Annotated in this window: 83 protein-coding genes, 1 tRNA gene and 1 pseudogene (2 of these 85 only partly in view); 64 read left to right on the forward strand and 21 right to left on the reverse strand. The window is 31.5% G+C overall.

Features of this window, described 5'->3' with window-relative positions; genetic code table 11:
• The 15 genes from H0I29_RS07175 to H0I29_RS07245 form a co-directional block, all read left to right on the forward strand.
• Positions 1-1,497, forward strand: the 3' portion of a protein-coding gene (locus H0I29_RS07175; RefSeq protein ID WP_218754911.1) for a TonB-dependent receptor. Its footprint begins 1,581 nt before the window's first position; the window shows 1,497 of its 3,078 coding nt (coding positions 1,582-3,078); the start codon falls outside the window, past its left edge; its stop codon occupies positions 1,495-1,497.
• 12 nt (positions 1,498-1,509) lie between these two features.
• Entirely contained in the window at positions 1,510-3,420 is a 1,911-nt protein-coding gene (locus H0I29_RS07180; RefSeq protein ID WP_218754912.1) for a RagB/SusD family nutrient uptake outer membrane protein, read from the forward strand.
• 56 nt (positions 3,421-3,476) lie between these two features.
• Positions 3,477-6,272: a SusC/RagA family TonB-linked outer membrane protein gene (locus H0I29_RS07185; RefSeq protein ID WP_218732136.1), complete on the forward strand. Its 2,796-nt coding sequence runs from the start codon at positions 3,477-3,479 to the stop codon at positions 6,270-6,272.
• Positions 6,273-6,297: 25 nt separating this feature from the next.
• Complete coding sequence (locus H0I29_RS07190) at positions 6,298-8,034, forward strand: RagB/SusD family nutrient uptake outer membrane protein (RefSeq protein WP_218754913.1); 1,737 nt, start codon at positions 6,298-6,300, stop codon at positions 8,032-8,034.
• Positions 8,035-8,053: 19 nt separating this feature from the next.
• Positions 8,054-8,977 carry a DUF1735 domain-containing protein gene (locus H0I29_RS07195; RefSeq protein WP_218754914.1) on the forward strand — a complete coding sequence of 308 codons (924 nt, stop codon included), beginning with the start codon at positions 8,054-8,056 and terminating at the stop codon, positions 8,975-8,977.
• A gap of 763 nt (positions 8,978-9,740) precedes the next feature.
• The gene (locus H0I29_RS07200; RefSeq protein WP_218754915.1) at positions 9,741-11,912 is read left to right on the forward strand and encodes an alpha/beta hydrolase fold domain-containing protein; all 2,172 of its coding nucleotides are present in this window, start codon (positions 9,741-9,743) and stop codon (positions 11,910-11,912) included.
• Between the two features lie 29 nt (positions 11,913-11,941).
• Positions 11,942-14,098: an alpha/beta hydrolase fold domain-containing protein gene (locus tag H0I29_RS07205; protein WP_218754916.1), complete on the forward strand. Its 2,157-nt coding sequence runs from the start codon at positions 11,942-11,944 to the stop codon at positions 14,096-14,098.
• Positions 14,099-14,118: 20 nt separating this feature from the next.
• Positions 14,119-16,284, forward strand: a complete 2,166-nt coding sequence (locus H0I29_RS07210) for a glycosyl hydrolase (RefSeq protein ID WP_218754917.1) — start codon at positions 14,119-14,121, stop codon at positions 16,282-16,284.
• A 53-nt stretch (positions 16,285-16,337) separates the two neighbouring features.
• Complete coding sequence (locus tag H0I29_RS07215; RefSeq protein WP_218754918.1) at positions 16,338-18,476, forward strand: glycosyl hydrolase; 2,139 nt, start codon at positions 16,338-16,340, stop codon at positions 18,474-18,476.
• Positions 18,477-18,920: 444 nt separating this feature from the next.
• Positions 18,921-20,540 (forward strand): T9SS type A sorting domain-containing protein, encoded by a 1,620-nt coding sequence (locus H0I29_RS07220; RefSeq protein WP_218754919.1) that lies wholly within the window; start codon positions 18,921-18,923, stop codon positions 20,538-20,540.
• 65 nt (positions 20,541-20,605) lie between these two features.
• Positions 20,606-22,207, forward strand: coding sequence for a discoidin domain-containing protein (locus tag H0I29_RS07225; protein ID WP_218754920.1), 1,602 nt, complete (start codon positions 20,606-20,608; stop codon positions 22,205-22,207).
• A gap of 438 nt (positions 22,208-22,645) precedes the next feature.
• Complete coding sequence (locus tag H0I29_RS07230; RefSeq protein ID WP_218754921.1) at positions 22,646-24,085, forward strand: arylsulfatase; 1,440 nt, start codon at positions 22,646-22,648, stop codon at positions 24,083-24,085.
• A gap of 21 nt (positions 24,086-24,106) precedes the next feature.
• Positions 24,107-25,684 (forward strand): arylsulfatase, encoded by a 1,578-nt coding sequence (locus tag H0I29_RS07235; RefSeq protein WP_218754922.1) that lies wholly within the window; start codon positions 24,107-24,109, stop codon positions 25,682-25,684.
• Between the two features lie 224 nt (positions 25,685-25,908).
• Positions 25,909-27,483 carry an arylsulfatase gene (locus H0I29_RS07240; RefSeq protein ID WP_218754923.1) on the forward strand — a complete coding sequence of 525 codons (1,575 nt, stop codon included), beginning with the start codon at positions 25,909-25,911 and terminating at the stop codon, positions 27,481-27,483.
• A gap of 13 nt (positions 27,484-27,496) precedes the next feature.
• Positions 27,497-29,443, forward strand: coding sequence for a glycoside hydrolase family 97 protein (locus H0I29_RS07245; RefSeq protein WP_218754924.1), 1,947 nt, complete (start codon positions 27,497-27,499; stop codon positions 29,441-29,443).
• Between the two features lie 46 nt (positions 29,444-29,489).
• On the opposite strand, the gene H0I29_RS07250 is transcribed toward H0I29_RS07245, so the two are convergent.
• On the reverse strand, positions 29,490-30,797 hold the full coding sequence (locus tag H0I29_RS07250) for an NAD(P)/FAD-dependent oxidoreductase (RefSeq protein ID WP_218754925.1): 1,308 nt from the start codon (positions 30,795-30,797) through the stop codon (positions 29,490-29,492).
• A gap of 505 nt (positions 30,798-31,302) precedes the next feature.
• Between H0I29_RS07250 and H0I29_RS07255 the strand changes: the two genes are divergently transcribed.
• The 19 genes from H0I29_RS07255 to H0I29_RS07345 all read left to right on the forward strand — a co-directional run bounded on the left by H0I29_RS07255 (position 31,303) and on the right by H0I29_RS07345 (position 60,091).
• The gene (locus tag H0I29_RS07255) at positions 31,303-32,379 is read left to right on the forward strand and encodes a glycoside hydrolase family protein (RefSeq protein WP_218754926.1); all 1,077 of its coding nucleotides are present in this window, start codon (positions 31,303-31,305) and stop codon (positions 32,377-32,379) included.
• A gap of 36 nt (positions 32,380-32,415) precedes the next feature.
• Positions 32,416-33,822, forward strand: coding sequence for a sialate O-acetylesterase (locus H0I29_RS07260; RefSeq protein WP_218754927.1), 1,407 nt, complete (start codon positions 32,416-32,418; stop codon positions 33,820-33,822).
• 84 nt (positions 33,823-33,906) lie between these two features.
• A complete protein-coding gene (locus H0I29_RS07265) occupies positions 33,907-35,553 on the forward strand; it encodes a sulfatase (RefSeq protein ID WP_218754928.1) in 1,647 nt (548 codons plus the stop codon).
• A 23-nt stretch (positions 35,554-35,576) separates the two neighbouring features.
• On the forward strand, positions 35,577-37,946 hold the full coding sequence (locus H0I29_RS07270) for a PDZ domain-containing protein (RefSeq protein WP_218754929.1): 2,370 nt from the start codon (positions 35,577-35,579) through the stop codon (positions 37,944-37,946).
• Between the two features lie 112 nt (positions 37,947-38,058).
• Positions 38,059-40,029, forward strand: coding sequence for a sulfatase (locus tag H0I29_RS07275; protein ID WP_218754930.1), 1,971 nt, complete (start codon positions 38,059-38,061; stop codon positions 40,027-40,029).
• Between the two features lie 92 nt (positions 40,030-40,121).
• Positions 40,122-41,171 (forward strand): glycoside hydrolase family protein, encoded by a 1,050-nt coding sequence (locus H0I29_RS07280; protein ID WP_218754931.1) that lies wholly within the window; start codon positions 40,122-40,124, stop codon positions 41,169-41,171.
• Positions 41,172-41,177: 6 nt separating this feature from the next.
• Positions 41,178-42,749 carry a sialate O-acetylesterase gene (locus tag H0I29_RS07285; RefSeq protein WP_218754932.1) on the forward strand — a complete coding sequence of 524 codons (1,572 nt, stop codon included), beginning with the start codon at positions 41,178-41,180 and terminating at the stop codon, positions 42,747-42,749.
• A gap of 183 nt (positions 42,750-42,932) precedes the next feature.
• The gene (locus H0I29_RS07290; protein ID WP_218754933.1) at positions 42,933-44,399 is read left to right on the forward strand and encodes a GDSL-type esterase/lipase family protein; all 1,467 of its coding nucleotides are present in this window, start codon (positions 42,933-42,935) and stop codon (positions 44,397-44,399) included.
• A 65-nt stretch (positions 44,400-44,464) separates the two neighbouring features.
• Positions 44,465-45,475 carry a family 43 glycosylhydrolase gene (locus tag H0I29_RS07295; protein WP_218754934.1) on the forward strand — a complete coding sequence of 337 codons (1,011 nt, stop codon included), beginning with the start codon at positions 44,465-44,467 and terminating at the stop codon, positions 45,473-45,475.
• Positions 45,476-45,478: 3 nt separating this feature from the next.
• Positions 45,479-46,306 carry a prolyl oligopeptidase family serine peptidase gene (locus H0I29_RS07300; protein WP_218754935.1) on the forward strand — a complete coding sequence of 276 codons (828 nt, stop codon included), beginning with the start codon at positions 45,479-45,481 and terminating at the stop codon, positions 46,304-46,306.
• 20 nt (positions 46,307-46,326) lie between these two features.
• On the forward strand, positions 46,327-47,397 hold the full coding sequence (locus H0I29_RS07305) for a glycoside hydrolase family protein (protein ID WP_218754936.1): 1,071 nt from the start codon (positions 46,327-46,329) through the stop codon (positions 47,395-47,397).
• 83 nt (positions 47,398-47,480) lie between these two features.
• The gene (locus H0I29_RS07310) at positions 47,481-49,148 is read left to right on the forward strand and encodes a glycoside hydrolase 43 family protein (protein ID WP_218754937.1); all 1,668 of its coding nucleotides are present in this window, start codon (positions 47,481-47,483) and stop codon (positions 49,146-49,148) included.
• Positions 49,149-49,936: 788 nt separating this feature from the next.
• Positions 49,937-50,296: a sulfatase-like hydrolase/transferase gene (locus H0I29_RS07315; protein WP_218754938.1), complete on the forward strand. Its 360-nt coding sequence runs from the start codon at positions 49,937-49,939 to the stop codon at positions 50,294-50,296.
• 123 nt (positions 50,297-50,419) lie between these two features.
• On the forward strand, positions 50,420-52,759 hold the full coding sequence (locus H0I29_RS07320; protein WP_218754939.1) for a glycoside hydrolase N-terminal domain-containing protein: 2,340 nt from the start codon (positions 50,420-50,422) through the stop codon (positions 52,757-52,759).
• 193 nt (positions 52,760-52,952) lie between these two features.
• Positions 52,953-54,587 carry a hypothetical protein gene (locus H0I29_RS07325; protein WP_218754940.1) on the forward strand — a complete coding sequence of 545 codons (1,635 nt, stop codon included), beginning with the start codon at positions 52,953-52,955 and terminating at the stop codon, positions 54,585-54,587.
• 38 nt (positions 54,588-54,625) lie between these two features.
• A complete protein-coding gene (locus tag H0I29_RS07330) occupies positions 54,626-56,281 on the forward strand; it encodes a hypothetical protein (protein ID WP_218754941.1) in 1,656 nt (551 codons plus the stop codon).
• Positions 56,282-56,336: 55 nt separating this feature from the next.
• Positions 56,337-57,452, forward strand: a complete 1,116-nt coding sequence (locus H0I29_RS07335; protein WP_218754942.1) for a glycoside hydrolase family protein — start codon at positions 56,337-56,339, stop codon at positions 57,450-57,452.
• A 73-nt stretch (positions 57,453-57,525) separates the two neighbouring features.
• Positions 57,526-59,652: a Sip1-related alpha-galactosidase gene (locus tag H0I29_RS07340; RefSeq protein ID WP_218754943.1), complete on the forward strand. Its 2,127-nt coding sequence runs from the start codon at positions 57,526-57,528 to the stop codon at positions 59,650-59,652.
• Between the two features lie 139 nt (positions 59,653-59,791).
• Positions 59,792-60,091 carry a T9SS type A sorting domain-containing protein gene (locus H0I29_RS07345; RefSeq protein ID WP_218732171.1) on the forward strand — a complete coding sequence of 100 codons (300 nt, stop codon included), beginning with the start codon at positions 59,792-59,794 and terminating at the stop codon, positions 60,089-60,091.
• Positions 60,092-60,436: 345 nt separating this feature from the next.
• Here H0I29_RS07345 and H0I29_RS07350 read toward each other — a convergent pair whose 3' ends face one another.
• Positions 60,437-61,618, reverse strand: a complete 1,182-nt coding sequence (locus H0I29_RS07350) for a leucine-rich repeat protein (protein WP_218754944.1) — start codon at positions 61,616-61,618, stop codon at positions 60,437-60,439.
• Positions 61,619-62,020: 402 nt separating this feature from the next.
• Here H0I29_RS07350 and H0I29_RS07355 point away from each other — a divergent pair, with 402 nt between their 5' ends.
• The 5 genes from H0I29_RS07355 to H0I29_RS07375 all read left to right on the forward strand — a co-directional run bounded on the left by H0I29_RS07355 (position 62,021) and on the right by H0I29_RS07375 (position 68,845).
• Positions 62,021-62,188 carry a hypothetical protein gene (locus H0I29_RS07355; protein WP_218754945.1) on the forward strand — a complete coding sequence of 56 codons (168 nt, stop codon included), beginning with the start codon at positions 62,021-62,023 and terminating at the stop codon, positions 62,186-62,188.
• Between the two features lie 545 nt (positions 62,189-62,733).
• Entirely contained in the window at positions 62,734-64,149 is a 1,416-nt protein-coding gene (locus H0I29_RS07360; RefSeq protein ID WP_218754946.1) for a sulfatase-like hydrolase/transferase, read from the forward strand.
• A 1-nt stretch (position 64,150) separates the two neighbouring features.
• On the forward strand, positions 64,151-65,581 hold the full coding sequence (locus H0I29_RS07365; protein ID WP_218754947.1) for a sulfatase: 1,431 nt from the start codon (positions 64,151-64,153) through the stop codon (positions 65,579-65,581).
• Positions 65,578-67,095, forward strand: coding sequence for a glycoside hydrolase (locus tag H0I29_RS07370; RefSeq protein ID WP_218754948.1), 1,518 nt, complete (start codon positions 65,578-65,580; stop codon positions 67,093-67,095). Before H0I29_RS07365 ends, H0I29_RS07370 begins: the two co-directional genes overlap by 4 nt.
• Before the next feature lie 265 nt (positions 67,096-67,360).
• Positions 67,361-68,845, forward strand: a complete 1,485-nt coding sequence (locus H0I29_RS07375) for an arylsulfatase (protein WP_254712716.1) — start codon at positions 67,361-67,363, stop codon at positions 68,843-68,845.
• A gap of 377 nt (positions 68,846-69,222) precedes the next feature.
• On the opposite strand, the gene H0I29_RS07380 is transcribed toward H0I29_RS07375, so the two are convergent.
• The 3 genes from H0I29_RS07380 to rhaD form a co-directional block, all read right to left on the reverse strand.
• Complete coding sequence (locus tag H0I29_RS07380; protein WP_218754950.1) at positions 69,223-70,533, reverse strand: FGGY family carbohydrate kinase; 1,311 nt, start codon at positions 70,531-70,533, stop codon at positions 69,223-69,225.
• 152 nt (positions 70,534-70,685) lie between these two features.
• A complete protein-coding gene (locus tag H0I29_RS07385) occupies positions 70,686-72,473 on the reverse strand; it encodes an L-fucose isomerase (protein WP_218732179.1) in 1,788 nt (595 codons plus the stop codon).
• A 21-nt stretch (positions 72,474-72,494) separates the two neighbouring features.
• Entirely contained in the window at positions 72,495-73,289 is a 795-nt protein-coding gene (rhaD, locus tag H0I29_RS07390; RefSeq protein WP_218732180.1) for a rhamnulose-1-phosphate aldolase, read from the reverse strand.
• 99 nt (positions 73,290-73,388) lie between these two features.
• Between rhaD and H0I29_RS07395 the strand changes: the two genes are divergently transcribed.
• The 3 genes from H0I29_RS07395 to H0I29_RS07405 all read left to right on the forward strand — a co-directional run bounded on the left by H0I29_RS07395 (position 73,389) and on the right by H0I29_RS07405 (position 76,443).
• Positions 73,389-74,288 carry an AraC family transcriptional regulator gene (locus tag H0I29_RS07395; protein ID WP_218732181.1) on the forward strand — a complete coding sequence of 300 codons (900 nt, stop codon included), beginning with the start codon at positions 73,389-73,391 and terminating at the stop codon, positions 74,286-74,288.
• Positions 74,289-74,551: 263 nt separating this feature from the next.
• Entirely contained in the window at positions 74,552-75,991 is a 1,440-nt protein-coding gene (gene aldA, locus H0I29_RS07400) for an aldehyde dehydrogenase (RefSeq protein WP_218732182.1), read from the forward strand.
• A 122-nt stretch (positions 75,992-76,113) separates the two neighbouring features.
• The gene (locus tag H0I29_RS07405) at positions 76,114-76,443 is read left to right on the forward strand and encodes an L-rhamnose mutarotase (protein ID WP_218732183.1); all 330 of its coding nucleotides are present in this window, start codon (positions 76,114-76,116) and stop codon (positions 76,441-76,443) included.
• Between the two features lie 140 nt (positions 76,444-76,583).
• Here H0I29_RS07405 and nagB read toward each other — a convergent pair whose 3' ends face one another.
• Genes nagB through H0I29_RS07425 form a run of 4 tightly spaced genes read right to left on the reverse strand, consistent with a single transcriptional unit; the run spans position 76,584 to position 81,891 of the window.
• Positions 76,584-78,512: a glucosamine-6-phosphate deaminase gene (gene nagB / locus H0I29_RS07410; RefSeq protein WP_218732184.1), complete on the reverse strand. Its 1,929-nt coding sequence runs from the start codon at positions 78,510-78,512 to the stop codon at positions 76,584-76,586.
• A gap of 32 nt (positions 78,513-78,544) precedes the next feature.
• Entirely contained in the window at positions 78,545-79,864 is a 1,320-nt protein-coding gene (locus H0I29_RS07415) for a sugar MFS transporter (protein WP_218754951.1), read from the reverse strand.
• Positions 79,865-79,916: 52 nt separating this feature from the next.
• Positions 79,917-80,975, reverse strand: a complete 1,059-nt coding sequence (locus H0I29_RS07420) for a phosphotransferase (protein WP_218754952.1) — start codon at positions 80,973-80,975, stop codon at positions 79,917-79,919.
• A 1-nt stretch (position 80,976) separates the two neighbouring features.
• Positions 80,977-81,891, reverse strand: a complete 915-nt coding sequence (locus H0I29_RS07425; RefSeq protein ID WP_218754953.1) for a sugar phosphate nucleotidyltransferase — start codon at positions 81,889-81,891, stop codon at positions 80,977-80,979.
• A gap of 156 nt (positions 81,892-82,047) precedes the next feature.
• Between H0I29_RS07425 and H0I29_RS07430 the strand changes: the two genes are divergently transcribed.
• Positions 82,048-83,085, forward strand: coding sequence for a LacI family DNA-binding transcriptional regulator (locus tag H0I29_RS07430; protein ID WP_218732188.1), 1,038 nt, complete (start codon positions 82,048-82,050; stop codon positions 83,083-83,085).
• Between the two features lie 108 nt (positions 83,086-83,193).
• On the opposite strand, the gene kbl is transcribed toward H0I29_RS07430, so the two are convergent.
• Positions 83,194-84,390, reverse strand: a complete 1,197-nt coding sequence (gene kbl / locus H0I29_RS07435) for a glycine C-acetyltransferase (protein ID WP_218754954.1) — start codon at positions 84,388-84,390, stop codon at positions 83,194-83,196.
• A 460-nt stretch (positions 84,391-84,850) separates the two neighbouring features.
• On the opposite strand from kbl, the gene H0I29_RS07440 reads away from it, so the two are divergent.
• The 3 genes from H0I29_RS07440 (at position 84,851) to H0I29_RS07450 (ending at position 86,344) form a co-directional block, all read left to right on the forward strand.
• Positions 84,851-85,042: a hypothetical protein gene (locus H0I29_RS07440; protein WP_218732190.1), complete on the forward strand. Its 192-nt coding sequence runs from the start codon at positions 84,851-84,853 to the stop codon at positions 85,040-85,042.
• A gap of 246 nt (positions 85,043-85,288) precedes the next feature.
• The gene (locus H0I29_RS07445) at positions 85,289-85,624 is read left to right on the forward strand and encodes a hypothetical protein (protein WP_218732191.1); all 336 of its coding nucleotides are present in this window, start codon (positions 85,289-85,291) and stop codon (positions 85,622-85,624) included.
• A 51-nt stretch (positions 85,625-85,675) separates the two neighbouring features.
• The gene (locus H0I29_RS07450) at positions 85,676-86,344 is read left to right on the forward strand and encodes a hypothetical protein (RefSeq protein WP_254712717.1); all 669 of its coding nucleotides are present in this window, start codon (positions 85,676-85,678) and stop codon (positions 86,342-86,344) included.
• A 141-nt stretch (positions 86,345-86,485) separates the two neighbouring features.
• Here the strand turns inward: H0I29_RS07450 and H0I29_RS07455 are convergent, their stop codons facing one another.
• Positions 86,486-86,734, reverse strand: coding sequence for an RNA polymerase sigma factor (locus H0I29_RS07455; RefSeq protein WP_218732192.1), 249 nt, complete (start codon positions 86,732-86,734; stop codon positions 86,486-86,488).
• Between the two features lie 121 nt (positions 86,735-86,855).
• Between H0I29_RS07455 and H0I29_RS07460 the strand changes: the two genes are divergently transcribed.
• From H0I29_RS07460 to H0I29_RS07490, 7 genes are all read left to right on the forward strand, one after another.
• The gene (locus H0I29_RS07460) at positions 86,856-87,986 is read left to right on the forward strand and encodes a FecR family protein (RefSeq protein WP_218732193.1); all 1,131 of its coding nucleotides are present in this window, start codon (positions 86,856-86,858) and stop codon (positions 87,984-87,986) included.
• Between the two features lie 153 nt (positions 87,987-88,139).
• Entirely contained in the window at positions 88,140-91,622 is a 3,483-nt protein-coding gene (locus H0I29_RS07465; RefSeq protein WP_218732198.1) for a SusC/RagA family TonB-linked outer membrane protein, read from the forward strand.
• Positions 91,623-91,624: 2 nt separating this feature from the next.
• On the forward strand, positions 91,625-93,082 hold the full coding sequence (locus tag H0I29_RS07470; protein ID WP_218732199.1) for a RagB/SusD family nutrient uptake outer membrane protein: 1,458 nt from the start codon (positions 91,625-91,627) through the stop codon (positions 93,080-93,082).
• Positions 93,083-93,094: 12 nt separating this feature from the next.
• The gene (locus H0I29_RS07475; RefSeq protein WP_218754955.1) at positions 93,095-94,216 is read left to right on the forward strand and encodes a TlpA disulfide reductase family protein; all 1,122 of its coding nucleotides are present in this window, start codon (positions 93,095-93,097) and stop codon (positions 94,214-94,216) included.
• 216 nt (positions 94,217-94,432) lie between these two features.
• Complete coding sequence (locus H0I29_RS07480) at positions 94,433-95,809, forward strand: TlpA disulfide reductase family protein (protein ID WP_218754956.1); 1,377 nt, start codon at positions 94,433-94,435, stop codon at positions 95,807-95,809.
• Between the two features lie 105 nt (positions 95,810-95,914).
• Complete coding sequence (locus H0I29_RS07485; RefSeq protein WP_218732202.1) at positions 95,915-97,567, forward strand: trypsin-like peptidase domain-containing protein; 1,653 nt, start codon at positions 95,915-95,917, stop codon at positions 97,565-97,567.
• A 129-nt stretch (positions 97,568-97,696) separates the two neighbouring features.
• A complete protein-coding gene (locus H0I29_RS07490; RefSeq protein WP_218732203.1) occupies positions 97,697-99,667 on the forward strand; it encodes a protein-disulfide reductase DsbD in 1,971 nt (656 codons plus the stop codon).
• A 72-nt stretch (positions 99,668-99,739) separates the two neighbouring features.
• Here the strand turns inward: H0I29_RS07490 and H0I29_RS07495 are convergent.
• Positions 99,740-99,821 (reverse strand) — tRNA-Leu (locus H0I29_RS07495).
• A gap of 125 nt (positions 99,822-99,946) precedes the next feature.
• Between H0I29_RS07495 and H0I29_RS07500 the strand changes: the two genes are divergently transcribed.
• The 4 genes from H0I29_RS07500 (at position 99,947) to H0I29_RS07515 (ending at position 102,688) form a co-directional block, all read left to right on the forward strand.
• Positions 99,947-100,888 carry a ribose-phosphate pyrophosphokinase gene (locus H0I29_RS07500; RefSeq protein ID WP_218732215.1) on the forward strand — a complete coding sequence of 314 codons (942 nt, stop codon included), beginning with the start codon at positions 99,947-99,949 and terminating at the stop codon, positions 100,886-100,888.
• Positions 100,889-100,907: 19 nt separating this feature from the next.
• Positions 100,908-101,510 carry a 50S ribosomal protein L25/general stress protein Ctc gene (locus tag H0I29_RS07505; RefSeq protein WP_218754957.1) on the forward strand — a complete coding sequence of 201 codons (603 nt, stop codon included), beginning with the start codon at positions 100,908-100,910 and terminating at the stop codon, positions 101,508-101,510.
• A 114-nt stretch (positions 101,511-101,624) separates the two neighbouring features.
• Complete coding sequence (gene pth / locus H0I29_RS07510; RefSeq protein WP_254712718.1) at positions 101,625-102,254, forward strand: aminoacyl-tRNA hydrolase; 630 nt, start codon at positions 101,625-101,627, stop codon at positions 102,252-102,254.
• 158 nt (positions 102,255-102,412) lie between these two features.
• The gene (locus H0I29_RS07515; RefSeq protein WP_218754958.1) at positions 102,413-102,688 is read left to right on the forward strand and encodes a hypothetical protein; all 276 of its coding nucleotides are present in this window, start codon (positions 102,413-102,415) and stop codon (positions 102,686-102,688) included.
• A gap of 245 nt (positions 102,689-102,933) precedes the next feature.
• Here H0I29_RS07515 and H0I29_RS07520 read toward each other — a convergent pair whose 3' ends face one another.
• The 8 genes and pseudogenes from H0I29_RS07520 to H0I29_RS07555 form a co-directional block, all read right to left on the reverse strand.
• A complete protein-coding gene (locus H0I29_RS07520) occupies positions 102,934-103,383 on the reverse strand; it encodes a 6-carboxytetrahydropterin synthase (RefSeq protein WP_218732218.1) in 450 nt (149 codons plus the stop codon).
• Positions 103,384-103,587: 204 nt separating this feature from the next.
• Entirely contained in the window at positions 103,588-105,087 is a 1,500-nt protein-coding gene (locus H0I29_RS07525) for a GH3 auxin-responsive promoter family protein (protein WP_218754959.1), read from the reverse strand.
• The gene (locus H0I29_RS07530) at positions 105,087-105,953 is read right to left on the reverse strand and encodes a M23 family metallopeptidase (RefSeq protein ID WP_218732220.1); all 867 of its coding nucleotides are present in this window, start codon (positions 105,951-105,953) and stop codon (positions 105,087-105,089) included. The genes H0I29_RS07525 and H0I29_RS07530 overlap by 1 nt, the downstream gene beginning before the upstream one ends.
• A gap of 84 nt (positions 105,954-106,037) precedes the next feature.
• Positions 106,038-106,622, reverse strand: coding sequence for a nicotinate (nicotinamide) nucleotide adenylyltransferase (nadD, locus tag H0I29_RS07535; protein ID WP_218754960.1), 585 nt, complete (start codon positions 106,620-106,622; stop codon positions 106,038-106,040).
• Positions 106,623-106,752: 130 nt separating this feature from the next.
• Positions 106,753-107,334, reverse strand: coding sequence for a guanylate kinase (gene gmk / locus H0I29_RS07540; RefSeq protein WP_218732222.1), 582 nt, complete (start codon positions 107,332-107,334; stop codon positions 106,753-106,755).
• Positions 107,335-107,427: 93 nt separating this feature from the next.
• Positions 107,428-108,282 (reverse strand): YicC family protein, encoded by an 855-nt coding sequence (locus H0I29_RS07545; protein ID WP_218755206.1) that lies wholly within the window; start codon positions 108,280-108,282, stop codon positions 107,428-107,430.
• A gap of 195 nt (positions 108,283-108,477) precedes the next feature.
• Positions 108,478-109,365, reverse strand: a complete 888-nt coding sequence (locus H0I29_RS07550) for a DMT family transporter (RefSeq protein WP_218755207.1) — start codon at positions 109,363-109,365, stop codon at positions 108,478-108,480.
• A gap of 123 nt (positions 109,366-109,488) precedes the next feature.
• Positions 109,489-109,623, reverse strand: a pseudogene (locus H0I29_RS07555) (peptidoglycan-binding protein LysM); the annotation flags it as partial.
• 65 nt (positions 109,624-109,688) lie between these two features.
• On the opposite strand from H0I29_RS07555, the gene upp reads away from it, so the two are divergent.
• Positions 109,689-110,342: a uracil phosphoribosyltransferase gene (upp, locus tag H0I29_RS07560; protein ID WP_218732223.1), complete on the forward strand. Its 654-nt coding sequence runs from the start codon at positions 109,689-109,691 to the stop codon at positions 110,340-110,342.
• On the opposite strand, the gene H0I29_RS18345 is transcribed toward upp, so the two are convergent.
• Positions 110,337-111,266: a DUF6427 family protein gene (locus tag H0I29_RS18345; RefSeq protein WP_254712719.1), complete on the reverse strand. Its 930-nt coding sequence runs from the start codon at positions 111,264-111,266 to the stop codon at positions 110,337-110,339. The genes upp and H0I29_RS18345 overlap by 6 nt on opposite strands.
• Positions 111,267-111,307: 41 nt before the next feature.
• Here H0I29_RS18345 and H0I29_RS07570 point away from each other — a divergent pair, with 41 nt between their 5' ends.
• From H0I29_RS07570 to H0I29_RS07595, 6 genes are all read left to right on the forward strand, one after another.
• Complete coding sequence (locus H0I29_RS07570; protein WP_218732225.1) at positions 111,308-111,529, forward strand: hypothetical protein; 222 nt, start codon at positions 111,308-111,310, stop codon at positions 111,527-111,529.
• Positions 111,530-111,538: 9 nt separating this feature from the next.
• Positions 111,539-112,210, forward strand: a complete 672-nt coding sequence (gene trmB / locus H0I29_RS07575; RefSeq protein WP_218754962.1) for a tRNA (guanosine(46)-N7)-methyltransferase TrmB — start codon at positions 111,539-111,541, stop codon at positions 112,208-112,210.
• Between the two features lie 234 nt (positions 112,211-112,444).
• Positions 112,445-112,777: an MGMT family protein gene (locus H0I29_RS07580; protein ID WP_218754963.1), complete on the forward strand. Its 333-nt coding sequence runs from the start codon at positions 112,445-112,447 to the stop codon at positions 112,775-112,777.
• 150 nt (positions 112,778-112,927) lie between these two features.
• Positions 112,928-114,067: an Mrp/NBP35 family ATP-binding protein gene (locus H0I29_RS07585; RefSeq protein WP_218754964.1), complete on the forward strand. Its 1,140-nt coding sequence runs from the start codon at positions 112,928-112,930 to the stop codon at positions 114,065-114,067.
• Positions 114,068-114,071: 4 nt separating this feature from the next.
• Positions 114,072-114,308, forward strand: coding sequence for a NifU family protein (locus H0I29_RS07590; RefSeq protein ID WP_165734354.1), 237 nt, complete (start codon positions 114,072-114,074; stop codon positions 114,306-114,308).
• A gap of 236 nt (positions 114,309-114,544) precedes the next feature.
• Positions 114,545-115,343 carry the 5' portion of an NAD(P)/FAD-dependent oxidoreductase gene (locus H0I29_RS07595; protein ID WP_218732230.1) on the forward strand. 257 nt of this gene lie beyond the right edge of the window, so only the first 799 of its 1,056 coding nucleotides appear in the window; the start codon lies at positions 114,545-114,547; its stop codon lies beyond the right edge, outside the window.

Below are 115,343 nucleotides of genomic sequence, written 5' to 3' on the forward strand. Positions count from 1 at the left end.
AATCAGGAAATTAGTTATATAAAAACTCATTTAAGCTATGATCGTTCTTTTGGGAAACATAATGTAACAGGTTTAGCACTTTTTAGTAGAAATGAAAAAACAACTAATGTAGATTTTCCTTTTTTTAATGAAGATTATGTAGGGCGTTTTACCTATAATTATGACACACGTTATTTTATAGAAGCAAGTGGTTCATATAATGGAGATGAAACATTTGCAAAGGGATATAGGTTTAAGTTTTTTCCATCTTTTGCTGGTGGTATAAATTTGGCAAAAGAAAAATTTGTTATGAATACTTTTCCAACTCTAAACAACTTTAAGATAAGATATTCATATGGACAAACAGGTTCTAAAGCAGGTCTAGGTAATAATAGATGGGTATATGATACTTTTTATGATTATGCATCTTCAACTGCAGAAAAAAGACCAGGTTCTAGGTATTTCTTTGGGGAATTGGTAGATAACTCACTTTCAGTACTTAAAATCACTCAATTAGGTAGCCCTGAATTAACTTGGGCTACTGATACCAAACAAAATATTGGGGTAGACTTTGGTCTTTTTAATAACAAAATATCAGGATTTGTCGAGTTTTTTAAACAAAATAGAGATGGATTAATCCAAAGACTTGATAAAGATATTTCTGCTTTGCATGGTCTTGATACAAGTAAACCTTATGCAAATGTAGGAGCTTCTGAAAGCCATGGATATGAAGTGTCTTTAACTTATAAAAACAAAACCGAAAGCGGACTAAGCTACTCATTAACTGGTTTTTACGGATTTAATGAAAATCGTGTTTTATCAAGTCCAGCGGATGGTAGTGGAACCCCAGAATACGCAACTGTAGCAGGTAAACCAAGTGGAACAACTGGATTATTACAAGCAGATGGGTATTTCCAAAATATTGATGAAGTAGTCAATTACCCAAGCTCTGCAGGTGACCCCGCGTTGGGAGATTATAGATATATAGATTACAATGCAGACGGATCTATAGTGGCAACAGATGTAGGAGATCAAATAAGATTTGATATACCTAAATCAGCTAAACATAGTTATAGTTTTAAATTAGCAGCTTCGTATAAAAAATGGTCTGCGAATGCTATGATTAACGGAGTTTCAGGGCATCTAGGTATTATTGACTCTGATATTGCCTACGCTTTACCAGAGGGGGCTGCTTCAGGACGTGTTGAACAATTAGATTATTGGACACCTACTAATACCAATGCTCAGTATCCTGCGCTACATTCAGAAACAGACCCTAATACAGCAAATAGTACAGCAAGAATTATATCTTTAGATTATATTAAATTGAGAAGTATGAATATAGGGTATAATTTTGACATGAGTAATAGTAAAAGAATAAGTGATTTAAAGATATATATCAACGGAAATAATCTTTTTACCATTTCTGACATTGATTATGGAGATCCAGAAGGAAATGATCCTGGTGCTTATCCAATATTAAGAAGATTTACTCTAGGGCTAAACTTAAATTTTTAAAAAATAAAAATTATGAGAAAAATAAAATATACATTCGCTTTAATCATGACAGTTTTTATTATTAGCTGTGAAGATTATTTAGATCAATCAGAGGAGGCTGAAGGATTGACCGAAAATGCCATTTTTAATGATATTGTTTTAACAAGAGACTTTTTTGATGGTGCTTTTACGTATTACCTTTCAGAAGTAAGTGTCGTAAATCAAAGCCCAGATATTCTTCCTGGTATGACAATGTCTGGAGAAGGATACCCAGGTAGAACAGCATCACCTGTACCTGAAACATATCAATTTTACGCTCAAGGAGATTATTTAAGCTTGATGAATAGAACTAGTGGATCAGATACTACCCCAAACTTTGTTTCTAGATACTATTTTTGTTTTAAAGGAATTAGAATTGTGAATACTTTTCTTGAGAACGCAGATAACATTCCTAATTCTACTGAAGAGGAAATTAATTATTTAAAAGGACAAGCGTATTTTTTAAGAGCTTCTTTTTATCACTTGTTAACGAAGCGTCATGGAGGACTTATTTATTTAAAAGAAACCTTAAGTGTAAGTCAACCCTTAACGTCTAAAAGAGAAAGTTATGAGAGTAACTTGTCAGATATGTTAGATGATATAGAATTAGCTATAGAATTATTACCTGTTTCGTGGTCAACAGAGAGTGTAGGTAGACCAACAAGAGGTGTTGCTATGGCTTTAAAATCTAGACTTACATTATTTGCCGCGAGTCCATTAGCAAATGAAACTAACGATGATCAAAAATGGATAGACGCTGCAACAGCAGCTTCAGATTTAATTAACTTTGCAAATGCAAATGGTTTATATACACTTGCAAATGCAAGTGCAGCAAGTACCTTAGATGTTGATAGAGATGGAGCAGACCTTTTAGTTGCAGAACCAACTGCTTTGCAACCTTATAGAAATATTTTTGTAGGATCTGGTATACAAAAAACAATTCCTAGCGAAGTAATATTTATGGAAGCAAATCAAAAATTCTTTACTTTTGGAGGTATTCTTAATCCTACACCAAGACTTAGTTTAACTGTAGGTTTTGATATTATAAAATTCAACAATAACCCAATGAATATTGGAGCACTTGCTAATTTTATTGAGAAATTTGAAACTAAAAATGGTTTGGCAATTGAAGATGATCCATCTTATAATTCACAAGACCCATTTATTAATAGAGATCCAAGGTTTTATAATAATATATTGTTTGATGGTGTACCATGGACAACAACAACTGCAGGTCCTAAAAATGATACACCTTTTGTAGATTTAGCAGTAATAAATGAAGAGGGAAATTATGGTAAAGATTTAGACGATCCTTCTAGAACGACTTCTCCACTAATTGTTTACAATTTAACAGGATTGCGTATTAGAAAATGGATACCTAATGGAGCGTATTGGAGAACAGGTAATGCAGGAAATTTCAGTTATCATGTTAATAACATTATATACAGAATGCCAGAAGTGTATTTAAACTATGCAGAGGCAGTTAACGAAGTATATGGGCCAAATGGAGTTGCTCCTGGAGGAACATTAACAGCTGTAGGTGCAATTAACCTTCTTAGAAATAGAGTTGGTATGCCAAATGTAGCTGCAAAATATACAGGTTCTAAAGAAGATTTTAGAGAAAGAATTAGAAATGAGCGTGCTATTGAGTTGTGTTTTGAAGGTTTTAGATATGATGATTTAAGAAGATGGAAAACTGCACATTTAGAAGAAAATAAAAAAGTGGAGTTTTTAAAGATGCGTTGGCAAGGTGGTAAGTCTGCAACATATCCTTCTGGTTTTAGTTATGAAAATGAAGAACAGACTCAATTAAGGAAAACGTTTAATGATAACAACTATTGGTGGCCAATTCCACCTTCAGAAATTGAAGCAGTGCCTTCTTTTGAACAAACGGAAGGATGGTAATTAGTGTTAAAACACTAAATAAGGTATCATGAACTTAAAATTATAAAAATTAACAAATGAAATTAAATATAACAGAATTGAAATTTTTTGCTTTCTGCTTACTTAATGCTCTAACTATCAATATTGGTATTGCTCAGAATACACCAATAGATAATTTAGCAATTCAAGACTCAATTCCAGCAAATAAAAATGAATTTTTAAAAACACCTTTTGGGGTTTTTAATTTAAGTCAAACAACAGGAGCCGTTTTTAGAATTTCAGGTGATGAACTTCGTCAAACCGCAGGAGATAATCTTTCTGAGGCATTAAGAGGTAGAGTTCCTGGGCTAAGAATTATTAGAGGAACAAATACACCTGGTACAAATGGAAGTTATTCTTACGTATTAAACGGAGGAACTCCATATGTACTAATAGATGGTCAACCAAGAGGGCTTCAAACAGATTTAAGAGAAGTAGATGAAGTTATAGTACTTAGTGATGGTACTTTTAACTCTTTACTAGGAAATTTAGGAGATAATGGACTTATATACGTAGTTACAAAAGGAGGAAAAGTAAGTAAACCTACAGTAGAAGTTAATTATCAAAGTGGTTTTAATATGGCAACTCGTTTACCAGAATTATTATCAGCTCCAGAATATGCAGAGATAATAAATCAAGCATCTAATAATGATGGTTTGGGAGATATTTATAGTGCTGAAGATATCGCAAAATATAAAGATGGATCTGACCCTATAAACTTTCCAAATGTAAATTCTAGAGAAGAGTTCTTAAAGTCAAGTTCACCTTCTAACTTTGCTTCGTTAAATGTATATGGTGGAAAAGAAGATTTAAAATACAGTGCCTTTTTAGGGTATTCAGATTGGGAAGGTTTAGAAAAAGTAGGAAATCCAATAAACGGTAGAAATATTACCTTTAGGACTAAAATAGATACACGTATTAACAATTTACTTAGAACACATGCTAGTGTTTATGGAAAATTTGGAAAGAACAATAGACCTATTCTTGATGCAGATGCTATGTTTTTATGGATTTCTGCTACACCTGCAAATTCATTTCCTTTAAAAGTAGCAGATTCTGCATATGTGGTAAGTAACGAATTTCAGACCAATTTACTTTCAGAGTTAGAAAATGGAGGTTTAAGAACAGATTATACAGCCAATATGATTTTTGATATAGGATTAGATTTTGATTTTGAAGATTATATTCCTGGTTTAAAGTATGATACTTATCTAATGATGAGAACGTACAATGCTCATACTTTATCAACAAATAACAACCCTGGTTTATACACTTTAGAAACAACACAAGACGATGTTACTGGAGAAGATATTACTAATCTAATTTTGTATAGACAAGATTATCAAAACACAGGTATTGCAAGGTCAAACACTGCAATACAAAGAAATTTTGCTTATAATGGTAATCTTAGTTATATAAAGGAAATGAAGGAAAGTGTTTTGAATTTAAACTTAAATCATCTTTTATATTATGAGCCTAGCACAAATTCAGGAAACCCAGATAGACGTAATTTAACGGTTAACTTAAACGGTTCGTATGCATTAAAAAATAAATATATTGCATTTGCAAACTTAAATTCAAGTAGTAGTTCTAAATTTATAGGAGATAATAGAACTAAATACTATCCAACAGCTGGAATCGCTTGGGTAGCATCCAATGAAAAATTCTTAAAGGACAATAAAAATATTGATTATCTTAAATTTAGAGCTTCTTATGGACAAGTAGGTACAGAATATACATCTACTTCACTATTTTATTTAAGCACATGGGGTGGAGGTAAAACAAACAGTACAATGTATACAGGTATAGCAACTCAAACTCAAAATCAATATGGATATAGACAAAGTAGTACAGCTAATGAAGAAATAGATTGGATAGTGTACAACCAAATGTTTCTTGGTGTAGAAATGAGTTTGTTTAAGAAATTGAGACTTGATTTTAATTATTTTAACATTGATAATAAAAATTTAATAACTAATGCAAGTGCTCTTTTTGCAACTGCATTAGGTGATAACATTTATTTACCACAATTAAATTTTTCTGAAAGAAGAAATAAAGGTTTCAATACTAATGTTACATTTAACGATACTCGTGGAGATTTTAGATACCACCTAAGTGTTAATGCTGGTTATAATAAAATTACAGGAGAAAAAATTGCTGAAGTACCTTATCCAGATCAGTATAGATTACAACAAGGTGAATCAATAGATAATTTTAATGCTTATGTAAGTGATGGCCTTTTTACTGCAGAAAATATTGATGATGCTTTACCTCAGTTCGGAGATGTACAAATTGGTGATATTAAATATGTAGATCAAAATGGTGATAATGTTATTGATTCTAGAGATCAAACAACCGTAGGAAATACTACACCAAGATTTAATTACGGTGTTAATGTAGGAGTTGAATATAAAGGAATCAACTTAGATATTGTAGGAATGGGTGTTGGAGGTTATGATATAAATCTTAACTCAATATCTTACTATCAACATTATGGTTTAAGAAACTATTACGGTAGCTCTAAAAACGATCTTCCTAATGGAAATGTATTCCCTAGATTAAGTACTATACAAAGTGACAATAATCAACAAAATTCAGATTATTGGCTAGTAGATGGAAGTTATTTTAGAATTTCTAATGCTGAGTTAGGATTTACGCTACCAGAATCATTGATGTCAAAAACAGCAATTACAAGTGTAAAATTATTTTTAAGAGGAAGTAATTTAGCATTGTTTAGTAAAATGAAAGATTTAGATCCAGAAGATACTAGATCAGGATTTTTTGAATATCCAATGATGAGAACATTTGTTTTTGGAGCTACGGTAAATTTTTAATAAATAAATGTTAAAAAACAGAAAAATGAAATTAACAAATAAGATTTTAACAATTATTACCTTGACAATAGGTATTACAAGCTGTAGTGAATTTTTAGAAGATGAAATTCAATATACTAGAGAGGAAGTAGTTACAACTTCAGGCTTGAAATCAAGAGGTATTATAGACGATATTTATACAGATTATTCATTCCGATATACTACAGATTTTTCAAATGAATATTTAACAGATAATGGTGTTGCAAACGATACGGAAACAATATTAGCAACTGGCTATTGGGGCCCAACTAATAATCCATATAATTATGTTTGGCAACAGTCTTACGATAATATTAGACAAATATATCAATACATAGATCTTGTTCATAATCAAGATTTACAAGTTTATCTATCTGAAGGAAATCAAATATTAAATGAAAGATTAATAGATAGATATTATGGTGAGGCACTTTTTTTAAAAGCATGGGCAGAATGGGAGTTACTTAAAGTATTTGGTGGCCCTTCTGAAAGCGGAGAAATGTTAGGATTTCCTATTGTAAATGGGATATTAGAAAATGAAGAATATGCAAGTTTGAGTAGAAATACTTATGATGAATGTGTAACTCAGATTATGGAAGATTTAGATATTGCCATTGCAAAGTTGCCTCTTGTATATGAAGGAGATGAAAATGCGAACCCTGCTTTTAGTGCAACAGAAACAGGTAGAGCAAGTGGTTTAGCTGCATATGCATTAAAAGCAAAAGTAGCATTATATGCTGCAAGTCCAGCTTTTAATCCATCTAACGACCTTTCTAAATGGGAGCTAGCTGCAAGTTATGCGCAGGAGTTAATCGTTCAAAATGGGGGTTTAAGAAGCTTACAGTCTTTTGATTTTGATAATGAGACAAATTCAGATCATATTTGGAGAATGCGTAATGATAGAAATAATAACGCATTAGAAAAAAGTTTATATCCACCGTCTTTATTTGGATCAGGTTCGGTAAATCCATCTCAAAACTTAATTGATGCTTTTCCAGATGCTAACGGATATCCTATTGATAACGGTTTAAGTACGTATAACAATACAGTTCCTTATGCTTCAAGAGACGAAAGATTTTATAAGTTTGTATTCTATAATGATGATCAATGTTTTGAATCTGCTGATTGTTCAGATTTTAATGCACTAGAAATTTATGAAGGTGGTATGGATTATTATGGAGGGTTTAATAATTCTTTAGGAACAAGAACAGGATATTATTTAAAAAAATATTTAAATAATTTAAACTTTGATCCATCAGTAACTACTGCTGTTACAACAACTTTACCTAAAGTATATGTTCAGTTAGAACTAAATGACATTTATTTAGGATATGCTGAAGCATTAAATGAAGCTTTTGGAGAACCAAGTATATTGCCTGCTGGGTTTAACTATACAGCAAAAGAAGTTTTAGCTAAAATAAGACAAAGAGCAGGGTTGACTACAGATCCATATTTAGATATTTCGGCTGCAAATCAGTCAGATTTTAGAAATTTATTAAAAAATGAGAGACGTATAGAATTGTGTTTTGCTGGTGAAAGGTTTCACGATTTAAGAAGATGGAAAGATATTAACAACATAGAAGACATTAAAGGAGTTAAGGTTAGTAAAAATTCTGATGATACTTTTTCATTCGAAAACATCGATGTAGAAAGAAGAAATTATGAAGCCAAAAACTATTATCTTCCATTACCATACAGTGAATTATTGATAAATACTAATTTGAAACAAAACCAAGGTTGGTAATAAATTAAAAACAAAGATTATGAAGAAAAATATATTAAAATATATAGCTAAACTATTCGTGCTTATTGTAGGATTAAGTATCACGTCATGTTATGATGATTTTGTTGAAAACGAATTTGATTTCACTTCAGTTTATTTACCACACGAACAAATTGACCGTAGTTTTATTATGGGAGAAGGAATGAGAATAGGTGTAGGTGCTGTATTAGGAGGAAGATTAGATAATACAGAAGATGTAGAAATAACTTTTTCATTAGATGATGATTTAGTAACAAATGCAGGTAAATCTGTATTACCTAGCAACTATTATGAATTGGTTGATAGTGAAGGAAATCCATCAAATAATAAAATTATTATTCCTGCTGGAGAAGTTCAAGGTTTTGTGTATGTAAAAGCAGATTCTATTAATTTCTTAGGAGATGCATTATCATTAGGGAATAATTATGCTTTAGGATTTACGTTAGAGAATGTTGTAAATGCAGATTCTATTTTAGTTGATACAGAGTCAACTAAATATAAGTCATCATTAATTACATTTACTTATATCAACCAATTATATGGTCATTATTTTCAAAAAGGTCAAGTTGTGAAAACGGAAGGTGCTTCAGAAGAGACAATTACTTACGTTGGTGACATTAATAATAATGAAAATGTAGAGTTAACTATGGTATCTCCTAATACTGTACAATGTAATGGTCTTGCTCTTTTAAGAGAGTCTGATAAAAAAATGAATCTTGTAATTGCAGATGATAACTCAATTACAATCGAGAGTATTGCTGGAGCAGTTGTTGTAACAGATGATGATGGTTCTTTTTATGATCCTGCTACACGCACAATAACACTTAATTATTCTTTTGAATCTAACGGAGCTACTTATGTAGCAAATGATGTTTTAGAGTTCAGAAATAGAGAAGTTGATGGTGTAAATCAAATAGGTATATAGTTTTATATCTAAAAAATCATTAATAAACTTAAAAAAAAGACCAATATCTATATTGGTCTTTTTTTGTACAATAAATTTGAGATTTACTTAAGGTAAAAGTGTTGTGTACTGCTAAATATTTGATTGAATTTTATGCATGGTCATAATCTTATTATAAAGTTTTAGACACTCGTCTAAATAACTTGATATAGGTAACTTATTGTTAAAAAGCCCTTAATTGTAACATTTTTACCCATAATGTTAGAAAATTAATGCTTAAAGAATAATTATGTTTGTTAAAAAAGTAACATTATTTTATTTACATTTTTTAGTTTATAAATAATGTTACTATAATTTTTCAACTAATTATGAAAATTTCATTTTTTAGTAGAGACAAACCTTCACATGAAGGTGCCTTTTGCGAAATGGCTAATTTTATGACAGAGCAATTCTAAAAAGCAGCAATTTTAAGTGTTGTAAATATCAAAATTGAAGGTGAAATAAAGACGTATCCAAACCCTGTAAAAAAGGAAATACTCTTAATATTTCAATTAGATTCAAATTTTAATTCAGAAAAAATTGAACCCCAAATAATAAACTATTTAGGGCAAGTAGTTGTAAAGAATACATTTTATCCAAATAGAGATTCTAACATAGTTTCTATAGAAACTCAAAATTTATAAACAGGGATTTATTTGCTAAAGATACGTGATCATAAAAGTTTAAAAAGGCTAAAATTTGTTGTTCAATAATTTAAATAAATAATTTATCAAAACAAAAAATCATGAAACAAACATTACAATTTATCTTTATATTCATTATTTCAAGTGCTAGTTTGTTAGGTCAAACCAAAGTAGTATCATTAGAAAACAATACTGGAATTATAGCAGATGACTTAGGATCTGTAACCCTTTGGGAGAATCAAATTGAAGGATACGGAGATGCTACACAAAGTAATACAGCTTTAGGTGGTGATAAATTATTCGAAACTTATCCAGGAAAAGTAAATGTAGGTTTTAGCAAAGATGGTTCTTTTCTTGAATTAGAAGGTTCAAATATTTCTATTTCAGACAATACATATAGTGTTTTTTATGCAGGTAAAGCTAATCCAGAAGGGAAACCGGCATCCTTAATAGGGAATTATGATGTTCCTGGGAATTTTAACAATTGTTCTGGAATTCGGTTTTTAAGATTAGCCGATGGTAGTATTGTTTTTGATTATGCAAAGCCAAATTATGTTCGTGTCGTTTTAAACAATATACCTGGTGATGATTATTTCTTTTTTGGATTTACTATGGATGCTTCTGGAAATTATAAATATTTTGATAGTAGCGATCCATCAATAAAAACAGGAAAGATTAACGATACAATGGTTCCAAGTCAAGATGAAGACCTTAAATTGAATCTTTTTGAAGAAAGAGATGGAGGACATACCTATAATCATACAGAAGTTGTAGAATTATCCATGTACGATGATGTGCTTAGTACTACTGATTTTCAAAATGAATTCAATAGATTGGCTACTGATTATGCCGAACTTGTGATTACCGAATTTGAAGTTACAAATGTATTGCCTAATGATGAAAGTTTTCGAGAAGGTATTTCAAGAGATGCTCCAATTGTAGTAACGTTTGATCAAGCTATTGATGAAACTTCAGAATATCCAAAAATTTATATAAACAAAAGTGAAACTGAAACGACTGGTAATTGGGTTTTATCACCTTCTAATGTTCTTACGTTTACACCTACCGAAAGATGGCCAGCTAGATCATTAGTTACCCTAAAAATACAAGAAGGGCTTAGATCTACAGATAATGCTATTATTGGTTTAGCAAAACGAGATTCCTATGGTTTTATAGTAGATGCAGAGGAAACTTTTCCTATTGAAAGTTATGAGTTAGGAGAACCAATAGCTATCATAGATTATATAGCTAGAACAGGAGAATCTATAGTGGGTCATAAATTAACAATGAAAATAACGACTCCTACTATAACTGAAAATACAACTGAAAAATTCCCTGTTCATATTTTTGTGCACGGTGGTGGTTGGGCTGGAGGAACAGCAGAAAGTTCTGGTGCTGATTATTCATTACATAAAGATTATTTAGCAAAAAGCTTAGGATTTGTAACTCTATCTATATCATATAGAACCGTAGGTGCTGGAGGTACTTTTTCTTATGGTTTAGAAGATGTATATACTGCTTACCAATGGGCTATAGACAATGCAGAAACTTATAATTTAGATATGACGAAGGTGTTTTTTAGTGGAGGTTCTGCAGGTACTCCTTTAGCAGCATTAGCCTCTCAGACATTACCTAACATTCTAGGGTATATTGGATTTAATGGAATTTATGATTTTATGAATGATGCAGGAGATTTTGGTGCAGGAAATTGGTACAAGCAAGATGTACCTAGTGAAACTGAAAACTCTGCTATTTTTAATTTAAGTGACAATCCTCCTCCAACGATATTGATGCACGGTGATGCAGATAATACGATCTCACATAATCAAAGTATAAATTTTGCTGATGCTATAAATGCCAAAGGAGGTAATGCGAAAGCCATCATATATCCAGGAGAAGTTCATGCATTTTTTAGTAGAGATAAAAAATACCATGAAGAGTGTTTTTATGAGATGGTTAATTTTATGACAGAACAACTTGAAAAAGCAGGATCTTTAAGTGTTGGTACTATAAAGAAAGAGGGTAATGGAATAATATATCCTAATCCTGTTAAAAAAGGAGATAATCTTCAATTAAAAGCAGGTTTTAATTCTGAAATAATTACAGCTAAAATTATAAATTATTTAGGTCAAACTGTATTGGAGACGTCGTTGTACCCAATAAATGGGACAAAGATATTTAGCATAGATACTAGTAATTTAAAACAAGGGATTTATTTTTTGAATACAATTGATAATCAAAACTTAAAAACTTTAAAATTCGTAATTCAGTAATTTAAGTTTAAAATAATTAAATAAAAACGATGAAAAATATTTTACATTTCATCCTTATATTCATTCTTTCAACATCGAGTTTGTTTAGTCAAACAAAAGTATTGTCTTTAGAGAATGCTAAAGGAATTGTAGCAGACAATTTAGGATCTGTAACCCTTTGGGAAAATCAAATTGAAGGTTATGGGAGTGCTACACAAAGTGACACTAACCTTGGTGCCGAAGAGTCACAGGAAACTTACCCTGGAAAAACAACAGTTCTTTTTAACAAAGACGGTTCTTTTCTAGAGCTTGAAGGGTCCAGTACTTATGTTTCAGACAATAGTTATAGTGTTTTTTATGTTGGTAAAGCTGAGAATATAAACACAGGCAAACCAGCATCTTTATTAGGAAACTATGATATGAGTGGAGGATTTGCTAATTGTTACGGAATTAGATTTGTAAGATTACAAGATGGTAAGATTGGGTTTGATTATGCTAGACCAAATTACACTCGTGTAAATATAGGAGCAAATGAAATACCTGCAGATGCTTATTTCTTTTTTGGATTTTCAATAGATACTTCAGGAAATTATCAGTATTTCGATAGCACTTCTCCTATCGTAACTTCAGGTACTATTACTAACACGATGCGTACCAATGCTAATGAAGATCTTAAATTTAATATTTTTGAAGAAGTTGCAGGTACTCAAACCTATAACCATACAGAAGTCGTAGAATTAACAATGTATAATGAAGGTCTTAGTTCAACAGAGTTTCAGGATGAATACAATAGACTAGCTACAGAATATGCAGAGCTTGTGACAGCAGAATTCTCAATAACTGAGGTTTTACCTGAGAATCGTACCAATTTGCCACAAAATGGAGCTATACAAATATCGTTTAGTCAAGATGTAGAAGTAATAACTTCAAATTATCCTAAAGTTTATGTAAACAAAAGTACTATTGAAACTAGCGGTACTTGGACATTATCTCCGTCTAATATTCTTACTTTTTTACCAGATGTAAATTGGCCAGCTGGTGGATTTGTATCTGTTCAAATACAAGAAACTCTTAAATCTGTAGATGATATTGCAATTGGTTTAGAGCAAGGAGATTCATTTAGTTTTATTGTGGAAGCTGATCAAGTTTTTGAATTTGATAATACGATAGAACTGGAAGCAATAGCTACAGTAGATTTTCCTATAGTTGGTCATAAACTACCATTAAAGTTAACAACACCTATAATTGACGAAAATACAACTGAAAAATTCCCTGTACATATATGGGTACATGGAGGTGGTTGGTCTGGTGGTACACCAGAAACTTCTTTGGCTGCTAACTCTCCTCATAAAGATTATTTGGCAGAAAATTTAGGGATTGCAACATTGTCTATTTCTTATAGATGTTCTGGTTCTAGTGGTACTTTTTCTTTAGCCAGAGAGGATGTACAAACGGCCTATGATTGGACTTTAGCAAATGCCGATACGTACAATTTTGATATGACAAAAGTATTTTTTAGTGGTGGATCTGCCGGTGCTCCATTAGCAGCAATAGCAGCAGAAGAAAATAATGCACTTGGATTTATTGGTTTTAACGGAATCTATGATTTTGTAAATGATGCAGGAGATTTTGGAACAAATAACAATTACAAACAAAACATTCCAAGTGAAGCGTTAAATTCACCTATCAATCTATTGACTAACACGCCAACTCCTACAATTTTAATGCATGGAGATGCTGATACAACTATAGATATTCGCCAAAGCACTCTGTTTACAGATGCTATAAACGCTAAAGGAGGAAATGGAGAGACTGTTGTTTACCCAGGAGAAGTTCATGCTTTTTTTAACCCTGGAAAACCAGCTTTTGAAGATGTTTTAATAGAAATGGTTGGTTTTATAAACGCACAACTTGAAGAAGTAAATCAATTAAGTACTAATGAGATTAACACCGAAAAAAATCAAGTGACAGTTTACCCTAATCCTGTTAAACAAGGAAAAAACATCACTATCCAATCTAATCTTTTTGACCACCAAAAAATAAACGTACAAATTGTAAATTATTTAGGTCAAACAGTCTTAAACACCTATTTATATACGAATTCAAATACAATTATTTTAGACCCAATAATGCTATCAGAAGGTAATTATATTTTAAAGTTGCTAAGTAATTGTATTTTTCAAATACACAAAATAATTATTAATTAATCTATCTTAAATCAAGACTTATGAAAATAAAATTATTTTATTTAATGGTAATATTTTTTACTATTAACAGCTTTGCACAAACCAATACTTGTGGGATAACTGTAGACAATACGTTTGATGATGGGACAACTTTATCTAATGATTGGACTGAGTACAATACTTCTGGGCGAATTACAGTTGAGTCGGGTAAATTAAAATTTAATCATAATACAGATATGCCTTCTGTTTATAAGACATTTACTCCAACCTCTGAAAATGCTACTTTCTCTTTTGATGTTTCTGCTACACGTTCGTCTGTAAATTGTCAAGTGCATTTAATCTCTTCTACAGGAAAACATTTATCAAGTATTGCTTTAGGTATTGGAGTCGCTAATATTAAATATGCAACATCAATAGAAAATGGAGTTCCTAGTAGTTTTGTAGCTGGAGACCCTGCTATAGGTTTTCCGTCTAATAAGAATTTTATAATATCCTCTAAAATTGACTTTACCTCAAAAGAAATTGATATTTATGTTAATGGAGAATTGATGACAGCAGAAATCCCTTTTTTAGAAGATGCGGAAGATATTGCTAAGATAGACATTCAATTACTTTTTATGTATGCTAATAATGGGCAATTTTATTTTGATAATATTTCTTTATTAGGAGGAGATGAAAATCGTATTTTATTAACAAGTAATGTAAATGCTGCAGAAGATTTATTGGCATCTGCACCTATAGGTACAATTTATAATCAGTACCCACAATCTGCTGTTGATGCATTTCAACAAGCAATTGATGATGCTAATGCAATCATTTCTAATTGTGAAGCTACTTCGAATGATATTAACAATTCACTTTCAGCTATTCAAACGGCAGAAGAGGTTTTTGTGAATGCAAAAGTAAATGATCCTGTTCTTAAAATGTACAGCGAGTATGATTTTACAGGTGATGTAAACGAAGTTTATTGTGGTTATTACAATGGAGGTTTAGGTGCTTACGAAGATTGGGGAGTATCCTTTACCTTAGAAAAAGGATACATGGCTACTTTTGCACAAGATGTGAATGGCTTAGGTGTTAGTAAAATATATATTGCTCAGGATAATAATCTAGAAATCAATTTGCCTGCTGATTTACAGAATACGATTTCATTCATACGAGTGAGTCCTTGGTTTCCTGTAGGTAAAAAAGGGAGTTTAGGAAATGTAAAATGGACAACTGCTGATACTTATAATTCTTCGTGGTATTATAACTGGGGTTTAACGGCTCTACATTCAGAAGGAATCGAATTTGTACCAATGTCTTGGAGTGGAGGTGATTCTAGAACATCACTTGAGAAAATGGAAGAAGCTGGACAAAATATGTCATTCAATCATCTTCTAGCTTTTAATGAACCTGATAACGAAGGTCAATCCAATATGACAGTAGCAGAAGCTTTAGATGCGTATCCTAAATTATTGGCTTCTGGACTTAGATTAGGAGCTCCTGGTGTTGAGAATGTACAATATAGTGCAAATAGTGATTCTTTTAATGAAGGTTCTTGGATTCAAGAATTTATGGATGGTTGTGTTGAACGTGGTTACCGTGTTGATTTTATTCCAGCACACGATTATGTACGTCGTTCAAAGTCTACTTTTATAGAGCGTTTCAAAGCCTTACATGATCGCTATAATCTTCCAGTATGGGTTACAGAATATAATTACGGAAACCCAAATATGGGATCTGCAAATCTTACAGTTGAACAAGGATATAATAATATAAAAGGCTTAACAGAAATTTTAGAAGAGTCAGATTTTATTGAGCGTTACAATTGGTATTATTTCTTTGGAGCAAATACGGGTATTGGTGGTATGACCGATGGAGAATTGAATATTACTGGACAATTCTATAGAGATTTAGAATCGCAAAATCCTTCTTATGTTCAACAAGTGTATGAGCAAGGAGTACAATTATCGGTTACAGATAATTCAACTTTATCAAATGTTTTAATGTTTCCAACCGTAATAACAGATGGTTTTTTTAAGCTAAGATATTCAGAAGAAATTAAAGATAGTACCATACATATTTATTCTACTGTTGGTCAATTGGTAAAAACAATAGTTGGCTTAAAATCAGAAATTGATGTAAAAACACTTTCTAGCGGACTGTATATTGTTAAAATAGAATCTCATTTAGGAAACTTTACTAAAAAGATTATCATCCAATAGATGTTCTTTTTTTATCAAAACAAAAAATAATAGTAAACTTAAAATTCAAAGAAATGAAACTAAAATTCTTATATACAATTGCTTTTCTTTTTGCGATAAATGCTTTTTCACAAACCACCACTTGTGGTAGTGCTGTCAATGATACTTTTGATACAGCTGGAACCTTACCAACTAGTTGGACAGAATACAGCACTTCTGGAAAAGTTAGCGTTGTTGATGGTCAGTTAAAGTTTATTCTAAAAGATGACACCCCCTCAGCATATCGAACTTTTACGGCAGTTTCAAATAATAGTTCTTGTTCTTTTGATGTTCAAGGAAGTCGTACTACTATGAATTTTCAGATGGATTTAGTATCTTCTGATGGAAAGTATATTGCTAGTATTGCCTTAGGTAAGGCAACAACAGATATAAAATATGCAACAGAAATGGTAAGTGCAATACCAGGTACTTATATTGCAGGGGTTATTGGTACTGCTAAGTTTGCTAAGAATAAGAATTATTCTCTATCAATGTATGTTGATTTTGAGAACCAGACAGTAGATTTTTATAATGATGGCGAGTTAACATTAGAGAATATTCCATTTTTAGAAACGACTACTAATTTTGCTAAAGTTGATACAAAACTACTTTATATGTACAGTAATTCAGGAACTGTTTTGCTTGATAATTTAACTGTTGTAGAAGCTAATGAAGCTAGAATAGCATTGTCTAATGCTATTGAAGCATCTCAAAAGGCAATTAACTCTGCGACTGTAGGTGATAAATACAATCAGTACCCACAATCTGCAGTTGATGATTTTCAGTTAGCAATCACAAACGCAAATACAGTACTTGTTAATTGTGATGCAGCTTCAAATGCAATAGATGCATCACTTTTAGAGCTTCAGGCAGCGCAAGACCTTTTTGAAACTACAAGAATAAATGATCCTGTTCTTAAAATTTACAATGCCTATAATTTTGTTGGTGAAGCGCACGAAATGTATTGTGGGTATTACAACGGAACTTTAGGAGATTATGATGATTGGGCTGTTTCATTTACCTTAGATAAAGGTTATATGGTAACGTTTGCAGAAAATGTAAACGGTACAGGAGCTAGTAAAGTTTATGTAGCTGCAGAGAATGATTTAAAAATTAACCTAACGGACGATTTAAAAAGTAAAGCCTCATTTATACGTGTTTCTCCTTGGTTTGATATCCATAAGAAAGGAATGGCTGGTAAAGGTGCAGATGTTATTCAAGAGTTTGAGAACTCATGGCATTATAACTGGAGTACTTCTGGTGCTGATGTAGGGGATGCTAAATTTGTACCAAACCAATGGGCTGGAGGTTCTGTTGCAAATGCAATTAGTTTAGGTAACAGAATGGATATTGCACATTATATGGCTTTTAACGAACCTGATGGTGCTGACCAAGCAAATATGACGGTAGACAAAGCCATTGAAAAATATGAAGATATGTTGGCATCTGGTTTGCGTTTAGGGTCTCCTGCAAATAAAGACAATGCAAAAGGTGGTGTTTGGCGAGATGAATTTATGACCAAGGCTGAAGCAGCAGGATTACGTGTAGATTATATGGTTGTACACTATTATAAGAAAACATCTCCAACAAGTTTTTACAATTGGTTAAAAGCAATTCATGATAAATGGCAACGCCCTATTTGGATTAAAGAGTTTAATTATGGGGCAACTTGGACTGCTCAACCAACTTCTAACGAAGCAGCAGGAGATGGATTAAAGTCGTACATTAATATGTTAGATGATGCGAGCTTTGTAGAACGTTATTCTGTATTTACTTGGCAGCCAGATAAACCTATTTACTCTTTAATGAGCGTGCGTAACCCTGTAACTTTAAGTAGTTCTGGAATTATGTATAGAGATCATCAATCACCAATTGCGTATACACAAGAAGAGTATGAGCAAGGTGTGGCGTTATCTGTTGATGATGATTCGGTATCGTCTCAATTTTCAGTATTTCCAACCGTAATAACCAATGGTGTTTTTAACTGGTGGGTTTCAGAAGAGGTTGATAAAAGTAACATCAACCTAACCATTTACAATACAGCAGGACAATTGGTTAAAGAATTACAAAATCCAAGTTCAGAAGTAAATGTGAGTAAACTTTCTGGTGGTTTGTATTTTGTAAAAATCAATTCTGATTTAGGGAGTGTTACTAAAAAGATTATTATTGAATAATTTTTTTCTCTATTCTTACAGCTAATTAATTAGTGATAAAAGACATTTTATTTTAAAAATTTAGATCTTATTATTTTACGTCTTTAAAACAAAAATATTAGCAAAAAAATAAATCAGAAATAAGAGTACTTAACTTAGAAAGTATGAAGTTAAATTAATACGGAATTTAAAGTGTTAAAACAATGATTCATCAAAAAATAATAAGGTTATAAAGGATTGATTTTAGGTAAATCTAATGTTTTTTTTGATGTAAGTTTTTGTAATTTATTTAAATTAAGGATTGTACGCTTGTTTAAGCAACAAATTGAACCCTTAAATGAGAATTTTAGATGAATAGAAAATAGTTTTTTTGTTATAACCTCAATATAATATGCTCATTCTTTTTTCAGTTTAATAAATAGAGACTATTTTGGAAAGGAGAGAGCTTAATCAAAAATAGAAAAAATGAATACAAAAAACTACAAAACAATAATTACAAAAACAGTTCTTTTCATTGCCATCTGTTTCTTTAGTTTTAGCGCGTTTAGCCAAAGATATGTAAATGATATGGATTATGTTTTGGGAGATACAAAACAGGCTTTTATTACCAATAAAATTACCACAGAAGCACAAGCAGACAACCTTTTATTAGGGTTTAAAAATATGGGAGCCAATGGTATTCGTATTCCTCTTTTTGGAAGAGGTGTTGATGGTGTAGATTTGAATCCAAATAAACCAATGTTTGATTATTTTTATGCAAAAGCAGTAGAACAAGGGATTCCAATTTTTGCAAATCCTGCACAAGGTGGTGGAGGTAAAAGAGTCGCAAATAATATGCTGAATGGTAATGGTGCTAATGAAGGAGAAGACGTTGCTGTAAATGGTGTTCAAGCAGCAACCGATGAATTAGTTAATAGAGTTATCGAGTTTTCAAACGAATATCCAGACTGTAAATGGATTAATCCATTTAATGAAGATGGAAGAGCAACTAGTAGTACTTGGAGTATAAGTCAAATCAATGAAATTTATAAAAGACTTTATGAGCATGGTTTAAATGGAGCTGAATTAATAGGTCCTTGTACTTGGGGGCTTGTTGCAGGAATAGATATGTTTAACAAAACCAATATAGCAGAATATGTAACGGTTGCTGCTTCACATAATCTAGGTTTTAATCATAATCTTTGGGATGATTTTATAGCCTTGGCTGATGCAGAAAAATTACCTGTTTGGGATTCTGAGGTGAACCATAATGATGCAAAAGGTACAGGAACTCGTTTAGAAAAAGCAATTGAAAATAAAGTAGATGGCTTGGTTTTATACAATTCTTGGAACACAGTGAGTTTAACCACAGGTGCTATAAATGCTACTGGAGAAAAAGCAATGGCATTGTATTTAATACCAGAAGTTAATTTAGCACTTACTGGTACTGCAACACAATCATCTACAAACCCTTCATTTAACAAAGAAGCTTCTCTAGCTATAGATGGTGATCTTAATGGAAATTACGGAGGAGGATCTGTAACAGTAACAAATAATGAGGATAATCCTTGGTGGCAAGTAGATTTAGGTGCCGATAAAGTTATTGGAGATATTAAAGTATTTAATAGAACAGATGGATGTTGTAAAGCCAACATGTCAAACTTTACTGTGTCTGTTATAAACGATGCAGGTACAGAAGTTTTTTTAAAGACATTTACAAGCTTCCCAGATCCTTCGGTTACTATGAATGCCGGAAACGTAAAAGGAAGAATCGTTAAAGTGCAATTAAATGCTACAGCTGCGTTAACATTGGCAGAGGTACAAGTTTTTCTTGGAGAAGAGAATTTGTCTGTAAATGATCATAAAAATATTGATGTACGTATTTATCCAAATCCGGTTACTGATGTTTTTGTAATTGCTGCACCTGCTTCTAAATTTAATCAATATGAAGTTTATAATATAAACGGACAGCAAATTTTAAGTGATAGCATCTCTAATAATACAGGAGAAGTTGAGGTTAGCTTAAGTAAGTTTTCTAAAGGTATTTATATGATAAAATTAAACGGTGTTCAGTTTTCTAAAACATATAAGATTATTAAGAATTAAGAGTGCATTTATGTAGCTCCAAGTAATATTTGGTTTCTTAAAAAAATGAATATAAAATAAAATAGATGTTTAAAAACAAACTTAAAATAATTTTTAATACAGTATTTGCTTTCATCATTTTTGGATTGAATAGTAACGCATTTTGCCAAACTATTTATACCAATGATATGGATTATGTTTTAGGTGATGTAAAGCAGCGCTTTATTACAGGGGCAGTTACCACCCAAGAACAAGCAGATAATTTATTAAAAGGTTTTAAGACGATGAAAGTTAATGGAATACGTATTCCTATTTTTCCTAGAGATGCTAATACCGGAGTGAGTGTGAATCCTCAACCTGCTATTATGAAGTATTTTTACGAACAAGCTTTATCTGCAGGCTTTCATATTTTTGCCAATCCTGCACAAGGTGGTGGTGGTATTAGAATTGCAAATCATTCACTTTCAAATACAAGTTCTGTAAATGGTAAGCAAGAAGCAACAGATGAATTAGTTAATAGAATAATAGAATTTTCAAATGAATACCCAAACTGTAAATGGATGAATCCGTTTAATGAAGATGGGAGAGCAACAAATAGTACATGGAGTATCAATCAAATTAATGAAATCTATCAAAGGCTGTCTACTCATGGTTTAAATGGAGCAGCATTAGTTGGGCCTTGTACTTGGGGACTTCCTGCCGCTATAGATATGTTTAAAAACACCAATATAGCCGATTATATTACGGTGGCAACCTCTCATAATTTAGGTCATAATGATGGCTTATGGGATGATTTTAGAGCGCTTGCCGATGCAGAAAACTTACCTATGTGGGATTCTGAAGCAAATAATGATTCTGGAAGTGGAACCGTAAATAAAGTAGAGGCAGCAATAGCAAATAAAGTAGATGGCTTAGTTGTATACAATTCTGGGAATAATATCTATTTAAATACTGGAGCGTTAACCAATACCAATTATTATTACATGTCTCAGTATTTAAAGCCTATAATTAATTTAGCAAGTACGGGTACCGCAACACAATCATCTACAAACCCTTCTTATAATAAAGAGGCTTCTCTTGCCATAGATGGAGATACAAATGGTAATTACGGAGGTGGTTCTGTTTCCGTTACTAATGGTGAAGAAAACCCTTGGTGGCAAGTAGATTTAGGTACTGATAAAGTAATTGGAGATATTAATGTGTTTAATAGAACAGATGGATGTTGTAAAGCCAACATGTCAAACTTTACCGTGTCTGTTACAAATGATGCTGGTACAGAAGTTTTTTCAAAGACATTTACAAGCTTTCCAGATCCTTCGGTTACTATGAATGCCGGAAACGTAAAAGGAAGAATCGTTAAAGTGCAATTAAATGCTACAGCTGCGTTAACATTGGCAGAGGTGCAAGTTTTTCTTGGAGAAGAGAATTTGTCTGTAAATGATCATAAAAATATTAAAGTAAATCTGTTTCCAAATCCGGTTGCTGATGTTTTTACCATTTCTGCAGCTGTTTCTACATTTAATCAATATGAAGTTTATAATATAAACGGACAGCGAATTTTAAGTGATAGCGTTCCTAGTAATACTAGAGAAATTGAAGTTAATTTAACTAATTTTTCAAGAGGTATTTATATGATAAAATTAAACGGTGCTCAATTTTCTAAAACATATAAGATCGTTAAAGAGTAATTAAAACATATATTTATATTAGTTAAACAGCATCTTTTAAAGGTGCTGTTTTTTTATGTGTAAAAAGATAATATTAGATTTTAATGGTATTTTTTTTCTACTATAGTAATTCTTTAACTTACAAAAAGACCTTTAAATTGCTATCCTCTAAAATAGTGGGGCTTAGGTTTTATTAAATTAACGATGTTTTGAGTGGCATGCAACATTTATATACCTCAAATGAGAAGCATGTTATTTATAAAGTAATTAGTTTTGCTTTAGTGTTGTTTTCTGGGGGAAATAGTAAAAAGAGGTTCATTATGTTTTTAAAAGGAGCTCTAATGTTGCAATAAAAATAAAATGTGCTATAAGAATATTTTATTTTTTTTGAATAAAAAAACTATTCTTTAGCAAGTAGCCAATTAAAAACCATTTCTTATTTTAAATTATATATTTCTAATGAAGACGATAAGATTTATTTTTATTTTACTATTACTTACTTCTTGTAAGTTTACTAAAAATGTAAATACAAAAAATAGTATAACTAAAAATACTAGGCCTAATATCATTTATATTCTGGCAGATGATTTAGGGTATGCAGATATAGGTCCTTATGGGCAGAATAAAATTAAAACCCCCAATTTAGATAAAATGGCTAAGGAAGGAATGATTTTTACCAATCATTATTCTGGATCTACAGTATGTATGCCATCTCGAGCAAGTTTGCTAACCGGTTATGATCAAGGACATGCAACAGTAAGAGGAAACCCAGTTTGGACCAATAGTGGAAATCCTGTCAATTTAAAAAGACATGAAAAAACCGTTGCTAATGAACTTAAAAAAGTTGGTTATAAAACTGCTGTTATTGGTAAATGGGGATTGTCTGAAGGTAACAACGATGGTAATTTTCCATCAGAACATGGTTTCGATTATTTTTTAGGATATAAAAAACATGGTCAGGCACACCATTATTATGCAGATACCCTGTATTTAAATAATGATCCTTATATTCTTAAAGGAAACAAACCTTTGTTAAAACAAGGTAAATACACACATGATGTTTTTGTAAACGAAGCACTTAGTTATGTAGAGAGAGAAAAAGATAATCCATTTTTTCTTTATATGGCATTAACATTACCACATTTAGAGATAACGGTTCCAGAAGATTCTAAGAAACAATATTTGGATTTAGGATGGCCAAAACGTAAAATGAATACCAAAGGGCATTATAAAAATGATCCAGAGGGAAACACAACGTATGCAGGTATGGTTTCTCGTATGGATAGAGATATTGGTAAATTATTAGAGAAGTTAAAAGAATTAGGGATTGATGATAATACCATTGTTTTCTTTTCTAGTGATAATGGTCCTGAGTTTGAAAAAAGAGACAAATTTTTTAATAGCAATGGAGATTTAAGAGGCGGTAAACGTGAGTTATATGAAGGAGGAATTAGAGTTCCTTTAATTGCTAGATACCCAGGAAAAATTGCAGCTGCCACTAAAAGTGAACATATTTCTGCTTTTTGGGATTTTTTACCAACAGTTTGTGATTTAGCAGGTGTTACTCCAGAAAATAAAGACATCAACGGAATTTCTTTTGCTCCTGAGTTATTAGGGAGAACAAAAGATCAAACAAAACATGAATATTTATATTGGGAGTTTAATGAGCGCCAAGGTCCTATACAAGCCATTAGGCAAGGCGATTGGAAAATGGTTTGGCTATTAGAAAAAGAACCAGAATTATATAATCTGTCATCAGATATTGGAGAACAAAATAATCTTGCAAAACAATATCCAGAAAAGTTGAATGAAATGCTTTCAATTTTAAAAAATGTGAGAACAGAAAGCGCAGAATTTCCTTTAGAAACAAGAGCATTAGCATTAAAAAAAAGAAAATAATTTTTTAAAATTAAATATAAAATGAATAAGTATAGCTGTCATTTAATAGTATTATCTCTATTAATTTTTTCTGCTTGTAGTAGTTCTAATGTAAAAACAAAAGACGAAAAAGTAGTTTCTAAAAAACCAAATATAATTTACATTCTTGCTGATGATTTAGGGTATGGAGATGTGAGTAGTTTTAATCCAGAGAGTAAAATACCAACTGTAAATTTAGATAAAATGGCGTCTAATGGCGTAATGTTTACAGATGCACATACCTCTTCTGCTGTTTGTACACCAACAAGATATGGTATTTTAACAGGTCGTTATAATTGGAGAAGTAGCTTAAAAAGTGGAGTTTTAGGTGGGTATTCAAAATCATTAATTACACCAGACAGAACAACAGTTGCAGATGTGCTAAAAAACCAAGGCTATAAGACTGCTTATATTGGTAAATGGCACATGGGGTGGGATTGGACTTTTAATGGAGAACAAAAAGAAACCATCAATAATTTGCATACAATACAAGATGTAGATTATACAAAACCTATTAAGAATGGTCCATCTACGCATGGTTTCGATTATTCGTTTGGTTTCTGTGGTTCTCTAGATATGCCGCCTTATGTATATGTAGAAAATGACATGCCAACCATGGTACCTACAAAAACCACCCAAAATAAAGATTCTAAGGGAGTGTGGAGAAAAGGACCAACTTCAGATGATTTTGTACATCAAACAGTATTACAAGATTTAACAGATAGAGCTATTAATTATATAGGAGATAATGCAAGTGGAGATAAACCTTTCTTTTTGTATTTGCCTTTACCAGCACCTCATACACCAATTTTACCTTCGGATGAATTTTTAGGTAAAAGTAAAACGAATGAGTATGGCGATTTTGTATTGCAGGTAGATGATGTGGTTGGTCAAATTAGAGAAAAACTAAAAGCAATGGGTATTTCAGAAAATACCTTGTTGGTTTTTACAAGTGATAATGGATGCTCGCCAAAAGCAGATTTTAAAGAATTAGAAAAGTTTAATCACGATCCTAGTTATGTGTTTAGAGGTATGAAAGCAGATATTTATGAAGGAGGGCATCATGTACCTTTTATTATAGAATGGCCTAACCAAGCATTAAAGAATGTAAGTACAGATAGAACAATTGGTACAACAGACTTTTTTGCAACTTGTGCAGATATTGCTGGTTATAAAATTAAAGATACAGAAGGTGAAGATAGTTACAGTATGTTACCATTATTAACCAATAAAGAGACAAAAGAAATAAGAGAATATATTGTGTATCATTCTATAGATGGTTCATTTGCCATAAAACATGGAGATTTTAAACTGTGTTTAACGCAAGGTTCTGCTGGGTGGAGTTACCCAAAACCACAAGAGATAAAAAAGAAAAAATTAGATTTACCTGAAATGCAATTGTTTAATATCAAAGAAGATGTTTCAGAAACTAAAAACCTAATTGCAAGTTATCCTAAAAAAGCAGCAGAATTAAAAGCAGCTTTAAAGAAAATTATTTTAGAAGGAAGAAGTACTGAAGGGGTTGTTCAAACAAATGAAGGTATGGACCACTGGAAACAGATAGAAGCAATTATTAATTAATAATTGTAAGTGGATTATTGTTTTTTTGATAAACAATTTTAATTTCGAAATTATGGTATATAATTAGATTTAAAAAACGTAATAGTTAACTATGTGTAAAATACTATTGAGTATTACAGGAAACGTCTAAACTAGGCGGAATTTGTAAAATTCAATATAAAGACCAAATTATTGAAATTGAAGCAGAAGCGAATCAAATGTATCAACCTAAATTTTAAACAAAGATGAAAAATAGCTATGCTTCTTTTAAAATAATAATGTTATTGGTTGTTATTTTCTTTTCTTGTGATAAAAAAGAACAGCAACAAAGCAAGCCGAATATCATCCTTATTTATGCCGATGATTTAGGAATTGGTATGTTAGGTCATGAAGGGCAAAAAATTATAACAACACCTAATATTGATCAATTAGCAAATGAAGGAATGAGGTTTAAAAACTCTTATTCGAGCATGCTTTGTGCACCGTCAAGAGCGTCATTAATTACAGGTAAAACAGATACACACGCAACTTCTTTTGAAATATCTAAAGCAGGAATTTATAAAAAAGCCGGACATGAAGGTTTTTCTCCAGAAGAAATAGAGGCAAAGATTAATAAGATTCTAACTCCTATTCCAAAAGAAGATTTGTTTTTAGGAGAAGTAGCTCAAAAAGCAGGATATGTTACAGCACAATACGGAAAATTAGAATGGGGTTTTGCAGCTACACATCAACAAATGAACAGACATGGATGGGACCATTATTTTGGTTATTTAGATCATGCTAGAGCACATGGTTTTTATCCTCCTTATTTATTTGGTAATGATGGATTGGTGAAAATTGAAGGCAATACTTTAATAAATTGTGCAAAATCTATAGAGCCAGAAACGCCAGAAGCGTATAAAGAACGTTGGGATATGACGGGTAAAAAAACATACTCTCAAGATATTTTTATGGATAGTGTTACTACGTTTATCCGAAAAAATAAAGACAAACCATTTTTCTTATATTTTCCTACACAATTACCACACGGCCCTGTTTCTATACCTAAAGTTCACGATGATTTTATAAATGACAGTAGGTTAACACAAATAGAAAAAGAGTATGCTTCTATGGTAAAATTATTAGATGATAATGTAGGAGAAATCATGAACGAGCTTAAAAGTAGTGGAATTGATGATAATACCATTGTAATATTTAGTGCAGACAACGGACATGAAATTTATTATGCTAAAGAAGGTAGAATTGATAAAAAGTACACAAACAGATATACTAAACAACGTTTTAATGACTATGATAGAAAGTATTATAGCGAATTAGCTGGTGATGTTTTTGATGGAAATGGTGGAAGAGCAGGTTTAAAGAGAAGTAATTTACAAGGAGGTATTAATGTTCCGTTAATTGTAAGGTGGCCTCAAAAGATAGCTCCTAAAACGGTAAGTAAACGTCTGGTTGCTGGGTATGATATACTACCAACTGTAGCAGAAATTGCTGGTTTTTCTGAAGAACTAAAAGTTGATGGAATTTCTTTTTATGATGAATTATTAGGTAGTAAAAAGAAGGTAGAACATGATTATGTCGTGTTTTCTTCGTTTATAGGTCCCACATTAATTACAAATGATGGTTGGAAAATTAGATATTACAATCATAAAAAAGCATTTAATTTATATTATTTACCAACAGATTTTAAAGAAGAAAATGATTTATCTAGAGAGCATCCAGAAAAATACAACACACTTAAAAAATTGCTTTTAAAAGCGTGTGATGGTGACTATAATAATGGTTTTTTTAAATGGAGTAAAATTATGAATATTAAAAAGTAATAAATTATAAAAAATGAAATTACAATTAAATAAAAAAAGTATTAGTACTAGGCAAGAAAGGTTATTTTCTATGTTTATGTTACTAATCTTCCTTTTTAGTGTGTTTACTTCTTGTAAATCAAGTAATAATATGAGTGTAGGTTCTCCAGATGCATCTGTTCAAATTAAATTAGAGGAAGTAGCAGGTAATGTGGTGTATAAGCTATATAGACAAGAAAAATTAATTGTAGATACTTCTGTTATCTCAATATTGCCGAATATTCCTGCCAAAATAATCAACACAGAAATTAATAATTCTAATAGCAGTTGGAAACCAGTATGGGGTCAATTTAGTGAAATTAAAAACGAGTATAATGAGCTTGTTTTAGATGTTTTATTAGAAAATGTAAAAGCCAAATTATACGTACGTGTTTTTAATAAAGGAGTTGGTTTTAGATACGAAATAGAAGGGTTTAAAGAAGGAAATGAAGCTACTTTTTATTGTGAGTATAATTTAAGTAATACAAACGAACTGTATACACCAAACGGAGAAAATCCTCCTTTAGGACCAATTTCTATTGAAAGCTTAACGAAAGTTAAAAAACAACCAAGATTAATGACGCCTTTGGTTGTTACCAATTCTGATAATTCTTATGTATCATTATTAGAATCAGATTTATATGTAGCTCCAGAATTTGGTACCATCAAATTTAAGTTCAATACAGATAAAAATATCCTTGTAGCTACCAACAAAACAACATTAAAAGGTACAAAAGTAACCACGCCATGGCGGGTGATTTTAGTTGAAGAAAAAATAGGCGATTTAGTAACGAATACTGTTCCTCTTAATTTAGCAACGCCAAATCAAATAGAAGATACTTCTTGGATTGAACCAGGTAAAACGCTTTGGGATTGGAGAGTGCATGATTATAAAACAGAAGATGGTTTTGTATACGGAGTAGATACAGAAAGTTACATCAGATTTATTGATTTTGCTGTAGAAAAAAATATTAAGTATTTTTTAATTGATGCCAATTGGTTTACAAAAGTTACTAAAGGTCACTTTGAGGTTACAGAAAAATTAGATTTAGAAAAGGTCTCTAAATACGCAAAGACAAAAGGTGTTAAGTTAATCTTGTATTACGATAGACATAAAGGAGATTATGGAGATGATGAATTGTTTTCTCATTATGCTTCTTTAGGTATGAGCGGTATTAAATATGGTTTTATGGGGAATAACGTTTCATTTACAAGTGATGCAATTCAACAAAGTGCAAAAAACCATTTATTAGTAGACTTTCATGATTCACCAGTTCCTTTTACAGGAATGGAAAGAACTTTTCCAAATGCTATTACTAGAGAATATTGTCATGCACAACAAGATTCTAGAAAAGCATTTACGCCAGAAACTTTTATTAAAATGGCATTAATTAATGCAATTCAAGGTCCTTTAGATATGAATAATGGAAACTTTGATCTGATAGGAATTAATAAAGGAGATCGATTAAAAGGCCCAAAAAAGATAAATACGTATTTCTCAACAGTAGTTTCAGAAGCTGCAAGAACATTGGTTATTTTTAGTGGGTTGGTTTGTCTTCCAGATTCACCAGAAGCATATGCTAAAAAAGCAGATCTTTTTGAATTTATTGAAAAAATGCCTGTAGGTAAATGGGATGAGAGTCGTGTTTTAAGTAGCAAAATAGACGATCATATTTCTACAGCAAGAAGGTTTAATGAAGAATGGTTTATTGGTTCTGTAGCAAGTAAAAAAGGAGCTGCTTTAGATATTAATTTAGACTTTTTAGCAGAAGGAAAAAGTTATACGGTTACGTATTATGAAGATACAAAAGAGACACATGGTATGAATAACCCAGAAGCGTATCAAATAAGAAAAGGTATCGTTAAAAAAGGAGATGTTATAAAAGCAGTAATGGCGCCAGGTGGTGGACATTGTATGTGGATTAGACCAAAATTAAATTAAAGAATAAATTAAAGCCTCTAAAACATATGTTTTAGAGGCTTTAATTTTATAACTCAGAATTTGTTCTTACACGTCTAGAACTAACACTAAACCTTCTTATAATTAGCCTCGAAGCTTTATTATAACTAGTATAATTATATACCCAATTTAAAAAGACTACCAATCTATTTCTAAAACCTACTAAAGACATTAAATGAATAAACATCCAAATTAACCAGGCTAAAAAATTACTAAATTGAAGATTCCATATATCTGCAACTGCTTTGTTTCTACCTATGGTTGCCATAGAGCCTTTGTCATTATATTTAAAAGGCTTAAGATTTGTTTTTCCTTTCAATATTTTACTAAAATTAGCTGAAAGTAATTTAGCTTGCTGTATTGCTGGTTGCGCCACTTGTGGATGACCATTAGGGTAAGATTCACTTTGCATTAAAGCAATATCACCCAAAGCAAAAACATCTTCATACCCTTTTACTTTGTTAAATTCGTCTACATAGTAACGATTACTTCTAGGATTATAACTTGTTTCAGGAAATCCGTTTAATAAATTACCAGTTACACCTGCAGACCAAATTAAAGTTCTAGTTTTAAACTCTTTTCCATCTTTGGTTTTAACTAATTTACCATCAAAATCTGTTACTATTGTATTGGTATGTATTTTTACGCCTAATTTTTTTAATGCTTCTGTGGCTTTTTTAGAAGATTTTAAACTCATTGGAGGTAAAACTCTATCGGCGCCTTCTAAAATATGAATTTGCATTAGTTCTGGGTCTAAATCTGGAAAATCAGTAGGCAAAACACCTTGTCTAAATTCAGCAATTGCACCTGCTAATTCTACACCAGTTGGTCCAGCACCTACAATAACAAAGTTTAATAAGAATTTTTTGTCTTCGTTGGAAGCAACAATAGTACTCTTTTCAAAATTTTGTAAGATTAAACTACGTAAATTTAATGCTTGTGGAATTGTTTTCATTGGCATAGCATATTTTTTTATTTGCTTATTGCCAAAGAAATTTGTCTTTGTACCTGTATTTATAATTAAATAATCATAAGAGAGGTCTCCAATATCTGCTGTTAATATTTTATTTACTGGATCAACACTTTTAACATCTGCTAATCTGAAATAAAAATTTTTCTGTCGTTTAATAAACATCCTAAGTGGATACACAATTGAATCTGGCTCTATTCCACAAGTAGATACTTGATATAGTAATGGTTGAAAAGCATGGTAATTATGCTTATTTAGCATCACTAATTGTATTGGCAACTTCCTTAATTTTTTTACAAGATTTAAACCTGCAAAACCACCACCAACTATTACCACTCTAGGTAAATCTACTTTTGGAATATTCATCTTTTTAGAAAACTTATTTTTTGCATAGTAAAACTACAACAGTTATATCTAAAAACTATAGAATTTAAAGTTTAAATGTGAATATTATTTTTAAAACTTGTTATTGATGCACAAACCACGCAGTGGTATTACAATTTCTACTAGATGTTATTTGTGCCCAATATGCACTAAATTCTTTTGGAAATTTAGGAGTGATTTTTTCACTAGCTTTTAAGTAAAATGTTTTAAATGTTTCTTATCAATAGTAAACATATAAAAATAAGTTGGTTTATAGTTTGTGTGTCATGTTTGGAGTAATAATCATGATTTTTATTTTTAATTAATACTGTTGGGCGTTTTTTTAGGTGATAACGAGACATAATTACCCTGTTCTGTAATCAAAATAACCCCATTGTATAAAATAAGAATAAGTATTTTTATACTTTGTCTCTATTTTACTAGTAAGTAACTTTAGAATATATAATATAAATAAATTAATAAAATAAAACACTAAAAATAGAAGAATATGAAGATCCAAATGTTTGCAATAATTGTATTGTTAATTAATTTAAACTTTGGTTGTAAGAGTAAAAATTCATTACCTCAGAGTCATTTTTCAGAGAACATGAAATTAGAATATATTGGAGTTGCAGCAGAAAATGAAGGTATGCATGTTTGGGGTTCGTCTCCTGTAATAGACAAAGATGGAAAAGTGCATTTATTTGCAGCGCAATGGTCTACTGCTACCCAAAAGAATTTTAATGGTTGGTACAAAGATTGTGAAATTGGACATTATATAAGTGATCGTCCAGAAGGTCCCTTTAAATATGTAGGAGTTGCAGTAGAGGATAAAGACGGGTTATTTAACTCACCACATAACCCAACAGTTAATTATATAGATGGTAAATATGTGCTTTGTTTTATTGTAAATGAAAATGATAAACTAAAAACACAGCGAATTGTAATGTATGTAGCAGATGACCTTAACGATACCTGGAGACCTGCTAAAGGAGCAGAAGCTGATGGAACAATTTTAAGAAAACCAACAGATTCTACAAAATGGAATTATAAAGCAATTTTAGGGGTTTCTAACCCGTCGTTAATAAAATACAAAGGGAAATACCTTATGTATCACAAATCTGTTATCCCAAGAGAAAAAAGAGGAGGTGCATATACATATGGTGTTGCAGTAGCAGATAAATTAGAAGGTCCTTATGAGATTCATGCAGAAAAGGTTACCCCACCAAACATGGCATTAGAAGATGCATTTGCATATACTGCAAATGACTCTGTATTTATGTTTAGTCGTGATTTTGGAAGTACATTCGGAAATAGTGGAGGTGGTATTTTATGGCGTTCTGCAGATGGGTTTACTTTTCCAAAAGAAAATGCAAAGAGAGGTTACGAAGATTTAGCACATTATCTTGGAAAAGAAACTTTAGAAAAAGGAACAGCACACAGAGGTAAAAAAGATGGGCATTTAGAAAGGGCACAAGTACTATTAATAGATGGTGCGCCAGCTTATCTTTACTTAGCAACAGGTGTTCAGGTAAAAGAAGGTTACGGTAGCAGCTCTCACGTGTTTAAAATTAGTTTTAAATAATATTTACAGCAATTGATGTCATTAAAAACAATTAAAATGAAACAGTTTTCATTCAATATTTTATTTTGTTTTTCGCTCCTTATAGGTGCAGAAGCAATGGTAGCGCAAACCAAGTTACCCTCTATTTTATCGGATAATATGCTTTTGCAACAAGCTACAGATGTAAAGATTTGGGGTTGGGATACGCCAGGGCAGAGTGTTACTGTAAATCCTTCTTGGACTAAATCGGTAAAAACAACAACTAGCAAAGATGGTAAATGGCAGGTATTTGTAGCTACACCAAAAGCCGGAAAAAATGGAAAATTAAAAATAAGTGGTTCTACTAAACAAACCATAAATAATATTTTATTCGGAGAAGTTTGGTTGTGTTCTGGGCAATCTAATATGGAAAGAGAATTGGGTTTTAAAAATAATCAAAAACCAATTGTAAATTTTTATGAAGAATCACTAAAAGCAAATCATCCTAACATTCGTATGTTTTTAGTTAAAAAGAAAAAATCGACTACGCCGTTAGAAGATTGTGAGGGTGAATGGATAGTATGTACACCAGAAACTGTTTTAAAGTTTTCTGCAGTTGGTTATTTTTATGGAAAACAGTTATCAGAAAAATTAAAAATGCCGGTTGGTTTAATTCAGTCTGCATGGGGAGGAACCAGAGTAGAACCTTGGACTCCAAAAGAAGGCGTTGAAAAAGTAGCTTTAGAAAACGGAGGACAAAAGAAATTTTCGAATCTATATAATGGTATGATTTCTCCTTTAATCAATTTTAAGATAAAAGGGGCAATTTGGTATCAAGGAGAGTCAAATGTTGGAAACTGGAAAGAATATAAAACACTTTTTCCGAATATGATTTCTAGTTGGAGAGATAAATGGAATATTGGTAATTTTCCTTTTTACTTTGTACAGATAGCACCTTACAATTATCCAGATAAATTTGCAGTACCACAAATAGTAGAGGCACAATTAGAAGCCTTAAAATTGCCAAATACAGGTGTTGCAGGGACGCAAGATATTGGAGCTCTTTATGATATTCATCCGCCTCAAAAAAAAGAAGTTGGTCGTAGATTAAGTTTAATTGCTTTACATAATACGTATGGTAAAACTGATGTTGTATATGCAGGACCTTCTTTAGAATCTTTTAAAACAGAAGGACAAAATTTGGTAATTAATTTTGAAACACCAGGTTCTAAATTGCATTCAGCGGGCGGCAATATGGGTAAAATTCCAGCATTTTATATTGCTGGCGAAAACAAAACGTTTCACAAAGCACAAGTAAAACAAGACGGGAATATAATTATTTTGAGTTCGTCTAAAGTAAAGAGCCCGGTTGCAGCAAGATATGTTTGGGCTAATAATGCCAACGGTACGCTTTACAATAAACAAGGATTGCCTGCATTGCCTTTTAGAACTGATAATTGGGATACTGTGTTGTATGCCGAATAAATGAATAAAGATTTAAACATGTCTGTAAATAGATATGAAACTATAATATAACCTTTGAATAAAAACAATTTAAACTTTAAATAAATGAAATACATTAACACTAATTTTATATTTCAAAAAGCAATTCTATTATCAACGATAGGTTTGTTAATGGCATGTAACTCTAACTCTAAAGTAGTTAAAACAGCAGAAGTAACAGTGCCTGAAAAACCGAACGTTTTATTTATTTTAGTAGATGATTTAGGGTATGCAGATTTAAGTATCATGGGAAGTAAGTTTTACGAAACTCCTAACATCGATAAAATTGCAAAAGCTGGTACGGTTTTTACAGACGGATACGCTGCTTGTACGGTTTGTAGCCCATCTAGAGCAAGTTTAATGACAGGACAATACCCAGCAAGACATGGTATAACTCAGTTTGAAGGAAAAAGAAATAGTGGGCAAGCTTGGAAAGAACGTAAGCGGTATACAAAATTATTACCACCAGAATATAGAGATCATTTAGATACGAGCACAACTACAATAGCAGAAGCTTTTAAAGAAAATGGATATGCTACTTTTTTTGCAGGTAAATGGCATTTAGGAGGTAAAGCACAAGGATCTTTACCAACAGATCATGGTTTTGATATTAATATTGGTGGATACGATGCTGGCGGACCAAGTGGTGGATATTTTTCTCCATATAATAATCCATATTTAACAAATTTACCAGAAGAAAAAGGGTTGAACTTGTCTATGAAGTTAGCACAAGAAACTAGTGATTTTATTACCAAAAATAAGGATGGTCACTTTTTAGCTTACCTTTCTTTTTATGCCGTTCATGGAGGTATTCAAACTACAAAAGAAAAATGGACAAAATATAGAAACAAAGCCGAAAAAATGGGAATCCATGAAACTGGTTTTGAAATGGAGCGTGTTTTGCCTGCTAGAAAATACCAAGACAACCCAGTATATGCAGGTTTAATAGAGCATGTAGATGAAGCAATTGGTACGGTAATGAAAACCTTAAAAGATTTAAACTTAGATAAAAATACCATTATTGTTTTTACTTCGGATAATGGAGGGGTTACTTCTGGCGATAATTTTTCTACCAATCAATTAACTTTAAGAGGAGGAAAAGGCTACCAATGGGAAGGCGGAACTAGAGTTCCTTATTTTATTGATGTTCCTTGGATCAAACAAACAGGAGCAAGTATTCAAGTTCCTGTATCTGGTGTAGATTTATATCCAACACTATTAGATTTATCTGGTTTGTCTTTAAAACCAGAAGCGCATAAAGATGGTGTAAGTTTAAAACCACTTTTATTAGGAGAAAATATTGACGATAGACCTTTGTATTGGCATTATCCTCATTATGGAAATCAAGGTGGAGAACCAAGTTCTATCATTAGAAAAGGAAAATGGAAACTGATTTATTATTGGGAGAATTTGAATGCTGAATTGTACAATTTAGAAGCAGATTTAGGTGAACGTAATGATGTTGCAGCAAGTAATCCAGAAATTGCAGAACAAATGCAAACGCAACTTTTAGATTGGTTAAAATCTATGGATACGCATTATGCAGAAGTTGATGCTGAATGGGATCAAGCGGCTCGTAAAAAATGGTTAGAAAGACAAAAAACAAAGTCACTGCCAGCACAAGAAAAACAGCGTAAAAAAATGCTTTCTCCAGATTGGGAACCAAATAAAGATTGGTGGGGTAGTGAGGTGAAAATAAATAACATTAAATAAACAAGGTTCTTCAAAAAAATATTATGAAAAAATCAACTTTTTATGTATTGACTTTCTTGGTTATTATTTGTTTTGGTTGTCAAAACCAAGAAATAGATATTTATGTGAGTCCATTAGGAAATAATTCAAATAATGGAGAGAAAGAGACACCTTTTAAAACGATAGAAAAAGCACTAGAAAGTGTTAAGTTAATTAAAAAGAAGGAGAATGATAAAATTAATATACGTCTTTTAGAAGGAGAATATCATTTAAACTCAACTTTAGAAATAAAACCTTATTTGAATAATCTTTCTATTATTGGTGATGGATTGAATAAAGTTTCTATTAAAGGATCTAAAGTTATTGAAACGAAATGGGAGCAGTTTTCTGACAATATTTTGGTAACTACTATTGATGAAAATTTAGATTTTAATCAATTATTTATAAATGGAGAAAAACAAATCTTAGCAAGATATCCTAACTATGATGAAAACGGTGGTTATTGGCAAGGTTCAGCAGCAGATGCAATAGATAAAGATCGTATTGAGAAATGGAAAAATCCTATTGGTGGTTTTGTGCATGCTTTGCATAAAGGGCGTTGGGGTGGTTTTCATTACGAAATAGAATCTGTTAAAGAAAACGGAGAATTAAATTTAATAGGAGGTCATCAAAATAATCGTCCATCAGAAATGCATTCAAAATATAGAATGCTAGAAAATATTTTTGAAGAATTGGATAGTGAAAAAGAGTGGTATTTAGATAAAAAGAATCATAAATTATATGTTTGGAAAAGTGATAATTTTGATATCAATAAGTCTAAAGTTGAAGTAACTGTCTTGAAACATTTGATTGAAATTAAGGGGGATTTAAAAGATCCTGTGAAAAATGTAAGTATAACAGGAGTTAAGTTTGAACATGCTTCACGAACCTTTATGGAAGAATATGAACCTCTTTTACGTAGTGATTGGACAATTTATAGAGGCGGGGCTTTACTACTGGATGCTACAGAAAATATAATTATTAAGGATTGTGAATTTACAAACCTTGGAGGGAACGTTATTTTTGTAAATGGATATAATAGAAATACAAAAATTACAGGAAACCATATACATGATTCTGGTGCATCTGCTATTGCTTTTGTAGGGGACTCTTCGGCAGTACGTTCTCCGTCGTTTGATTATTTTAAATCTGTGGCTATAGAAGATATGGATACTATTGTAGGTCCTAAAAATGAATTGTACCCTTCTAACTGTAGTGTAGAAAATAATTTAATACATAGAATTGGACGTGTTGAAAAACAAGTCGCTGGAGTACAGATCTCTATGGCAATGAAAATTCATGTAAAAAACAATAGTATTTATGATGTGCCGCGTGCAGGTATCAATGTGAGTGAAGGTACTTGGGGTGGACATATTATTGAATATAACGATGTGTTTAATACGGTTTTAGAAACGAGTGATCATGGAGCCTTTAATTCTTGGGGACGTGACCGTTTTTGGTATCATAACAGAGATATTACAGCTGCTTTGGTAGAAAAGAACAGTAAGATGCCTTTATGGGATGCAATGCACACTACGATTATTAGAAATAATAGATTCCGTTGTGATTATGGTTGGGATATCGATTTAGATGATGGTTCTACGAATTATAAAATTTACAATAATTTATGTTTGAATAGAGGTATAAAATTACGTGAAGGATATTATAGAACTGTGACGAATAATATTATGGTAAACAATACTTTTCATCCACATGTTTGGTTTACAAATAGTGGAGATGTATTTACACATAATATTGTAATGAGAAAATATGCAAGTGTACGTATTAAAGATTGGGGTAATGAGGTAGATTATAATTTATTTCCAAATAAAGAAGCGTTAGTCAAATCACAAAAGAAAGGAATAGATAAAAATAGCTTATATGGAAACCCTTTGTTTGTAAATCCTAAAATGGGAGATTTTACTGTAAAGGATGAATCTCCAGCCTTGAAAATTGGTTTTAAAAATTTCCCTATGGATAAATTCGGTGTTCAAAAACGAGAATTGAAAGCAATCGCAAAGCAACCTGAAATTCCTAATTTAAAAATTAATTCTTCCAAAAAAGAAAAAGTAAAAACGAAACAATGGTTGGGAGTAACATTAAAAGAAATTGAAAATATTGAAGAACAATCTTCTTTTGGGACCCATACTTTAGATGGTGTAATCATTTTAAAAATCAATAAAAACAGTAAGTTGTCAAAATCTGAGCTGAAAGAAAATGATGTAATTATTAGTGTTGAAAATGAAAAAATAAAAAATATATCAAATTTTTTAAATGTTTTAGATAAAAATTCTTTTAAAGAAAGTATCAAGCTGATGGTTGTTAGAGATCAGGAAGAAATTGAAATACAATTAAAGAAAGCGTATTTTCTTTAGAAATCAGGTATCAATTTTAGATTAAATATTGCCTGAAAATATTTTACAGTTAGGTGGAAATAAAATAATAAATAGCGGTCATAGTTGAAATTAATAAAGAATATAAGAAATTATGGAAAACCATGAAATTAAATTGAAGTTTGCCCTATTATTAATGCTGTTTTCTTGCATTTGTAGCAAGGCTCAAAATATAGATAGGCCTAATATTTTATTTTTGGTTGTAGAGGATACTTCCCCTTATCTTTTTCCTGCTTATGGTAATAAAACAATCAAAACGCCTAATCTAGATTATTTAGCAAAAAAGGGGGTAATTTTTAACAATGCATTTGCCAATGGCCCACAATGTTCTCCTGCTCGTTCTTCTTTAATAAGTGGTTCGTATGCTACTACCTACGGTAACGATTGGCATCGAAATGGTCATATTGTACCACAACAATACTTTTTTCCTCAGTACTTGCGTGAAGAGGGATATTTTTGTGTAAATGCCGGTAAAACCGATTACAATATCACCAAAGAAGTCCAAAAGAAATACTATCCATTGGTTTGGGATAAAATGAGTGGTTACCTGTCTGATGATAAACCCAATGTTAGTTATAATGATGCAGATAGAAAGGGGAGACCATTTTTTGCGCAATTTAATAACATGACTACTCATATGAGTCGTATTACTTCTGTATCTGTAGATAATAGAGAACCATCAAAAATTAATCCTAAAGAGGTAGACCTTCCATCTCATGTGCCAGATATTCCAGAAATGCGTGCAGATTATGCATTGCATTTAGATGGAGTGCAAGATGCAGATAAATGGGTTGGTTTTTTTATCGATGATTTAAAGAAACGTAAATTACTAGAAAATACCATTATCTTTTTCTTTTCAGACCATGGAGGTAGTTTGCCTAGAGGAAAAGCTTTTCCTTATGAAACTGGTTTTCGTTCGGCATTAATCATTTCTGCGCCAGAAAAATGGAAACATTTATTGCCCGCTCAACAAGGTCAAAAAAGCGATCAGATTGTAGAATTTGTAGATTTTGGTCCTACTTTATTAAATGTTACGGGAGCTAAAATACCCGAACACATGCAAGGAAAACCTTTTATGGGACCTGATGCACAAAAACGTACTTACGCTCATAGTTTTAGAACAAATACAGAAATTCACTTCGATCCATCTCGTGCAATTAATGATGGTGCTTTCCATTACATAAAATTTTATACACCTTATAAAGTTCATGGCTTAAAACAATCATTTCAATGGGGAATGCCGTCTCAGAATGCTTGGGATGATTTATATCACAAAGGAGAATGTGAACCAGAATACAAATCTTATTATGAACCAAAAGCCAACGAAGCATTGTTTGATTCGAAAAAGGATCCTTGGAATATGAATAATTTGGCTGATGATTTGGCTTATGCAAAAACTTTAAGCAATTTACGAAAGGAAGCTTCCATGCACATTAGAAAAACCCGCGATTTAGGTTTTTTCCCAAAGGCGGTGAGAGATGAGTTTGTAAGTCGTGGTATTTCACTTTATGAATGGGTTAGAACGGGAAATTATCCATTTAATGAACTTTATGATTTGGTTGAAAAAGCATCTTTAGGTAAGGTTTCCGATAAAGAAATGTTCCTGAAATATTTAAAACATGAACGACCTGAATTCCGTTTTTGGGCAACTTCCGGATTAACAACTATGGCATATCATGGTAATTTAAAAGTTATTCCAAATCAATTAGTAATGGCATGTGATGACAAGTGGCATTCAGTAGCAGCAACAGCTGCAGAAGCGATTGCTTTGGCTGGTCAACCTGAAAAAGGAATTTCGATGCTGATTGAGCAAGCAAAAGAAGGAAACAAATTGTCTCTTTCCGCATTAGAAGAATTAGGAAATCGAGTTGCCCCATTTACAGATGATATCAAATACCTTGCAGAGCATGGTAAAAATAAAGATATTAAGTTTTTAGCTAGAGGAATTCTTATTAATCTAGGAGAATTACCAATGAGTCAATTGTTTGATTCTAAATCAACGAATAAGTTTATCAAAACTCAGAAACAACGAATTAAAGATTGGGCACCTACGTTGCCTAATTAAAAAGAATATATTTTAATAGGCTTGCTTATTTAATTATTTTACAATTAAATGATAAATAACTTAAAGAATAATTTAAAAGAATAGTTATCAAAATGAAACTACTAAAAATCGCTTTAATTACAGTACTATCTATGTTTTTCAGTTGTAGTGCTGAAGGTCAAAAAATGAAAATTTCTTATGTTGGTGATGCAGCATCAAATGAAGGAATGCACGTTTGGGGATCTTCTCCTGTACAAGACAAAGACGGAAAAACACACTTATTTGCTGCACAATGGTCTACAAAAACGCAACCTAATTTTAATGGTTGGTATAAAGATTGTGAAATTGGTCATTATGTAAGTGATAGCCCAGAAGGACCTTTCAAATATCTAGGTGTGGTTGTACCAGACAAAGATGGTTTGTTCAATTCGCCACACAACCCAACAATTAGCAATATTGATGGAGAGTATCAGCTTTGTTTTATTGTAAATGAAAACGACGATTTAAAAACACAACGTATTGTAATGTATGTTGCAGACGATTTAAAGGGTCCTTGGAGACCTGCAAAAGGAGGAGAAGCAGATGGTACTATTTTACGTCAAACTAAAGATGCTACAGTTTGGAATTATACCGCAAGATTAGGAGTTTCTAATCCGTCATTAATAAAATACAAAGGAAAATATCTTTTATATCATAAATCTGTGGTAAGAAAAGAACCTAAAGGATATGTGTTTTCTTATGGAGTTATAGTTGCTGATTCTGTTGAAGGGCCATATATACATAACCCAACAAGAGTAACCGAAGAAAAAATGCCGTTAGAAGATGCGTATGCTTTTACTATGAAAGATTCGGTATACATGATGAGTAGAGATTTTAGAGGTGCCTTAGGAAATAGAGGTGGAGGTTTGTTATGGAAATCTGGAGATGGTTATTCTTTTCCTGCAGAAAAAACAGTGCGTGCTTACGAAGATTTACAACATTATGTGGGCAAAGAATATTTAAAAGAAGCTGTTTCTTACAGAGGTAAAAAAGATGGACATTTAGAGCGTGCTCAAATTCTTTTTATTGATGATAAACCAGCTTATTTGTATTTAGCAACTGGAGTTCAGGTTAAGCCAGGTTATGGTAGTAGTTCTCATGTGTTTAAGATAACTTTTGAATAAATATAAATGAAAAGAAATTTTGGTTTTAGTATTCGTTGCTTAATAATTTTATTAGTATTGTTTGTTCAGGTTTCTATTTTTGCAGAAACAAAACCTGTATTAAAATCAATTGCTAAAACTACATTTCAACTGGGTTCCCTTTTTAAAGACCACATGGTTTTGCAGCGCGATATGCCAATTCCTGTTTGGGGAAAAGCAGCTGCAGGTTCAACAATTACTGTTCACTTTGCAAATTATAAAAAACAAACTATTGCAGATTCCAATGGTAAATGGAGTGTAAAGTTATCGGCTTTAAAAGGAAGTTTCGAACCAAAAACTATGATTATATCATCTTCGATGGATGAAAAAGCGATAAAAATATCGGATGTTTTAGTGGGGGAAGTTTGGATTTGTTCTGGGCAATCGAACATGCAATTTTCTGTAAACGGTGCTCCAGAAGTAAAGAAATTAATTCCATCAGCAAAAAACATAAGAAGTTTTAAAGTAAAAAACACAGTGGCACTAGAACCACAAGACACTTGCGAAGGTACTTGGGAGGTGAATTATCCAAATAGTGCAGTGGCGTTTTCATTCGCTTATTTTTTAGAGAAATCAGCAAATGTTCCTGTGGGTATTATTTTAACATCTTGGGGAAGTTCATCCATTGAAGCGTGGATGCCTAGAGATATGACAGAAACCGTACCTCATTTTAAAGTGATGATGGATGAGTTTGATGCAGACATCAAAACAAAAAATAGAATAACAGCTATTTTAGACGGACCAAAACCATGGAAAAAAGACGAGGATATTTTTTTACGTAGACAATCAAATGTGCTATATAATGCCATGATGCATCCGTTAATTCCGTATGCTTGTAGAGGTTTGGTTTGGTATCAAGGAGAAAGAAATGCCCAATCTATGAACGGAATGCTAAAAGAACCTTGGTTCTCTAGAAATTCAGGAATCTTAAAATACGGAGATGTACTTAAAGAATGGATAAAACGTTACCGAAAAGGTTGGGGTAATAAAGAATTGAATTTTCAAGTAGTGATGCTTCCTGGTTATGGTAAAGTTTTAAATACTGATAAAGATATCGATCCTAAAAGTCCAAACGCACATTCTTGGGCGTGGATGCGAGAATCTCAATTAAAGGCATTAGAATTACCCAATACATCGGTAATAAATACGATTGATTTAGGTGATGTAAAAAACATTCATCCTAAAGATAAATTACCCGTTGGTAAACGTTTGTCTTTAATGGCGCTTAAAAATGTTTTAAATAAAAAGGTAAAAGCGTTGGGGCCAACCTTAAAAAAAGTGAAAATAAAAAAGAACACTATTGTTGTTTGTTTTAATAATGTAAAAAAATTAAAGACAACTGATGGCAAAGCTCCAACAGGTTTTTGGTTGTCAGATGCATCGGGAAAATGGTTTCCAGCAGACGCAAAATTAAAAGGAAATAAAGTAGTAATAAAAATTTCAGAAGTAGAGAAACCACTTTACGTTCGTTATGCTTTTACAGGGAAACCAAATGTAAATTTGGTAAATGAAGCAGATTTACCTGCGTATCCTTTTAGAACAGATTCTTTTAAACCATAGGTAATATTTCAGTACTTTATTTAAAAGCTGGTGAATAACAAAAAGAGATTTAAAATTCATTCCTTTTTAACCAAAAGCTAGAATATGAATTGAAGAGAACTAAAAAGATATGGTGTTTCTATTGATGAAATTACAAGTGTATTTCAAGTAAAATAATAGTAGTATTAAAATTATCGTCATAAAATGAAATCAAAAAAAATAATAGTAACGTTTTTAATTCTCGTTTGTACAGTCTTTAATATTGGAGCACAAGATATTACTCCCGATAGTAAAATTTTATACAAAGTGATTGATGGAGATAGTTTATATCTGCATGTTTTTAAACCTAAAGTATCTAAAAAACCAACCGCAGCAATAGTCTTCTTTTTTGGTGGAGGTTGGACAGGTGGTTCTCCAAAACAATTTTATCAACAAAGTGAATATTTTGCATCAAGAGGTATTTTAGCAATTTCTGCAGAATATAGAATTAAGAATACGCATGGTACTTCTCCTTTTGAGTGCGTTGAAGATGGTAAATCTGCTATTCGTTGGGTTCGTGAAAATGCGATAAAACTAAACATAGATCCCAACAAAATTGTTGCAAGTGGAGGTTCTGCCGGCGGACATGTGGCATTAACTACAGCGGTAATAAAGGGATTAGAAAATGCTGATGAAAATTTATCCGTAAGTTCTGTTCCTAACGCAGTAGTTGCTTACAATCCTGTTTCAGATACTACAGAAAAAGGATATGGTGCTAAAAAAGTGGCAGGTAGAGAAACAGAAATTTCTCCAACGCATCAGGTTAAAAAAAATATGCCACCAATGTTGCTTTTTCATGGAACAAAAGATAAAACGGTGCCTTTTGAAAATGCAGAACGTTTTACTAGATTGATGAAAGAAGCAGGTAATGAATGTGAATTGGTTGCTGTTAAAGATGCTGATCATGGGTTTTTTAATGGCGATTTTTTTAGAAAAGGAGCGGGTAATAAATACTTCAATTTAACTGCTTATAAAACAGATGTATTTTTAAAAAATCTAGGTTTATTAAAAGGAAAACCAACCCTTTCAGAAAACCTACAAAAGGTGGCTTGTGTTGGAGACAGTAATACTGAAGCTACATATCCGAAATTTTTACAAGAAAAACTAGGCAATAAGTACGAAGTAAAAAATTTCGGAAAAGGTGGTGCAACATTACTTGATGGAACAAATCATCCTTATTTTAAAAAGGAGGAATATAAAAAATCATTAAAATTTACGCCAGATGTTGTTTTAATTATGTTTGGTACCAACGATGCCAATGTAAAGTGGTGTTTAGATGAAACTAGAAAAACGGAATTTGTAGGTACACCTCAAGAAGAGTTTAAAAGTCAATATAAAAAATTGATAAAAGCCTATAAAAGTAATAATGAAAAAGCTGAAATTTATGTATTAACTCCGTTACCAATTTACGAACATGAAAAAAGTAGAGATCCAAAAATAAAGCAACGTATTGCAAACTTGCATGAATGGGTAATTCCTATTGTTAGAGAAGTTGCAAATGAAGAAAATGTGAATTTGATAGATGTAAATAAATTAATGAAAAAAGCTTATAAGTACACTGTTGATGGTGTTCACTTAAATCAAAAAGGATACGAAGTTTTAGCTAAGAAAATAGCCAAAAAAATTAAATAACCTACTTATTTAGTGAAATTAGAATTAAAAAAAGCATCTGTAACCAACCTTAATATTAAAATAAAATGCATAAAATAAAATTAGGAATTGTAATCATATTCGTAAGTTTAATCACTTCTTGTAACACGACAAAAAAGGAGAAAAAAATAGAAAAGGAAGTAAAAACAGAGACAGAGGCTGTAAATTTCACATATCAAGATATCACAGGTATTGGTAAAGATGCTGTGTATAATAGAAGAGATAATAGTGATATTATCAAAGTAGGAGACGCGTATTATATTTGGTACAGCCGCATGGATAGCCCGATTACTCCAGGTTATTGGGCAACCATTTGGTATGCAACTTCAAAAGATGAAGGACATACTTGGCAAGAACAAGGAATGGCGCTTGATTTAGGAAAGGAAGGCACGTTTGACAGTCATTCTGTTTTTACACCTAATATCTTAGCTCATAAAGGGAAATATTACTTGTATTACACAGGTGTAAAACCTACTCCAGGAAATAAAAATAATGAGTTTGAAGGGAATGGTACTACTGATATAACAGCGATTGGTCTTGCGGTTTCAGACAGTCCAGACGGTCCTTTTGTTAGAGTAGAAAATAATCCGGTTTTAGAAATTAGTGATGTCGCATCAGATTTTGACAGTTTTAGAATTGATGATGCTAGTTTGTTAGTTAGAGATGGTAAAGTTTGTTTATTCTATAAAGGAAGGTCTATTAGTGATGGAAAACAAGGGCCGAAAAGAACAAAAATGAATGCAGCGTATGCTGACCAACCTGAGGGACCTTTTAAAAAGCATGAGGGCTATTTGTTAGATAAAAGTCACGAAGTCTTAATTTGGAATCAAAATGGTGGCATTGTTTCATTGGCATCACTTAGTAAAACGTTGTATTTTTCTAAAGATGGAGAGCACTTTTCTGTTTTACAAGACGGTTTAAAAAAGATACCAATGGCACCAGGTTTGTATCGTCCGCATTTAGAAAATGGAAATTTGGCAACTGAAGTTCCTGGTTGGGGAATTTCAATGATTCAAAAGAAAGGATTAACCTATTTGGTTCGTTTTGAAATGAAGTAGTTTATGAAAAAAATAACCATATTATTTTTATGTTTAATTACTCAAAGTGTCTTTTCTCAAACACTATATTTAGATAATAGTTTTTCTACTGATTATCTTAAAGAACAAGATAAATCATTTTATGAGCAAAATACAAACGCTTATATTTATACTGATAAAAATGGAGCAAAAATGCCCTATCGATTGTTTTTACCAGACAATTACAATCCTAAAAAAAAATATCCCATAGTTTTAGTTTTTCACGGAGCAGGTTCTAGAGGAAATGACAATTTAAAACAATTAAGACCTTGGGTTGCAGGTTGGATGGATGTTGAAGTACAAAAAGAACATCCAAGTATTATTTTAATGCCGCAGTGTCCTAATAAACAACAGTGGGTAAATGTGCCTTGGAAAGAGGGTTCTTATCGATTTAAGGACATTCCGGTGAGTGATCCTATGAAATTAGCCAAAGAAATTTTTGACAAAGTGGTTCAGGAATATTCTGTAGATAAAAAACGTGTTTATGTAATGGGAATGTCTATGGGAGGCTATGGAACTTGGAATTTTACGATGCGCTATCCTAAAATAATTGCAGCTGCGGTTCCTATTTGTGGGGCAGGAGATCCATTGATGGCAAAAAAAATAAAGAGAATTCCTATTTGGGCTTTTCATGGTGATAAAGATCCTACAGTGCCACTTGCTGGTTCTACAGAGATGATTGAATCTTTAACTCGTTTTAAAAAACACAAAGCTCGTTTCACTATTTACAAAGATGTTGGTCATAATTCGTACGAATTGGCATGGAAAAATCCATCATTGGTTGATTGGCTTTTTAGTCAGCATAAAAACTAAAAATAAGTAAACATAAAAACATGAATAAATTCCTCGTAAACCTTTTATTGACTGTATTGTTAAGTTGTTCTATTACTGCTGTATCACAAGAAAAAGAGATCAGTCTAGACATTCATAAAATGATGAAGCCTTTGCAAAAAGATGGAGTTTTTCGTGATTCTTTGTATTATAATTGGGGCGGTTCTATTATAAAAGATGAAGGAGGTACATATCATTTGTTTTATTCCCGATGGAAAAGAGCCTATACTTTTAATGGATGGCTAACTTTTTCGGAAATAGCACATGCAGAATCAAATGCAGCAAAAGGACCTTGGGAATATAAGGAGACAGTTTTACAAGGAAGAGGCAAAGGGAATTGGGATGAAATTACTGCTCACAATCCTAAAATTAAATATTTTGAAGGCAAATATTACCTCTATTATATCGCCACTAATTTAGGCGGTAAGAACTTTACAAATTATGATTTAGTTGCGTTAAGTACAAAATCATTAAAAGACGTGGACAGAGGAACGCTTCGTAAAAATCAGAGAACAGGAGTAGCGGTTTCAAATTCAATTAATGGCCCTTGGAAAAGAATGGAAACTCCGATAATAGAACCATCTGGACCCATAGCTAACATCACTGTGAATCCCGCAATTGACCAAGGGAAAGACGGTAAGTATTACTTAATTGTAAAAGGAGATAAACCCAATGAGAAAAAGTTTATCAGAAACCAAGCAATTGCTGTTTCTACATCACCAACAGGACCTTTTAAAATTCAACCCAACCCTGTAATTGGCAATTTAGATACCGAAGATGTGTCTATGTGGTTTGATGAACAACAAGCTGCTTTTTATGCTGTTTTTCATGCCCATTCTTATATTGGGTTAATGACTTCTAAAGATGGTTTGCATTGGGGAAAAGCTAAGAATTATGAAATCAGCCGTAAAAAAATAAAATTAAATGAAGGAGGTTTTCTAATTCCCAATCGTATGGAACGCCCGTTTGTTTATGTAGAAAAAAATCAACCAACGGTTCTGTGTCTTGCCATAAAAAAAGGAGATGATTCTTATACGATATTTATTCCACTACATGAATTTAAAACTCAGTAAATATCCTCTGGGATTGCCCCAAGTATATTCACTAAAATAGTTCAAATAAAAACATATTACACTTCTATATAAATTATTGAAAAATGAAGATTTTTAGATTCCTTTTATTACTTGTTATCGTTTTTGGCTGTAAAGGAACCGAAGAAAAAAAAACAATTTACTCATTTGGTGACCAAGGGGATGGCACTTTTATAAACCCTATCCTTAATGCCGACTATCCAGATTCTGATGTAGTACGTCATGGCGATAAGTACTACATGATATCTTCTAAGAAACATAATTCCCCCGGGATGATCATTCTTGAATCTTACGATATGGTCAACTGGAGAATTATTAATCATGTGTATGACAGTATCAGTTGGGGTAAGGAATATAATTGGGATAGGATGGCTGGTTACAAACGAGGGGTTTGGGCTGGAGACCTAGCGTTCCATGAAGGTACCTGGTATTGTTATGTGATAGATCCTAGCCACGGATTGTTTGTTACTACTACCGACGATATTTACGGGCAATGGACTACCCCCACAAAGATGATATCTCAAAAGAAGGTGGCAGATGACCCCAGTGTGTTCTGGGATTATGAGAACAAAGAAGCTTGGCTAGTCGCCAATATAGGTCGAAGCAGAACGAAAGAAGATAAAGATAAATACCTGTATAAGAATGCCATCTTTAAAATGAGTTGGGACGGATTGAGCTTAGAAGATGAAGGCACCGTCTTCTATAAAGGTCCAGGAGCTGAAGCCTCTAAAATATATAGAGTCAATGATCAGTGGTTTATCTTCTTATCGGAATGGTCTATGACACCTGATGGAGATAAAGAAGACCGTAAACAAATAGCCTTACGCTCAAAAACCAATAGCATTTATGGTCCTTACGACAAAAAAGTGTTGCTTGAAAAAGGGAATAGCTTTGAGCGCAGTTGCAGCCAGGGATCTTTAAACCAGGCGCCAGATGGCTCGTGGTGGTACTTTCATCAGTTAATTCAGAACATAGATGCCCCTTTTCAGGGAAGACCACAATGTCTACAACCTGTAGAATGGGTAAATGGCTGGCCTATCATAGGAGAGGATATGGACAAGGATGGCATTGGAGAACCTTTAAGAAGGTACAAAATGCCTAATATAATAGCACCTGAAAAATTAAAAATACAAACCTCAGACGATTTTTCTTCCTCCGAACTAGGACATCAGTGGGAATGGAACCATAACCCACGTGACTCGCATTGGTCATTGACCGAACGTACAGGCTGGTTGAGACTTAAAGCTAGCACTTTGGTACCATTGAGCAACTATTATTATCACAAAGGAGCGTCATCATTTTGGAGGGCTTCTAACACTTTAAGTCAGCGTATTATGGGCACGAAAGCAGGTATTAGCAGTGCCAAATTTGATGTATCAGGAATGACACAAGGACAACGCGCTGGATATGCTCGTTTTGCAGGAGTAAGCCATCTCATTGGTGTTAAAATGGATGCCGAAGGAAATAGAAATCTCTTTTTTATGGATGATAAGGGAACTGAGATAGACGGCCCTAGCATTGAGAAAGCTATTATTTATTTTAAATCTACCAATAGTGGTAATAGCGCCTCTTTCGAATACAGCTATGACAACAAGAATTTTGAGCGCTTTGGTCCTGAATTCGAGCTGGTATTTGGACGTTGGTCAGGTGATCGATTAGGCGTCTTTTGCTGGAACGATATAGAAGATTCAGGATATGTGGATATCGATTGGTTTGAGTATGAGTATGAATAAATTTAGGATTGGATTGTAAATGTAAAGAACTTGAAAGCCGGTAATGGCTTAACTGCTGATTTACGATCTAAAAGTGGTTTTGAGATATTTACTGATTGAAATTGGTCTCGAGAATAAGAATACTACTTAATTTAGCGACACTGATAGTTAGGGACAGAACTTAAACTACACAACATGAATAAGAAGATCATAAGATTACTATCGAAAGTGGTGTTCATATTGCTATAAACCAGGTAACTTATTTATCACCAATAAGCCCTTTTAAAATACCACCAAACCCTGTAAGAAGATTTAGATACCGAAGATATTTCTATTTGGTTCGATAAAGAACAAGCTGTCTTTTATGCTGTTTTTCATGCCCATTCTTGTGTTGATTTAATGACTTCTAAAGATGGTTTGGACTAGGGAAAAGGAGAAAATTACGAGATTAGTCGTAAGAATTAAAATTAGAAGATGGAGGTTTTCTAATACCCAATCGTATGGAACGCCCGTTTGTTTATGTAGAAAATAATGAACCAACAGTTTTGTGTCTGGCTATAAAAAAGGGATGATTCTTATACTATTTTATACCTCTTGGTGAGGGTATTTAAATATGGTCATCAGACTTTATAGGTAAATAGAGTACTTGCAATTTTTATTTTGATGTATTTCTTAATCGTAAATGAATAGTTGATAAAGGACGATTATAATTTATTTTTTGCTAAATGCAACATTTTTATACTAAGTATGATACGGTTTAGCTTCTTAGACATAACTACTTTTGTCTATTTTTGAGTAAAAATCATCACGTGGTAAAAAAATATTTATTTGTAGGAATTTTATTCTTAGTGTTTACGTCAATTACTTTACAAGCACAACAAAAAAAGAAACCGAATATACTTTTTATTTTTGCAGATGACCTAATGTTTAATAGCGTTGGTACTTTGGATAATTGTTCGATAAAGACACCTAATTTAGATCGTCTTATGGATAGTGGTGTTTCTTTTTCTAGAACCTATAATCAGGGGTCTTATAGTCAGGCAGTATGTATTGCTAGTAGAACAATGTTGGTTACTGGTGGAAATCTTTGGAAAGCCGCTTCTTATTCTAAAAAAGGAAATACTATTGAAAAACCAGAAAAAATAAGAAGGCATTTCAGAATTTTATGAATGATGTACCAAAACCATTAGTAAACTTAGATGGTTCAAAGAATAGCAAATATTAAATAAATATCAGATCACAAATTAATCAAATAATAAAACTAAAAATAAACCTCAACTAAACAAAGGAACATGATGAAAACACCCTGGATAGACATTCATAATAAACTCATAAAAAAGTTAGCTTACGTAACCTTAATAACGTTTACTTTTTTTAGCTGTACTCAAAAAGAAGAAGTAAAAGAAGCGTCTGCTCTAAATATTTGGTTTAATCAACCAACTAATAAATGGAATGAAGGGCTTCCTATTGGAAATGGAAATTTAGGAGCCATGATTTATGGTACGCCTAAAAAAGAAATTATTTGTTTGAACGAAGAAACTATTTGGACAGGAGGAAAAGATTACAATAGAGATAAAAAAGATGCTGGTAAACATATTGCTGCCATACAAAAACTGCTGTTTGATGAGAAATATATGGAAGCAGAGGCAATGGTGCAAGATAAAATTTTAGCAGATCGTTTACCTACTGGTTCAGATACTTACCAAATGTTAGGGAATTTATTTATAGAGACTCCAAATTTAGACTCTATTAGCAATTATAAGCGAGCGTTAGACATTAATAAATCGGTGGTTACTACCAATTTTAAAAGCAATGATGTTCAGTATACTAGAACCTATTTTTCTAGTTTCCCTGATAAAGCAATGGTCTATAAATTTACTGCAGATCAAAAAGGAAAAATAAATATCTCTTCTTGGGTAAAACGTAATGAACAAACTAAAATTTCTGTTTCAGAAAATAGCATTGAGTTTTCAGAACATGTAGGTAATGGTCATGGAGTAAAATTTCATGCCCTAGTTCATTTTGAAACAAAAGGAGGAACATCAATAGTAAAAAATGGAAAATTAGTAATTACCGATGCAGATGAGGTGCAAATTAAAGTGGTTGCTTCTAGTAATTATCGTGGATTAGATTTTGAACAAGAAAATCATAAAGTAATTAATAAAATTGCAAAAACGTCTTATAACGATTTGTTAGATAGACATGTTGCAGATTATCAATCGTTATTTAACAGACTTTCTTTTAAATTATCAGATAGTAAAGGAGATGATTTTCCTACAGATGTACGTTTACAAAAAGTAAAAAAAGGAGCTACAGATAATTATTTAACGCAATTGCAATATCAATTTGGGCGTTATTTATTAATTAGTAGTTCTAGACCAGGTACTTTACCTGCAAATTTACAGGGTATTTGGGCAACCGGATTTACACCACCTTGGAACTCTGATTATCACATTAACATCAATGTTCAAATGAATTATTGGATGGCAGAAATGACAAACCTTGCAGAGTGTCATGAACCATTTTTAGAATATATTGATGGATTACGTGAAATGGGACGTATTACAGCTAAAAAAACATACAATGCTAGAGGTTTTGTTGCACATCATACTAGTGATATTTGGCAATCTACAGCTGCTTTTGGTAAGGCGAGATATGGTATGTGGCCAATGGGAGCTGCTTGGGCTTGTCAACATTTATTTACACATTATGAATATACAGAGGATACAGAATATCTAAAAAATCAAGCCTATCCAATTATGAAGGAAGCTGCTTTGTTTTTTGTTGATTTTATGGTGAAAGATCCTAGAACAGGACTTTTCGTTACGGGTCCATCTGTTTCTCCAGAAAACAACTTTTTAACCAAAGATGGTAAAAAAGCTACTTTGAATATGGGACCAACTATGGATCGTGAAATTGTTTTTGAATTGTTTAGAAACTGTATTGCTGCTGCAGAAATTTTAAATATTGATCAAGATTTCAGTGCTATTTTAAAACAGAAAATAAAGCAAATGCCTCCGCTTGAAATTGGTAAAGATGGTAGATTGTTAGAATGGGTTGGAGAGCTTAAAGAGGCTGAACCTGGGCATCGACATATTTCCCATTTATATGCTTTGCATCCATCAAATCAAATTTCAAAATCTAAAACACCAGAATTATTTGAAGCTGCTAAAAAAACAATTGAGGGAAGATTGTCTAAAGGTGGTGGACATACAGGTTGGAGTAGAGCTTGGATTATTAATTTTTATGCACGTTTGTTAGAAGGAAACAAAGCTTATGAAAATATTATAGCGTTGCAAAGAAAGTCTACTTTACCAAACCTTTTAGATGTACACCCTCCTTTTCAGATTGATGGAAATTTTGGAGTTGTTTCTGGTATTACAGAAATGTTGATGCAAAGTCATAACGGAGAAGTTCATGTATTGCCAGCGTTACCTGAAGCTTGGGCATCTGGAAGTATAAAAGGAATTGTAGCTAAAAAAGGTTTTGAGATTGATATGACTTGGGAGTTAGGAAAATTGAAAACGTTAGTAGTTACTTCTAAATTAGGAAACACTTTAAAACTTCGTTACAATGATGACGTAAAAGAAATAGCAACTAAAAAAGGAGAAGTGCTAACATTTAATTATTAATATATCGGATAGATATATTTTTTTTAGATTAAAAAACGCCTGATTAAGCATTAAAATGTTTCATCAGGTGTTTTATTTTAATGTAACATTAATTGTGACATTTTAACTCCATTGTTGATACAATTCGACCCCATTTTTTGTTAAGATTTTAGATAAATTGCATAAAATAATCATCAACCATTAAAAACTAAACATGAAAAACTTTCCTTTGTTACTTATTTCAATTTTTCTCTTTCTCAGTTGTGGTAAAGAATCAGATATTATTGAAGCTGATAATGTAGAAATTAAATTCACTCAATTTGATGTAACATTATCATCTGGAGAAAAATCTATTGGAGTTATTGATAATGAGAACAAGCATATCTCATTATATGATGTAAAAGACCCTTTAGAAATTGTATCTGTTTCATATATGTTCTCAGAAGACGTTTCAATCATTACTCCAAATCCAAATACAAGGATAGGTAAATGGGAAATTACAGAGAAATTCAGACTTCACTCTAGTGAAAGCTTTGAAGATTACACTGTAGAAGTTCCTGACTTTGAAGAACCTGTATATGAAAATCAAGCAACAATATCTCCTCTAGAAACTTTTGGGACTACTGTAAGATATCATATGCTAGATCTTAATGGAGACCCTAATAAAGCTAAAGAAGAAAGCACGGCTTTTGAAGCTTTTAGTAATCAAAAAATGAATGGTATCCGATTTCCTCTTTATTGTGGAGATGCTTTTGGAGGACATCCTTCGGAAGGTGTAGTTGTAGAAGATGTTTATGCAAACCCTTTAAAATCTCTTGAAAATGCAAAGGCAGCCTATAGTGGAAGTGAACCTTTTATGATTTTTGTAGGAATTAAAGTTTTGACTTCTAATAAAAATGAGTATTACCCTGACTGGGTGTCAACTGATGAAGATGGAATTATTCCTGATAAATATGCTCAGTTACTTGTTGATTTCATAGCATTTATGGATAAAAAAGGACATACAATAAATGCAATTGCGTTTGATAAAGAGTCTGTTAGAATGAGTGTTGAGGATTTTAAAATATCTGCGGATAGTTTGAGAGCAAAAACAGCACGATTGGGATATGTAGTACCTAAAATTGTAGCTCCAGAGCTTTTAGACCCTCAAGGAGACACTAGTAACGGTTGGATGAATGAACTATATAATAAAGGGTATCAAGACAGGTATGATATTTTTGGAAATCATTATTATCAAAGAGATCACACTGTTGCTGGTTTTGCAAAATTAAAATATGAGTTCGATTTAGCTCAAAGTGACAGAACACGTCCACAGTGGGCCACTGAGCCACACTGGAATAATGATTCAAGTATTTTTAGAACAGAATCTGCATTTGGAGTAATGTTTGACCATACAGATCTAGGATTAGATGCATTTATGTGGTGGGGGTATCCAATAGAGGGTAGTACTACAATAAAATCACCTATTATGAGATCATACTCAGGAGCTATACTTGGTTCCATACCAATTAGAATGCTTGATCATGATGGAGAGGAAACTTTTACGAATGGTAAACTTCATACTAGAGCTTATTTAAGAGGTAATGAAGTAAATGTATTTTTAATTAACGTTGTAAATCCAAATATTGCAGGTATAGTACCAGCGTCTTATGAAGATTATGCGGTAGGGATTTTAGATGGTTTTAAAATTGATGGTAGAGTAACAGTGAGACAATGGCAAGATGATTCAGTAGTTGGTTCAGAAGTTGAAGGAGAAGTTACCTTAGTAGAAGCAATTGAAGAAAAACAATTCCTCTTAGACATACCAACAGGTACTTTTACTCAGCTTACGTTTAAAATTAAAGAATAAAAAATCATTTTAAAATAAAACAAAGAATAAAACCAAAAATGAAAAAATTTTATATATTATTTATATCTGTTTTCCTATTTGTAGGTTGCAGTAAAGAGACAGAAAGTGAAGAAATAAACAATGTTGAATTGAATTTTACTCAATTTGATGTAACATTATCGTCCGGAGAAAAATCTATTGGAGTTATAGATAATGATAATAAAAAAATATCAATACCAGATGTAAAAGATCCGTTAGAAATTACGTCTGTTACTTATAAATATTCAGATGATGTTTCAATAATAACTCCAAATCCAGATACAAGAATTGGTCAATGGGGCGTTACAGAAAAATTTAGACTTCACTCAGGTGGAGATTTCGAAGAATACACTGTAGAAATAACAGATTACGAAGAGGCAACATATGTAAATAAAGCAACCATAGCTCCACTTGAAAAATTTGGTAGGGTTACAAAATATCATATGTTAGATCTGAATCATAACGCTGGAACTTTAGGTAATATCAGTAATGCAGAAAGTGCTTTTGGTCAAGGTAAAGGTCAAGCTAAAATGAATGGCCTTAGAGTTCCATTATATTGTGGTGATGCTTATGGAGGACACCCTGCAGAAGGTGAGGTGGTAGAAAGTGTTTACACAACTCTTTTAAAATCTATAGAAAATGCGAAAGCATCTTATTATGGTTCTGAACCTTTTATGATTTTTGTAGGCTTAAAAGTTTTAACATCAGATAAAGCAGAGTATTTTCCAGATTGGGTAACAACAGATGCACCAACTGTGCCTAATCCTGTAAAATATGCACAATTGATTGTTGACTATGTTGAGTTTATGCATGAACATGGACACGAAGTAAACTATGTTGCTTTTGATAAAGAGGCTGCTAGAATGGATGTTACAGATTTTACGATAGCTGTAGATACATTAAGAGCTAGAACGGCAAGACTTGGTTATGTGGTACCACAAATTGTGGCTCCAGAATTTTATAAACCATTAGGTGAATCTGGATCTTTTAACGATTTATACAATATTAATGGACAAGATAGCTATGACGTATTTGGAAATCACTATTATTTGAATCATCATAATGAAACGAATCATCCAGATTTAAAATACGAATATGAACTAGCTCAAAGTGATAAACATCGTGAAGCTTGGGCTACTGAAGCACATTGGGATGCCCTTAGATGTAGTTCTGACTACGAAAAAGATAGAGAAATTTGGACTTCCGAACTAGCTATTGGATGTATGTTTGATTGGACTGATCTTGGATTAGATTTAGTAAGCTGGTGGGATTACCCCTTGTCTGGAGGTAATGCACCATGGAATTATATTACTAGAGCATATACTGAAGCTTTGATTGGTTCACAACCTATAAGAATGTTAGATCATGATGGTGAAGAAGTACTAAGTAGGGAGAAACTTCATAGTAGAGCCTATATAAGAGGTAATGAGGTAAATGTGTTTTTTATCAATACTGTGAGTCCATGTAAAACTTTTTTACCACCTTTTTACGAAGAATACCCTGTAGGGATTCTAGATGGTTTTAAAATTGATGGTGATATAAGTGTAACACAATGGGATGATGATGATCAACCTCTAGGAGAATCTTTTGTTATAGAACCTGTAGAAGAAAATCAATTTCTTATAGATATAACAACAGGTTCATTTACCCATATTTCATTTAGAATAAAAGAATAAAACAGCACTATTTTGATCTGAATTAAATAATCTAAACTTTTTAATTAAATAACTAATGAAAAAAATAATAGTAAGCATCGCAATGCTTTCAATATTTGTTGCTTCTTGTCAAAACAAAAATAGCAAGAACCCAGAAACTAAGAAAAATGAGGCATCTCATAATCAAATAGAAGTTCCTACAGCAATGTCAGATCATTGGAAACTAATTGGAGAAGCCGTAAATGAGCCCGGTTATGATGTTTGGGGAAGCTCTCCTATTAGAGATGAACAAGGAAATGTACATCTATTTTCTGCAAGATGGTCATCAGAAACACCATTTAAAAAAGCTTGGCGTTATAACAGTGAAATTGCACATTATGTTTCTAAAAGTCCAGAAGGGCCTTTTAAATTTGTAGAAGTTGTAGCACAAGGAAAAAGAGATGGTACATGGAATGCTGCAGGTTTTCATAACCCAAGTATTAAAAAGATTGATGACAAATATGTGTTGATATTTATAGCGAATGATGGTGGAGAAATCCATGGTCCGAGTCAAAGAATAGGCATGTTGGTAAGTGAGAGCCTTAATGGTCCTTGGTTAGAAAAACCTAACAAAGATGAACCTTTGCTAAGTCCGCCAAATGATGCCTCTATTTGGTGTTATGATAGTGGTCTTGGAGTTAATAATCCTGGGCTTATAAAACATCCCAACGGAAAATATTATTTGTACTTTAAAGCCATGGCGGGTCCTAAAGGAAAAGGAGGAAAGGTAAGTATGGGAGTTGCTATTTCAGAAAAGTTAGAAGGACCCTATGTTATTCAATCCAACCCAATTACAACAAACGAAGTTAGAATAGAAGATGGTTATGCATTTATATGGAGAGATAAAATCTGTTTATTAACCACCGATAATCACGGAATTTTAGAAAAAGGTGGCGGTTTGCTTTGGGTATCTGATGATGGCGTACAATTTAATGCAGCACCTTTATCAGGCTTTCACAATGCGCAAGATTTTTACTTAAACGGTAAAGTACCAGAAGGAGCAAATAGACGTTATGGTAATAAAGTAAAGTTTGAAAGACCACAATTATTAATGGATGCTAACAATGAACCAGAATATCTTTTTTGCCCTAGTGGAGTGGCTTTAGATGGTAGTGATGGTAGTAATAACTATGTACTTAAGTATCAGAAATAAAAATTTAGAATAAGAAATTTACGCACTCCATTTCTAAATGAAATGGAGTTTTTTCTTTAAAAATAGAACCATCATGAAAATTTTAAATAACATACGATTTTTATGTACATCCATCTTAATTCTTAGTGTTTTTTTTATCATTGGATGCGATGAAAAACAACAAATTAAAGAAACGGTAACTGAGAACTTAGCCGAAATTCCAAGTGTTTTAGACTTAAGCAACCTTTCTGAAAATGGAATTTTCACCCTTAAAAAACAAGTGTTAACACCAAATAAGAAAGGAATTATTGCTGATATTGTTTTAAAACTGCCAGCATATAAAAACGGAATGTATTATCGCCCTTTTTCTGAAGTAAAAGCTTCAGGAAATAGGATGGAAGCACTTTGGTTTCAAGATGTGTCTGAATTATCTAATTACAAGCAGATAAAGCCAAGAGAGGATAAGAACATGAAATATGGGAGTTTAATTTTACTCCAAAAGAAGAATGGAAATTATTTAGCTCTTTTACCTATTGTCTCTAAAATGGTTGGAAATACTTTTGATGTTGATAAAAGTGGTTTTATATTAAAAACGGCTACGTATGGTACAACAACTATAGAAGTGAATGCACCACTTTTTTCTTATGCAGCGTCATCAAGTCCTTACGAAGCTATTAGAACAACATGGAAATTAGCAAAAGAAGCAGAAGGAGTAAAGGGTAATTTTAACTGGCGTTCTGATAAAGAATATCCAGAACCTTTTAAATATTTAGGCTGGTGTAGTTGGGAGCACTATAAAAGTAATATCAACCAAGAAATTATTGTAAATGCTATTGAAGATATCAAAACGAGTGATTTACCTATTCGCTGGGTGTTGATTGATGACGGCTATTTAGATGAAAAAAAACGTCAATTATTGTCTTTTGGTGTTGATAAAAAGAAGTTTCCTAATGGATGGAAACCGATTACAGACTTGAAAGATGATAAAGTAAAATGGATGGGGCTTTGGAGAAACTTTAATGGATTTATGGACGGAATTTCTGTAGACAATACTTTAGAAACACTTTCCGAGCATTTAGATACTTTGTATTACGGTAAAAATAAAAGTAAGACCAGAATGGTATCTAAAAATTCATTAACATCTGCCAATGCTTTTTATGATGCTATGACAGCAGATACAAAAGAAAATGGATTTGACATGATTAAGGCTGATTTTCAGTCTGTTAATTTACAATTTAACAAAGGGAGAGAAAACCCAGTTTTTGGAGTGCATAATAATAACAGAGCCTTAGAAGAAAATGTAAAAGAGAAAGACTTAAAATTGTTAAACTGCATTGCAATGCAGAATTTTAATGTTTTTAATCAAGCGTATAGCAACGTAATTAGATCTAGTGTAGATTATAAAATAGATTTAGACCGTATCGATTTAACCATTGTACAAAACTTTACGAATGCGCTTTGGTTAGGACATGTACATTGGTTAGACCAAGATATGTTTCACACCAGTTTTAAAGAAACAGCGCGTTTAATGGCGGTTTCTAGAGCTATTTCTGGTGGTCCTATTTATTTATCTGATGAAACAAAAAACATTGATGATACGTATTTAACTCCGTTAATGTATAAAGATGGAGAGATTATTGGTACGCTAGCTCCTGGGGTTCCTTTGCCAGTAAGTTTACAACAAGATCCTTATGTAGGTAAAAAAGCCTTTAAGGTAATTGCTCCGATTAAAAATGAATCAGCAGTTATTATGGCGGTTAATTTAAATAGAGACACTATGCTAAAATCAGCTATTTCTTTAAAAGATTATCCGAATGCAGGAGGAATGATTCAACCTTTTAAAGGACTTTGGGAAATACCTAAAGGAGGAATTTTATTATATGATGCATACAATAAAATAGCAAAACCATTGACAGATGATTTTGAGTTTGAACTAAAAACACGTGAAGAAAGATTGTTTCAGTTAAGTCCTATTGTTAATGGATGGTCTGTAATTGGTAATTCTGATAAATATTTATCTGCAGGTACAGTAGAAGTGACATCTATAAATGAAAATGAAATTATCTGTACAATGAAAGAGTCAGGAAGCTTAACTGTATGGAGTAAGAATGGAATTCCTAAAATAAATGATGTGCCTTTTAATTCTTTAGGAAATCATCTCTACACATTTGATTGCTCAACAATAGAAACAAGTAATTATAATTTAAAAATCACAAGATAAATTATCAATACAGAACACAACACTGATGAAAATATCATTATTTCTGTTTAGGTAATAGAATAAAAGTAAAATACAATTAATAACTTATACAAAAGGGGATGATATAAACACCTGTAATACAAAATTTGTTGGTTCTGATATGGATTTTTCTGTTATAATTAATGATGAAAATAGTTTATCTACTAACGGTGAGCTAAAATTATTGAATGAAATCTATACGTATCCCAACCCTAATGAAGAAAATATAAACATATATTTAAATAACTTAGAAAATGTTTCTGTTAAACTAGTAAGTGTTAATGGTCAAACTATTTATACCGAAAATAATATCAGTTCTTTAATTCATACAATTAAGTTAAATGATATTTCATCTCGTATTTATTTTCTCAAAGTAAATTACAAAGGAACAAGAAAACAATATAAAATAATACGAAAATAAGCAAAGTGTTTATCTTACTTATCAAATTATTTTTAAACAAATAATAAGGATCAACTTATAGAAGTTGTTCCTTTTGTTTTTTAGAAACCTATTGTATATAATAATCTGCTTTTGATATCAAAAAACGATAAAGATTCTGTTGGTTTTTAAAATAGACTTCGTAATAGTTTACTTTGTCTGTAATATTTTCATAATCTTAACCTTGATAAGGTATTTAACTTGATTAGATTACCAATTGCATAAGTAATTATATTTTATAATATGGATGCAGTTAATGTAAAGGCATAAAAAAAGGAGTAACTTTATATAAAGTTACTCCTTTTAAGTTTTAAATAAAAAACTTTATTATTGTTTGATAACTTTAATTGTTTTGAAATCTAAACCTTCATTATTTTTAGCTTTTACAAAATAAATACCTTTATTAAGTTGAGATAAATCTACTCCATCTATAACTTTTTGAGAACTTACTTTAGCGCCTAAAATATTATAAATTTCTGCAGAAAAAACATCATTTGTTGAAAAGTATAATTTATCTACAACAGGATTTGGATATGCATTTAAAGATATTTTAGCTTGAGAAGCTAAGCTTAATATTTCATCTGCTTCAACGATATTAAATATATCCCATCCGTTTTCTGCGGCAAAAGCATCCTTGGTACCAAAAGGAACAATCAATGTAGGAGCTGTGTCATATCCGGCTTGAGTAGAAAACATATGACTATCAGGATCCGGTATTGTTTTCTCTGCGTCTAAGAATGCGTCAGTATCAAGAACAAAAGGAGTCTCAAATTCTACAATTAATTCTTCTAAAGCCGGAATGTTTCTGAATGTATTAGCACCTGGAAGTTTCGTTACAGTAGCAGGAAGCGTTAAAGTTTTAAATCCTGTAGCATTAAATGCACCTGGAGCAATTGAATCCATCACAGGCATATTTATATCAGTAAGATTTGAGCAACCCCAGAATGCCAATCCACCAACTACAGTTGCAGCAGGTAAATCTACAGATGTAAGTGCTTTTGCATCTCTAAATGCTTGTATTCCAATATCAACTGTATTACTAAGGTCTATTGTCTCTAATTTAGGACATTTGTTAAATGCTGTTTTACCAACAAATGTTGCATTATGAAGATCTACTGATGTTAATTCAGGACAGTTTACAAAAGAGTTTAAACCAACACCTGAAGTAATATTAGAAAGATCTGCGCTTACAAGGTTAGGACAAGCGTTAAACACTTGCCAATCAATTTCAGTATCACCTTCAACAACTAAAGATGTAATTGCTACATTAGAAAATGATTTATTTTTTATAAAAGTAACGTTATAAGTAGTTCCTGAATTCTCTACAGTAGCTGGTATCGTTAATGCATCTGTAGTAACACTATTTCCTACAATTTGTACCTCGTTTGTAGGGTCAACAGCGGTTACTTCATAATTGATTTCATTTACTGTAAATGCATCACCTACAGTTTGTGCCTTCGTTAATGTTACAGATAATAATGTAACAAATAATAGTAATGTTTTTTTCATGATTTATTTAATTTTAAATTAATAATATTATGATTTAAATTTACAAATAACTATACTATTCTTAGAGTACATAGGTTTCGTTTTTTGGGTAAAAATGTTGCATTTTAACCCAAAACACTAGTATTTTTGCAATACAAAGGTAATAATGCTACATTTTGTAAATAATTATTTAGTCCATAGGTCGTCATATTTCATATAATCCGTGTTTATTAATGCAGGTTTTAAATAAAAGCTGATTCACTTTATATATTATAAACTTCTGCAGAAAAAATATCATTTATCTACATTAAGTTTTGGATAAGAATCTAAATATATTTCATTGATTTTCAAAGGCACTAGAAGCCCCAAGGTGCAATTAAATTAGGTGTAGGAGATTGATTTATTTGATTAGAAAACATATGATTGATATTTACGTCAGTATCAAGAACAAAAGGAGTTTCAATTTCTACAATTAATTCTTCTAAAGTAGGAATGTTTCTAAACGTATTAAAACCTGAAAATTTTCTTAATGACGAAGGAAGTGTTAAAGTTGTAAGTCCTTTAGCATTAAATGCATCTAGGGCAATTTGAATCTATGACAGACATATTTACATTACTAATATTTGAGCATTTCCAGAATGTCCAACTACCAATAACTGTTTAAGCAGGTAAATCTATAGATGTAAGTGTAAAATCATTTAAAAATGCTTGTATACAAACGTCATATAAGTTATTATTTTTTACATATTGTTGAAATTTAAAAATTTATCAGAGAAACTCCTTATCAAGCTAAGATTAAGATATGTTATAATAAGTTAGCTGTATTATTAAAAAAACAGTCTTGTTTTTTTAAATTTATAGAAAGTTATTTCTAATAACATTACAGACTCATTTTGAAGAAACTAAATTGTGCTCTCTTTTTAAGGTTCAAAATTATTGAAAGTCATAGCTATATGCATCGCACGGAGACTCTTTAATAGAATTGTAACATTCTCACTCCCTTGTTGTAACAATATTAGACTGTTTTTTACGCTACTTTAAGTTAGATTAGCTTTAATTAAAAAGACAACAACTTGAATCTTAAAAAAACCTTTCATCTTGTTTTTACAGAATTTTTAAATTTTATTTTTTTTAAAATGGATACCTTGTTTATACTATTATTGTGCGGATTTTTAGTGTCTTGCAATACAAATAATGCAGTGCAAAAAGAGCAAAAACCAAATGTAATTGTCATTTTAATTGATGATGCTGGTTATGCAGATTTTGGTTTTATGGGAAGTAAAGATCTAGAAACACCTAATATAGACAGGTTAGCAAAAAGTGGTGTTATTTTTACGGATGCACATGTAAGCGCAACAGTTTGTGCACCTAGTAGAGCGGGTTTAATTACTGGAAAATACCAACAACGTTTTGGTTTTGAGGCAAATGATACAGGTGATAAAAACTCTGGTGATATTGGGCTTTCTGATGATGTTGTAACTATTGCAGATGTTTTTAAGAAAAATGGTTACAAAACAATGGCATTGGGTAAATGGCATTTAGGAAAAGAGGAATCTGATTTACCTAACAATCGAGGTTTTGATGAATTTTATGGTTTTGAAACCGGAAGTAGGTCTTATTTTCAATATGAAAATCCGAGTAAAGCAAAAATGTTACAACATAACGGAAAACGTGTAAAATTTGATGGGTATTTAACGGACGTTTTGGGTAATCAATCTGTAAAATACATAAAAGAAAATAAAGACAATCCCTTTTTTATGTATCTAGCTTACAATGCAGTGCATACGCCAATGGAAGCTAAAAAGGAAGATTTAGAAAAATATAAAAATCATCCAAGACAATATTTGGCAGCTATGACTTGGTCTTTAGATGAAAACGTTGGTAAACTTCAGGCCAAATTAAAAGAGTTAGGTATTGCAGATAACACACTTATTTATTTTTTAAGTGATAATGGTGGAGCAGCAAATAACACATCTTCTGGTGGACCATTAAAGGGTTGGAAAGGAAATAAATTTGAAGGAGGACATAGAGTTCCGTTTGTGGTAAGTTGGCCAGCTCAGATAAAAGGAGGTCAAACTTTTAATGGTTTGTCTTCTTCTTTAGATATTTTTACAACTTCTATGGCGGCAGCGAATATTAAAAAGGATGCAGATTTAATTTTAGATGGAGCAAACCTTTTGCCATTTTTAAAAGGGGAGAAGAAGGGAGATCCGCATGCTCAATTATTTTGGAGAAAACTAGAAGAAGCCGGAGCAAGAGTAGGAGATTATAAAATGGTTCGTTTGCAAGATTACGGAGCAACTTTATATAATGTTGAAGAGGATTTAGGTGAAATGAAAGACCTTCAAAATACTAATAAAAATCAGTTTAATGAATTAAACACAGCTTTAAAAAACTGGGAATCTCAAATGATGGAACCACTTTGGGGAGAACCTAGAAATTGGATGGATGTTACCTATCATATTCATCAAAGATTAATGGAAAATAAAGAGGTTTTGTATTCAGATCCTGCTAAAATGAAACAAGTTTTAAATAAAGAAAAAAAACAATAAAATGAAGTATTTATATATATTATTATTATTATTAGGGGGACTATTGTCTTGCAATGCTCAAAATTTGGAGAAACCAGAAAGTAAACCAAACATCATTTATATTAATGTAGATGATTTAGGTTGGATGGATACCGAAACTTATGGAAGTACTTTTTATGAAACACCTAACATTAATAAACTTGCAGAAAGTGGATTGAAATTTACAAATGGGTATGCTTCCGCAGCAAATTGTGCGCCTAGTAGAGCGTGTTTAATTAGTGGGCAAAATACGCCTAGACACGGTATTTATACCGTTAGTAATTCTGATAGAGGAAATGAAAAAACTAGAAAAATAATTCCTATTAAAAACACAGAAATTTTAGCAGACAATAATATTACTATTGCAGAAATGCTAAAACAAGAAGGTTATATAACAGGTACTTTTGGTAAATGGCATTTAGGAGAAGACCCTAAAACACAAGGTTTTGATGTAAATGTTGGGGGAGCAAAGCATGGTAATCCGGGTAAAGATGGTTTTTTTAGTCCGTATAACATAAAAAATATTGTTGATAATAAAAAAGGAGAAAACCTAACAGATAGATTAACACAAGAAGCCATTTCATTTATAAAAGAGCATAAAGAAAAGCCATTTTTTCTGTATTTGCCCTATTATGCGGTGCATACGCCATTATCAACAACAAATGCTTTAGAACAAAAATATAAAGAAAAAGGAGGAAATCCTTTTCAAAATAAGGCGGTTTATGCAGGTATGATTGAAACGGTTGATAGAAATATCGGTTTAATTTTAGATGAAATTAAAGCTTTAAATCTAAAAAATACCTTAATTGTTTTTACTTCGGATAATGGCGGAATAAGAGCTATTTCTCATCAAGATCCTTTAAGAGCAGGGAAAGGTTCTTATTACGAAGGCGGCATTAGAGTACCATATATAATTTCTTGGGATGGAGTTGTAAAACCAAATACAGTTTCTAAGACTCCTATTACCAATCTAGATTTTTATCCAACTTTTATGGATATTTTAAATGTAGAAAACCCAAATAAAATAGTAGATGGAACTTCTATTTTACCAATTTTAAAAGGGAAAACAATAAAAGATAGAAGTTTGTTTTTTCACTTTCCTATTTATTTACAAGCATATAATTTTAAAATAGATGATGGTAGAGATCCGTTTTTTAGAACAAGACCTGGTTCTGTTATTATTGATGGTGATTGGAAACTTCATCAATATTTTGAAAATAATGAGATTGAGTTGTATAATTTAAAGACAGATTTAGGCGAAAGAAACAACCTTGTAGACGTTCATCCAGAGAAAGTAGCAGCGTTATTAAAAAAATTAAAGAGTTGGAGAACTGAGATTAATGCACCAATTCCTACAGAGTTAAATCCGAAGTATGAGGCTAATTTTGTGCCTAAGAAGTTTAAGAAAAAATGAGGGATAAAGCGATAGTTCTATTTTTATTTTTAAGTGGATTATTGTTTTCTCAAAGTAAAATAGATCCAATTAATATAGAGATTCATTCTGATAAAGAATTCCAAACCATACATAATTTCGGAGCCTCAGACGCTTGGTCTGGGCAGTTTGTAGGGAAATGGCCGTTAGAGAAAAAAGAAGCTATGGCAGATTTATTGTTTAGCACAGAAAAAAATGCCGATGGAACTCTTAAAGGAATTGGTCTTACAACTTGGCGATTTAATATTGGCGCAGGAAGTGCAGAACAAGGAGAAGAAAGCAGTATTAAAGATGAATGGAGAAGGGCAGAAGGCTTTTTAAACAATGATGGTTCTTATAATTGGAACAGACAATTGGGGCAGCAATGGTTTTTAAAAGCTGCAAAACAAAGAGGTGTTTCTTCTTTTATAGGTTTTGTAAATAGTCCGCCTGTACAGTTTACAAAAAATAATAAAGCATTTTCTGCAGACGGATTGTCATCAAACCTAAAAACAAGTAATTATGTAAAATATGCGTTGTTTTTAAAAGATGTGGTTACGCACTTTAAAGATAGTTTAGATCTTCATTTTAATTTTATCAGTCCGTTTAATGAACCTCAATGGGATTGGAAAAATGGAAAACAAGAAGGTTCTCCTTGGAATAATGATGAACTTTCAAGTGCAACCAAAACAATAGATTCTGTTTTTAAAAGCTATAATTTAGATACAAAATTAGAAGTATCAGAAGCTGGACAAATAGATTATTTGACTTCAATAAAAAAAGGAAAAGAGCATAGAAGTAACCAGGTTGAAGTCTTTTTTAACCCTATGAGTGATTTGTATCTTGGAAATTTAGAAACGGTTTCGCAAAAATTTGCAGGACATAGTTATTTTACAACTTGGGATATTTCTAAATTAAAAACAAAAAGAGAAGAAATTAAAAAGAAATTAATAAAGTATCCAAATTTAGAGTATTGGATGACAGAATATTGTATTCTAGAGAACAATGAAGAAATTAGAGGGAAAGGGAAAGATTTAGGCATGAAAACAGCTTTGTATGTTGCTAGATTAATACATGCAGATCTTACTATCGCTAATGCAAGTGCATGGCATTGGTGGTTGGCAATGACACCTTATAATTATAAAGACGGACTTATTTATCATGATAAAAATACAGAAGAAGGTACTTTTGAAAGCTCAAAATTATTATGGGGCTTAGGTAATTTTTCGAGATTTATAAGACCTCAAGCAAAACAAATTAAGGTAGATTATAACGGTAAAAATTCCCTTGAAAATTTAGAAAAAGGAGTTTTAGTTTCAGCGTATAAGAATAAAGATAATTCTATTATTATTGTGTCGGTTAATCAAAAAGAAACAGCAGTACAACTAAATTTTAAAAGTACTATAAAGCAAGTTTATGTTACAGATAAAGACTCAGATTTAAAATTAATACAACATAATGCGGATAAAAAAGATATTGTAATCGCTGCTAAATCGATTACTACTTTCGTTTTATAACTTAAAGTATTTAAATAGTTTTTTATCAGTGAATTACGTGTTGTTTTATTTTAGTGTATTGTTTTTAATTTAAGCTTGTTAAGCTTAAAAAATAAAAATCAAAAAAGAAATAAGAGTCATTTTGATACCTTTTTAGAACGATAATTGCTCTTACTATTAAATAAGTATTCATAATTTTACTTTCTTACAATATTAATTAACCAACGTAAATAATATGTATTTAAAAAAGATCATTTTTAGATTTCTATTCTTCTCTGTTTTTGTAATGACAAGTTGCAAATCAGAAAAAACAGCAAAAAAAACCACAGATATAAGTGAAAAACCAAACATTGTGGTTATTTATTTAGACGATTTAGGCTACGGAGATTTAAGTGCTTACGGAGCCACAGAAATCCAAACGCCAAATATAGATGCCTTGGCAAATGGCGGAATTAAATTTACAAATGGGTACGCTTCTTCGGCAACATGCACACCAAGTAGATATGCGTTGTTAACAGGTGTGTATCCTTGGAGAAATAAAAAAGCAAGAATTTTAGCAGGTTCTGCTCCTTTAATTATTGATGTAGCGCAACAAACATTACCAAAAGTCTTAAAGAAACAAGGCTATCAAACTGCAATTGTTGGTAAATGGCATTTAGGTTTAGGGTCTGGGGATGTTAATTGGAACGGAAAAATAACTCCGGGTCCTAATGAAGTAGGTTTCGATTCTTCTTATATTATGGCGGCTACGCAAGACAGAGTACCAACCGTTTATATAGATAACGGACATGTAGTAGGTTTGGATAAAAATGATCCGATTGAAGTAAATTATAAAAAGAATTTTGAAGGAGAGCCTACAGCAAAATCAAACCCGGAAATGACAACCATGAAATGGCATCACGGACATAATAATAGCATTGTAAACGGAATACCTAGAATTGGGTATATGAAAGGTGGTGAGTCTGCAAAATGGACGGATATTGATATGGCAGATCATTTTTTAGGAAAAGCGCAGGAGTATGTAAAAACACATAAAGAGCAACCTTTCTTTTTGTATTACGCGATGCAGCAACCACACGTACCAAGAACTCCGCATCCACGTTTTGTAGGTAAATCTGGAATGGGTCCAAGAGGAGATGTAATTTTAGAAGCAGATTGGGTAGTTGGTGAGTTTATAAATACTTTAGAAGAAGAAGGTCTTTTAGAAAATACGTTAATTGTTTTTTCTAGTGATAATGGCCCAGTTTTAAATGATGGGTATTATGATGACGCCATAGAAAAATTAGGGAAACATGATCCAAAAGGAGGCTTAAGAGGTGGTAAATACAGTTTGTTAGAAGCAGGTACTAGAGTGCCTTTTATAGGTTATTGGAAAGGAACAATTAAGCCAACTGTTTCAGATGCGATTGTTTGCCAAATGGATTTATTAGCTTCTTTAGCAAACTTAACAGGAACCTCAGAAAATACAACAGATAGTAAAGATATTTTAAATGCTTTTTTAGGTAAATCTAATAAAGGAAGAGATCATTTGTTAATTGAAGCAAATTCTAGAACAGCTTTAAGAAGTGGAGATTGGTTAATGATTCCTCCTTATAAAGGGAATAAGTTTAATAAAAAAGTAAGTATTGATGTTGGTATTCGTCCAGAATTTCAATTATATAATTTAAAACAAGATGTTGGTCAAGAACAAAATTTAGCAGAAACAAGCCCTGAGAAATTAGCAGAATTAATTAAAGTCTATGAGTCTTTAAGAGGTGAAAAAATAAAATAGATTATGCTTTATAAACCATCCCTAAGGTAAGCCTTAGGGATGGTTTTTTATTTACAATTAGTTTTTAAACATGAAAAAGTATACCAGTTTATCTTTTCTACTTTAGGAGAAATCTCATAGCAGTGATAGCAAAAAATAGAGCGTCTTTATGTGATTTCTCTCTGCGTTCGAAATGACAAAAATGTGTGTTTTCATTCTAGTATTAATGCTGAAATAAATTCAGCATGATAGATATATTGTCTATGTCGCTATGTGATAAAAAAACACCTAACAATTTATTGTTAGGTGTTTTTCCCTTATAAGTAGGTTTGGCTACTTGAAAATCGATTAGGTTAATATCGACTTGTTTGTCGTAATTAAAGTATTACAAACTTTGTTTATAGGTATGATTTCATCATTAATGCAGCACCTAAGGCACTTTCATTTTTGCATTCAGAAATTTTAATTACAATGCCTTTCTTTAACAAGGTTAAATATTTGATGAATATCCTGTTTTTATTAAATCCGCCAGAGATATAAATGTTTTTAATGGTTTTGTCTTTATCTGTTATTAAATTAATACCTGCAATTACTTTTTTAGCAATTTCGAATGTTAATTGATAATACGCTGTTTGATAAGAACCAAAATGTTTTAATAAATCTTCATTAGCTTCAAAATTAGTATCAATACCATCTGCTAGAAAAATTTGTGCATTTTCAGCAATTAACTCTTGACATAATTTTTCATCTAAAGGAAGGTTTAAATGTTTGTCTACATGGACATTAAAATATTCGCTTAATGGATCTAAGTACACTTCATGTATGCGTCCTAAAAACTGCATAGAAGATTTTACTTGTTGTTTTTTAGGAGTCATAAAACACAAACAATTATTGGTTAATTGATGTTGTGTTAAGGTTTCACTACTAAAAGGATTCATAGCAATAATCCAAGTTCCTGTAGAAAGCAATACAAAATCGTTGCCTTTTTCTTTTTCTAAAATAGGAATTATAGAAGAAGAACTGTCATGTAAACCAGAACCAACAGCTACTTGTTGTCCGTTAATTTCTGTAGAGATTGCTTTTTCTCCGTTTACAGGTTCGGGTAAGTTAATATTTGCAGCCTTTAACCAAGGATGATATTCCATTTTATCAAAATTCCAAGTAGCTGTATGTGCGCCAACAGACGTAAAATCTGCGGTAATTTCTTTTGTAAATAAGTAACTTAAATACTGTGGATAATGTAAAATAGATGCTACATTTTTCCATACTTCTGGTTTGTCTTTTTGCATCCATTGCATTTGCAAACCAGTGTTTAACATTCCGTAAGCTGGTGAAGCAGTTGTTCTAGAAAACTCTTCTACACCACCATTAGATTTATAAAAATCATTATATTTTTTTATGTCTAAGGGTTTTAGGTAGTTGTATAAAGGGGCAATTCTGTTCCCTTGCTTATCTAAATATACAAGAGAGGCTCCGTGTGTAGAAAAATTAATCGCTTTTAAAAGAAATTTAGGATTATTTTGAACTTGTTTTATTTGTTCTAAAATCCAATTTTCAATAGACTCTAGGTCATCACAAGGAAAACCATCATCATCTAATACTTCTTTGAACTTGGTAGAATTCTGAAAACAAACGTCAAATTTTTCATCAAATAAAAATATCTTTTTATTCGTTTTTCCAATATCTATAACTGCGATTACGTTTTTCATTTTATTGAAGCTTAAAAAGGATAAAGTTTGCTTATAACAATTGTATAGGCTTTAAAAGAAGCTACTTTATCAGTATAAAAAAAAAAGAATTGGCATCTTAACAAATAATTCAAAAAAAATTAAGAGCCAATTCTTGTTAAAAAAGTGTTTTATTATTCTTTGAAACCATATAAAGGTCCGTAATTATCACATGCTCTATAATCTGCACCTTCTAAGTTTTCACCGAAAGCAGACCATGCGCTAGGTCTAAATACATCATCTTCAGAAACATTGTGCATGTTTACAGGGATACGTAACATAGACGCTAATGAAATTAAATCTGCACCAATATGTCCGTGAGAAATTGCACCATGGTTTGCTCCCCATTTAGCCATCACTGTATATACATCTTTAAAGAATCCTGTACCAGTTGTTCTAGGTACAAACCAAGTTGTTGGCCAAGTAGGATCTGTTCTGTCGTTTAAAACATTATGTACATCTTCTGGTAACTCAACACTCCAACCTTCTACAATTTGTAAAACAGGTCCAATTCCTTTAATTAAGTTAATTCTACACATCGTTAAAGGCATTTCTGCTTTTGTTAAGAAATTAGAAGAGAATCCTCCTCCTCTAAAATATTCTACGGTAGCAGGTGGCCATTTTGTATTATCTAAACATCTCTGAACATCATCTTTAGTAATGTCCCAGAATGCTTTCATTGTTGCATTTCCATCAGCATCTTGTTGTTGTGCTGTTGCATCTAAAGTGGTAGAACCAGAATTAATTAAGTGAATAATTCCGTTTTCTGCCAATCCTGTTAATTTTTTACCAGTAACTCTTTCTACAGATTCTGGACTCCAATATGTTCTTACATCAGAGAATAACTGTGCTTTATTAGTCAATAAGTGACCAAATAACATAGAAATTGCATTTAAACAATCGTTTTCTGTTGCAAATGTATATGCTTGACGAATTCCGTTCCAGTCGAAAGAAGAGTTTAAGATAGACTCTGTAAAATCTGCATTTGGTTGGTAATCTGTCCACTGACGTTGTCCTTGGAAACCACCCATAATAGCGTTTCTTCCCTTAGATTCTTCACCAAATCCCATCTCTTTCAATTTAGGATTTCCGTTCATTAAATCTTTACAGATTAAAGTCATTTTCACAACTTTTTCCCACTCAGCATCTTTTTGCTCACGCGTTTTTTGTGCTTCAGGATTGTTTCTATCTTCTCCTTCTTTACAGTTTTCTTTTGTCCAAGCTAATGCTTTTGCATATTCTTCTTGATCAAAAATACCCTCATCTATACGTCTTAATAACTCAACAGATTCTACAAATTCTGCTCTTACGCCTAAATAGTCTTGTAAAAAGTTTACATCAACCATAGAACCAGCAATACCCATAGAACTATATCCAATAGATAAATAAGATTTTCCTTTCATTTGAGCAACGGCTAAAGCACCTTTCGCAAAACGAATAATTTTTTCTGAAACATCTTGAGGAATGGTCTGATCTCCACCATCCTGAACTTCTTTACCATAAATACCAAATGCTGGTAATCCTTTTTGAGAATACCCTGCTAAGGCAGCAGCTAAATATACCGCTCCTGGTCTTTCTGTTCCGTTAAATCCCCAAACTGCTTTAGGTAATAATGGGTCTGTATCCATTACTTCTGTACCATAACACCAACATGGTGTTACTGTTAAAGAAACTTCTACACCTTCTCTTTTAAATTTATCTGCACAAGCAGCAGCATCTGCAACACCTCCAATAGTAGTATCTGCAATAACACATTCTACTTTTTCTCCACTAGGGAAACGTAATGTTTCTTCAATTAATTTTGCAGCCGCTTTGGCCATATCCATCGTCTGAACCTCTAAAGATTCTCTTACTCCTAATTCTCGTCCGTCTATAACAGGGCGAATTCCTATTTTTGGTAATCTACCTATAAGTCTACTCATTATATATAAATTTTTTAAGTCCTATGTAAATTGTTCTAATTCTGTTAATTGCTCGTTAGACAAACCTGCTGGTTTAAAACCTGCTGCCCAACACATCATTAACATTTTTGCTCCTTTGTTAGCTACATCTAAAAAGTCCCAAGCTTTCATTACATCTGGTGCTGTAGAAGTTGCTCCGTGTTTTTCCCAAAGAGATACGTTTCTTGTTTTAAAAGCTTCCATAGTTACTTCTGCTAAGGCAGCAGTACTAGATAAAGCGTAAGGAGTACAGTGAATTCCTTTAGGTACAAATACTTTTACCTCTGGACACATCATCCAAATTTGTCTATTTAATTCTTCTTCATTATCAAATAATTCATGATGACTCATACAGATTAACTCAAGTGGATGTGTATGCACAACCGCTAAGTTTTCTGGGTGATGAATAGAATTAAATAAATGGATACTTGCATGAGAAATTAACTCACAAGTTGGTCCAAAATTAGGTCTTTTTCCACCCCAAATAATAGAATAAGCTGTTGCAGTTTCGTTAATGTAAAGAATACAAGAAACTTCTTCTAACATGTCTACTAAATCTCTTAAATAACAACCAGTACCAGTAATATAAAGTACAAAACCAGCTGATTCTTTAGGGAAATCGAAAGGAACTTCTGTACCAATTCCTTCCACTTCTTCTTTTTTAAAGAATGAAGTTAAGTTCATTGATATGTTTCCTGCATTTCTTTCTGCCCATTCACGTTGCCATAAATAACCAGCAACGGTTGATACTTTTTTTAATTCTATCTCTACTTCTGATGGAAGGCTTAATGTTTTCATAATATTTAGTAAATTTGATATCACAAAGATATTTACGAATGACATGTAATTAAATATTCAAAATCTGTATTTTTGTATCTAATTTAAACAATTCACTAATTGACGTTTTCAAAAAACATAGCATTGGGAGACCCTTCTTCTAATTATCAAAATTTTATAGATTTAAAATTGAGACTGTTGTGTTGTAGGTATTGGTTGTTAAATTTATGGGATTGCCATGATATGATTTTTCCTTTTTGGAGAATTTATTGGAATAGAAATGAAGGCGGTGAATTAATTCATCTAGAAGATGTATATAAAATGACACCAGATACTTTGTATATAATTCCACCTTTTACTTCTTTTTCCTCTCGTTTTTCTAAAAAACATGTTTATAACGATGGCATCCATGTTTCTGGTAGGCATTTAACAAGTGATTATGAAGAAGAAGATTATTTAGAATCCTCTTTAATTCATTTTTTTATTCATTTTAATTTAGGGGTTCCTTTCGATAATGTATATCCGGGTATTATAGAAATTGAAGTAACAGATTATTTAAGAGACCGATTAGAGTATCTTACAGAAAGATTAAAAATAGAAAATAAAGATTTTAAATTGACCTTTAATTTAAAATTACAGGCATTTATTAAAGAAGTGTTGACTAATATTGGTCCAGAGCTTTGGAAAGCGATTAATATAGATGACCGTGTTTTAAAAGTGATTCGTTTTATTGAGGCGAATATCAGTAAGAAACTAACCAACACAGAAATTGCAGCTATTGTAAATATGGCACCTAATTCTTTTGCGCGCTTATTTAAGGAAGAAATGCATATTACGTTGCATAACTTTATTCAGAATAGAAAAATTGCAAGATCTTGTGAGTTGTTCGAGCATACCAATAAAACAATAGAAGATGTGGCTTTTAATTTAGGTTTTTCAGATAGATATCATTTTTCTAGAGTATTTAAATTGGTTACAGGTTTAACACCTGGAATTTATAAATCTGGTAAATATACATAAATAGATACGTGGTGTTTTTTGTAAGTGCGTCTTTATCTGTTGCAAATAAAGAGGTATGGTGTTTTTTTTTATTTCTATTTTATAGTTATGTTTAAATTATACATTTTATTGCATAATATGGATAAATTTTTTAATCAGATATATTTATAAGTTTGCCTATTGGCTTTAACCACCAATACCACTAGGACGAAAGAAGTACGGAAGTTCACCATGATTTTCTCTTACTTCTTCATTAAAAATACCACTAACTAATAAAATATATTATGCAGCAATTTCAACAATTTATCAACGGAAAATTTGTAAAATCGACTTCAGCAGAAGTAACAGAAGTTTTAAATCCTTGTACAGAAGAAGTTCTTTCTACCATACCACACGGTAGTATAGAAGATGCTAATAATGCATTAGATGCCGCTCAAAATGCGCATCATGCTTGGAAATCTCTTCCTGCAATTCAAAGAGCCAATTATTTAAATAAAATGGCAGACGTTATTCGTGAAAACAGAATATTTTTAGCCAAAACTTTAGCTTCAGAGCAAGCAAAAGTAATTGGTTTGGCACAAGTAGAAATAGATGTTACCGCAGATTATTTTGATTATTATTCAGGTTTTGCAAGAAGAATAGAAGGAGAAATTATACAAAGTGACCGTAGTAAAGAACATATCTTTTTACACAAGGCCCCAATTGGAGTAGCTGTAGGTATTTTACCTTGGAACTGGCCATTTTTTGTTATGGCAAGAAAAGTAGCAGCATCTTTAATTACAGGAAATACTTGCGTAATTAAACCAAGTTGTATTGCCCCAAATACCATAATGGAATGGGCTAAAATGATTCAAAAAATTGAATTGCCAGCAGGTGTTTTAAATATAGTTTGTGGTTCTGGTCCTATTGTTGGAAATGCTTTAAGTAAGAGTCCTACAACGGGTATTATCAGTTTAACGGGTAGTGTTTTTGCGGGGCAAAAAGTTATGGAAGCAGCCTCTGCAAACATTACAAAGGTTTCTTTAGAGTTAGGTGGTAAAGCACCGGCAATTGTTTGTGCAGATGCTAATTTAGAATTGGCTGTTAATGCGATTGTTACTTCTAGAATTACTTATAGCGGACAAATATGTAATTGTGCAGAACGTGTGTATGTAGAAGAATCTATTCACGACCAATTTTTAGAAATGGTAACTGCTAAAATGAAAGCGGTAACAGTAGCAGATGCTTTTTCTGATGACAATCCAGATATGAGTGCTTTGGTTTCTAAAGATCAATTAGATAAAGTATCTGAAATGGTAGAATTTGCCAAAAAAGAAGGTGCAGAAGTATTGGTTGGAGGATCTAGATCTCCACAATTTAATAAAGGGTATTTTTATCAACCTACTTTGTTAACCAATATAAGACAAGACATGCAAATTATGCAAGAAGAAGTATTTGGTCCTGTTTTACCAGTGATGAAATTTAGTACTTTGGATGAAGCTATTGCCTTGGCAAATGATTCAGAATTTGGATTAACATCCTCTATCTTCTCCGAAAACTTTAACAAAGTAATGCATGCTGCAGAAGAATTACAATACGGAGAAACGTATATTAATAGAGAGCATTTTGAAGCTATTCAAGGTTTCCATGCAGGTTGGAAAAAATCTGGTTTAGGTGGTGCAGATGGTAAACATGGTATGGAAGAATATCTTCAAACTAAAGTTGTGTATGCACAATACAGATAAAATAGTTTAAATACAGCTAGGAAGCACTTTTAATTTTTAGAAATTTACTGATTTCGATTTATTAAAAGTGCTTTTTTTATAACAGTTTATGGGATTCGTAATTATGAAAATTTATAAATAAAATGACAAAATATTGTTTCGCTTTAGATTTAAAAGATGATGAAAAACTAATTTCAGAGTACAAAAAATATCATCAAGAAATTTGGCCAGAAATCACAAAAAGTATCGTTGATGCAGGTATTTTAAACCTAGAAATTTTTAATGTACACAATCGGTTATTTATGATCATGGAGGTGGATGCTTCTTTTTCTTTTGAAGAGAAAGATAAACTTGATAAGAACAATGTAAAAGTACAAGAATGGGAAGTGCTCATGTGGAAATACCAAAAAGGTCTTCCGATGGCTAAAAAAGGGGAGAAGTGGGTTTTAATGGATAGAATATATCAGTTGTAGAAATAAGTATTTAAAAGGTACGAGCGAGACGCTCGCATTAGCTTTCAAAATGTGAATATTGAATAAAAAAAACCTCAACTTTTACAGTTGAGGTTTATAATTTGATTCTTTTTTATTTTGGTATTAAAGTAATAGATTTTCTAATAATGCCATCTTACAAATGCTTCCATAGCTGCGTAATGAGATAAACCTAATTGGTCATATAATTCTGCAGTTTCTCTATTTCTGTCTTCTGCACGTTGCCAAAATTCTCTACTATCTGCTCCTTGAAAAACAACTCCGTCTTTTTGAGATTGATGTTTGAAAATTCCTTTTCTTTTTTCTAAAACTTGGTCTGGTCCCATTGGTACTGCCATTTCTATTTCATCAATTCCCCATTCTTGCCATGCACCTCTGTACAACCAAACCCAACAGTCTTTCATAAACTTTTTAGGTTTTAGTTCTCTAACAGCTGCAAAAATGGCATCTAAACATACTTTATGAGTTCCGTGTGGATCTGCTAAATCTCCAGCTGCATAAATTTGATGCGGCTTAATTTTTTCAATCAAGTCTGCTGTTATTTGTACATCTCCAACTCCAATTGGATTCTTTTTTATCGCTCCAGTTTCATAGAACGGTAATTCCATAAAGTGAATTTGAGTATCTGGTAAACCTATAAAATGACTGGCTGCCCTTGCTTCTCCTTTTCTAATTAACCCTTTAATGTATCTAACTTCTGGTGTATCTATTTCACTCGCTTTCTTGTTCTTTAAAAAGTCTGCAGCTTTCTTGTATATTGCATTGGCTTCAGAATTATCAATTCCAAATTTATCATTATAATCACACACAAAACTTGCAAAACGTAATGCTTCATCATCTGCAACGGCAATATTACCAGAGGTTTGGTATCCAATATGTACTTCATGTCCTTGCTCGTGTAATCGCTTAAAAGTACCACCCATACTAATAACATCATCATCTGGATGCGGACTAAAAATTAAGACACGTTTTTTAGCTGGTTCTGCTCTTTCTGGTCGTTTACTATCGTCTGCATTTGGTTTTCCACCTGGCCAACCGGTAATAGTATTTTGTAATTTGTTAAATATTTTTATGTTGATATCATACGCAGGACCTGAGTCTGCTAACAAATCACTCATTCCATTTTCTATGTAATCAGCATCTGTTAACATTAAAATTGGTTTCTTCAAATAAAGGGCTAAACTTAAAACGGCTTTTCTAGTAAGCGTATCCGTCCAAACTACTTTTTCTACCAACCAAGGTGTATTGATTCTTGTTAATTTAGAAGCTGCTGCTTGGTCTAAAATAAAAGTTGCATTTCTGTGTTCTTGCAAATAAGAGGCTGGTACTAAGCTAGTAATCTCATCTTCTACAGAAGCTTTTATAATATTAGATTTGCTTTCTCCCCAAGCCATTAAAATGACTTTTTTAGCCTCCATTATTTTTTTAACACCTAGAGTAATTGCAGTTCTTGGTGTGTTTTCTAAACCAGAAAAATCTCCACTAGCTGCTACTCTTGTAATGTGGTCTAAGGCAACCAACCTTGTTTTAGAATTTTGAAGCGATCCAGATTCGTTAAAACCAATATGACCATTTCCTCCAATTCCTAAAATTTGCAAATCAATACCACCTAAAGCTTCAATTTTTGCTTCATATTGATCACAATAATCTCTTATAGCTGCTTTTGATAATGTTCCGTCTGGTACATGACAGTTTTCTGGTAAAATATCTATGTGATTAAACAATTGTTCTTGCATAAAACGCACATAACTATTTATAGAGTCTGGTTCCATTGGGTAATATTCATCTAAATTAAAAGACACTACGTTCTTAAAACTTAAACCTTCTTCTTTGTGTAATCTTACCAATTCTGCATACAATCCTTTCGGTGAAGAACCTGTTGCTAAACCTAAAATACAAGGTTGTCTTTGCGATTGTTTTACCTTAATAAGACTTGCAATTTCTTGTGCAATTGATTTTGAGGCTGATGTAGAATCTTCATAAACGATAGTTCCGATATTTTCGAATCTTTTTTCGAAACCTGTCGCTTTGTCTATAGTACTTTTTAACATAATATGTAGTTTGTTAGGTTTGAATTTTATAATTATTTACTCCAGCTTTTTATTTTATGTCCCCAAACGGCGAATAATAAAACAATAGCATAACAAGGTATTAAGATCCAATAACTGCCCGTTGCTGCAGTTGCTAATGCATCTGCTTCTTGCAGGCCATTGGTAATTAATTCATGTTTATTTGCTTCTACAATTCTACCATACAATGGTGGTATTATCGCTCCTCCAGAAATAGCCATAATTAAAAGTGCCGAAGCTGTTTTAGTATGTTTACCTAAACCATCTAAAGTTAATGGCCAAATTGCTGGCCAAACTAATGCGTTAGAAATACCTAAAGCTGCAACAAATAAAACAGAGGTAAACCCTGAAGTAGATATTATAAGAACACTAAAAATAATACCTAAAATAGCACTAATAACAAGCGCTGTTTTTTGTTGTATATATTTAGGGATTAATAAGACACCTAAAGCGTAGGTTGCAACCATTGCCATTAAGGTGTATGTAGTAAAGAATTTTGCATCTGCAGCTGGTATGCCTAATGAAATTCCGTAAGCAATAATAGTATCTCCAGCAATTACTTCTGCACCAACATACACAAATAAAGCTAGAACCCCCATCCACAAATGTGGGTAGTGAAATATGGTTTTAGTTGATGAAGATTCTCCGTCTGTTAATGCATCTTCTTCTGTAGCTTCTACATTAGGTAATGCAGCTTTTCTAATTAGAAAAGCAAAAATGAATAAGACAACAGCCATTACAATATATGGTGTATGCACACTGTCTGCCATGGTATCTAAAAGAACATTTTTTTCATCAGCAGAAACGTTTCCTATTTTCTCGTTTACATCATCTATACCAGATAATAATAACGCACCAAAAATGATAGAACCTAAAGCGCCTGCAACTTTATTTGCAATTCCCATCATTGCCATACGTTTTGCACCACTCTCAATAGGGCCCAAAATAGTAATATAAGGGTTGGCTGCAGTTTGGCAAATAGTCATTCCAATTCCTTGAATAAAAATAGCTAATAAAAACATCCAATAAGTACGTGCTTCGGCGGCGGGTATAAAAACCAATGCACCGATTGCCATAATTGCTAAACCTAATGATATACCATTTTTATAACCTGTTTTAGAAATGATGTAAGAGGCAGGTAATGCCATTACTACAAATGAAATGTAAGATGCTGTAGCTACTAAATATGCCTGAGTTTCCGTAAGTTCATTAATGGTTTTCATGAATGGAATAAGCGCTCCGTTTATCCAGGTAACAAAACCGAAAATAGCGAAGAGTCCTCCAATGATCATAATTGGGACTAGGTTGTTTTGAGATTTAGTAGTCGTGCTCATAAGATTTAAATTAGTTTGTATTGTTTAATAGATTTCAAAGTTTGGAATTTAATTATAATTTTTTGGAAAAACTCTCTATCAATTTAAATTGATTTTTTGCTCTGTCTAAATTATGATCTTGGTAATTTGTTTTGTAATAAATATCATTGTTTAAATAGTCTGTTAAAAAACGCAATGCCATTATAAATATCATTGTTTTTGCGGCTAAGGGTAAATATTTTAACTCTTTTTCTGTTAAGGTATCTTTTGTTTTTTCTAAAAACCCTTTTTCGTATGCTTTGTAATAGTCTAAATTGAATTCTACCTTAGACAAATCTGTTTCATCTTCTGCGGCTGTGTTACAAATTGTTCTAATAGCATCGCCAAAATCATAATGAATTATACCTGGCATTACGGTGTCTGTATCTATCATACAAATGCCTTTGTTCTCTTGTGTAAATAGCGAATTAGATATTTTTGTATCGTTATGTGTAACTCTTATAGGAATTTCACCTGCATCTTTTAAGTTTTGAAGAATATGCATTTCTTCCTTTAAATCTGTTACTATTTGTATGTAATCTGCTGCTTTTGTTAAGCGGATTTTAGAAGCACTTTGTATAGAAGAAGCATACTGCTTAAAGCGAAAAGCCATGTTATGAAAATTAGGAATTACATCTATTAATTGACTGCTGTCAAAATCTGATGTTAAGTTTAAGAAGTCTCCTAAAAGTTTTCCGCCTTCGTAGGCAATTTCTTTATCTTTTACAATTTCGTGTGTCACGCTATTGTCAATAAAAATCATCACATTCCAGAAATTTACACCTTCTTTGTGATAATAAGAATTACTATTCTTTTCTTTTATAAAGCTTAAAACTGTCTTATTTAAGACTTCGTCTGAAGCGTTTGGACATTTGCTTCTAATATGATTACTCGTTAATACTTTATTGTTTACCAACCCCGGAACATCTTTAAAAACAATTTGATTGATTCTTTGGAGTATGTAATTAGTATTGCCATCTGTTTTTATTAAAAAAGTATCATTTATATGCCCAGAATTTAATTCTGAATGACTTTTATAATTACATTGATGGTCGAACTCGTTAAAAATAGAGATAATCGTTTCTGTTTTCATATTAGTTCCATAATTTAGTTGGATACACTCCGCTTTCTTTCAGTTTGTTAATCTCTAATTGCGCTTTTTCCTTATCATCACTATAGGTAACTCCAAACCATTTAGAGTCTGATTCTAGTACTTTTACAGATGCTTTTTTAGACGCCAACATTGTATTCACAATGGTTGGTAAATAAAATTCTGCTTTTAAGTTTTCTTTCGTTTTTTCTAAGAAATCTAAAAATAGGGCATCTCCAAACTCAAAACATTTAGGAGTAAAACCCCAGAAGTTCATAGAAACAGTCGTGTTTTCATCAATAGGAACCATTTCTCCGTTATCATCTTCACTTTTTAGTACTCCTTCTAATTTTTCAATTCTAACTCTTTCGGTAACATCAGTTAAAAAACCGTTTTCATCAACGGTACATTCTCCTCTAGATACATAACCGTTTTCTGAAATTGTATTTTTTAAAGAATAAGCTACCATACTAAAATCATAACTATTTTTATCTGTATTTCTTAGCTGTTCTGCAATGGCAACAAAAGCTTGTCTGCTATAAAAATCGTCAGCATTTATAATGGCAAAATTTTCTTTTATTACATCTTTGGTCATTAATAAAGCGTGGCCTGTTCCCCAAGGTTTTACCCTTTTTGGATTTCTATATTTTTCAGGTACGTTTTCTAATTCTTGAAATACATATTCTACGGCTATTTTACCTGCTAATTTTGTGTTGTAAATATTTTTAAATTCTTTTTCGAATGTTTTACGGATGATAAAAACTACTTTACCAAAACCAGCATGAACTGCATCATAAAGAGAAAAATCTATAATAGTATCTCCTTCTTTGGTAAAACTGTCCATTTGTTTTAATCCGCCGTAACGACTTCCCATTCCTGCTGCTAAAATAACTAGTGTAGGTTTATTTTTCTCACTCATAATTAGTTGATATTTAGTCAGTATTATTGTTTTTATTATGTTACAATGCTTTCTGATTGAAACAAAAATATATATATTATTTTGTGTTACCAAGAGAATAGTAATAAAATGTGCTCGAACACAGTTATTGAAACAAAAAGGTATATATTTGCTTTGATGAAGAAATATACTATTAAAAATATTGCAGAATTAGCAGGTGTATCTAAAGGAACGGTAGATAGAGTTATTCATAAAAGAGGCAAAGTATCTGCATTAGCTTTAGAAAAGGTAACTGCTGTTTTAAATGAAATAGACTACAAGCCAAATTTGCTTGCCCGAAGTCTAAAAAACACCAAAGATTACCACATTTGTGTTGTTTTACCAGATTATACTAAAGATGCTTTTTGGTTGCCGTGTTATGAAGGTATTGTAGCAGCAGTAAATGAGTTTGCATCTTTTGGTGTTTTTATAGAGCCTTTCTTTTTTCATCCTAATAATGTACATTCTTTTGTAGAGGTTAATAATAAAGTATTAGAATTATCGCCAGATGCAGTTTTATTGGCGCCTTTATTTTATAAGGAAACAGTAGGTATTATTAATAAATATGCCCTTAAAAATATTATTGTTAGCAAATTTAACAACCAATTAGAAATTGAAAATACTAAGAATTTTGTTGGTCAAGATTTATTTAAAAGTGGAAGAATAGCTGCTGGTTTGCTACAAATGATTATCAAAAAAAATGCTACGATAGATATTATTCATGTCGATGAAGATTTTAATAATTCTATTCACATGCAGGAAAAGGAGAAAGGTTTCAGAGATTATTTTGATGAAATACAAAATTCTGATTATAAAATTGTAACCCATAATTCTAAACAATCTGACCTAGCAAATAATTTAGATTCTATATTTTCTGATTCTTTTACTTCGGACGCTATTTTTGTGACCACGTCTAAAGTTTATGAAGTTGCGGAATTTATTAAAAGTAAAAATTTGAATAATGTAAAACTGATTGGCTATGATTTATTGGAAGAGAATATTCAATATTTAAAAGAGAACGTTATAGATTTCTTAATCCATCAAAACCCTAAAAAACAAGTGTATTTAGGTCTGAATTATTTAGTTGATTTCTTTCTTTTTAATAAAGAAATACCTGCTAAAAGCTTATTGCCTATAGATATTATTACGAGCGAGAATATAGAAACGTATTTATAACATAAAAAGCACTAAAAGAAAATCAATCTTTGTATGGATTGCTTATTCTAAAAGTGCTCTATACCTTTAATAAGTACTACTATTTTAAACAAACTCGTGTAAATACTATTACTTTATTACATTCAATCTTTTACCAACTTTAATAAAAGCAGCTACCGCTTTATCAATATGTTCTTTTGTATGTGCTGCAGATAATTGAACTCTAATTCTTGCCTTGTCTTTTGGTACTACTGGAAAGAAAAAACCAATTACATAAATACCTTCTTCTAATAATTGGTTTGCCATAATCTGAGACAATTTTGCATCATACAGCATAACCGGTACAATTGCGGCATCTGCACCAACTAAATCGAAACCTGCAGCTTCCATTTTAGATCTAAAATGATTGGTGTTTTCCTCTAATTTATCTCTTAACGAAGTATCGTTTTCTAACATTTCAAAAACCTTTAGAGAGGCACCAACAATGGCAGGGGCTAAAGAGTTAGAGAATAAGTAAGGTCTAGAACGCTGACGTAACATTTCTATAATTTCTTTTTTACCCGTAGTAAAACCACCCATTGCTCCACCCAAAGCTTTTCCTAAAGTTCCGGTAACAATATCTACTCTGCCAAGTACATTTTTTAGTTCTATTGTACCACGACCTGTTTTACCAATAAAACCAGAAGCATGACATTCATCTACCATTACCAAAGCATCATATTTATCTGCTAAATCGCAAATTTTATCTAATTCGGCAACAACGCCGTCCATAGAAAATACACCATCGGTTACAATTATTTTAAAACGATGATTTTGTTTGTTTGCTTCAATTAACTGTTCTTCTAAAGAAACCATGTCGTTATTGTTATAACGGTAACGAGCTGCTTTACACAAACGAACTCCGTCTATAATAGAAGCGTGGTTTAAGGAGTCGGAAATAATAGCATCTTCTTTTGATAATAAAGGTTCAAAAACTCCTCCATTAGCATCAAATGCTGCGGCGTATAAAATAGTGTCTTCACAATGAAAAAACTCAGCTATTTTAGCTTCTAATTCTTTATGAATATCTTGAGTTCCACAAATAAAACGAACAGAAGACATACCAAAACCATGAGAATCTAATGTGTCTTTGGCAGCCTGAATTACTTCTTTATTATTAGACAAGCCTAAGTAATTGTTGGCACAAAAATTAATTACTTCTTCTCCTGTAGAAACCTTAATAACGGCATCTTGTGAGGTTGTAATAATGCGCTCTTCTTTAAATAAACCATTGTCTTTAATGGCTTGTAATTCTTTCTGTAAATTCTCTTTTATGCTTCCGTACATGGTATCTGTTTTATTTTACAGTACTTAAACTGTATTTTTCTTTTAATTTTTCTATCATTATTTTAGGCAAGCTATCTAAATCGAATAGTGGCTTCCAGTTCGAATCTCTTCTTGCAGGAAAATCATCGATACTTTCTGGCTACGAGTTTGCGATTTCTTACCTGAAATCTGGCTTAAATGTAATACTAAAATTTAAGTAGGTCTTTTTTATTGAATTAAAAAATTATTTTGGTGTAAAACTCATGGTTTTTCTTCATTGGCAGAAGGAATGGCTGCTAAATGATAGATTTCTGTTATTTTGTACTTTAGTACGATTTCTTCTAAAGTGTTATAATTTATATCATACCGTTTCTAAAGAAAATCAGCAGCTTTTTAAAGCTGGATCTTTAGAATTTGAAAAAACTATCAGCATATATTCAATAAAGAAATATCCAAAGCAAGTAAAAGTGATATTCAAGAAATGGTAGCACAATACTTTTCGATATCGAAACAGAAGGAGGAAGCTGTTTTTACTTTGTTAGAAAAAGATTTTTCTTTGGTTGATGAATCTCAGAAAGCAGAATATCTAAATTATTATTTTCTTACAAACGTTCGGTATTATTGTTTGCTTGGGTATTGTATTTCAGGATATTATGAGCAATCTGTTGTTTAATTCTCGTTACTATGTCGGAAATACACTTAATAAAAAAAACCGTAATCATTTTGTATTAAATGAATTACGGTTTTTAACCTGTGCTCAAGGTAGGAGTACCTTATTTTTTAAACGTGTTTAATCTCTTTAAATACTATATAATATAGCTTAATTAATTCATTTGAAATCAATTTTAATCAAATTTTATTTAAATAGGTAGCCCTTTTAATTGCCCTATTTTGAATATTTGTATCAAATTGTATATTTATGAAAGTTTCATTTTATTTAAGAAAGGATAAGGTCAATAAAGAAGGGTTAATGTCAGTAAGAATGTTAATTACAGCGAAAGACTGTAAAATATTACAGGTCATAAAAAAGAGGAAAGCTTTAGACGTTATGTTAAAATTCAAGCTAAAAATTAGCCCTCAAAAATTAAGTAAGTTATATGTTCTTTTTTTTGAAAATAATAACGTAAAATCAACTAATATTAATGCCAATTCAAAGGGCGAAAAATTTGATCATTTTTGGAGTAAAATGGTTGGATCCGGACGTGCTAATGAAGGTTTACGAGATGGTTGGTTAGAACAATTAGAACAAGCTTAAGAAAATTGCGGATTTGAATATGTTCGTTTTCATGGAATTTTTCACGATGATATGTTTCCAGTAATTATTGAAAAAGGAAAAACGGTCTACAATTGGAAATATATTGATGATTTGTTAGATTTAAAGGTGAAGCCATTTGTTGAACTTGCATTTTTACCAACAAGTATGGCAGCAGAAAATTCTAAAACGGTTTTCTGGTGGAAGGCAAATATTACGCCAGCAAATGATTCTTTTGAAAAATGGCATGATTTGGTAAAAGCTTTTACACAGCATTATGTGGATAGATACGGAATTGATGAAGTACTTACTTGGTACTTTGAAGTATGGAACGAGCCTAATTTATATAAGTTATTTTGGGACGGAACAAAATCTCAGTATTTTGAGTTGTACAAGCAGTCTGTTATAGCAGTACGCTCCGTAGATAATAGATTAAAAGTAGGAGGGCCTTTACGAGTAATTATGTGCCAGATACTTGTTTTGATGGAGAAACGACAGATGATGAAGCTTCAGAAGCTGTTTTTAACACGTTTTGCAAAATCATTAAAACTAGATTTAGAATGGTTAAATAAAACCATAGCTAAAAGTGAATATCCAGACGTAGAAATTCACTTAACAGAATGGAACACAAGAGATCCAATGCATGATCGTTTACCAGTAGCGGCTTATATTGTAAAATCTAATCTAGATTGTATTGGCTTAATAAACTCTTTAGCTTTTTGAACATTTACTGATATTTTTGAAGAAAAGGAAGAAGCCCAAATAGAGCTGGAGTTTATGGACTTTATACCTAGTCCTAAGAAAAGTGAAGATCTAAGAGATTTAGTTCATATGCAAGCAAATGAACAAACCATTTCTCAACGTCTAAAAACGGTTGGTTATGAAACTTGTTTGTCTGGTAATAGATTTTTCAGTATTTATTTTTAATCTATTATTCCAAAGTGTTATAAATGTTTGCTGTACAATATCTTCTGCTTCATGTAAATCGTGAGTATAGGTAACGGCATAATCTAAAAGTTTTTTATAATAACGATCAAACAATATACTAAATGCCTTTCTACTGCCTTTTTTAATGCTTTTAGCTAATATAGTGTCGTCAGAGAGATTTTTCAAATTAATTTTTAGAATTTTTGATTAAAAGACAAATATGCTAAAAAAAATATGAAATAAGACTAAGGGTAAAATAATAAATTAGCGTATTTGTTGTATAAATTAAACTGAAATAGATAAAACGTTGAAAAAACTTACAATAAAATACATAATTAATACAATCTCTTCAAAAGAGTTAGTAGAACTCAAAGAGATGTTAAAAGAAAAGAAAAATCAACAGGTTTTTAAAGATTATATAAAAGATTATTATGCTGTTCATACGGTATTAAATAAACCAGATATAGACAAAGCATATGATAAACTTTGGGATGCTATAGAGAAACAAAAGCCTAGGCAACAACCTCTTTCGATGTGGTTTAAATATGCCGCAGCAGCTGTAATAGTTTTGACATTTTCATTATCGTATTATTTAATAAATAACCAAGAACAAAATGGAATAAAAAACACAGTTGCAGAAGCAGTAATCCCAGGTACTAATAAGGCTATTTTAACTCTTGATGATGGCTCTGATATTATGTTAGAAAAGGGAAAACCTTATAAAACAGCTAAGTTAACTAGTAATGGGGTGCAAATTAAATATGATAAAAAAGGAGAGAATCAAGTGTTATATAACCACTTAACCGTACCAAGAGGAGGTAGGTTTGAAGTTGAATTGGCAGATGGTACTCGAGTCTGGTTAAATTCAGATTCAAAATTAAAATATCCAGTAAGTTTTAAGGAGGGAATAACACGAGAAGTTGAGCTTATATATGGAGAAGCTTTTTTTGATGTGTCTTCAAGTAAAAACCATAAAGGAACACGTTTTAAAGTTCGTTCTAGACTGCAAGAAGTAGAAGTTTTGGGTACAGAATTTAATATAAAAGCTTACAGTGATGATGTAAATGTGTATACCACTTTAGTAGAAGGTAAAGTGTCTGTGAAAAATGAATTCTTTAAAGAAAAATTAAATCCCGGATTTCAGTCTGTTATAGGTAGTTCGGGAGGCGCTATTGAGGTTAAGACTGTTAAGGTATACAATGAAATAGCTTGGAGGGAAGGAATCTTTTCATTTCGAGATAAGCCATTGAAAGAAATTATGAAATCTTTATCTAGATGGTATGATGTAGATATAATTATTAAAAATAAAAAACTGGAAGATATAAGATTTAATGGTGTCTTAAGTAAAAGTATGAATTTAGAAGAGGTTTTAGAACCTATTAAAAGAAGTATTAATCTGAATTATAAAGTATATGGTAAAAGAATAGTTCTAGAATAAAAAAGAGACGAAGTTTATACCGCTCAAAGTAAATTAACTTCATCCCTTAGAATAAATATATTAATTAAATGAATAACTAATACCAACAAATTTATGAATTTTAATTTTACTAAAGAAATTTTCTTTTTTAGGAAAACAACAAAAAACTTAATTATGAGAACAATACTGTTGTTGTTTTGCTCCACTATTTTTAGTTTTACACCTATTGATATTATTTCACAGAATGTGAAAGTTACAATTACGGAGAATAAAACAGTTACTGCTTATGAAATCTTTGATATTATTCAGTCACAAACAGATTATAAATTTATTTACCGTTCAGATCTTTTTAAAGGTTTTCCTTTAATTACTTTAAATAAAGGTACTATTAAAGTAAACGATTTATTATCTAAAGCTATTTCTAATGAAGAGTTTGATTTTAATCTACTTAAAAATAATACAATTGTAATAGAAAAAGAGGTTCCAAGAATAATACAAGAGACAATTACTGGTAATGTTACTGATGAAAATAAGGTTCCTTTATCTAATGTAACTATTCGAATTAAAGGAACTAGAAAGGGACTTCTAACAGATTTCGATGGTAATTACAGTATTCCTGGTCTTAAGAAAAGTGATGTATTAATTTTTTCTAGTGTGGGGTTTGTAACACAAAGTATAAAGATAGGCGACAAAAAAGTGATAAATGTTGTTTTAAAAGAGTCTGATGATGAGTTAGATGAAATAGTAGTTGTATCAGAAAAGACAAAAGTTAATACGGGATATCAGACGGTTTCAAAGGCAAAATCTGTTGGTGCTTATGAATCTGTAGGAGCTGAAGTAATTGAAACTAAATTTCAAACAAATATTTTAGAAAGATTAGAAGGTACAATAAGTGGGTTGAGCTTATACAGAGGAAAACCAGTAATTAGAGGGATTTCTACACTTTTTGGAGAAGATGAACCTTTAATTGTGTTAGATAATGTGATTTATGAAGGTAGTTTAGAATCTATTAATCCTAGTGATATTGAAAATGTTACAGTATTAAAAGACGCTACGGCAGCTTCAATTTACGGTGTTAGAGCTGCCAATGGAGTTATTGTCATAACTACCAAAAAAGGGATCCTAGGTAAACCAAGGATAAGTTATTCATCATCATTTCAAGTAGAAGAACTTCAAGATCGATCGTATCAAAACTTAATGTCATCTGCCGAATTTGTTGATTATCAAATTGATGTTTTTAATGCAACAGCAAATGGTACTCGACAATTTAAACAATTAACTGTAGATGAAGTTAATACCCTATTGTATGATTATGCAGATGGTTTGATTTCAGAGGATTATTTAAATTCAGAATTAAATACGCTTAGAAATTTAGATGGATATGATCAAGTTGTAGATGAATTATTAGCTCCTAGATTTACACAACAACACAACCTTTCATTAAGGGGAGGGTCTGAAAAGCATCAATATGCATTATCTCTTAATTATTCAGAAATAGGTACTTTTGAAAAAGATAGGAATTCTGAACGATTGGGAGTTAATGTGAAAAACTATTTTAAATTAAATGATTGGTTTAAATTTGATATATCTCTTATAGGTAGTTATAGTTTTTCAGATAATTATATAGGTATTACAGGACTTCCTTTATTAGGTTCTTCAAGACTTCCTTATGAAGTACTTAGAGATGAAGATGGAAATCCAGCGGAATGGAAATATATTAAAAGTGAGAGTGAAATTGATAGACTTATTTCTTTAGGTTTAATAGATCAATCCTATTATCCTTTGAATGAATTGAAAGAACAAACGTCAACATATAAAAGTCCTTCTATTACCATAAATGTTGGAACACAAATTAAGCTTTCAAAATCACTAGAGTTACAATTAACAGGTCAAAAAGAAATTAGTAGAAGATATAGTAAACTTTATTCTTCAGAAAATAGTTATGCTGTTCGCGATTTAATAAACAATGCTACTCAAATAATAGATGATGAAATTATTAATAATATTCCTCATGGAGGTAGGGTTTTTGAAACTTATTATGATAATAATTCATATACTTTAAGAGCACAACTTAACTATAATAAGTTATTTAATAAAAAACATGATGTAAAAGTACTTGTAGGTGGAGAAAGAAGACAAGTAATTGGTGATTCATATGGAGATGTACGTTATGGTTATGATGATACTACTTTATCTTATATTCCTTTGGACTGGGATACTTTAAGTGAAACAATTCAATCAACACAATCTGGTTTAGGAACTTTTACTGTGGGAGGACAAACTGGTTACCAAACTGATGATAGTAGATATGTGTCTGCTTATGGAAATGTTTCGTATATGTTTGATGATAAATTAGGGTTTAATGTAAGTGCAAGAATAGATGAGTCTAATTTATTTGGTACAAGTTCTGATCATAGATATAAACCGCTTTGGTCTTTTGGGTCAAACTACATTGTAGATACAGAGTCTTTGGCTATACCATGGCTTAACAAATTAAAAATTAGAGCTACCTACGGAATAAGTGGTAATATTTATGATGGTACTGGACCAGAAGCTATAGCAAACCTTATTACTACTCCTAATCCTGCTGGAGAAACACAAGCATCTATTGTTGCTCCACCAAATGAAGAGCTAAGATGGGAACAAACTTATATAACCAATATTGGTATAGATTATGAATTGTTTTCTAAGAAAATAACAGGTAGTGTTGAATTTTATGATAGAACTACTATAGATGCTGTTGCGAGAATAGATTCAGATCCTATTTTAGGTTGGACTCAGCTTCCTAAAAATTATGCTTCATTAAACAATAGAGGTATTGAATTTCAAATTCATTCACAATTTATAAATACTCAAGATTTTAGATGGGATGGTAAAGTTGTGTTTAGTTATAATAGGAATATAGTTACAGAGTATACTCAAGCATATAATACATTTTATGCATATGATTTTCTTTATGGAAATCAATTAAGAGAAGGACAAGCATTAAACACCGTTTATACGCTTCGTTATGCTGGTTTAAATGAAAAAGGAGCTCCAAGAGCTTACAAGGCAGATGGTACTATTGTAGATTCTTATAGTGATTTAGTTTTTGAAGATTTGATAGATCAAGGAACTAATGATCCTCCTTATCATGCTTCTTATTTTAATAATATATCATATAAACAATTTGATCTTTCATTTATGCTTATTTATTATGGTGGACATGTTCAGAGAGATGTAGCAGCAGGGTATTATCCTACATATAAAAATTCATATCAATTAAAGACAAATTTAGATAGGATACATTTGAATTATTGGAAAGAGCCTGGTGATGAGGAGGATATATATACGTCTCCAGCAATTCATTGGGATAATGCTGTTGATAATCCAGATTATGTTAGAAGTTCTCAGAGAAATATATGGACGTATGCAGATATACATGTTCAAAAAGCAGATTACATGAAGGTAAGAAATATAACTTTAGCCTATCGTGTCTCGCAATCAGTTTTAGATAAAATGAATCTATCTAATTTAAGGTTGTCTTTTGATGTAAGAAATCCATTTTTATGGGCAAATAATAGAAATAATCTAGATCCTGAAGTATGGACAACTGATCGTAGTAGAGGAAATCCAAAAATGCCAACATATACTTTAGGAATTAATTTAAACTTTTAAAAATGATGAAATATATTAATAAAATAGTATTAGGGTTCCTAATTATTTTGAATTTTAATTCTTGTGATAGTTTTCTAGATGTAGAACCACAAGGAGAATATATACCTACAACATATGAAGATTATGCGTTTTTATTGAATAATCAGTCTCTTATAAATCAATTTGAGATTGGTTATGTTAATTTATTTACAGATGATTTAGAAAAATCTTCAGATGAAGATATTACAGATGAGGTTGGTTTTGATGGTAGTCCAGTGCATGCAGTAAATTATTATTTTTTTAATCCTGGGCCTACTTATGAAATAGATCAAAATGATATTTATTTTACATCAGCTTATTCTCAAATTTATACGTATGATTTTATAGCAAATAATATATTGGAGGCTACAGATGGATCTGAAGAAGAAAAATTAGCTCTTAGGGCAGAAGCTTTATTTGGTAGAGCATATAATTTTTTTAAATTAGTAAATCTTTATGCAAAAGCGTATGATCCTACTACAGCTAGTACAGATTATGGTGTACCTTTAATTTTAGAAGATAATATTTATGCTGAGTATGGTAGAAACTCTGTAGAAGAGGTTCATAATCAAATAATTAATGATTTATTAGAAGCTATTCCTTATCTTAATGTAACAGCCTCTAGTAATTTTCATCCAACCAAAGCTTGTGGTTATTTTCTGTTAGCTAAACTATACTTATTTAGAGGGGAATTTGATAATGCACTTAATTATGCAAACTTAGCTATAGAAAATAAAGGAACTTTTGAATTACAAGATTTAAAAAATTATGTAGCTATTCCTGGAGGATGGGGAGCAAGGATTTTTAGTCTTGTAACATTTCGAGCAATGGAAGATATGGTAGATGTTTCAGAGAATATGTATCTCAAAAACTCATTTGATAATTTTCATGGTTCTGTTTTAGCATCAGAAGAATTAGTAGCTATTTTTGATAAAGATTTGCCAAGTACTTCACAAGATATGCGTAGAGAGTTGTATTTTGAAGATGATTATGCAGATTTTAATACTCAGTATAGAATTCATTTCCCTGGAAGAACAATTTTTGGAGCTTTTGTAAATAGAAATGCAGGAATTTTGTTGCCCGATTTGTATCTTGTTTTAGCAGAAACTGAAGCCAGAGTTGGTAATAAAGATAAGGCAATGGAGTATATAAATTACCTTAGAGATTTTAGAATTAAAAATAATGTACCATTAACAGCGTCTACAAATGAAGAAGCCTTAATAAAAGTTTTTGAAGAAAGAAGAAGAGAACTTTGTTTTGTTTCTGATTTTAGATTTCAAGATTTGAAGAGACTTAATAAAGAAGGTGCTTTCGCTAAAACAGTAACTCATACTTTTGGAGGTGTAGAGTACACATTACCTCCAAACGATCCAAGGTATATTTTACCAATTTCCAACGATGTTATTCAGTTTAATCCAGATTTACCCGTATACGATAGATAACCAAACTAACTTATGAAAAATATACTTATATTTTTATTACCATTATTATTTTCTTGCAATCAAAAACCAACTTATACTATTAACGGGGTTTTTAAAGAAGGTATAGGAAAAAAAATAGTATTGTCAGAGCTTTCTAATTTAAGAATCCTCAGAATAATAGATTCAGTTAATGTAGATGCGAATGGTAAATTTACTTTTACAGGAGATTCTTTTGGTGAAATTAAAGAAGCACGATTATCTATTGTAGGTACCCGATTTAGAGAAGACTTTATTATTGAAGATACTGTTATTAATGTAAATATTCAAGAAAAAGTTATTACAGAAAAATACACAAAATATCTTTTTGATCTAGATCGAGGAAAAGAAGATGCTATTTATGCCAAGCTAAAATCAAACTATAAAAAACGAAGAACTGTATGGGGAGGAGCAACTAATAGAGTAGTTAAAGCAAATGCAGCAGGAGAGCTTAGTAATGAAAATTTAGTAAAAACTCGTGCAAAATTAGATACAGATTTTATTGATGAAACTTTAAATATTTTAAGTAATTATCCAGACAGTTATGGTACTTATTTTTATATAAAAAATTATATGCTAAGGTTTGATTCATTACCTTTTGTTGAAAAAGCATTTAACAATTTGTCAGAACGTATCAAGAATTCAAGTGAAGCTACTGTATTTAAATCAGAAGTTGAAGAAATTAAAAGATCATATGTAGGAGGTACTCCTCATGATTTTTCAATACCATCTTTAGATGGAGGAGAGGTTAGTTTGTACCAATATAGAGGAAAAGTACTATTGATAGATTGTTGGGCTACTTGGTGTGGTCCTTGTATAAAGGCAATGCCACATATTGGTGAGGTGTATAAAAAATTTCATCCAAAAGGGCTCGAAGTTCTAGGGATTTCTTATGACAGAGACGAAAATAAATGGCGTAATTTTTTAAAGAAAAATGAATATGTTGTTTGGGATCAGGCTTCATCATTAAAAGAATGGAGTTGTCCTTCAGCAAAAGTATTTGCAGTAAATACAATACCAGCAACTATTTTAATTGATAAAAATGGAGTGATTGTAGCGAGAGATCTTAAAGGTGAAGAGCTTGAAGCAAAAATCAAAGAAATACTTCTGGTAGAGTAATTTATACTATCGAAAAATGTAATTATAATATCCTTTAATCATTGTATCATAATAATTTTTGGTACACTGTTAATGATATTAAAAAAAATAAAGAATATACTTTTTACAAAAACTTATTTTAATAAGTTTTTGTTTAGTGAAATAAAAGAAATAGATGAACTCATCTACGTATTTCAAAGTGTCTAATACATTAAAAAAAAAACAGAATAATAAAAAATGAAGAATACAATATTAAGTTTAAGCTTGCTTTTAGGTTTAGTTGCATGTTCAAAAAAAGTCCCTGTGGATTATGCAATACTAACAGGTGAAATTGAAAATCTTGATGCTCAAGAAATAACATTAATAAAACTAGATCAATCTTTTAAAAAGAAAATTCCTGTAGTAAATGGGGTTTTCTCAGATACCATTAACGCTAATCCAGGACTCTACTCTCTTAGCGTTGGTAAAAATAATGGAACATTGTATTTAAACAACGGAAGTCGTCTAAATCTTATAGCCGATGCTAAAGATTTTAATAATTCTCTTAAGATTTCTGGTGAAGATATAGAGACCACTAATTATTTGCTTTATAAGAAAAAAACGATTTCAGAGCGAAAAGGAAAAGGTCTGCATGTTTATACGTTGGAAGAGCCTGATTTTAAAAATAAATTTAAAGAAATACACCAAACCTTAAATACTAAATTAGATACCGCCCAAGGCATTTCTTCAGAATTTAAAACTCTAGAAAAGCGCAACCTTAATTACGAATATTTAAATGAATTACAACGTTATGCTGGTGGTTATCACAGACAATGGGCTAATAAAAAAAGCTACAAACCTTCTGAATTTTTTTTAGCCGAATCAGAAGATATGGATTTGGATAATGGAGTTGATTTTCAATTTTCTAGTGCCTATAAAGAGATGGTAAACCGTCATTACACTAAGCAAGTAAATGCTTTGCGTAGAAAGGATACAGTAGAATATGGATTATTAGGTGTAACGGTATATTCATCTATTCCAAACCAAGTTATTAAAAACGAACTTATTTTTAAAAAGGCAGAATACGATTTATATCAAACCAAAGATTTTGAAAAATTCTATGAACTTTTTATAAATGCATCAACAAATGAAGAAAACAATGCCAAAATTACCAAAATTTATAATGAATTTAAAAAATTAGATAAAGGACAACCATCTCCTAAATTCACAAATTACGAAAAGCATTCAGGAGGCACTTTGTCTTTAGGTGATCTTAAAGGAAAATACGTTTACATAGATGTTTGGGCAACCTGGTGTATACCTTGTATAAAAGAAATACCAGACTTAAAACGAATAGAAAAAGCATATCATGGTAAAAATATAAGCTTTTTGAGTATTTCTGTAGATAAATCTAAAGACCATGATAAGTGGAAAAAAATGGTGGTAGATAAAGACCTTGGTGGTATTCAAGTGATTGCAGATAATAACTTTAAATCAGAATTCATATCAGATTATATTATTAAATCTATTCCGCGTTTTATTTTGATAGATCCAAATGGTGTAATTGTTTCACAAAATGCGCCAAAACCATCAGATCCTGAATTAATGAATTTACTTAATGAATTAGATATTTAAAATAATTTACGACACTATATTAGAGTTTAGCTTTTTAAGAATAGTGTTTGTTTTGTAATAAAAAGCCATTATGGATAGTATTAATATAATAGGGTAATCAATAAAATGAAGCATAGAACAAATATTTTTGTCATTATAAAAACTAGTATTCTTTTCATTTTTCTTTTTTTAAGTCAAATAAATCTAAATGCACAGAAAAAGAATGAAAAACTAGATGAATTAGAGAGTCAAATTCAGAAAACATATAAAAAAGTATTAAAAAGCACAGTTTCTATAAATAATAATGCAACAGGTGTTTTAGTTTCTGAGGATGGATATATCTTAACAGCAGCACACGTTGTTTTAGGTGTAAGAAAAGAACAGAGTAGTATTACTATGAGTGATGGCTCTACATATAATGCGATCCATTTAGGTAAAGATGTAAAGGGAGATTATGCACTTATGAAAATAGTAGAGAAAGGAACGTGGGAATATTTAGGGTTAGGGTCATCTTCAGATTTAGGAAATGATGAAGCATGTTTAATGTTTGGACATTCTAAGGGATATAGATCCGATAGACCAGCTTTAATGCGAATAGGTTTTTATAAAGGAACGAAAGCATTGGGATACCTAAAAACAAGTTGTATTATGATGCCTGGCGATTCAGGTGGGCCTTTGGTAGATTTAAATGGTAAAGTAATAGGTGTTTGTAGTCATATTGATCGCTCAATAGAAAAAAATTTTTATGCCCCTATTGATCCTGTAAAAGAAAATTGGACAAAGTTAATTAACGGAGAAACGTTTAATGAAAGAGCGCCTAAAGACCCTCAATTCCCTAAAGATAATGAAACGATCTCTGCGTCTAAGATAAGTAGCCCATTTTCTTTAAATGGAGGTAAAACAGCTGTAATTAATAGTATTTCCAAATCAGCAAAAAACCTACATAAATCAGTTGTAAAGATAAAAAGTCTTGTAGATAACACCGAGATAGAAACGTACGGAACTATTATAAATTCCGAAGGTTATATCGTAGCGAAAGCATCTGAGTTAAGTAAAGAAAATTTAAGCTGTGAGCAGTATAATGGTGTAATTAGTGCAGCAACCGTGGTTGGTATAGATACTTCTAATGATCTGGCAGTGATTAAAATATCTTCAAAAAATTTAATAGCTATTAATATTCCTAAAAAAGTAGATACTAGTGTGGGGAAATTAATAGGGTCAGCAAGTTTTAAGAAAGATATCAAGTATTCAGGAGTTATTAGTGCCTCAGTAAGACAGGTGTTACCAGCGATTGCTTCTCAAGGGTTTTTGGGAGCGTCAGTAACATTTTCAAATAAAATTTTAGTGCTTTATGATAATGGAGCAGCAAAGTTAGCAGGGTTAAAAAGAGGGGATATCATTATTAAATTGGATGGCACAAAGATAGAAAGTAGTAGCGATCGTATTTCATTTTTAGCAACAACTCAAGTAAATCAAAAAGTAAAGGTAACTTTTTTAAGAGAAGGAGAAGAAAAGGAAGTCGAAGTTACTTTGTTAAAGGAGAACGAAAAAAGAATACGAAATAGACATATTGGTTATGATCTTGATACAAGCGATCGAAAGTATGATTTTACTCAAGTATTTACTCACGATATGCCTATAGAGATTTATGAAACAGGAACACCTGTAGTAGATGTAAATGGAGATGTTATCGGGATAAATATAGCTAAAGAAAATAGAACGAGTTCTTTTGCAATTCCTTTAAATGTTGTTTTAAAAACAGTAAAAGATATAAAATAATAAAAATACATTCTAATATTTTAATTTCCTTTCATAACACTTTATTTTTATAAATTATTTGAATTAGTTTAAGAGTGTAATAGGAAAAAAGGCTATTTAATTATAGCCTTTTTTAAACAAATAATAAAAATGAAACATAGATTACTTTTTTTTACATGTCTTTTAACTTGGTGTTTTAATGCACAAGTTCTAGATCCCATAAAATGGACAACGTCAGTAGAGAAAATATCAGATACTGAATACAATCTAATTGCTACTTCAAATATAGATGTCGGTTGGCATTTATATTCACAAACAGTACCAGAAGGCGGTCCAATTGCGACAACCTTTACCTACGATAATTCAGAAGAGACTTTCACTTTAAACGACAATACAGTTGAGGAAGAAGGTCATACCATTCAGGATCCTGTGTTTGAAATGGAGATTAAGTTTTTTGAAAGACAAGCGAAATTTATTCAAAATGTAACCGTTTCAAAAGAAACAGCAACAATCTCTGGATTTGTGGAATTTATGGTGTGCGACGATACCCGTTGTTTACCTCCAACAGAAGTTGATTTAGAATTTCAGTTGAGTGAAGAATCAGGCATAGAGACCAAAACTAAAAGCGATATAACTCTAACAACAACTGTCGATAAAATTACTAATACCACAGATGATTCATCATCTAACAAAGGACTTTGGTCTATCTTTTTTATTGCGTTTTTATCTGGATTTGCAGCCTTATTAACACCTTGTGTTTTTCCAATGATTCCCATGACGGTTAGTTTCTTCACTAAACAAAGTAAAAACAAAGCTTCAGGAATTAAAAATGCTATTATTTATGGTATTTGCATTATCGTTATTTATTTACTGTTAGGTGTTGCCGTAACAGGAATATTTGGAGCCGATGCACTTAACGCACTGGCGACCAATGTATGGTTTAATATCATTTTCTTTATTCTTTTAGTTGTTTTTGCAATGTCTTTTTTAGGAGCTTTTGAAATTATGCTACCAAATTCATGGGCTAATAAAGTAGATTCACAAGCAGATCGCGGTGGATTAGTTGGGATATTCTTTATGGCATTAGCTTTGGCTATTGTCTCTTTCTCATGTACAGGTCCTATAGTTGGAACTTTATTAGTAGAAGCGGCATCTAAAGGAGGCTTAGCGCCAATAATTGGAATGTTCGGGTTTTCATTAGCTATTGCTTTACCATTTGCGTTGTTTGCAGCCTTCCCTGGATGGTTAAATTCCTTACCAAAATCTGGAGGATGGTTAAACACTGTAAAAGTAGTTTTAGGATTTTTAGAATTGGCTTTAGCATTTAAATTTTTAAGTCAAGCCGATTTAGTATTACAACTTCACATTTTAGAAAGAGAAGTGTTTATCGCGATTTGGATTGCCATTTTTGGAACTTTAGCTTTCTATTTATTTGGTAAAATTAAATTACCTCACGATTCGCCTTTGTCGCATATTTCAGTAGGGCGATTAAGCTTAGGACTTATTGTTTTAACTTTTACCATTTACATGATTCCAGGACTTTGGGGTGCGCCATTAAATATTATTAGTGCCTTCCCTCCACCACAAGATTATAGCGAATCGCCTTATGGTGTTGGTTTTTCTAAATTAGGATCAGGAGGCAAAGCATCGGCTCACGGCGAATTGCCTGAAGGCGCACACTTGTTAGCACCACATGATATTATGGCGTTCAATGATTACGACACCGGATTAGCTTATGCTAAAAAGGTTGGTAAACCCGTTATGTTAGATTTTACAGGTTGGGCTTGTGTGAATTGTAGAAAAATGGAACAAAACATTTGGCCAGATCCGAGTGTGTTAAACATCTTAAAAGAAGATGTGGTTTTAATTTCTTTATATGTTGATGATAAACGAAAACTTGAAGATGATGAGATTGTAGATTCTCAACTGAAACCAGGAAAAAAGTTAAAGTACATCGGCCAAAAGTGGAGCGAAATGCAAACCATAAAGTACAAGTCTAACTCGCAACCTTTTTATGTAATTATTGACCATAACGAAGAGAAATTAGTAGACCCTGTGGGTTATGTTCCAGATGTAGAAGATTATCATACATGGTTAGAAGAAGGGATTAATAATTTTTAAAATAAAATTAAAAGAAGTAATTTATATAGAAAATAAAAAAAACCTCAACTTATAAAAGTTGAGGTTTTTTTGTACTCAAGGTGGGAATCGAACCCACACTCCCGAAAGAACTGGATTTTGAATCCAGCGCGTCTACCAATTCCGCCACTTGAGCAAGTATTAATAAGATTGCAAATGTATAAAATTATTTTATTTTAAAGTCTATAAATAAATTTCAAAGTCAATAAATAAATTCTACTTTTGTACACTTACAACAACACAACAAAAAAAAACAACTAAATGCCTACAAATCAGTTAGCCCCAAAACTTTTTGCCTGCAGACAAAGCACAGTTTTGGCAGAGAAAATTGCAAAAGAATACAATACAACCTTAGGAAAAGTTAAAACAACTTACTTTAGTGACGGAGAATTTCAGCCAGCATTTGAAGAATCTGTTCGTGGAAGACGTGTTTTTATTATTGGTTCTACATTTCCGAATGCAGATAATTTAATGGAAATGTTGTTAATGTGTGATGCAGCAAAAAGAGCATCAGCAAGACACATTACAGCAGTTATGCCGTATTTTGGTTGGGCTAGACAAGATAGAAAAGATCAACCTAGAGTTGCTATTGGAGCAAAATTAGTTGCAAAGCTTTTAGAATCTGCTGGAGCAACTAGAATTATGACGATGGATTTACATGCAGACCAAATTCAAGGGTTTTTCGAAAAACCAGTAGACCACTTGTTTGCTTCTACTATTTTTATGCCTTACATTAATAGCTTAAAATTAGATAATTTAACAATTGCATCTCCAGATATGGGAGGTTCTAAAAGAGCGTATGCGTATTCTAAGCACATGCAATGTGATGTTGTTATTTGTTATAAACAACGTATTAAAGCCAATCAAATTGGTCATATGGAGTTAATTGGAGACGTTAAAGGTAGAAATGTAATCTTAGTAGATGACATGATTGATACTGGGGGAACGTTAGCACATGCAGCAAATTTAATGATGGAAAGAGGCGCATTAAGTGTAAGAGCAATTTGTACACATCCAATCCTTTCTGGTGGCGCTTATGATAAAATAGAAAACTCAGGATTAACAGAATTGATTGTTTCAGACACTATTCCGTTAAAAAAGGAGACATCTAAAATAAAAGTGGTATCTTGCGCGCCATTATTTGCGGATGTTATGCATAAAGTGCAAGACAATACTTCAATTAGTGGACAATTTTTAATGTAAATAAATAATACAAAAAGTAATGAAATCAATTTCAATTAAAGGATCAAAAAGAGAAAGCGTAGGTAAAGTAGCTACTAAAGCCTTACGTAATGCTGGTATGGTTCCTTGCGTTATATACGGAGGAGAAAACCCAATACATTTTTCAGCAGAAGAAAAAGCGTTTAAAAAGTTGGTATTCACTCCAAATGTGTATACAGCAAGTTTAGATATTGATGGACAAAAAATACCAGCAATTTTACAAGACATTCAGTTTCACCCGGTAACAGACAAAATTATTCATGTAGATTTTTATCAATTATTTGATGATAAAGAAATTACAATGAAGATTCCTGTACAATTAACTGGAACTTCTCCAGGGGTATTAAATGGTGGTTCTTTACGTTTTACAAACCGTAAATTAAGAGTAAAAGCTTTACCTGCTAACTTACCAGATTTTGTATCTGCAGATATTTCTAAATTAAAAATTGGAAATAAATTAACAGTAACATCATTAGCAACTGAAGGATATACATTTATGCACCCAGACAATACAGTTGTTGTTCAAGTAAGAACATCTCGTAATGCTACTGTTTCTGCAGACGATGAAGATGAAGAAGAAGCTACAGAAGCTGCTGCAGAATAAATTATTTTGCACACATAAATTACAAAAAGCGTTACAAATCTGTAGCGCTTTTTTTTGCGCTTATAATTATAGTTAGGCAATCTAAATTTATTTAATTCTTCTTATTTTTGAAGAATGAATTTTACAAACTTTTTTTCTGAAATATTTGGTATTAAAGTTGAATCTAAAGAAGAGTTGATGAAGAAATTTTTAATTGTTGGATTAGGGAATATTGGTGAACAATACACAAATACGCGTCATAATATTGGGTTTAAAATTTTAGATGAGGTTGCAGAAGAGCACAGTGCTACTTTTGAAACTGAAAAGCTTGGAGATGTAGCTAACTTCCGATTTAAAGGAAGAACGTTTGTTTTGCTTAAACCAAGTACTTTTATGAATTTAAGTGGTAAAGCTGTAAAATATTGGATGGATAAAGAAAATATATCTGTAGAAAATATTTTAGTAGTTACAGATGATGTAAATATAGATTTTGGAGTAATTCGTGTAAAAGCAAAAGGATCTGCAGGCGGACATAACGGATTAAAAGATATTCAAGAAAAATTAAATACCCAGCAATATGCTCGTTTTAGATTTGGAGTAGGTGGTAATTATGGTAGAGGTAGACAGGTAGATTATGTACTTGGTGAGTGGAAAAAAGAAGAAACCAGCGAATTAATAGAGCGTTTACCAACATCTGCTAAAGTAATTACTTCTTTTGGTACCGCAGGTTTAAATAATACCATGAATACTTTTAATGGTAAGTAATATTTTCTTTATTGAGTTAAAACTTTATTTGTATTACTTTATTATTAGTTGAACCCAATTTTTAAATAATGAAAGAACTAATATTTTAAATTAATTCTAACGAAGAAATTTGGTGACTTTTTGATAAGGAATTGAATGTAATTTTTACTCACAAGTTTGTGCCAAACGAAGTCATTGAGTGGTGGAAAACGGATTTAAAAACTCAAAGCGGAACTGAATTCAAAAACTTATCTGCTCGACAAATGGAAATGGATGTTCAGGCTGACCTAAACGGATTGAAAAAAATACTCGAACTGAACACAAGACAATTAAGAATATATCAATTAGATAAACCAATTTCAGACACGCTAGAAATTGATAGATTACCTGAAAATAATCGAAAACAAATTTTAAAACAAAACAGATTAAAATACTTTTTTTTAGTAATTTGTTGATATATAGTTGTCTAAAATAACATGTTTCAAATATTTTTTTAAGACGCAACCTTTTAAAGGTATTACCATCTTTAGTATTTAAGTTTAAAAACAAATTATAAAATGAAAACTTCAATTAAATTTTTATCAGTCTAATTTATTACAGCAATTCTTGTAACGTCATGTAGTGAATTAAATTTACTAAAGTAGAAAGAGCCAATATTATAAATTAATATTGGCTCTTTTTTAGTATAAAATTAAAGTATTTAATTTTCACTAGCATACCATTCCGCAAAGCTAGAATCTGTTTCTTGTAACTTTATAGCGTGTAATTTGATGTTTTTTGGCAACCTATTTTTAATTTTTTCGGCAAAATCAATCACCATCATTTCGCTTGTTGGTTGGTAGTCTACCAACAAAACATGATGTCCTCTATCCATTAATTCTTTAGCCAAATCTACATGAGGTGTGTTTTTATTAAACACAGTTGCATGGTCAAAAATATCTACAATTTCTTCGTTAACTATTTTTTTTAGGTCACCAAAGTCAATTACCATTCCAAATTTTACATTGTTATTGTCCTCAATTGGTTTTCCAGAAACTGTTACAGAAAGTTTGTAAGAATGTCCGTGAACATTCTTGCATTTACCGTCATAACCATATAAAGCGTGCCCTGTTTCAAAGCTAAATTGTTTTGTAATTCTAATTGTACTCATTTGTGTTTTTTATTAGTTTGTCATTTCGAAATGAAGAACAATTTAGAAATATAATTCATTTAAGATTTCTTTTCATTCGTTGTTCGAAAGGATAAAGCATTCTAATTATCTTCTGTTTCTAAACTTGTTGTAAAAGTATACAATAACCAAAGCTATTGCCAATCCTAAAAATAAAAAATCTCCTCCCATATTGTGTGTATTTTGTTACTCTTTAATTATAAAATTATTTAAAACATCTGCAATTTTTCTGTTATCAGATAATTGCGGAATCTTATTTTGTCCTCCAAATTTACCAATAGATTTCATATATTCATGAAAACCACCTTTTTTTACTTTTCTAACTATTAAAGGGCGTAAAACTTTTCCTTCAATTAAATCGATATAATAAATATTTTGAGCCTGCATAGATGCATCAATTTTAGAAGCAAATTCCTCTAGGTTTTCTGGTTCATTTTCAAATTCTATAAACCATTCATGATACGGTAATCCACTATCTGGACTTACTTGCGGTGCTACTGTAAACTCACTAATATTTATGTTGGTGCCTTTAATAGAATCGTTTAAAGCTTTTTCTACTTCTTTACCAATAACGTGTTCGCCAAAGGCGGATATAAAATGTTTTATTCTACCGGTAACTTTTATTCGATAAGGTTTTGTTGATGTAAACTCGACAGTATCACCAATATTATAACCCCAAAGACCCGCTGTTGTGTTTAAAATGATGGCATAATTAACACCCATTTTTACATCCTTTAAAGAAATTCTTGTTGGATTTTCATTAAAAAATTCATCCGCAGGAATAAACTCGTAAAACATACCAGAATCTAATTGCAACAACATTCCTTTTTCTGTCTGAGAATCTTGATACGCAATAAAGCCTTCCGATGCTGGATACAATTCTATATAATCGATTTTTTTACCAATTAAACTTTCAAACTTATTCTTATAAGGCTCAAAGTTAACACCTCCATAAATAAAGAAATTAAAATTAGGGAACAGTTCTGAAACTGATTTCCCAGTTTTTTCAATCAGTTTTTCAAAATACATTTGTACCCAAGAAGGAATTCCGCTAATTACAGACATGTCTTCATTAATGGTTTCTTCTACAATGGCATTTACTTTGGTGTCCCAATCTTCTATACAGTTGGTTTCCCAACTTGGTAACCTATTTTTTAGTAAGTATTGAGGTACATAATGCGCTACAATTCCGCTTAATCTACCCAACTTTACACCGTTTTTATCATTTAAAACAGGACTTCCTTGTAAGAAGATCATTTTTCCATCCACAAAACTTGCATCGTTTTTTTCTTTGATATAAAATAACAAGGCATTTCTAGCTGCCTTAATATGTGTAGGCATAGAATCTTTGGTGATCGGTATATATTTTGCGCCAGATGTTGTGCCAGAAGTTTTGGCAAAGTATAATGGTTTACCTGTCCAAAGTACATCAGATTCTCCGGCTACAATTCTATCTACGTAAGGTCTTAAACCTTCGTAATCTGTAACTTTAACTTGTTTTTTAAAATCTTCATAATTAGAAATAGTATCAAAATTATGACCTTTTCCAAAAGCGGTTTTACTTCCTTTAGAAATTAAGTTTTTAAAAACTTTTTCTTGTGTTTTATGTGGGGTATTCGCCCATTTATAAACTTTTTTTGTTGCAATTTTAGCAAACGGAATCGCAAAAAATGATTTAATGCTCATTATTTAAAATCTATAAAATTTGTTGGGTTTACGGCATAACCACCGCTCCAAAGTTCAAAATGTAAATGTGGTCCTGTAGTTAATTCTCCAGTAGATCCTATGGTGGCAATTACTTCACCAGATTTTACAAAGTCTCCTTGTTCTTTTAATAAGTTTCCGTTATGTTTATAAACAGAAATATAATCTTTAGCATGTTTTAAAATGATAACGTAGCCTGTTTCTGTGGTCCATCCAGAAAAAATAACAGTACCATCTGCAGTTGCTTTAATTGGTGTTCCGCTTTTTGCGGTAATATCTACAGCAAAGTGTTTAGAAGTGGCATCAAAAATTTGAGATATTGTACCGTTTAAAGGGGCAAAAAAGACCACCTTAACATTGCTTTTTGCATTTTGTTCGATAGAAAATAGCGTTTCACTTTCTACCTTTTCTCTAAATAAAGAATCTTCTTTTGTGGCAGCTAATTCACTCTCGTCTATAAAACGATGTCTTGCTTCTGCCTGTATAGAATCTATACTTTCTGGTTGAATTTCTCCTGTTAATACAGGTCTTAATGCTTTTGTGTAGTTTTCTAAAACTGCTAATTTAATTTTTAAAGAATCTGCTTCAAAAGTTAAATTTGCTGCCTTTCTTTTTAAAGCAGTAGAAGAGTAGCCTGGTATATATTCTTTTAAAGGGGTAAATGCAATTAATAAAATGGTACTAGCTATTAATAATATAGAAAAAAAACCACCCAAAACATATACATTTAATCTTGATAGTTTTAATGAAAAACGTTCTTCAAAAGTGTCTTCATTTAAAACAACCAACCTGTATTTATCAGTTAGTTTTTGTTTAAGTTTTCCCTTTTTTTTATCTTTTTTAGCCACAAATATTTATTTGATGTTTAACAAATATACAACGAAACGCTCATAGAGTATATTATGTGTAAGAGCGATATAAATATATTTTAATTATGAATTGTAAAAGTTCATTTCATCTATGTATTCCCAAACCTCTTTAGGTAGTAATGGTTGCGTATTTTTTTTATTCTTTATAGCCTTTCTTATCATGGTAGAAGATATTTGCACAATAGGAGCTTCTACTTTATGAATTTTAGCATGATTTTTAAATTGATCATTCATAGTACCATCAGCAATTCTAGGATACACATAAATGTGATGATGTTCTAAAATAGTTTCATAATTTTTCCATTTATGTAAACTTTTTAGGTTGTCTTCCCCCATAATTAAACAGAATTCTTTGTTAGGGTACATGTCAGAGACGTGTGCTAACGTATGAACGGTATAATTAGGTTGCGGTAAATGAAACTCAATATCTGAAGGTTTAATTTTTTGGTAATTTGCGGTTGCTCTATATATCATTTCAAAACGCTCATGATTATCTAGCAAAGAGCTTTTCTTCTTAAACGGATTGTGAGGTGTAACAACCATCCATATTTCATCTAAATCTGAATTTTCCACCATGTGATTGGCAATAATTAAATGCCCAATATGCATTGGGTTAAACGTGCCAAAATATAAACCTATTTTACTCATATTCTTTTTAAAGATTTTAGATTCAAGAAGTAAGATTGTTTTATGTTTAATAAAATTACTTTTTCTTTATTCTCTATTTAATCTTGACTCTTGTTTCTTTTTACCTCTGTTTCCTTTTCAGTCTTGTCTCTTAGTTCAATTCTAAAAAATTACTCATTAAATCTTCTGCTTCTTGCAAAGCATCTTCTAAAATGTAGTTTTTTATAATTTTATCAAACTGCGGTGCGGTTGCTAATTCTACAGAAGCTTTTGCAATACGCATGTTTATTTTGTCTTCACTTTCTGTAGAACGTTTTTTTAAACGGATTTTTAACTCATCTACACTTGGTGGTTTTACAAAAACAGACAATGTTTCGTTTGGATATTTCTTTTTAATACGCAATCCGCCAACTACATCAATATCAAAAATAACATGTTTTTTTAAGGCCCAAATACGCTCAATTTCACTTTTTAAAGTTCCGTAGAAGTTATCTCTGTAAACTTCTTCCCATTCTAAAAATTCATCGCCTTTAATTTTATTTTTAAACTCTTTTAGGTCGATAAAATAATAGTCTTCACCATCTTTTTCTTCTCCTCTTGGTGCTCTAGAAGTAGCAGAAATAGAAAACTCTAGGTTAAATCTTTCTTGCTTTAATAAATGACGTACAATGGTTGTTTTACCTGAACCAGAAGGTGCAGAAAAGACGAATAATTTTCCTTTAAAATCTGACATATATTTTATTATTTGTCATGCTAAACTTGCTTTAGCATCTTGTAATTAGAATATTGTAATAGTTCCTTGGTTTTATAAACCTTGCAGAAAAGCTTACAATACGTTTAAAATTTGTTCTTTAATTTGTTCTAGCTCGTTTTTCATTTGAATCACAGCTTTTTGCATTGGTGCAAAATTAGCTTTAGAACCAGTGGTGTTTATTTCTCGTCCCATTTCTTGAACAATAAATCCTAATTTTTTACCGTTAGAATCTTCAGACTCCATTGTTTGTAAGAAATAATCTAAGTGATTTGCTAAACGAACTTTCTCTTCATTGATATCTAATTTTTCTAGATAGTAAATCAATTCTTGTTCAAAACGATTTTCATCAGTATCTACTTTTAAATCGTCAATAGCCTTTTTTAAACGTGTTTTTACGTTTTCTACTCTATCTCCATCTAAAGCTTTTACTTCTTCTAGATAGGTTTTAATATTAGCAATTCTTTCTTTAAAATCTATTTCTAAAGAAGCTGCTTCATCAATTCTATATTGTACAATATCTTTAATAGCAATATCTACACTTTCGTTGATAAGGTTCCATTCGTTTTCATCTAACTCTTCACGTTCTGTTTTTAAAGCGTCTGGCATTCTTACTGCCATTTTCAATAATTCAACATCATCAGAAGTTCCGGTTTGTACAACATTTCTTAGTTGTTGCATGTATTCCTTTACCACTCCGTGATTAATAGTTGTAGAAGTTTCATCTGCAGTCATTTCTACAAAAATTGAAAAATCTACTTTACCACGAACCAAAGCGCTGGCTAGTTTTTTACGAACTGCTAATTCTTTCTCTTTATAATAAGAAGGAATGCGAACGTTTAAATCGAGGTTTTTACTGTTTAAAGATTTAATTTCTATGGTTACTTTTTTAGTAGGTAATTGTAATACAGACTTGCCATAACCAGTCATAGATTGAATCATAAAATCAACATTTTAGATGAGGGGCAAATATAGTTTTTATTTCACAGAATTTTTAAGGGAATGCACTTGTAAATCATTGAAAATGATAAAGACACATATTATACAGATTCGTACTAATTTTTATGCAGATGAATTTTATTAATTTGAACGAACGAAGCCTGTTTTATTGGTTTTAATTAGCATCTATTTTTCTACTTGTCTGGTTACTAAATATACACCGCAAAAAATAAGTATTGTTGCGCCAATTTTTATAAGGTTTAAAGAGTCACTACCAACTATAAGAGCGTAAATAGTTGCAATTACAGGTTGTAAATAAATAAAAACACTAACCGTTGTTGGTTTTAATTTTGATAAACCATATAAATTAAAAAGATAGGTAATACAAGTGGTAAAGACAATTACAAAGCCAATATTCCAATAAATATTAGGGGGTATTGCTTGCCAAGCAACTTCTGTTAATTCTCGGTATCCAAAAGGAACTGTAAAAAGCAATCCAATTAAATACAGCCATTTAACAAATACAATTGGATGGTATTTTGAAATCAAATTTTTAGAGATTACTAAATACAATCCATAAGAAGCTGCGTTAACAAATACCAAAAAGTTGCCCCAATTACTATTTGTTGCATTTGTGTTAGATGAATTACCATACATAATAAGTAAAATAGTACCGACTAAACCAATAATTACTCCTAATATTTTTTGTTTTCCGATAGCTTTTCGTAATAATAGGCTAGAAAAAATTAACACCATAATTGGTGAAGTTACCATCATTACAGATGCGCTAATAGGTGTTGTTAAATTTAATCCTTTAAAAAAGGAAAGCATATTTAAACCAACACCAAAAAAGGAAGCCAATACAATATTTTTATAATCTGATTTATCTATTTTCTGTGATTTAACAAAAAATCCTAGAATCCAAAAAATTAATGTTGCACCCATTACTCGTATTGCTATAAAGCCAAAAGGTTTTACATAAGTAGGCATCACCTCTTTAGCAATAGTGTAATTAAGTCCATAAATTACGGTAGCTATAGAAACTGCAATTAATGCGATTGTTCTTTGATTTATTTTCAAAAAAATAGAATTCTAAAATTAGCTTGCAAAGTTGAGGATAATTTTTAGTTTAAGGCACAAAAAAAGAGTTTCAAATTATATGTTGAAACTCTTCTAATTTGGTTGGTTGATTTTTAATTAGTCTACTAAAGTCGGTATTCTTAATACCTGACCAGGGTATATTTTATCTAGATGCGATAACATGGGTTTGTTTGCTTCAAAAATTACAGGGTATTTCATTGCATTCCCATTTTTTAGTTTTTTGTTAATCTTTTGTGTAGATGCAAGATACAATTTTATACAATTGCTTTACATTTGTTGTTCAAAAATTATTTACAATGATTATTCACCATTTACAAGAAGGAAATTCTATTCTTAATAAATTTATTGCAGAAATTAGAGATGTTAACATTCAGAAAGATTCACTTCGTTTTAGAAGGAATATTGAAAGAATTGGTGAGGTTTTAGGCTATGAATTAAGTAAAAACCTTTCTTATAAAAATGTTTCTATTGAAACTCCTTTAGGTGAAAAAACAGAGCAATTATTTGATAACGATGTTGTTTTATGTTCAATTTTAAGAGCTGGTTTACCTTTGCATCAAGGTGTGTTAAACTATTTTGATGATGCCGAAAATGCTTTTATTTCTGCGTACCGTCATCATCCAAACAATGATGCTAAATCTGAAATTGTAGTAGAGTATTTTGCAGCTCCATCAATTGAAAACAAAACATTATTGTTGTTAGATCCTATGTTAGCAACAGGACAATCTTTAGTGTCTGTTTATGAGGCAATAAAAAAACAAGGAACTCCTGCAGAAATTCATATTTTAGTAGTTATTGCTTCTAAAGAAGGAATCGAGTTTATAAAAGATAAATTTCCAGAAAACACACATTTATGGATCGCAGCAATAGATGATGAGTTAAATAGTAAAGGATATATAGTTCCTGGTTTAGGTGATGCTGGCGATTTAGCTTTTGGGACTAAATTATAGTAAGAAATATGTGATTACTGTACCTATTAAAAGTAATCCAGATAGTATGTTTTTAACAATCATCTTTTCAATTACTTCAAAACCGTTTGCTATAATTATAGATGCAGGAATCAAAAAATAAACAATTTCAGTTCCATTTTTTTCAGTAATCATTAAAGCAAAAACAACTGCGATAATTGTGTTGATAATTAAAACAATCCAACTTTTTTTAAAAGAATTATTTACAGATAATGCTTTCGGCGATTTTAAGAATATAGAACTTAGAGCTAGCAGAAGTACTGTTCCAAAAATCCATAGTGTGGTGTCTTTTGTATAAATAAATACATTATTTATATTATTAAAGGCAAAAAATTGTTGAAACTCTATATTAGAATCATGCCAAAATAAGTACGAAAAATAAACAATTAAGGGAGAAATAAACCCAATAATTGGAGTTAGTAAAGTGTGAAAAGAAACTTTTTTTCTCAATAAAATAGAGGCGTAAATTAGAATGAAAAAAAACAAGGTAAAAGGTTCTAAGATAAAAAGAATACCTAACCAAAAGCCACTATCAAATAATTTCTGAATTAACTTTTTATAGGAACGTAAACTGTATATTTTTCTTAAAAAAAGAAGGTAAATTATTAATGTTAACAGGGCTTTAAGCTCGAGTAGCTTGGGGGTAAAAAGAATACTTGTTAATATAAAAATAAAGAATGCATAAGAGTGGTCAAATGTTAATTTATTTTTAGAGACGATAAAATTGTAGAAGAAAAAAACAATTAAAAAGAGTCCTAAAAAAGAGATGTTTTCCATAGCTTTTAGCCAAGTGAAATTATCTGTTAACAAGTTAGAAAAAACAGTAATTATAAAGAAGCAAAAAAAGAGTCCAAAATAGACTATAAAATTGATTGGTTTAGATTTCTCTAAAAAATTGGCTAGCATCGTTTCTTTTGTTATTTTTGCAGCGTAAAGATAATTAAGTTATGATAGCAAGCAATATTTTTAGATGGATTGGTAGTTTATTTACCGATTTATTATTTACGCCATTCCATTGGTTACGTTTAAGTGTAGCACATGCAGATTTTGGTTGGTGGATTTCTAATGCCGTTAATTGGGGATTTCTATTAGTTCTATTATGTTTATTCGCATATTGGATGGGACAAGCTCTTAAGTTTAAGAGAGAAGGAACAGAAGATAAAGCTTAAAAGAATAATTTGGGAAGCAAAAACAAACTGAAACGTTTCAAGGAAAATGAAACGTTTAATAATGTCATTCAGCCAACTAGAGAAGAAGTTGTAACAGATTTTTCTCATAAAGGTAAATGGCATTCTTTTTTTGGTAACAACAATCCTATTGTTGTAGAGTTGGGGTGTGGTAAAGGAGAGTATACCATTGCTTTGGCTAGAAAAAATCCAAATAAAAATTATATTGGTATCGATATTAAAGGCGCTCGCTTTTGGAGAGGAGCAAAAACTGCAATAGAAGAAAATCTAGATAATGTAGCTTTTGTGAGAACTCAAATAGAGTTGGTCGATTTTATTTTTGCCGAAAATGAAGTTTCAGAAATTTGGATTACGTTCCCAGATCCTCAAATAAAATTTCAGCGTACAAAACATAGAATGACCAATTCTAGTTTTATGAAAAAATACCATCATATTCTTAATGCAGAAGGAATTATGAATCTAAAAACAGATTCTGAATTTATGCATGGTTATACTTTAGGTTTGTTACATGGAGAAGGGCACGAAATTTTATATGCAAACCATACCGTGTATAAAAATGAAGGCGCACCAAAAGAAGTTACAGAAACACAAACTTTTTACGAAAAACAATATTTAGAAGTAGATAAACCTATTACTTATATTAAGTTTCGATTAAAATATTAATTTTTTGTAATTCTGAAAATGAACCTTTTTAGGTGATTGAAGGAGTTATTAGATATAATAAAAAACTAGTATTCATTTTAATGAGTACTAGTTTTTTTTTGAACATTCATTAAAACGCTCTATTGTCATTCCGAAATGAGCCTTTTTAGGCGATTGAGGAATCTCATAACATTACTGTTGATAATGTATACCTTTACCTCTTTAAATTCTCTGTAATAATATTATCTTCACAACGTGAAAGAATCCGATAATTTTTTTGATAAAGTTTACCAAGTAGCTCGTCTAATTCCTTTTGGTAAAGTTACCAGTTACGGAGCAATTGCAACGTATTTAGGAGCAGCAAGATCTGCAAGAATGGTAGGTTGGGCAATGAATAAAGCGCATAATTTAGACGATGTTCCTGCACATAGAGTTGTCAATAGAAAAGGATTGCTTACTGGCAAACATCATTTTGATGGTACAAACCTTATGCAGCAATTACTAGAAAGCGAAGGGATTATTGTAATCGAAAACCAAATTCAAGATTTAGAAAAAGTATTTTGGAATCCTGTGGAAGAGTTGTCTTAGTTTTCTTAAATTATCAAACAATTACAAAAGTATTAGTGCAATTTGTGTCTATAATTTCAACCTATCAATTCATAAATAATCGCAATCTACAAACTTTCTTTTCTGAGCAGTAAGACGTATCTTTGCAAGTAAGATTAAATATAAGAAAACGTGAGTTTTAAGAAACAAGATATATACAAGGCATTAGAAACAATTACCGCTCCCGGAGAAGGTAAAAGTTTAATAGAAAACAATAATGTAACTAACGTTGTTACTTTTGGTAATGAAGTAGAGGTAGATGTTACCATTAGCAACCCAACTTTACAAGCTAAAAAGAAAATTGAAACGGAAATAACCAAGGCAATTCAAACCAATGTTGACGAGCAAATTATTGTAAAAGTTAACGTAAAAGTAGAAAAGCCTGCAGAAAAAGTAAACCCGAATCAAATTAAGGGAAAAGCAATACCTAATATTAAAAATATTATTGCAATTGCATCTGGTAAAGGTGGTGTTGGTAAATCTACAATTACCGCAAATACAGCAATTTCTTTAGCTAAAATGGGCTTTAAAGTAGGTGTTTTAGATGCCGATGTTTACGGTCCGTCACAACACATCATGTTCGATGTAGAAAAAGCAAGACCACTTTCTGTAAATATAGACGGTAGATCTAAAATGGAGCCTGTAGAAAACTATGGTGTAAAATTATTATCATTAGGCTTTTTTACAGATCCAAACCAAGCAGTAATTTGGCGTGGACCAATGGCGTCAAAAGCATTAAATCAATTAATTTTTGATGGTAATTGGGGCGAGTTAGACTTTCTTTTAATCGATTTACCTCCAGGAACAGGAGATGTGCATTTATCAATTGTGCAAGCTTTACCAATTAACGGAGCAGTTGTAGTAAGTACACCACAAAATATTGCGTTGGCAGATGCTAAAAAAGGAGTTGCAATGTTTCAACAAGAAAACATTAATGTACCTGTTTTAGGAATCATTGAAAATATGGCGTATTTTACACCAGAAGAATTGCCAGATAACAAGTATTATATTTTTGGTAAAGACGGTGCTAAAAATTTAGCAGAAGACATTAAAACTAAGTTTTTAGGAGAAATTCCTTTAGTACAAAGTATTAGAGAAGCAGGAGATGTTGGTCATCCGGTAGCTTTACAAAACGGAACTATTTTAGAAAAATCATTTAATGATATTACTAAAGAAATGGTTGCAGAATTATTAAAAAGAAACGCAGACTTACCACCAACAGAAGTTGTTAGAATTACAACAATGAGTGGTTGTAGTTCAGTGAAAAAATAAGCATATGACAGCACAAGAAACATTAAATAATGTAGAAAAAGCGTTAGAAGAAATTCGCCCTTTTTTAATGAGTGATGGAGGCAATATTAAACTTTTATCTATAGAAGATAATATTGTTAATGTTCAACTAGAAGGTGCTTGTACAGGATGTTCTGTAAATCAAATGACCTTAAAAAATGGCGTTGAAGCAACTATAAAAAAGTATGCGCCACAAATTACAGAAGTAATAAATGTTGCGTAAACTGATTTTAATCAGTTTTTACATATTTGAAATACTATAATTTTGGGCGTTACCTAAAGGTCGGGCTTTACATTGTATCTTTTTATTTCAGAAAAGAAATAAAAAGGATGTCATTGCAATCCCTAACGCGCTCATTAGGATAAATAAATAAAGTAGCATTATTATAAAGAACGAAGCAATCAATCTATTTATGTAGAGGTTGCTTCGTTCTTTGTAAAGACAAAATAATAAAAAAAGTGATTACTACAGATATCTTAATTATTGGTGCAGGTCCAACCGGACTTTTTACAGTTTTTGAAGCAGGTTTATTAAAATTACGTTGTCATTTAATAGATGCGTTGCCGCAAGCAGGCGGGCAATGTTCGGAGATTTATCCTAAGAAACCTATTTATGATATTCCTGCATATCCAGAAATTCTAGCAGGCGATTTAACTGATAAATTAATGGAGCAAATTAAACAATTTGAACCAGGTTTTACATTAGGTGAACGCGCAGAAACAATAGATAAGCAAGAAGATGGAACTTTTATAGTAACCACTAACAAAGGTACAAAGCATCATGCAAAAATAGTAGCAATTGCAGGTGGTTTAGGTTCTTTTGAGCCAAGAAAACCGCCAATTCCTAATATTACAGATTTCGAAGATAAAGGAGTAGAATATATTATTCGTGATCCGGAGTTTTATAGAGATAAAAAAGTAGTCATTTCTGGAGGAGGAGATTCTGCATTAGATTGGTCAATATTTTTAACAGATGTAGCTTCTTCTGTAACATTAATTCATAGAAGAAACGAATTTAGAGGTGCTTTAGATTCTGTAGACAAAGTACAAGAGTTAAAAGATGCTGGTAAAATTACCATGATAACACCTGCAGAAGTTAAAGGAATTGAGGGGGCAGATAAAGTAACCGGAGTTTCTGTTGTTAAAAAAGGAGAAGAACCTTTTATCATTGAAGCAGATCATTTTATTCCATTATTTGGTTTGTCTCCAAAACTAGGTCCAATTGCAAATTGGGGATTAGAAATAGAAAAAAATGCTA

It is taken from the genome of Polaribacter sp. R2A056_3_33, from assembly GCF_019278485.1.
Classification (GTDB): Bacteria; Bacteroidota; Bacteroidia; order Flavobacteriales; family Flavobacteriaceae; genus Polaribacter.

What these genes read in the sequence shown, in the direction of transcription:
- H0I29_RS07345 (WP_218732171.1), top strand. Translation starts at nt 59,792, where the DNA reads ATGGATTTTTCTGTTATAATTAATGATGAAAATAGTTTATCTACTAAC.
- H0I29_RS07305 (WP_218754936.1), top strand. Translation starts at nt 46,327, where the DNA reads ATGAATAAATTCCTCGTAAACCTTTTATTGACTGTATTGTTAAGTTGT.
- kbl (WP_218754954.1), bottom strand. Translation starts at nt 84,390, where the DNA reads ATGTACGGAAGCATAAAAGAGAATTTACAGAAAGAATTACAAGCCATT.
- H0I29_RS07360 (WP_218754946.1), top strand. Translation starts at nt 62,734, where the DNA reads ATGGATACCTTGTTTATACTATTATTGTGCGGATTTTTAGTGTCTTGC.
- H0I29_RS07385 (WP_218732179.1), bottom strand. Translation starts at nt 72,473, where the DNA reads ATGAGTAGACTTATAGGTAGATTACCAAAAATAGGAATTCGCCCTGTT.
- H0I29_RS07545 (WP_218755206.1), bottom strand. Translation starts at nt 108,282, where the DNA reads ATGACTGGTTATGGCAAGTCTGTATTACAATTACCTACTAAAAAAGTA.
- H0I29_RS07500 (WP_218732215.1), top strand. Translation starts at nt 99,947, where the DNA reads ATGCCTACAAATCAGTTAGCCCCAAAACTTTTTGCCTGCAGACAAAGC.
- H0I29_RS07180 (WP_218754912.1), top strand. Translation starts at nt 1,510, where the DNA reads ATGAGAAAAATAAAATATACATTCGCTTTAATCATGACAGTTTTTATT.
- H0I29_RS07245 (WP_218754924.1), top strand. Translation starts at nt 27,497, where the DNA reads ATGAAATTACAATTAAATAAAAAAAGTATTAGTACTAGGCAAGAAAGG.
- H0I29_RS07320 (WP_218754939.1), top strand. Translation starts at nt 50,420, where the DNA reads ATGATGAAAACACCCTGGATAGACATTCATAATAAACTCATAAAAAAG.
- H0I29_RS07520 (WP_218732218.1), bottom strand. Translation starts at nt 103,383, where the DNA reads ATGAGTACAATTAGAATTACAAAACAATTTAGCTTTGAAACAGGGCAC.
- H0I29_RS07370 (WP_218754948.1), top strand. Translation starts at nt 65,578, where the DNA reads ATGAGGGATAAAGCGATAGTTCTATTTTTATTTTTAAGTGGATTATTG.
- H0I29_RS07280 (WP_218754931.1), top strand. Translation starts at nt 40,122, where the DNA reads ATGAAACTACTAAAAATCGCTTTAATTACAGTACTATCTATGTTTTTC.
- H0I29_RS07380 (WP_218754950.1), bottom strand. Translation starts at nt 70,533, where the DNA reads ATGAAAAACGTAATCGCAGTTATAGATATTGGAAAAACGAATAAAAAG.
- H0I29_RS07330 (WP_218754941.1), top strand. Translation starts at nt 54,626, where the DNA reads ATGAAAAAATTTTATATATTATTTATATCTGTTTTCCTATTTGTAGGT.
- gmk (WP_218732222.1), bottom strand. Translation starts at nt 107,334, where the DNA reads ATGTCAGATTTTAAAGGAAAATTATTCGTCTTTTCTGCACCTTCTGGT.
- H0I29_RS07310 (WP_218754937.1), top strand. Translation starts at nt 47,481, where the DNA reads ATGAAGATTTTTAGATTCCTTTTATTACTTGTTATCGTTTTTGGCTGT.
- H0I29_RS07485 (WP_218732202.1), top strand. Translation starts at nt 95,915, where the DNA reads ATGAAGCATAGAACAAATATTTTTGTCATTATAAAAACTAGTATTCTT.
- nagB (WP_218732184.1), bottom strand. Translation starts at nt 78,512, where the DNA reads ATGTTAAAAAGTACTATAGACAAAGCGACAGGTTTCGAAAAAAGATTC.
- H0I29_RS07235 (WP_218754922.1), top strand. Translation starts at nt 24,107, where the DNA reads ATGAATAAGTATAGCTGTCATTTAATAGTATTATCTCTATTAATTTTT.
- H0I29_RS07375 (WP_254712716.1), top strand. Translation starts at nt 67,361, where the DNA reads ATGACAAGTTGCAAATCAGAAAAAACAGCAAAAAAAACCACAGATATA.
- H0I29_RS07285 (WP_218754932.1), top strand. Translation starts at nt 41,178, where the DNA reads ATGAAAAGAAATTTTGGTTTTAGTATTCGTTGCTTAATAATTTTATTA.
- H0I29_RS07470 (WP_218732199.1), top strand. Translation starts at nt 91,625, where the DNA reads ATGATGAAATATATTAATAAAATAGTATTAGGGTTCCTAATTATTTTG.
- H0I29_RS07275 (WP_218754930.1), top strand. Translation starts at nt 38,059, where the DNA reads ATGGAAAACCATGAAATTAAATTGAAGTTTGCCCTATTATTAATGCTG.
- H0I29_RS07325 (WP_218754940.1), top strand. Translation starts at nt 52,953, where the DNA reads ATGAAAAACTTTCCTTTGTTACTTATTTCAATTTTTCTCTTTCTCAGT.
- H0I29_RS18345 (WP_254712719.1), bottom strand. Translation starts at nt 111,266, where the DNA reads ATGCTAGCCAATTTTTTAGAGAAATCTAAACCAATCAATTTTATAGTC.
- H0I29_RS07490 (WP_218732203.1), top strand. Translation starts at nt 97,697, where the DNA reads ATGAAACATAGATTACTTTTTTTTACATGTCTTTTAACTTGGTGTTTT.
- H0I29_RS07225 (WP_218754920.1), top strand. Translation starts at nt 20,606, where the DNA reads ATGTTTAAAAACAAACTTAAAATAATTTTTAATACAGTATTTGCTTTC.
- H0I29_RS07570 (WP_218732225.1), top strand. Translation starts at nt 111,308, where the DNA reads ATGATAGCAAGCAATATTTTTAGATGGATTGGTAGTTTATTTACCGAT.
- H0I29_RS07365 (WP_218754947.1), top strand. Translation starts at nt 64,151, where the DNA reads ATGAAGTATTTATATATATTATTATTATTATTAGGGGGACTATTGTCT.
- H0I29_RS07450 (WP_254712717.1), top strand. Translation starts at nt 85,676, where the DNA reads ATGTTTCCAGTAATTATTGAAAAAGGAAAAACGGTCTACAATTGGAAA.
- H0I29_RS07475 (WP_218754955.1), top strand. Translation starts at nt 93,095, where the DNA reads ATGAAAAATATACTTATATTTTTATTACCATTATTATTTTCTTGCAAT.
- H0I29_RS07465 (WP_218732198.1), top strand. Translation starts at nt 88,140, where the DNA reads ATGAGAACAATACTGTTGTTGTTTTGCTCCACTATTTTTAGTTTTACA.
- H0I29_RS07185 (WP_218732136.1), top strand. Translation starts at nt 3,477, where the DNA reads ATGAAATTAAATATAACAGAATTGAAATTTTTTGCTTTCTGCTTACTT.
- H0I29_RS07270 (WP_218754929.1), top strand. Translation starts at nt 35,577, where the DNA reads ATGAAAAAATCAACTTTTTATGTATTGACTTTCTTGGTTATTATTTGT.
- H0I29_RS07200 (WP_218754915.1), top strand. Translation starts at nt 9,741, where the DNA reads ATGAAACAAACATTACAATTTATCTTTATATTCATTATTTCAAGTGCT.
- H0I29_RS07230 (WP_218754921.1), top strand. Translation starts at nt 22,646, where the DNA reads ATGAAGACGATAAGATTTATTTTTATTTTACTATTACTTACTTCTTGT.
- rhaD (WP_218732180.1), bottom strand. Translation starts at nt 73,289, where the DNA reads ATGAAAACATTAAGCCTTCCATCAGAAGTAGAGATAGAATTAAAAAAA.
- H0I29_RS07255 (WP_218754926.1), top strand. Translation starts at nt 31,303, where the DNA reads ATGAAGATCCAAATGTTTGCAATAATTGTATTGTTAATTAATTTAAAC.
- H0I29_RS07295 (WP_218754934.1), top strand. Translation starts at nt 44,465, where the DNA reads ATGCATAAAATAAAATTAGGAATTGTAATCATATTCGTAAGTTTAATC.
- H0I29_RS07350 (WP_218754944.1), bottom strand. Translation starts at nt 61,618, where the DNA reads ATGAAAAAAACATTACTATTATTTGTTACATTATTATCTGTAACATTA.
- H0I29_RS07195 (WP_218754914.1), top strand. Translation starts at nt 8,054, where the DNA reads ATGAAGAAAAATATATTAAAATATATAGCTAAACTATTCGTGCTTATT.
- H0I29_RS07240 (WP_218754923.1), top strand. Translation starts at nt 25,909, where the DNA reads ATGAAAAATAGCTATGCTTCTTTTAAAATAATAATGTTATTGGTTGTT.
- H0I29_RS07260 (WP_218754927.1), top strand. Translation starts at nt 32,416, where the DNA reads ATGAAACAGTTTTCATTCAATATTTTATTTTGTTTTTCGCTCCTTATA.
- H0I29_RS07440 (WP_218732190.1), top strand. Translation starts at nt 84,851, where the DNA reads ATGGTAGCACAATACTTTTCGATATCGAAACAGAAGGAGGAAGCTGTT.
- nadD (WP_218754960.1), bottom strand. Translation starts at nt 106,622, where the DNA reads ATGAGTAAAATAGGTTTATATTTTGGCACGTTTAACCCAATGCATATT.
- H0I29_RS07340 (WP_218754943.1), top strand. Translation starts at nt 57,526, where the DNA reads ATGAAAATTTTAAATAACATACGATTTTTATGTACATCCATCTTAATT.
- H0I29_RS07250 (WP_218754925.1), bottom strand. Translation starts at nt 30,797, where the DNA reads ATGAATATTCCAAAAGTAGATTTACCTAGAGTGGTAATAGTTGGTGGT.
- H0I29_RS07210 (WP_218754917.1), top strand. Translation starts at nt 14,119, where the DNA reads ATGAAAATAAAATTATTTTATTTAATGGTAATATTTTTTACTATTAAC.
- H0I29_RS07480 (WP_218754956.1), top strand. Translation starts at nt 94,433, where the DNA reads ATGAAGAATACAATATTAAGTTTAAGCTTGCTTTTAGGTTTAGTTGCA.
- pth (WP_254712718.1), top strand. Translation starts at nt 101,625, where the DNA reads ATGAATTTTACAAACTTTTTTTCTGAAATATTTGGTATTAAAGTTGAA.
- H0I29_RS07415 (WP_218754951.1), bottom strand. Translation starts at nt 79,864, where the DNA reads ATGAGCACGACTACTAAATCTCAAAACAACCTAGTCCCAATTATGATC.
- H0I29_RS07300 (WP_218754935.1), top strand. Translation starts at nt 45,479, where the DNA reads ATGAAAAAAATAACCATATTATTTTTATGTTTAATTACTCAAAGTGTC.
- H0I29_RS07425 (WP_218754953.1), bottom strand. Translation starts at nt 81,891, where the DNA reads ATGAGTGAGAAAAATAAACCTACACTAGTTATTTTAGCAGCAGGAATG.
- H0I29_RS07590 (WP_165734354.1), top strand. Translation starts at nt 114,072, where the DNA reads ATGACAGCACAAGAAACATTAAATAATGTAGAAAAAGCGTTAGAAGAA.
- H0I29_RS07420 (WP_218754952.1), bottom strand. Translation starts at nt 80,975, where the DNA reads ATGAAAACAGAAACGATTATCTCTATTTTTAACGAGTTCGACCATCAA.
- H0I29_RS07405 (WP_218732183.1), top strand. Translation starts at nt 76,114, where the DNA reads ATGACAAAATATTGTTTCGCTTTAGATTTAAAAGATGATGAAAAACTA.
- aldA (WP_218732182.1), top strand. Translation starts at nt 74,552, where the DNA reads ATGCAGCAATTTCAACAATTTATCAACGGAAAATTTGTAAAATCGACT.
- H0I29_RS07215 (WP_218754918.1), top strand. Translation starts at nt 16,338, where the DNA reads ATGAAACTAAAATTCTTATATACAATTGCTTTTCTTTTTGCGATAAAT.
- H0I29_RS07335 (WP_218754942.1), top strand. Translation starts at nt 56,337, where the DNA reads ATGAAAAAAATAATAGTAAGCATCGCAATGCTTTCAATATTTGTTGCT.
- H0I29_RS07445 (WP_218732191.1), top strand. Translation starts at nt 85,289, where the DNA reads ATGAAAGTTTCATTTTATTTAAGAAAGGATAAGGTCAATAAAGAAGGG.
- H0I29_RS07525 (WP_218754959.1), bottom strand. Translation starts at nt 105,087, where the DNA reads ATGAGCATTAAATCATTTTTTGCGATTCCGTTTGCTAAAATTGCAACA.
- H0I29_RS07505 (WP_218754957.1), top strand. Translation starts at nt 100,908, where the DNA reads ATGAAATCAATTTCAATTAAAGGATCAAAAAGAGAAAGCGTAGGTAAA.
- H0I29_RS07265 (WP_218754928.1), top strand. Translation starts at nt 33,907, where the DNA reads ATGAAATACATTAACACTAATTTTATATTTCAAAAAGCAATTCTATTA.
- H0I29_RS07220 (WP_218754919.1), top strand. Translation starts at nt 18,921, where the DNA reads ATGAATACAAAAAACTACAAAACAATAATTACAAAAACAGTTCTTTTC.
- H0I29_RS07190 (WP_218754913.1), top strand. Translation starts at nt 6,298, where the DNA reads ATGAAATTAACAAATAAGATTTTAACAATTATTACCTTGACAATAGGT.
- upp (WP_218732223.1), top strand. Translation starts at nt 109,689, where the DNA reads ATGATTATTCACCATTTACAAGAAGGAAATTCTATTCTTAATAAATTT.
- H0I29_RS07430 (WP_218732188.1), top strand. Translation starts at nt 82,048, where the DNA reads ATGAAGAAATATACTATTAAAAATATTGCAGAATTAGCAGGTGTATCT.
- H0I29_RS07205 (WP_218754916.1), top strand. Translation starts at nt 11,942, where the DNA reads ATGAAAAATATTTTACATTTCATCCTTATATTCATTCTTTCAACATCG.
- H0I29_RS07290 (WP_218754933.1), top strand. Translation starts at nt 42,933, where the DNA reads ATGAAATCAAAAAAAATAATAGTAACGTTTTTAATTCTCGTTTGTACA.